Below are 114,627 nucleotides of genomic sequence, written 5' to 3'. Positions count from 1 at the left end.
CAGGCGCGGCGCGAAGGTGCCCGAGGCCCTCGGATCCCACCTGCAGGATATCGCGCGCATAGACCGGCAGCATCGCCGTCGCGCCGCCGAGCAACACCGCGAACAGGTCGAGCGAGATGGCGCCGAGCACCAGCCGGTTGCGGCGGACATAATGGAGCCCGTCAACCATCTGCGACCAGGGGCTGCCGGTGAACTTGCGGTTGGCGACCGGCACCGGGCCGATCAGGAACAGCATCAGCAGCGAGACGAGGAACAGCCCGCTCGAGACGGCATAGGCGAGCCACGAGGCTGCCGCATAGAGATAGCCGCCCATCGCCGGGCCGATCACGGTGCCGCTCTGCCAGGCGAGCGAGCTGAGCGCGATCGCGGTCGGCAGCACGGCCTTGGGCACGAGGTTGGGTGCCAGCGCACCCAGCGCCGGGCTGGCAAAGGCGCGGGCAACGCCGAGCAGCGCCGCGATGCTGAACAGGGCGGGCAGGGTGATCGTCTGCTGCCAGGTCAGCCAGGCGAGGGCAAGCGCGCAGCTCGCCTCCAGCGCCACGGCGGCCCGAGCGATCCAGCGCCGGTCGATCCGGTCCGCCACCCAGCCCGCGAACAGCGACAGGAACAGCAGCGGCAGGAACTGCGCCACGCCGATCATGCCCAGCTGGAACGCCGCTTCCTTGATGCTCATCGTGCGGCGGGCGATGTCATAGACCTGCCAGCCGATCACGATCACCATCGCCATCTGCCCGAGGGTGGAGGCCAGGCGGGCGACGAAATAGGCGCGGAAATTGCCGATGGCGAAAGGATGCGGTGACATAGCCTCGCTCTTGGCGCGGGGCCGGGGCCCGCGCAATGCTTGCGTGGATTGGGGTCGGTAAAGCTTTACCCTATCTGCGCTGGCTGAGCGTCGTCCGCCTCGGTCTTCGCCGGGTTGCGGACGGAGGGCCGAAGGCGCGCGAGGCTGCAGATGCCCGCAACCAGCGCGAGACCCGCGGCGACGAGGGCGGGCGTGCTGCCTGCACCTACGCCCATGGCCAACAGCGCGGCGACCAGCGTCGCGCCGGTGGTTTGGCCCACCATCCGAGTCGTCGAGATCAGGCCGCCCGCCGCCGCGGCGCGCTCGACCGGCGCCGAACCGATGATCAGCCGCGCGTTGGGCGACAGGAACATGCCGAAGCCCGCGCCGGTCAGCGACATCCGCCAGGCGATGTCGAAATAGCTGGGATCGCGCGGCAGGAAGCCGAGGGCGATCAGGCCCGAAATGGCAATCGCCATGCCGATCCCGCCCAGCGCACCGGCCGGATAGCGATCGGACAGCGTGCCGGCGAGCGGGGCGACGAACATCGTGGTCAGCGGCCAGGGCGCGATCACCGCGCCGACCTCGGACGGGGCAAAGCCATAGCCGTGCTGCAGGCGGAAGGGCAGCGAGAGCAGCAGCGTCATCGTCGCGATGAAGGCAGTGAAGGCGCCGACCGTGGAAAGGGCCAGCACCGGCCGTGCGAGCAGGTCCACCGGCAGGATCGGCTCGGCCTCGCCGCGTTCACGCCGGACGAAGATCACGCCCACGGCGATCCCCGCGATCACCACAGCCGCGGAGACGATCGGGCTGTCGCCATGCACGCCGCTTTCGAGCCCGCCAATCACCAGTCCGAACATCGCCGCGCAGAGCACCGCGCCGAGCACGTCGAACGGCGCCTCGGACCGCGGAACGTCGGGCAGCGATCGGCCGAGCAGCAGGCTCGCGATGGCGAAAGGGACGGCGGAGGCGAACACCCAGGGCCAGGGTCCTACCGCCAGCACCAGTCCGCCGAGCGTGGGCGCAACCGCGGCGGAGACCGATACCACCACCGAGTTCACGCCCAGCCCCCGCCCCAGCTGGCGCTTCGGATAGATCTGGCGAACCAGCGCCGAGGAGACGCTGAGCGCCGCCGCGGCACCCGCCGCCTGCGCCGCGCGCACGATCAGCAGAAAGGGAAGGCTCTTGGCGAAGAAGCACAGGATCGTCGCGACCGTGAAGACGATCTGCCCCCATTGGTACAGCCGCTTGAGGCCGATGCGGTTGCCTAGGCCCGAGAAGGGCAGGAGCAGCATCACCAGCACCAGCTGGTACACCGTCACCACTGCGACGGCGGCGGACGAATCCACGTGCAGGTCGTGCGCGATGGTGGGGAGGGCCACAGTGGCGATGGCGCCGTCGATCACGACCAGCGCCGTGCCGAAAGACACGGCGGCGATGGCGGTGAGGCGGCGGGGCATGGGGAGACCGTCGATTTGCATCGCGGCCTTAGTGCACCAGCACGCGCTCGGTTCCCAGAGGGGAACTTGGCAGCCAAACCATGGTTTAGTCGAAAGCGAAACGACGCTTTCAGGAGATCGAAATGGGTAAGGGCATCCTATTGTGGCTGTTGGGGATTCCGCTTCCCATCATCATCCTGCTGCTGATCTTCTGGCATTGAGGATAGCAGGTCCGGCGGCATCCCGCCGGACCTGACCGGCCGCCTTCAGCGGCGGCTCGGCACCAACGCCAGCCGCGCGGCTGGCCCCGGCAGGTGCAAATGCAGTCGGTCCTTCACCGCAAGCTTGTGCTTCTTGAGCTGCGCCAAGCGGAAGGCGTCCGGCAGGCGGCGGCGCAATTCGCTGCGGATCTCGCGCTCGAGCATCCGGTGGGTGGCGATCAGGCGTTCAACAATCGTCATGGTAACGGCTCCAAATCGATGATTGCATCGATCGAGCGGCCCGATGGGAGGGTGGTGCGAGGGAGTGGGAGAACACCGCCGATCCTGCACCGAGCACGCTCGATGCGGTCCGACATCACGGGGCTTCAGGTGAAGCCGCCGCCAGAGGGGCCCGGTCCCGCAGGTTCAACATAGGTCTGGCTCGTCGGAGGACAAGGGGCTTCGCGACGAATCGTGCAAAGCCCCGAATACGCGCCTCAGCGGCAGCGCACGTCCTGGTTGTTCATCTGGTTGTTGCGGTCGACCGAGTTGCCGATCGCGCCGCCCGCAATCGCGCCCAGCAGCGTGCCGACGGTGCTCGAATGGCGGCCGGAAATGACGTTGCCAAACAGGCCGCCAGCCGCTGCGCCGACGATCAGGCCGGTGGTGCCGTCGGGTCGCTTGCAATAATAGCGACCGTCATCGCCGCGATAGACGCGGTCATTGGCGCTCAGCACGCGCTCGTCGCTGCCGGGGCGATAATAGCGCGACGGCTCCCAATTGCCTTCGTCGCGGGCGTCGATGCGCGGCGGCGGGGGCGGGGCATGGGCGAGCCAGTCGCTGTAATTGGCGTAGCGCTCGGACGCCTGCTGGAACAGGCGATATTCACGGTCGAACCGATCCCGCGCCGCCTCGAAGCGGGCGCGCTCCTGATCGGGCGAGGAATATTGCTGCGCCGAGGCCGGCGCTGCGACCGAAAGGCCGGCGGTAGCGAGCGCAACCAGGGCCAGGACATGCTTCATGCGAGTCTCCTTCATTCACCCGGCCGGCGCACTGGCCGGGAACGGGGCTTCCATCCGCCCTTGCGCGTGAAGCGCGGCTGAACGAAGTTATAGCCGAAACAACGCTGGGAGAGGCGTGTCCCATGGTATATGCGCTTTGCGCTTGCTGCTATGCAGCATTGGTATCATATTTGTCTCATGAACGTTAGCGCTGCCGTGACCGAAGCTCCCGTCAACAACACCCCCTTCGTGCTGGAAGGCATCGTGCGCCTGCGCTGCCTGCAGGTGACCTACAACCGCACGCGGATGATCGTCGCGCCGTACATCCTCTACACGCGCAACGAGTCGCTCTACGCCGATGCGCAGATCGTCTCGCGCGAGGGCATGCTGCCGCGCGAGCCCAAGATCGCCACCTTCAAGGTCGATGGCCTGAAGGAAGTCTCGGTGCTCGACCGGGCGTTCGAGATCGGCGAGATGTTCGACCCCGAGCTCGACAAATATGTCGGCACGACCCTGATGAAGGTCGAGCCCGAGGCCTGACAGGCGCTCAGTCGGGCACGCTGACGAAGCTGTCCATCACCCGCTTGCGCCCTGCCTGCTCAAAATCGATCTCGAGCTTGTTGCCCTCGATCTCCGCGATCACGCCGTAGCCGAACTTCTGGTGGAACACCCGCATGCCGAGCGACAGGTCGCCGCGCGGCTTGGCGCCAAAGCTCACAGCAGAGGCGCGGCTTTCCAGCACGCGCGGCTGGTCGCGGGTGAAGGTGCGCGCGGTGAAGCCGCCGCCCGGGTTCTTGGTGTCCACACCCGCCGCACGCTGCCAGCCGGGCCCGCGCCCGGCGCCGCGCGCGACATCGGCGAAGGGGTCGCTCCGCTCGCTCCAGTTCGCCCGCCACAGGCTCTCGCCGCCGGTCATGGTCGTTTCCGACTCGACATGCTCGGGCGGCAGCTCGCCGACGAAACGGCTGGGCAGGCTGGACGTCCACTGGCCGTAGATGCGGCGATTGGCCGCGTGGAGGATAATCGACCGCTGCCGCGCCCGGGTGATCGCGACATAGGCGAGCCGGCGCTCTTCCTCCAGGCTGGCGAGCCCGCCTTCGTCGAGCGCGCGCTGCGAGGGGAAGATCCCTTCCTCCCAGCCGGCGAGGAAAACGGTGTCGAACTCCAGGCCCTTGGCGGCATGGATCGTCATGATGGTGACCTTGGCCTCCTCCGCCGAGGCCTCGTTGTCCATTACCAGGCTGACATGCTCGAGGAAGGCCGAGAGGCTCTCATATTCCTCCATCGCGCGGACGAGTTCGTTGAGGTTCTCCAGCCGCCCTGCCGCCTCGGCGGTGCGATCGGCCTGCCACATCGCGGTATAGCCGCTCTCGTCGAGGATGATGCGGGCGAGATCGGGATGCTGGAGGTCGTCGCCCATGCTCCGCCAGCGCGCCATGTCGCCGATCAGATTGCCGAGCGAACGTCGCGCCTGCGGGGTCAGCTCGTCGGTGTCGAGGATGCGCGCCGCCGCGGTGGTCAGCGGCAGGCCCTGCGACCGTGCGAACTGATGGACCTTGGCCAGTGCCTTGTCGCCCAGCCCGCGCTTGGGCACGTTGACGATACGCTCGAAGGCGAGGTCGTCCGCCGGTTGTGCTACGACCCGCAGATAGGCGAGCGCGTCCCGGATTTCCTGGCGCTCGTAGAAGCGGAAGCCGCCGATGATGCGGTAGGGCAGGCCGATCGCGATGAACCGGTCTTCGAACTCGCGGGTCTGGTGCTGTGCGCGGACGAGGATCGCGGTCGCGTCGAGGCTGAGCCCGCCGCGCTGCAGCCCCTCGATCTCCTCGCCGACGCGGCGGGCTTCCTCAGGCCCGTCCCATACGCCGAGCACCTTCACCTTCTCGCCGACATCCACCTCGGTCCACAGCGTCTTGCCGAGGCGCCCGCCATTGTTGGCGATCACCCCCGACGCGGCGCCCAGAATGTGCGGCGTGGAGCGGTAATTCTGCTCCAACTTGATCACAACGGCGCCGGGGAAGTCCTTCTCGAACTTCAGGATATTTTCCACTTGCGCGCCGCGCCAGCTGTAGATCGACTGGTCGTCGTCGCCGACGCAGCAGATGTTTTTGCGCTCCTGCGCCAGCAGCCGCAGCCAGAGATACTGGACTGAGTTGGTATCCTGATACTCATCCACCATGATGTAGCGGAAGCGCTTCTGATATTGCTCCAGAACCTCACGATTCGTCTTAAGAATGGTGAGCATGTGGAGGAGAAGATCGCCGAAATCGCACGCGTTCAGTAGCCGAAGCCGCTCCTGATACTGGGCGTAGAGCGATTGGCCGCGGCCGTTGGCGTAGCTTTCGGACTCACCGGCATCGAGATCGGCGGGGATCATGCCGCGGTTCTTCCACCCGTCGATCAGCCCGGCGAGCTGGCGCGCGGGCCAGCGCTTCTCGTCGAGATCGTTGGCGATGATCAGCTGCTTGAGCAAGCGCAGCTGGTCGTCGGTGTCGAGGATGGTGAAGTTGCTCTGCAATCCCACCAGTTCCGCATGCCGGCGGAGCATCTTTGCGCCGATCGCGTGGAAGGTGCCGAGCCACGGCATGCCCTCCACCGCATCGCCGACCAGCCGGCCTACACGCTCGCGCATCTCGCGCGCCGCCTTGTTGGTGAAGGTGACGGACAGGATTTCGGATGGATAGGCCTTTCGCGTCCACAGCAGGTGCGCCAGCCGCGCGGTAAGCGCCGCGGTCTTGCCGGTGCCCGCGCCGGCCAGCACCAGTACCGGGCCTTCGGTGGTGAGCACGGCCTCGCGCTGGGGTTCGTTCAGGCCCTGGAGATAGGGGGCGTCCTGGGGAGAGGGGGCAAGCGACATGCGTGAACAACTAGGGAACGTCGCCGCGCGGGGCAAGCACCCGAAAGGCCGCGTGCATCCGTAACGCTACGGAAGCTGCAGCCTTCATATCTTCGCTACAATGAAGCAGGCCCTTTGGGCCACGGAGAGAGCATGCGCCGCCCGCCGAAGAAGACTCGCCACCACGTCATCCGGCCGATCGAGGCCGCGGTGATGCTGGGTATCGCCGCGCTGGTCGCGATGGTCTGTGACCACATCAACATGTTCGAACGGCTGCTCGCCTTCATGGAAGCGCACGAAGCGTGGCAGCTGGACGAATATTTCTTTACCTTCGCGCTTTCGGGTATCGGTTTCATCGTGCTGGCGGTGCGTCGCGCCGGCGACCTCGTTCGCGAGATAGACCAGCGCGAAGCCGCCGAGGCGCGCGCCAATCAGCTAGCCCGCCACGATCCGTTGACCGGGCTCGCCAACCGGCGTGTGCTGCAGGATGAACTGCCTCAGCTAATCGAGCGCGCCGCCGACGAAAGCACGCAGTGCAGCCTTTTCTGTATCGATCTCGATCACTTCAAGCCGGTCAACGACGTCCATGGCCATGAGACCGGCGACGCCGTGCTCGTCCAGGTCTCCGAGCGGCTGGTCAAGCTGGCGCGCGGCGGCTTGCTCGCGCGCATCGGCGGCGACGAGTTCGTGCTGGCGCTGGCCCATGGCGACGGCAGCGATACCGCCAAAAGACTGGCGACGCGGATCATCCGCAGCCTCAGCACGCCCTATCAGGTCGGCGATCGCCGGATCGAGATCGGCGCGACGATCGGCATCGCGCGAAGCCCCAACCACGCGCTCGACGCCGACGACCTGCTCCGCGCCGCCGATGTCGCGATGTACGAGGCGAAGCGGGCGGGGCGGGGCACCTGCCGTTTCTTCCAGACCGAGATGGACGCGCGGCTGCGCGCCCGGGCCGCGCTGGAGGCCGATCTGCGCGGCGCGATCGAGCGAGGGGAGGTGCTGCCCTATTACCAGCCGGTGATGGCACTCGCCGATGGCAGGGTAGTCGGCTACGAGGCGCTGGCCCGCTGGCAGCACCCGACCCGGGGCATGATCGCGCCCGACGAATTCATCCCGATCGCCGAGGATCTCGGACTGATCGATCTCCTCTCGGTGCGGCTCCTCCACCAGGCCTGCATCGCCGCGCGCGGCTGGGCGCCCGACACGACGCTGTCGATCAACATTTCGCCGATCCAGCTCAAGGATCCCTGGCTGTCGGCGCGGCTGCTCGCGGTGCTCAGCGAAACCGGCTTCGCGCCGGGGCGGCTGATCGTCGAGGTGACCGAAAATGCGATCATCGAGGATATCGACGCGGTGAGCGAGCTGTTCCGCTCTCTCCAGCGCACCGGGATCCGTATTGCGCTCGACGATTTCGGCAAGGGCTATTCGAGCCTGTCGCATCTGCGCCAGCTGCGCTTCAACCATCTCAAGATCGACAGCTCCTTCGTCCGCACGATGGACTCGGCGGAGAGCCGCAAGATCGTGCGCGCGGTGGCGGGCCTGGGACGGGCACTTGGCATGCCGGTTACCGCCGAAGGGGTGGAGACGCTGGGCGCCGCCGACGCGCTGCGGGAGATGGGCTGCGAACAGGCGCAGGGCTTCTACTACGGTCGTCCCAAGGCCGTCGCCGATCCCGCGCCGCACGCCGCCGAGGATCGCGGCGACGAACCGGCCGAGGTGGATCGCGCATGATGCGCCGGTGGGCGTGGGCGATCGCCGCGCTGGCCGTGCCGCTTGCCGCACATGCGCAGAACGGCCCCGAGCAAATCGAGCAGCTCGAACCCGAAGCCGGCGAATGGCAGCTGCAATATTCGGGTGCCTATGGCGGCGCCGACAGCCATGAGCTCGAGACTGGCCGCGGCGTGGGCCGCCACTGGGCGTTGGGCGTCGGCGCCGAGGTCGAAGCGGTGGACGGCCATCTCCAGCTGGATGGCTTGTCCGCGGTCGCCCTGGTCCGCCTCGTCGAGCCGGAGGACCGGCCATTCGGGCTCGGACTGATGGGGCAGGTCTCGGTGGACCGGGCCGGCCGCTATGCCGGCGCCGAGCTGCGCGCGATCGCCGAGTCCCGCAGCGCGCGCTGGTGGCTCCAGGCCAATATGATGCTCCGCCACCGCCGCGAGGATGGCGAGGCGGGGACCAACCTCGCCTATGTCGCCTCGATCCAGCATGGGCCCGCCCCGTTCTGGTACGGGATCGAGGTGTCGGGACGCGCCGCACGGTTGGGCGGTGACGCGGATGCGGCACCCGCCGCGCAGCAGTATGTCGGGCCCAGCGTAACCTATCGCAGCGCGCGTTCCGGGCTGGAGCTCGGCTTTGCCTGGATGGTGCGCGTGGCCGGCGACGGCGCGCCTTCGGGTCCGCGGGTGTTCGCCCAGCTCGACTTTTGAACGGCGCGCGGCAGATGCGTCGTCATTAACCTACATTCCATCGCAGCGCGCCGCACGGTGGATTGCTCTGGCGCAATGCGGCGCTTATGGGCGGCGCCAGATAGACCCATGGCAAACTGGTTTTCCTCTCGCCGGACGAAGGTCCGGCTAGCAGCGGTGCTGACGCTCGCTATCGTTGCAGCAGTGGTCGCGTGGCGCGCCCCGCAGAAGCGCGACCCCGGCTGCGTGCCCGGCCGTCAGGAGGAGCGGGATCAAAGCGGCAAGGTGGTGCGTATCCGGCACACCGAATGCCTGCGCTGAGCAGGCCCGTGTGTCCCACGCTTTGTCATCACCCCGTCACATGCCATCCCCAAAGGCGCTAATATCATGGCGACGCTAGCAATGGACCAGGCTTCGTCGGCAGAATTGCCGCGAAGTCCCCGATTCACCGATAAAACCCATCCTCTAGCCAAGCTCCTGTTCGTCGCCATTCTGGTGGGCGGTCTGGCCTTTGCCGGATGGAGCATCGTCGTCGACACCCGCGAGGCGGGCGAGCAGCTCGCACTGGGCGTATTCGCGTTTCTGGGGCTCGCGCTGCTGATCGCGCTGGGATTCGAGTTCGTCAACGGCTTCCACGATACCGCCAATGCGGTAGCGACGGTGATCTACACCAACTCGATGCCGGCGCAGCTGGCGGTGGTATGGTCGGGTTTCTTCAACTTCCTGGGCGTGATGACGTCGAGCGGCGCGGTCGCCTATGCGATCGTCACGCTGCTGCCGGTGGACCTGATCCTCAACGTCGGCTCGGTTGGTGGTTTCGCGATGATCTTCGCGCTGCTGCTCGCCGCCGTCCTCTGGAACCTGGCGACCTGGTATGTCGGCCTGCCCAATTCCTCCAGCCATGCGCTGATCGGATCGGTGCTGGGCGTCGGCTTCGCCAACCAGCTGATCCTTAGCGGCTCGCGCGGCGGCACCGCCGGCGTCGACTGGAGCCAGGCGGCCAAGGTGTTTTCGGCGCTCTTCTGGAGCCCGCTGATGGGCTTCGCCTGCGCGCTGCTGCTCATCGTGGTGATGCGCGTCGCGCTGTCCAAGCGGAAGACGCTGTTCCGGGCACCCGAAGGCGATGCGCCGCCGCCGCACGGCATCCGTGCGCTGCTGATCGGGACCTGCACCGCCGTCTCTTTCTTCCATGGCTCGAATGACGGCCAGAAGGGCATGGGGCTGATCATGCTGATCCTGATCGGCTGCGCCCCAACCGCCTATGCGCTCAACCGCACGCTGCCGACGAGCGCCACCGCTGCCTTCGTCCAGACCTCACAGGCCGCCAATGCCGTGTTCGTCCCTCGCAGCGGCGGCGTGGTGCTGACCCCGGCCGAGGCGCGTGTCACGCTGACCGACGCGCTCCAGCACCGCAAGGCGGAGGGGGCGAAGGTCTATGCCGCACTCGAGGCGCTGTCCCAGTCCTTGACCGAGCAGGTCGCCGGCTATGGCTCGCTGAGCAAGGTGCCGGCGCGCGCCAGCTCAAACGTGCGCAACGACATGTATCTCGTGCTCGACACGACCAAGCTCGCCACCAAGAAGCCGGAAGGGTTCAAGCCCGAGGAGCTGAAGGCGGTAAAGGCCTATCAGGACGGGCTGGAGAGCGGCACGCGCTATATTCCGCTCTGGGTGAAGATCGTCGTAGCGCTGGCGCTGGGCCTGGGCACGATGATCGGCTGGAAGCGCATCGTCGTCACCGTCGGTGAGAAGATCGGCAAGCAGCACATGACCTATGGCATGGGCGCCGCCGCCGAGATCGTCGCGGCGGCAACGATCATGGGGGCCGATCATCTCGGCGTGCCGGTTTCGACCACCCATATCCTGTCGTCCGGCGTGGCCGGTGCGTCGGTGGGGAGTGGCGCCGGGCTGCAGGCGCGGACGATCGGCAACATGGCGCTGGCTTGGCTGATGACGCTGCCGGCCGCGATGCTGCTCTCGGGCGGGCTCTACTGGCTGATGCTCACCGGCATCCGCCTCTTCGGCATCCACTGATCGGAAGGGCGGGACGAGGGTCCCGCCCTTCTCGCATCAGCCGCGCAGCAGATCGTGCGCGGCGAGGTGCAGGCTGGCCCGCACGCCGGTGGTATCGGCGCGGAGATCCGCCTTCACATGATCGACGGGGTTGTAGGCGGCGACCAGCACGCCCGCGAGCAGGCTGAAGACGGCCGCATAGACCAGACGCTTGATGGGCGATTCGCGCATATCCGACTCCCTATTTCCGGTGCAGCGAGTGCGGGGTTTCGATATCGTGCCGAAACTGTCGCTCCGCTGAACGCGACTTGACCCGCGCGATGACTGGCCCGAGGGAGGCGGCCGGAGGATCGCACATGGCCCATGCCGCCACGCCCGCCTCCCACCGCCGCATCCTGTTCGCGAGCCTGGTGGGGACGTCGGTCGAGTTCTACGATTTCTATATCTACGCGACGGCGACGGCGCTGGTGTTCGGCCCGCTGTTCTTCCCCGCGCAGGAGCCGTGGCTGCAGCAGGTCGCGGCCTATGCCAGTTTCAGCGTCGCCTTCTTCGCGCGACCGCTGGGCGGGCTGGTGTTCGGCCATTTCGGCGACCGGCTCGGGCGCAAGTCGACCCTGGTCGCCTCGCTGATGCTGATGGGCGCCTCCACCGTGCTGATCGGCTGCCTGCCGGGTCACGCGATGATCGGCTGGGTGGCACCGCTGCTGCTGTGCCTGCTTCGCTTCGGCCAGGGGCTGGGGCTGGGCGGCGAATGGGGCGGGGCGAGCCTGCTCGCGGTGGAATATGCCCCCAAGGGCTGGGCGTACCGCTATGGCAGCTTCCCGCCGCTCGGAGCGCCGGTGGGCTTCATCGCCGCCAACGGGCTGTTCCTGCTGCTCGGCGCCTTCCTCACCGACGACGCCTTCCGCGACTGGGGCTGGCGCCTGCCGTTCCTCGCAAGCGCGGCGCTGGTAGGCCTCGGCCTCTGGGTCCGCCTGCGCATTGCCGAGACTCCGGCCTTTGTCGAGGCCGCCGAGCATGCCCCGCCGCCGCAGGTGCCGCTGGGCGTGCTGCTGCGCAACCATCTCGGCGGGACGCTGGCGGGAACGCTCGGCACCGTTGCCTGTTTCGCGCTGTTCTACGTGGCAACGCTGTTCGCGATCGGCTTCGGCACCAAGACGCTCGGCTACCCACGCGCGGCGTTCCTCGGCGCCGAACTGGCCGCGATCCTGTTCATGGCGCTGGGCATCGGCGTTGCCGGCTGGCTGGCCGACAAGCGCGGTGCGACGTTGGTACTGGCGCTCGGCTGCATCGCGATGGTGCCGCTGGGGCTGGCGATGCCGGTGCTGTTGGTGCGGGGCTCGCTGCTCGCAGTGTTCGTCTGGCTCGCCGCCGGGCTGTTCGTGATGGGCTTCGTCTACGGACCGCTGGGCGGCTGGCTGCCGAGCCTGTTCCCCGCGCAGGTCCGCTACACCGGCGTGTCTGTGACCTTCAATCTGGGCGGTATCCTCGGCGGTGGGCTTACGCCGTTGATCGCGCAGACCCTGGTCGAGCGCGGCGGCATCGGCATGGTCGGCTGGTATCTGGCGGGTGCCGCCGGGCTCAGCCTGATCGGCCTGCTGCTGACGCGTCGCCGCTAAGCCGCGAACTCGGCGGTCGCGTAGGGCGAGAGCACCCGCCAGCCGAGACGCTGGTAGAGGTATCGCCCCTCGTCGGTTGCGACGAGCAGTTCGGGGATGTCGGGGCGGGTGCGGGTCGCGCGGAGCGCTGCCATCACGCCTGCGCCCAGTCCTCTCCGCCGATGGGCCGGGGCGGTGACGATCCGATCGAAGACGAACGCCGTGCCGGTCTCCGCCGCGTAGCCCGAGGCAGCCATGTCGCCGTCGTCGCAGAAGACAGCGACATGGGCGACCGAGCCCACTACCGACGTCTCGCACCGATAGCCGGCCGGTAGCGCGCGCGCCGCTGGCCAGGTCCCCGACTGCATGAAGAAGGCGGGGGCGTGGAGATGCCAGCCATCCGGCAGCAGTCGACGCAGCATCTCGTCTTTGCCGCACAATTTGATCAGCCATCCGGGCTGGTTGATCTCGCGAGCCAGCGCGGAGAGGTTCGAACTTGGCGCGGCGAAGACCCAGCGACAATGTTCGCTGTCGGAGCCGGTATCGACCCGGTAGCCACCCCGATCCGCCTCCGGTGCCGGCACGCCGCGGGCGAGCGACCTGCCGGTCAACCAGGCATGAAGCAGGGCAGGCGACACAGCGTCCGTGCCCTGCGCGGTCATTCGGGGCGGAGCAGGGTCAGTTTCGCCTTGCCGTAGACTCGGTCGGCATCGACGACGAAGCCGGCAAGCTCGACATCCTCGGTCTTGCCCGTCTCGATGCTGATCCAGGTGCCTGGGCCGGTCCAGCCGAGCCGTGCCAGCTTGTCGAGCGCAACGATGCCGGCGCCGGTGCCATAAGGCGGGTCCATCAGGATCAGGTCGAGCGGCGCGCGGGCAGGGCCCAGCGCCATCACCGAACCCGGGCGGACATCGGTGCCCTTGGCGCCGAGCTTGGCGATATTGGCCTTGAGCGCGTCCAGCGCCGCACGATCCTGCTCGACGAACAGGCACGAGGCGGCGCCGCGCGACAGGGCCTCCAGCCCCAGCGCGCCCGAGCCGGCGAAAAAGTCACCGACGGCGAGTTCCTCGAAGCTGCCGAGCCGCGACGCGAGCATCGAGAACAGCGCCTCGCGGGTGCGATCGGCGGTGGGGCGGGTGGTGTCGCCTTTGGGCGCGGCGAGCGGTCGGCCGCGCCAGTCTCCAGCGATGATCCGCATCAGCTGCGCCCCCGCGGCGGACGGCCGGGGCCACCGGGCCGCTGCGGACGATTGCCGCCGTTACCGCCATTGCCGCCCGGGCGCGGCCCGCGCGGACGATCGCCGTCAACGCCACCACCGGAGCGTGCGGGGCCATCGCTGCGGAAGTTGCGAGGCCGTTCGCCGTCCCCGCCACCGAACCTGGACGGACCCCGGCTGCGCTCCGCCGAGTCGCCACCGAAACGCGACGGCCCACGACCCCGCTCCGCCGAGTCGCCGCCGAAGCGTGAAGGACCTCGGCCTCGCTCCGCCGAATCTCCACCGGCGCGCGAAGGACCTCGGCCGCGCTCAGCGGAGTCGCCACCGAAGCGCGAAGGACCACGGCCGCGCTCAGCCGAGTCCCCACCGAAGCGCGAAGGTCCACGGCCGCGCTCGGCCGAGTCCCCACCGAAGCGCGAAGCTCCACGGCTGCGCTCGGCCGAATCGCCGCCGAAGCGCGACGGTCCACGGCTGCGGTCGCCCGATCCACCTGCCGGCTGTGCAGTGCGGGGGCCACGCGGCCGTTCGCCTTCAGCACCGCCAAAACGGGATTGGCCCGTGCGGGGTCGATCGCCTTGGGCGACGCCAGGACGTCCCGGGCGCGCGGTGCGCCCGCGCTCGCCGCCGTCCTGATCCCGCGACCAGGGGCGCTCGGCACCCTGCTCACCGCGCGCGTCGCGGCGACCGCGGGGCCGATCGACCATATCGCCGGCACGCGGCTCGCGAGTGTCGCGGAAGGACTTGGCACGCGCAGCGCGGGCGGGCTTGCCGACGCCGCCCTCGCTGCCTTCGCGCACGCCGAGCCGACCGCCGGTGCGCGGGCGTTCCTCGCCGTCCTTCGGCTTGGCCTGGGGGGTGGCGCGGGCGGTGAACACCGGACCCTTGGCCACCGGCACGGGCTTGGCTATGCGGCGGCGGCCTTCGGGTTCGATCTTGGCCGGCTTCTCGGCCGGCTCGATCACCCGCTGGCGAACGGCGAACTGGAGGTTCGACGCCGCCTTGCCGCCGCCGGGCTTGCCCAGCACGGTGCGGAAGGTGATCAGGTCGGTCTGGCGGATCTCGTCGACATCGCCGGCGGGCAGGTCCCCCAGATAGAAGGGGCCGTAGCGCGTGCGGATCAGCCGGCTGACCTGGAGACCCAGGAATTCCAGCACGCGGCGGACTTCGCGGTTCTTGCCCTCGGTCAGCGTCATCTCGATCCACAGATTGGCGCCGGTGCGACGTTCGATATTGGCGTTGATCGGACCATACTGGATGCCCTCGATCTCGATGCCGAGCATCAGATCCTCGAGCTGTTCCTGGCTCACCTGGCCATAGGCGCGGGCGCGATAGCTGCGCTCGACGCCGGTCGACGGCAGCTCCAGCTCGCGCTTCAGTTCGCCGTCGGTGGTGAGCAGCAGCAGGCCTTCGGTATTCAGATCGAGCCGTCCGACCGGAATCACCCGCGGCAGGCCCTCGGGCAGATTGTCGTAGATCGTGGGACGGCCGGTGAAGTCGCGTTCGGCGGTGAGCAGGCCGGCGGCCTTGTGGTAGCGGAACAGCCGCGCCGGGGTAGCTTCCGCGACGGGATTGCCGTCGACGGTGACGCCGTGGAGCGAGGTGAGAATGGTCGCTGGGGTATCGAGCGTGGTGCCGTTGAGGGCGATCCGGCCCTCTTCGATCATGCGTTCGATCTCGCGCCGCGAGGCGATGCCGGCACGGGCGAGGAGCTTGGCGATACGCTGCGGCGTACCGGCGGTTTTGATAGGCTTGGAGTCAGACACCGCAGCGCTATAGCGATTTCGGCGGGGCTGGCAAAAATTTATACGGTGCCACTTTGTGACTCGCGCGTTACGGGCTGTGCCAAGCGGTTGATTCGGGGGCCCTAACAGGATGTTGTTTGGTAGGAAGAAGCGGCGGATCGAACATCTGCTCCTCGTCGAGGACGAGCCGCTGGTGGCGTTCGATACCGAGCATTTCCTCCGCGAGTCGGGCTTCACCATCGTCGCGACCGTCGACTCGGTGGCGGATGCGACCCGGATCGTCGACTCGCACGACGTGCTCGACCTGGTGCTGGCAGACATCAACCTGGCGGACGGCAGCGGGATCGAAGTGGCGCGCACGGCTTTCGCGCGCGGCGTGCCGGTGCTGTTCGTGACCGGGGCATGTCCGTCAGACGCGCGTGCGCTGGCGGCGGGATGCCTTGCCAAGCCCTATGCGCAGCGCGACCTGATACTGGCGATCGATGCGATCGAGGCGGTGCTGGAAGGCGGCAAGGTGCCGCGCCGCCTGCCCAGCAGTTTCAACCTGTTCCTGGGCGGCTGACGCCGATCAGTGGACGAACAGGGTCACGACCACCCCGGCCCAGGCGAACACCGAGGCGAGGACCGCCAGTTTCGCGACCATTTCCTGCGGCGAGGCCTGCTTGGTGGCGGTGGCGGCGCGGGTGCGGGTACGAGACATGGCGAACTCCTTTGTACGACGCCGGCGTTATAGCACCCTTTCCTGAACAGAAGCCTGACCGGAGGGGCGAGTCGCACTGTTGACGGCCATGTTGTCGCACGAAACCCACGCATCGACCGCATCGTGGAAAACGCGGACCCCTTTTTCCAGTGCGCCGAGCGTTACCTGCTCGATCGCGCCCGCTTCTAACCCCTGCTGAGCGAGCGCGCAGGCGCGGAAATCCTCCGAGGCGAACACACCTCCGTCCAGCAGCTCCCAGCTGCGCTCCCAATGGTCGCGCGCCTTGTCGGTGGCGGGGACCTCAGGAATCAGCATGAAGTCCTCGACCCAGACCTCGTCGACCGCGCGCGGCATCAGCACCATCAGGTTGATGTAATCGGGGCTGACGGCGAGCACCGCGCCGGGGAACATCTGGTAGGTATAGGTGATCGCACCGCGCAGCGTCGGCCAGTCCTCCGACTCGAGCTCGGCGATACTCGCCGCCCGGCCGACGGCGGAGCGCTGGTGCGGGCCGATCCGGTCGGCCGCGGAGATGCCGTCCTGGAAGAAGGGCGCGATGCTGTCGGCGTGGAGACGCTGGATGTGGTAGCTCTCCAGGAAGGCGTCCATCACCAGCTTCCAGTTGGCGGGTACGCGGTGGGTGCGGCGGCGAAAGCAATGTTGCCCGGCGAGATCGAAGGCGGCAAAGTCCTGCGCCAGGGTGTCGGCATGGCTGAAGTCCGCCGCTTCGTCGAAGGCGAACCAGATCAGCCCGCCTGCTTCGTGGGTGGGGAGGCGGCGGAGCGCGAAGTCGGCCTTGTCGAGGCCGGGGAAGGCCTCGGCGCGGGGGATGCCCGTCAGGCGGCCGTCCAGCGTGTAGCTCCAGGCATGGTAGGGGCAGACGAGGCGGGGCGCGGTCACGGCCTCGCAGCCTTCCAACAGCCGGGTGCCCCGATGGCGGCAGACGTTGAGGAAGACGTGTGCCGCACCCTGCTTGTCACGGGTGATCAGCAGCGGCTTGCCGAAGCCGTCATGCGGCACGGCCATGCCGGGCTCGGGCAGCAACGCGGAAGGGGCGAGGACGAGCGGCGCGCGGTCGAAGATGCGCGCGCGCTCGGCGGCGAAGCGTTCGGGGCTGGTGTAAACGCTTGCGTCGACGTGGGTTATCGGGCCCGCCCCGGCGTCGCCGCCCTGCGCCAGCATCGCCGCCAGCGCGCGCTGGCCCTGGGTCGGTGCGTTCATGGCTATCCTCTCCCGAATTTTCGGCTAGTTTCGCGCCTCCATGCCGAACCAACAAGCCCCCATCGCGGCGAACGACCGCGCCAGCACCTTCTATGTCCTTGCCCAAGCGGCGCTTGTTGCCGGGTTGGCCCTGCTCGCGGTGCCCTGGGCCCGTGTCGGCGGCGCGGTGCTGCCGGGCTATGGCTTCGCCGCGGGCTGGAGCGAGGGCGCCGCCAAGCTCGCGCCGTCGATGACCTTCCTGCTCGGCCTGCTCGCGATGGGCGCGACGCTGGTGCTGAGCATCGCCTGGCGCCGACGGGGCGGGGCGAGCCTGCTCGTCGCCGGAAGCATCGTCGGGGCGGCGCTGCTGGCGCTCGCGGTGTTGTTCACGCTCTTCTCGCCGCCCAAGTCGCTGGCGGGCGCGGTGCTGTCGCTCGACTGGGGCGGGGGTGCGGCGCTTGCTGCCTTTGTCGCGGCATTCCTGCTTGCGCGGACGGCAGCGCCGGCGGACTGGCGCGCGGACCTGCCCGAAGGCGTGCGGCCCTATTTCGCGAAGGGGCCGCTGGCCTCGTTTGCGCTCGGCGTCTCCTCCGGCTTTCCCTTCGCGATGATCGGCGCGACGCTTACCACCCGGCTAGCCCAGACCGGCATCGACAAGTCGACCGTCACTGCCTTCACCCTCGCCATCCTCGTCTACAACTTCAAGTTCCTCTGGGCCTGGATCGTCGACAGCGTGCCGATCCCGATTCTCGGGCGACTGGGGCAGCGCGTGTCCTGGCTGATCGTCGCGGGCGTGCTGGTCGTGGCGGCGACGATCAACCTGGCGCTGGTCGTGCCGGACCCTGCGAACATCTGGCCCACCGTCACCGCCGCGGTGCTGATGGGTGCGGCGGGCGCGACCTATGACATCGTCATCGACGGCTACCGGATCGAGGTCCTCCAGCCGCACGAGCTCGGCTATGGCTCGGGCATGTCGCAATATGGCTGGCGGATCGGCTCGGTCGCGGCGGGTGCGATCGCACTGGTGGTTGCCGGACAGGCGGGGTGGACCGCCGGCTATGCCGCCTGCGCCGTCTTCGCGCTGCCGGCGATCCTCACCGGCCTGCTCGTCGGCGAGCCCGAGCGGCACCGCGCGCCAGCCGAGCGCCGCAGCATCGCGACGGTGGCGGCAGGCATCTGGCGGCCCTTCCTCCAGTTCTTCGCTCGCGAAGGCGCGCTGATCGTGCTGCTGTTCATCCTGGTCCACAAGATCGGCGATACGCTGGCCAACCTGACCTTCCGGCTGCTGTTCAACGATCTCGGCTTCTCCAACGACGAGATCGCCTTCTACGACGTGTCGCTCGGCTTTTTCGCCTATATGCTCGGTATCTTCCTCGGTGGCGTGCTCTATGCGCGCATGGGGATGAAGCGATCGGTGATGCTCAGCCTGATCCTGATGGCGGTCTCCAACCTCAGCTTCGCGGCGCTCGCCGCGGCGGGGCATTCTAACATCGGCATGGCGGGCGCGATCGGCTTCGAGAACATCGCCAGCGGCATCGGCGGGGTGACGGTGATCGCCTATTTCTCGGCGCTGACCGACCTGCGCTTCACCGCCGCGCAATATGCGCTGATCTCGGCGGGGGCGAGCATCGTCGGCCGGTTCATCACCGGCACGACCGCGGGCAGCCTGATCGAGGCGATGGGCTATGTGAACTTCTACCTGTTCACCACGGTGATCGCGCTGCCGGGTGTGGCGCTCTACTGGTGGATGATGCGCAGCGGGCTCGTCGACCGCTCGATCGGCAGCGCGGGCCAGGAGCGCTAGGCGCTCAGGGCTCCAGCGGCAGCGCGAGGTCGGCGAAGCTTTGTGCCAACGCGTGTGCGGTCGGCAGCAGGCCGGTCGCGTCGCGGACGCCGATCAGGTCGGCGAGCAGCAGCGCCGCGCCCTGCGGGTTGGTGCGGACCTTGCCGAGCGCGCTGACCAGCGCCGCCTCGGACGCGGTCATGCGCGGGCAGCACCAGGGTGCGATCTGCACCGGGCCGGTGGCCATCGCCGACATCTCGTGCATCAGCGTGCGCAGCAGCATCAGCGGGCGGCGAAAGCCCTTGCCGAACGCGACCAGGAAGGCGTGCGCGGTGCTGGCATCGTGCAGGCCGTTGCCGCCGGTCTGGCGGACGCCGAACAGCAGCAGCCGCACGCCCGGATCTTCGGGCTGGAGCTGGGGCAGGGCGGTGACGAGGGTCTGGACGGACGGCTGCATGTGATTCTCCGATGGGCGTCGGAGCAATCATCGCATTCTGTTATTAATAGTCAATCGCAATAAGGTGAGGCGCGGCGTCAGTCGGGCAATTCGCCGTTCGCCTCCAGCACCACGCCCGCCAGATAGAGCGAGCCGAGGATGAGGACAGCGCTCGGGGGGCCGCCTTCGATGCGTTCGGCGGTGGCGCGGAGCGCGTCCGCCACGTTCTCAGCAGTACCGCTCAAGGGCACGCCAAGCCGCTCGACCAGCGCAGCAAGCTCGGCGGGCGCGTGATGGGCATGGCCGGGGATCGGCACGGTGGTCACGCTGGCAAGCCGGGCGGCGAGGGGGGCGATCAGCCCCTCCGGGTCCTTGTTCGCGAGCATGCCCAGCACGAGGTGGCATGGCCGGTCGGCGGCAACCTCTGCGACGGTGCCGGCAATCGCAGTGCCGGCGGCAGCGTTGTGGCCGCCATCGAGCCATACCGGGGTTCCGGCCGGGAGCAGCGCGGTCAGCGGGCCGTCGCCGAGCCGCTGCATGCGCGCCGGCCAGCGGGCGCTGGTCGCCGCAGCGGCGAGCGCGGTCTCAGGAGCGGCAAGCGTGTCCTGGTGGCGCAGCATTGCAATCGCCAGCGCGAGATTGCCGGGCTGGTGCGGGCCGGACAGCGTCGGCAGCGGGGTTTCCACCATACCCTTCGCGTCGCGGTAGATCAGACGATCGCCTTCCACCGCACATTCCCAGTCCGCGCCTTCCGCGAGGACCGGCACCCCGGCTGCCGCAACCACCGCGGCGATCTCGGGAGCATAGCGCATCGTCACCAGCGGCACGCCGGCCTTGGCGATGCCGGCCTTTTCGCGGGCGATCTGCGGCAGCGTGTCGCCGAGGAATGCCTGATGGTCGATGCCGAGCTGGGCGATGCCGGTGGCGATTGGGGCGGGGACGACATTGGTGGCGTCCAGACGCCCGCCGAGGCCGACTTCAATCACGCAGGCGTCGGCAGGCGTGCGGGCGAAGGCGAGGAAGGCGGCGGCGGTGGTCACCTCGAAGAAGCTCGCGCCGATGTCGCCGCCGGCGTCGAGCACTTCGGCCAGCAGCGGGGCAAGGGTGGCGTCGTCGATCAGCGTGCCGGCGAGGCGGATGCGCTCGTTAAAGCGGACGAGATGCGGGCTGGAATAGACATGGACGCGCAAGCCCGCGGCTTCCAGCGCAGCACGGAGGAAGGCGCAGGTGGAGCCCTTGCCGTTGGTGCCGGCGACGTGGAGCACCGGTGGCAGGCGGAGATGCGGCTTACCGACGCGCTCCAGCAGGCGGGTGATGCGGCCCAGACCGAGGACGTCGGCGCCGGGGGAGAGGAGGGTCAGCCGGTCGAGCTGGGCTTGCACGGCGGGATCGGTGGAGCGAGCGAAGTCAGCCACCGTTCCCCTCCCGCTTGCGGGAGGGGCTAGGGGAGGGATCGATGTGGAAGAAGCGGAGCGACGCTGCGGTCAGCCCCACCCCCGACCCCTCCCGTAAGCGGGAGGGGAGCGCAAACTGGTCGCACATCCCCTGAAGCATTACGCTGCCGCGCGTGCCTCGCAGAGCAGGCCGATTAGCTGGCCCAGCGTGTCGCGCAGGTCGCGGCGGTGCGTCACCATATCGACCAGGCCGTGGTCGCGATAATATTCGCTGGTCTGGAAATCGTCGGGCAGCTTCTCGCGGATGGTGTTCTCGATCACGCGGCGGCCGGTGAAGGCGAGCGTCGCGCCCGGTTCGGCGATCTGGACGTCGCCCAGCATCGCATAGGCCGCCATCACGCCGCCCGAGGTCGGATCGGTCAGCACGACGATATAGGGCAGGCCCGCATCGTGGAGCATCTCGATCGCCACGGTGGTGCGCGGCATCTGCATCAGGCTGAGAATGCCCTCTTGCATGCGCGCGCCGCCCGAGGCGGTGAAGACGATGTACGGCGCCCGCGCCGCGATCGCGGTCTCGACGCCGGCGATGAACGCCTCGCCCACCGCCTGGCCCATCGATCCGCCCATGAAGGCGAAGTCCTGCACGCCGATCACCGCCTTGTGGCCGTGGATCGTGCCGCTCGCGTTCTGGAACGCGTCGCGGTCGCCGGTGGTGGCACGGGCTGCCTTGATCCGCGCCGTGTAGGGTTTGGAGTCGCGAAACTTCAGCGGGTCCTCGGCCACCTTCGGGCTCGGCAGCAGCTTGAAGCTGCCGGCATCGAACAGATGCTCGAAGCGCTTGGCGGCGCCGATCCGGTCATGGAAGTCGCAGTGCGGGCAGACGTTCTGGTTCTCCTCGAACTCCTTCATGAACACCATCTGCCCGCATCCCTTGCACTTGTGCCAGAGATTGTCGGGGCTCTCCTCGCCACGGGTGGTGACGTTGGCGAGCGCGTTGCGGACGCGCGTAATCCAGCTCATGCGACTTCCTTGCGTGCGGCGACCAGCGCCGTCTTCAGCGTAGCGATATAGGCACGGACGGGCTCCGCCGCATCCGCGCCGTGACGGCCGACCAGCTCGACGATCGCGCTGCCCACCACGACACCGTCGGCAACGCGACCGATGGCAGCCGCCTGTTCGGGGGTGCGGACGCCGAAGCCCACCGCGATCGGCAGGTCCGTCGCGGCCTTGAGGCGGGCGACCGCGGCTTCGATCGAGGCGGTGGCCGCCTGCTGCAGCCCGGTGATTCCGGCGACCGAGACATAATAGAGAAAGCCCGAGGCCCCCTCCAGCACCGCCGGCAGGCGCGCGGCATCGGTGGTGGGGGTAGCGAGGCGGATATTACCCAGCCCGGCGGCGCGGAGCGACTCGCCGAGGCTGTCGTCTTCCTCGGCAGGGATATCGACGCAGATCGCGCCGTCGACGCCCGCGTCGCTAGCAGCGGCGGCGAACCATTCTGGCCCGCGGCGGGTCATCGGATTGGCATAGCCCATCAGCACCAGCGGCACGTCCGGATGGCGCGCGCGGAACGCCGTGGCGATCGCGAGCACATCGGCGGTGGTGGTGCCTGCGGCGAGGCTGCGCAGGTTTGCCGCCTGAATCGCCGGGCCGTCGGCCATCGGATCGGTGAACGGCATGCCGAGCTCGATCACGTCCGCCCCGCCCGCGACGAGCGCGTCGAGGATCGCGGCGGTGGCACCTGGCGTGGGATCGCCGGCGGTGACGAAGGTCACCAGCGCGGCGCGGCCCTCAGCGGCGGCGCGGGCAAAGGCGTTGGCGAGCCGGGTCACATCTTCACTCCCAGCGCGTCGGCGACGGTGAAGATGTCCTTGTCGCCACGACCGCAGAGGTTGGCGAGGATCACCTTTTCGCGCGGCATGGTGCGGGCAACCTTGGCCACCGCGGCGATCGCATGGCTCGGCTCGAGCGCCGGGATGATGCCTTCGGTGCGGCAGAGCAACTGGAAGGCATCGAGCGCCTCGGTATCGGTTACCGCCGTGTATTCGACGCGGCCGATGTCGCGCAGCCAGGCGTGTTCCGGCCCGATGCCCGGATAGTCGAGACCCGCCGAGATCGAATGCGCCTCGGTGATCTGGCCGTCCTCGTCCTGCAGCAGATAGGTGCGGTTGCCGTGGAGGATCCCCGGCGACCCGCCCGCGAGGCTAGCAGCGTGGCGCTTCTCTAGGCCTTCGCCGGCTGCCTCGACGCCGAGCATCTTCACATCGGCATCGTCAAGGAATGGGTGGAACAGCCCGATCGCGTTCGACCCGCCACCGATCGCGGCAACGAGCAGATCGGGCAGCTTGCCGGTGCGCTTGAGCATCTGCTCGCGCGCCTCGCGGCCGATCACCGACTGGAAGTCGCGGACGAGCTCCGGATAGGGGTGCGGGCCGGCGGCGGTGCCGATGATGTAGAAGGTGTCTTCCACATTGGCGACCCAATCGCGCAGGCCCTCATTCATCGCGTCCTTGAGCGTCGCGGCGCCGCTCGTGACCGGCACCACTTCGGCGCCGAGCAGCTTCATGCGGAACACGTTGGGTTGCTGCCGCGCGACGTCGGTCGCGCCCATGTAGATGACGCAGGGTAGGCCGAAGCGCGCGCAGACGGTGGCGGTCGCCACGCCGTGCTGGCCGGCGCCGGTCTCGGCGATGATCCGCGTCTTGCCCATGCGGCGGGCGAGCAGGATCTGGCCGATGCAATTATTGATCTTGTGCGCGCCGGTATGGTTCAGCTCGTCGCGCTTGAACCAGATCTCGGCACCCATGCCCTCGGGCGCGTTCTCGCGCAGGGCGTCGGTCAGTCGCTCGGCATAGTAGAGCGGGCTCGGGCGCCCGACATAATGTTCGAGCAGGTCGTCGAACTCGGCCTGGAAGGCGGGGTCGGCCTTGGCGGCGGTGTATTCGCGCTCCAGGTCGAGGACCAGCGGCATCAGCGTCTCGGCGACGAAGCGTCCGCCGAACTGGCCGAAATGCCCGCGGTCGTCGGGCTGGGCGCGGAAGGAGTTTGGTGCGGTCATGATCGGGCCACGGCTTTAAGGAAAGCGGCGATCTTGTCCACATCCTTGATGCCCGGCGCGGTCTCTATGCCCGAAGAGACATCCACCAGCCCGGGACCCGTGACGCGGATCGCCTCGCCGACATTGCCGGCATCGAGGCCGCCGGAGAGAATCCAGGGCAGGGGATGGGCGAAGCCGTCGAGCAAGGTCCAGTCGAAGCGCAGACCGGTGCCGCCCGGCACCTTGGCGCCCTCGGGGGCCTTGGCGTCGTAGAGCAGCCGGTCGGCGGCGCCCCGGAAGCCGGCGGCGGGGACGAGGTCGGCGCGAGTCTTCACCGCGAGCGCGGCCCAGGTCTCCAGGCCGGTGCGCGCCTTCACCGCGGCGGCGCGCTCGGGCGTGACCTTGTGGAGCTGGATCACGTCGAGCTGGCCCCCGGCGATCGCGGCATCAAGCATGCCGTCCTCCGGATCGACGAACACGCCGACGCGGGCAACATGCCCCGGCACGCGCGCGGCGAGACCCTGTGCCTTGTCGAAGCTCAAGTGGCGCGGGCTGGGCGGGAAGAAGACGAAGCCGATATGGCTCGCGCCGCCGGTGGTGGCGGCATCGAGGGTCTCGGGCGTGGACAGGCCACAGATCTTGGCGGTTGCGGGCATGCGCGCCCTCTAGGCGCTAGACCAGCTTCTTGGCCAGCACCGTCATGAACAGCGGCGGGTCGAGCGGGATCGGGAAGTCGCAGCGCTGCCCCGTCTCGGCATAGCCGCGACGAAGATAGTACTCGATCAGCTTGCGGCGTTCTTCGATCACCGTCATTTCCATGCGCGTGCAGCCGAAGACGTCGCGAGCATGCGTCTCGGCGGCAGCGATCAGCTGGCGACCGAGCCCGCCCGCCTGGCGGAGCGGATCGATGCAGAGCAAGCCCAGATAGGCAGTCCCGCCGCCGCGGTTCACGACGTTGACGCAGCCGATCGCGGCGCCATCTTCCCATACGCTCAGCAGCACTTGGGCCGGGTCTTCCACGATTGCGGTCAGCGTTGCGAGATTGGTGCGCGGCCCCTCGATCAGGTCCGCCTCATGCGTCCATCCCTGACGCGCGGTTTCGCCGCGATAGGCGCGCTCGATCACGGGATGGATTGCCGGCAGGTCGGCGATCGCGGCAGGGCGGAAAGTGAGGGGCATGGGCGTTCCGGAAGTTCCTCTCCTTTGTAGGAGAGGAAACCCGTTAATTCTCAAAGCGTCGCGGCAATTGCGCGAGCAGCCGCGTCCGGATCTTCGGCCTGGGTGATGGGCCGGCCGATCACCAGGATCGAGGCCCCCGCATCGACCGCGCTGCGCGGCGTGACGACGCGCTTCTGATCGCCGACATGCGCATCGGCCGGTCGGACGCCGGGAACGACGAAGAAGCCATCCTTCCACGCCGCATGGGCCGCCTTCACCTCTTCGCCCGAGCAGACGATGCCGTCGACACCTGCCGAGCGTGCGAGCTCCGCCAGCCGCATCACCTGCTCGTGCGGATCGGGCTTGAGGCCGATCGCGGTCATGTCGTTACCGTCGAGGCTGGTGAGCATCGTCACCGCGACGACCTTGGTGCCCTCGGGCGCGGCCGCCTTGGCGTCCTCCAGCATCGCCCGGCCGCCGGCGGCGTGAACGGTGAGGATCGCGGGGTTCAGCGGCCGCAGCGCCTGGATCGCCTTGGCGACGGTGTTGGGGATGTCGTGGAATTTAAGGTCGAGGAAGATCGGCACGCCGATCTCCGCCATCTCGTGCACGCCGTGGCGGCCGTTCGCCATGAAGAATTCGAGGCCCAGCTTGATGCCGCCGACATGGTGGCGGACCTTCTGGGCGAGCGCCTTGGCCTTTTCCAGCTCGGGCGTGTCGAGTGCGACATAGATGCGGCCGCTCATGCGCGCGGCTCCTCGATGGCGACGGCGTCGGTGACGGGCTCGAAACGCGGTGCGGGCGTGGCCGGGATCGCGCGGAGATCGGCAAGCGCCCGCTCCAGCCCGGCGAAGCGCTGGCGCATCCGCCAGCGCAGCGTCTGATAGGCGACCAGCATCGGCAGGAAGCCGGCGAGGAACACGATGATCAGCAAGAGCGGCAGGCTGATATCTGCGACGAGACCGCCCCAGAGCTGGATGCTCACGCGCTGCTCGCCATTGTAGATCACGAACCCGGCGATCACGCCACCGAGCAGGAGCCACAACAGCACCTTCAGAAACCGCATTCCGCTCCCTTCCTGGCAAATCCTGCGTGCCTTCTAGGCCCGAGCGTGCCCGCTTGCCAAGGCTCAGCCGATTTCGGTGCGCAACTCGGCGATCAGTCCCGGGATCGCGGTGAGCGCGGGGGCCTCCTCGTCGAGGATCGCCTGGAAGGCGCGGCGCTTGAACGCGGCGATGTGCTCGGCATCGGGCCGCGCGTCGGACTCGAGCGTGGAGAGCACGATGTCGATCAGGCGGTCGGCGCCGTTGAGGCGACCCCAGAGATAGTCGTTCTCGCGGTATGCGCGGCTGAAGAACGCGCCGAAATTGTTGAACTGGTTGCCTTTCAGCATCGCCGCCACGCCGCCGGTGCGGATCGCCTTGGCGTCCTCGGGCGAGATCCGGTCGACGCGGATCGGGTCGAACTCGTCCATGCCTTCGCCCTGGAGCAGCGGGTAGGTGGCGATGTCGAAGAAGGGGAAGCCGAGATAGGCGAGCAGCATCGGCCGCCGCAGTTCCTTCGACAGCGCGCTGAAGCCGGCGGAGAGCACCTCGTCGGTCTGTCTGTCGAGCGCGCGGAGCTGCATCCGTTCGGCCAGCGTATCGAGCACCGTGGCGGGATCGCCCGCCAGCCGGTCCTGGAGATCGGCGAAGGTGTCCGAGCGCTTGAGCTCCAGATAGGCCGCGAGCGCGCCGTAGATCGCATCGCGCATCGGCCGCATCGCCCCGCGCTGGGCGGATTGCTCCAGCTCGGCCAGTCGCCGGGCGAGCAGCCGCAGCCGCCGGATACGGAAGCCGAGATCATGGCCGCGCAGGAAGTCGAGCGCTTCGGGCGAGGCGCCGCCGGGCAGGTTGGCGCCGAAGCGGTCCGCCCCGCGCGTCCGCACCGTTTCGCGAAGGCGCCGCCCGAGCGAGCGGAGTCGTTGTCCGTCCTGCTGTCCGGCAAGCGCCTGAAGCAGCCGCGCGGTGCGATCGATCGCGCCGTCGACCTTGAGCAGGGCATAGGCGGTATGGCCGTACCCGGCCTTGGTGGCGGCGGCGACCTGGGCGCGCTTGCGCCACGCAGCGAGGCGCTTGGGCGTCGGGTAATCGAGCCACAGCGTGTAGCCGAACAGCGACTCGACCTGTGCTTCCACCTCTGCCCGGATTTCGGAGACGATGGCGAGCATCCGCTCGATCCGGTCCGAGCGCGCGGCGATGACATCGAGATTGTCGCGGATCGGCTGCTTGCGCGGCAGTTCGGACAGCGCGCCGATCAGCGTGGAGAAGAAGCCCGGGCGCTCACGGCGCGGCCCATAGAAGTCGAACCGCATGTCCGGCGTGGGATCGAGGAATACCAAGCGGCGATCGACCTGGCGGCGGGCAGGGCGCTCGCGCAGCGCCTCCATCGCCGGGCCGAACGGCGCATTGGCGAGCACCGACCCGTCGATCAGCACCGCCTTTTCGGCGCGGCTCTCCGCCCATTGTTCGGGCAGCGCGCGCTGGAGGAAGGCGTCGCGGCCGGCCCAGGTCTCGCCGCGATCGGCGAGGACCTTGTCGAGTTCCTCCACCATCAGCGGCGGAAAGGCGCCGGGGAAGCTGGAGGTCGCGCGCGCGGCGAAGCCCAGCGCGGCAGGATCGGCGATGCCGGTGCCGCGGCCGTGATCGGTGAAGCTGAAGACGAGGCGATGCTCGGTCTCCACCACTTCCGGCGGCGTATTGAGCCGCAGCGTTTCGGCATGGCCGCGGAAATCGGTGGCGGTGACGAACAGGTCGAGCGGCTGGCCTTCGGGCAGCAGCCGGCGCTCGGCAGGGCCCTGGGCCATTTTGTCGAACGCATTGAGCAGCGTCTTGAGCAGCTGTTCGCCCCCGAAGGGCGGCTCGAACCAGCGCGAGCGGACGAAGCGCTCCAGCTTCTCGCGCACTTCCACGCGCGATCCCGCCTCGACGGTTTCTTCCACGCCATGTTCGCGATTGGAGAGCATCCAGGCGATCGGCTTGGCCCAGATCTTGGCGAAGCGGTGCGACGGCCCCTGGCTGGGGGCGAGCAGCGCATCGACATCGGCATGGTCCAGCCACATCGCGGTCAGGGGATCGAGCGACTGCCCGGTGGCAATCGCCTGGGCGAGGAACACCGCATTGATCCCGCCTGCGCTGGCGCCGGACAGAATGTCGACCAGCACGCGGAGGTTTAGCCCGCTGCGGTCGCGAATATCCTCGATCAGCTCGCGATAGACGCTCTGGAGCGGCGTCCCCTCGCGCTCGGCGCAACTGGCGCGGGCGAGGTGCCACACCTCCTTGGTGATGCCGTGCATGTAGACCGCGAGGCTGATCCCGCCATAGCAGACCAGCGCCAGCCGCAGCTCCTTTTCCTGAGCCTCGTGCATCAGCGGTGCCGGACCTCCGCCCAGATGGGGAGGTGATCCGATGCGGTGCGCGCCGCCAGGCTGTGGTGCACGCCTGCTTCGCCGAACGCGAGATCGGGCGACGCCATGATCCGGTCGAGTCGCGCCATCGGGCGGCGGGCATGGAAGCTCTTGCCGGTGGCGGCGAAGGCGAAATGCTGGGCGAAATCGCGCAGGCAGCCGCGATCCGCGCTCCATTCGTTGAGGTCGCCCATCATCACCGTCGGCATCGGCGGAAGGTCCGCCAGCTGGGTGAGGATGGCGTGCGCCTGCCGCCGACGCCATAGGCCGGACAGATCCAGGTGCATGCCCAGCACCCGAAGCGGCTGCCCGTTGATGCGGAGATCCGCCATCACGGCACCGCGCGGCTCCAGCGTCGGCAAATGGAGTGCAGCGCAGCCGAGGATCTCGGCCTCCTTGCGGACCAGCAGCGCGTTGCCGTGCCAGCCCATCGATCGCGCGCGCATGCCGAAATGCACCGGCTTCCACGGGCTGTGCTCGGCGAGCAGGCTTTGGGTGAGTACGGCCTCGCGCGCGCCGAAGCGCCGATCGGCCTCCTGCAAGGCGATCACGTCGGCGTCGACCTCGAGCAGTACCTCGAGCGTCCTCTCCGGTCGGCGTCTTCGGTCGGTGCCGATCGACTTCCGCATGTTATAGCTGGCGACCTTGATCATCCGCGCCCCTTATCGGCGCGGGCACTATGGCAGCACAAGTCTCAATAACCCGTTTCGCCCCGCGCGCGCTGGCCGGCCGCCGCTTCGGCCGCGGCGAGCAGGCTGCGGCCGGTAGCTTCGGCCGCCTCGGGGGTCATCGCGACGGCGACCCCGTTGGGCCCGTCGAGCAGCACCAGCCCGAGTTCGGCAGTGGCGATCCCGCCTTCTTCCTCCGGCGTGAGCGCCGAGTCCTTGGCCATGTGCGTGACTTCCCCGTGTTCGGTATGAACGGGGATGAACGCGGGATGACGGCCAAATATCCGCCGATTCTCAGCCGCGAAGCCAGTCGGCGAGCGTTTTTGCGTAGAGCTTGTGTTCCTCCGCGAGCACGCGCGCGGCGAGGCTGTCGGCGGTGTCGTCGGGCAGGATCGCCACGCGCGCCTGGCCGAGCACCTCGCCGCCATCCAGTTCCTCGGTGACGACATGGACCGAGGCGCCCGCCTCGGCATCGCCCGCTTCGATCGCGCGGGCATGGGTGTCGAGGCCCTTGTATTTGGGCAGCAGCGAGGGGTGGATGTTGACGATCCGCCCGCGCCAGCGCGCGACGAAATCGTCGGAGAGCAACCGCATATAGCCGGCAAGCGCGATCGCCTCGACGCCCGCGTCGCGCAGCGCCGAGTCGATCTTCGCTTCATACTCGGCCTTGGGCATGCCCTTGGGGCTCTGCGCGAAGGTCGGCACGCCGCGCTCCGCAGCCCAGGCAAGCCCGGCCGCCTCCGGCTTGTCGCTGGCGACGAGCGCTACGGTATAGGGACAGTCCGGCGCCGCGGCGCCCTCGACCAGCGAGGCCATGTTCGATCCGCGGCCCGAGATCAGGATGCCGAGTCGCTTCTTCGAACTGGAGGCGCCAGCGGACGCCTCAGCCATGGTGCGTGGCGCTCCACGGCGCGCGGGCGCTCCAGGTCTCGTCGCCGCCGACCACCGTGCAGCCGCGCTCGCCTGCTTCGATTGTGCCGATGATGAACACCGTCTCACCCGCCGCGGTCAGCGCGGCCGACACGGCTTCGGCCTGATCGGCGGCGACCACCGCGACCATGCCGATGCCGCAGTTGAAGGTGCGCGCCATCTCTTCCGGCTCGATATTGCCCTGTGCCTGCAGGAACGCCATCAGCCGCGGCTGCGGCCAGGCATCGGCGTCGATACGCGCATGGGTGCCCTCGGGCAGCACGCGGGGGACATTTTCCAGCAGACCGCCGCCGGTGATGTGGGCGAGGCCGTGGATATTGCCCTTGCGCAGCTCGGGCAGCAGGCTCGCGACATAGATGCGAGTCGGCGCCATCAGCGCGTCGATCAGCAGCCGCTCCTGGTCGAACAGCGCCGGACGATCGAGCTTCCAGCCTTTGTCCGCCGCGAGTCGCCGCACCAGCGAGAAGCCGTTCGAGTGCACGCCGTTCGAGGCGAGACCCAGCAGCACGTCACCGGCTGCGATCTTCTTGCCGTCGAGCAGCCGGTCGCGCTCGACCGCGCCGACGCAGAAGCCGGCCAGGTCATAATCGCCATCGGCATACATGCCGGGCATCTCGGCGGTCTCGCCGCCGATCAGCGCGCAGCCGGCTTGGCGGCAGCCCTCAGCGATGGAGGCGATCACCCGCTCGGCAACCGCGTTGTCGAGCTTGCCGCTCGCATAATAGTCGAGGAAAAACAGCGGCTCGGCGCCCTGCACGATCAGATCGTTGGCGCACATCGCGACGAGATCGATGCCGACGCCGTCATGATGGTTGTGCTCGATCGCCAGCTTCAGCTTGGTGCCGACGCCGTCGTTCGCCGCGACCAGCAGCGGATCGGTGAAGCCCGCGGCCTTCAGGTCGAAGATGCCGCCGAAGCCGCCGAGGTCGGCGTCGGCGCCCGGGCGCCGGGTGGAACGGGCAAGCGGGCCGATCGCGCGCACCAGCGCATTGCCCGCCGCAATCGAAACGCCCGCCTGGGCATAGGTGTAAGGGCCATCGCCCGCCTTGGTCTCGCTCATGGCAGAGCGCCCTAGCCACAACGCGCTTGGATTTCCACGCCCGGTTCGCCAAAAGGGCGCCCGCATGCAGTTTCGCCGTCCCAAAACCGTCCTTGGCGCCCTTTCGGTGCTCGCGCTCGCCGGTGCGGGTATCATGGCGGCACGCGGGCAGGGCGGGGCGCCCGCCGCACCCGTGGGTGCCGCCGGCAGCTTCGAAGTGAGCGGCGTGAAGGTCGATGTCTCCGGCAAGAGCGCCGACATCGCGCGCCAGGGCGGCTGGCGGATCGCACAGCGCAAGGGCTGGTCGATGCTGTCGCAGCAGCTCACCGGCAAGCCGGGGTCGCTCTCCGATTCGGCCCTGGACGCGATCGTCACCGGCATTGTCGTCGAGCGCGAGCAGATCGGCCCCAACCGCTATATCGCCAGCCTGGGCGTGCAGTTCGATCGCGCCAAGGCCGGCTCGATTCTCGGGGTGTCGATCGCGGTGACCCATTCGCCGCCGATGTTGCTGGTGCCGCTGCAATATTCGGGCGGCGTTGGCCAGGTCTTCGAGCGCGACACCGCCTGGGCGCGCGCTTGGAACCGCCTCCGCGCCGCGGGCAGCACGATCGACTATGTTCGCCTGCGCGGCACCGGCGCGGATCGGCTGCTGGTGAATACCGGGCAGACGCTCCGCCACGGCCGCAACTGGTGGCGGACGATCCTCGACCAGTACGGCGCGGTCGACACGCTGGTTGCCGAGGTGCAGCTTCGCCGCGACTATCCGGGCGGGCCGATCGTCGGCATCTTCTCGGCGACGCACGGGCCGGACAAGGATCCGATCACCAGTTTCGCGCTGCGGATCGACAACGGCGACGCGATCGACGCGCTGTTCGACACCGCCGTGGCCCGCATCGACAAGGCCTATCAGGCGGCGCTGACCGACGGCCGGCTCCATACCGATGCGGTGCTCGCCGCGCGGCCACCGGTCGCCCAGCCTGCCGCACCGGCGCCGGAGGCAACCCCGCTGCCGACGCCGCTGCCGAGCGTGGAGACCACGCCGGGGGCGACGAGCACGACAACGTCGCTGTCGGTCCAGGTCGAAACGCCCAACGCCGCTGCGGTCAACGCCTCCGAAAGCGCAGTGCGCGGCGTGCCAGGCGTCCGCAGCGCCACTACCACCAGCCTTGCGCTGGGCGGCATCTCGGTGATGCGCGTGTCGTTCGACGGATCCCAGGCCGCGCTGCGCGCCGCGCTCGAGTCGCGCGGCTGGAGCGTCCAGGAAGGGCCGGGCGTGCTCCGCATCCGTCGCGGGGCCGCGCCGCAAGCATCGCCGACCCCCAAGGCGCAATGAGCCAGCTCCGCCTGCCGCTGGGTCTGCCCGAGGCGAGCGAGACGGACTTCCTGGTCAGCGACTCGAACGCCCGCGCCGTCCAACAGCTCGAACATTGGGCGACCTGGCCGGTGATGGCCGCGCTGCTGGTGGGGCCGCGCAAGTCCGGGCGCAGCCTGCTCGCGCGGATCTTTGCCGCCAAGAACGGCGCGACGATCATCGACGATGCCGAGCGCGCCGACGAGGCCGACATCTTCCACGCCTGGAACGACGCCCAGAGCGCGCGGCGTCCGTTGCTGATCGTCGCCGATGCCGCGCCGCCGCTCTGGGACGTGACGCTGCCCGATCTGCGCTCGCGCCTCGCCGCCTCGCCGCTGCTCGAGATCGGCCCGCCCGACGACGCGCTGATCCCGCTGCTGCTGGAGCGCGCCTTCACCCGTCACCTGCTCCACGCGACGCCCGCCGTGATCGCCTGGATCGCCAAGCGCATCGAGCGCAGCCATGTCGCCATCCTGCGCGTTGCCGACGTGCTGGAGATGGAGACCGACGGCCGTTTGTCGATCCCGGTGGTGAAGTCTACACTCCAGGCTGCAAGCCTTTTGACGCATTCCGACGATAGCGAGAGCGAATGACCGAATCCGCCGCACCTGCGACCATCGCCCCCGCCGATCCCACCGAAGCGCGCTATTTCAACCGCGAGCTCTCCTGGCTGGCCTTCAACCGCCGCGTGATGGAAGAGGCGTGCAACCCCGCGCACCCGCTGCTGGAGCGGCTGCGCTTCCTCTCCATCTCGGGGAGCAATTTCGACGAGTTCTTCATGGTCCGCGTGGCGGGCCTGATGGGTCAGCAGCTCCAGAATATCGACACGCGCTCGGCCGACGGCCTCACCCCCGCGCAGCAGCTAGAAGCGATCTCCGCCGAAGCCGCCACGCTCGCCGACGAGCAGCAGGCGGTGTGGGTGGATATCCGCGCGCAACTCGCGCTCGCCAACATCTTCGTGCTCGAAGCCGATGCGATCGAGGGCGAGACCGAACAATGGCTCGCCAACCATTTCCGCGAGCAGATTTTCCCGATCCTGACGCCGCAGGCGCTCGACCCGGCGCACCCGTTCCCGTTCATCCCCAACCAGGGATCGAGCGTGATTTTCAACCTGCTGCGCAAGTCCGATCGCGAGCCGATCCAGGAACTGGTGATGCTGCCGACGACGCTCAAGCGCTTCGTCCGCCTGCCGGGCAGCCCTGCGCGCTATGTCGCGATCGAGACGCTGATCAAGCATTTCTGGGAACTGCTCTTCCACGGCTACGAGATGCTGGGCGCGGCCACCTTCCGGGTGCTGCGCGACAGCGACATCGAGATCGAGGAAGAGGCTGAGGATCTCGTCCTCACCTTCCGCTCGGCGATCAAGCGCCGGCGCCGCGGCCGGGTGATCCGTCTGGAGATGGAGGAGGGCATCGCCCCCGATCTCGAAGCGGTGCTCAAGGAGGAGCTGGGCGGCAGCGATGCGCTGCTCACCGAAACCGGCGGTTTCCTGGGCGTCGGCGATCTGTCGATGCTGGTCGACGAGGACCGGCCCGACCTGAAGTTCACGCCCTTCTCGGCGCGCTTTCCCGAGCGGATCCGCGAATATGGCGGCGATTGCTTCGCGGCGATCCGCGCCAAGGACATCATCGTCCACCACCCGTACGAGACGTTCGACGTGGTGCTCAGCTTCCTCCAGCAGGCTGCGGCCGACCCGGACGTGGTGGCGATCAAGCAGACGCTCTATCGCGCCGGCAAGCAGCCCGCGGTCATCAACGCGCTGATCGCCGCCGCCGAGGCCGGCAAGTCGGTGACCGCGGTGGTCGAGCTCAAGGCGCGGTTCGACGAGGAGCAGAACCTCTATTGGGCGACCGCGCTGGAGCGCGCGGGCGTGCAGGTCGTCTACGGCTTCATCGACTGGAAGACCCACGCCAAGGTCTCGATGGTCGTCCGCCGCGAGGGCGATCGCTATCGCACCTACTGCCATTTCGGCACGGGCAACTACCACCCAATCACCGCGCGCATCTATACCGACCTGAGCTTCTTCACCGCCGATCCGCGGATGGGGCGCGATGCGGCGCAGATCTTCAATTACGTCACCGGCTATGTCGAGCCGCAGCATCTGGAGCTGCTCGGCATCTCCCCGCGCGACCTCCGCAAGCGCCTTACCGCGCTGATCGAGGAGGAGATCGAGCATGTCCGGGCCGGGCGCCCCGGCACGATCTGGGCGAAGATGAACTCGCTGGTGGATCCCGCGATCATCGAGAAGCTCTACCAGGCCAGCGCCGCCGGCGTTCAGATCGAGTTGATCGTGCGCGGCATCTGCTGCCTGCGCCCGGGCGTCGCGGGCATGAGCGAGAATATCCGGGTCAAGTCGATCGTCGGCCGCTTCCTCGAGCATAGCCGCATCTGGGCGTTCGGCAACGGCAAGGCGCTGCCCAATGACGACGCCAAGCTCTATATCTCCTCGGCCGACTGGATGCAGCGCAACTTCGATCGCCGCGTCGAGTTCATGTTGCCGCTGCTCAACAAGACCGTCCACGATCAGGTGCTCGACCAGGTAATGGTCGCCAACCTGCTGGACAACGAACAGAGCTGGCTGCTCGCGCCCGACGGCCATTACGACCGGATCGTTCCGGGCGAAGACGGGGAATTCAACCTGCACCGTTATTTCATGACCAACCCCTCGCTTTCGGGCCGCGGCGCCGCCGTGGAGGCGCGCAAGCCCGTGCCCAAGCTGTCGCCGCGCAAGCGTCGCCTCGCCGCGAAGGGCGGCTGAGCGGGTGGCCACCGCCCTGTTCCGCAAGCCGCCGCGTGCCCAGTCCGAAGGCGCTCGGCCGCGTACGGCGATCATCGATATCGGCTCCAATTCGATCCGCCTCGTCGTCTATGAAGGCCCGGCGCGGCTGCCGGCGATCCTGTTCAACGAGAAGGTGATGGCCGGGCTCGGCAAGGGCCTGGCCGAGACCGGTGCGATCCACGCCGGCGGCCTTGCCAGCGCGCGGGCGGCACTGGGCCGCTTCGCGCTGCTCGCCCGCGAAATGCAGGTGAGCGAGTTGCGCACCGTCGCCACCGCCGCGGTGCGCGATGCTTCCAATGGGGGCGAGCTGATGGCAATGGCCCGAGCGCTGGACCTCGAGGTCGAGCTGCTCTCCGGGGTGGAAGAGGCGACGGCGGCCGGTCTGGGCGTGCTGTCGGGCATTCCCGAAGCGGACGGCGTGGTCGGCGATCTCGGCGGCGGCAGCCTGGAGCTAGTCCGCGTCGTCGCCGGCACGGTGACCGATCGCGTGTCGTTCCCGCTCGGCGTGCTTCGCCTCGGCGCGATCCGTGCGCGGGGCAAGGGCGTGCTGGAGCGCGAGGTCGCCCGCATGGTCGAGGCGGCCGGCTGGAAGGGGCGGGGGAAGGGGCTGCCCTTCTACATGGTCGGCGGCTCGTGGCGCTCGCTCGCCAAGCTCGACATGCACCTGAGCAACTATCCGCTGCCGATCGTCCACCATTATCCGCTGGCGATCGAGCGGGTGGAGGAGCTCGGCCGCCGCGTCGAGGGTGCGACCAAGGCCGATCTCAAGACTGTGCCCGACCTGTCGAGCGCGCGCATCCCCTCGCTCGCCGATGCGGCGGCGCTGCTGGTTGCGGTGACCAGGCAGCTCGGCAGCAGCGGTACGGTCGTCTCGGCCTATGGGCTGCGCGAGGGGCTGCTGTTCCAGCGCCTCTCGGCCGAGGAGCGGCTTCAGGACCCGCTGATCGTCGCCGCCCGCGAAGAGGGCCAGCGCTCCGGACGCTTTCCCGAGCATGGCGACCTGCTCGATGCCTGGCTCGCCCCGCTGTTCCGCGATGGGCCGGAATCGGCACGTCTCCGCCACACTGCCTGCCTGCTCGCGGACGTGGGCTGGCGCGCGAACCCGGAGTTTCGCGCCGAACGCGGTATGGAGATTGGGCTGCACGGCAATTGGGTGGGCATCGATGCGGCGGGCCGCGCGATCGTGGCGCAGGCGCTATATACCTCGCTGGGCGGGGCGCTGGACAGCCCGGCGCCGCTCGAACGGCTCGCTACGGTCGAAGCGCTGGCGGAGGCCATGCGCTGGGGGTTGGCGATGCGATTGGGGCAGCGGCTGAGCGGCGGCGTCGCGCGGCCGCTCAAGCGCTCCAGGCTTCGGCTGGAGGGGCCGTCGCTGGTGCTCAGTCTCGCTGATGGCGACGAGCCGCTCTATGGCGAGGCGGTGGAGAAGCGCCACCGCGCGCTGGCGATGGCGATGGCGAAGGAGCCGGTGCTGGAGACGTAAACCTACGCTCTATGCCGTCATCCCGGCGAAAGCTGGGATCCATTGGCCTGGCGCTCCCGGCTCCATCTGGAACGTTGAGGCTTCTGGATCCCGACTTTCGTCGGGATGACGGCTGAGAAGGTGTACCCCCTTTAGGCCGCCAGCCAGTCCTTCAGCGCCGCTCTTGCTCGATCGGTATACATCCGCTTGCGATCGGCCTTCTTGGTGCGGCCCTCGATCGGCGGGAACAGTCCGAAATTGACGTTCATCGGCTGGTAGGTCTCGATCTCCGCCTCGCCGGTGATGTGCGAGAGGAGGGCGCCCAGCGCGGTCTCGCGCGGCGGTGCCGGCAGTTCGGTGCCCGCGATCTCCGCCGCGGCGAAGCGCCCGGCGAGCATCCCGATCGCTGCGCTCTCGACATAGCCCTCGCAGCCGGTGATCTGCCCGGCGAAGCGGATATTGGGCGCGCTCTTCAGCCGCAGCGTGCCGTCGAGCAGCTCGGGCGAGCGCAGGAAGGTGTTGCGGTGCAGACCGCCCAGCCGCGCGAACTCGGCATTCTCCAGCCCCGGGATGGTGCGGAACAGCCGCACCTGCTCGGCATATTTGAGCTTGGTCTGGAAGCCGACCATGTTCCACAAGGTGCCGCTGGCATTGTCCTGCCGCAGCTGCACCACCGCATACGGCCAGCGTCCGGTGCGCGGATCGTCGAGGCCCACGCCCTTCATCGGTCCATAGCGCGGCGTATCCACCCCGCGTTCCGCCATCACTTCGATCGGCATGCAGCCTTCGAAATAGGGGACGTTTTCCCACTCGCGGAATTCGGTCTTCTCGCCGGCCATCAGCGCGGCGTGGAATTCTAGATACTGCTCCTTGGACATCGGGCAGTTGATGTAATCCTTGCCCGACCCCTTGTTCCACCGGCTCTGGAACCAAGCGATCTCCATGTCGATCGACTCGCGGTGGACGATCGGCGCGATCGCGTCGAAAAAGGCGAGGCTGTCCTTGCCGGTTGCGCGGCCGATGCTCTCCGCCAGCATCGGCGCGGTCAGCGGGCCCGTCGCGACGATGGTGCGGCCCTCGGCGGGCAGCGTGTCGACCCGCTCGCGGACGATGGTGATGTTGGAATGCTGCTCCAGCGCCGCGGTCACGCCCTCGGCAAAGCCGTCGCGGTCCACCGCCAGCGCCGAGCCGGCCGGCACCTTGTGGATGTCGCCCTGCGTCAGGATCAGCGAGCCGAGCGCGCGCATTTCCTGGTGGAGCAGGCCGACCGCGTTGCTGTCGGCATCGTCCGAGCGGAAGCTGTTCGAGCAGACGAGTTCCGCCAGCCGGTCGCTCTGGTGCGCGGGCGTCATTTCGCCCGAGCCGCGCATTTCGGAGAGGCGGACCTTATATCCCGCCTGGGCGAGCTGCCACGCGGCTTCCGAGCCGGCCAGGCCGCCGCCGATGATGTGGATGTCATGAGTCACGTCGGCGCCCATAGCGGCATGACGGCGCGATGACAAAGGAGCGAGGATGCGAATCTACACGATCGGCTACGAAGCCACCACCATGGCCGAGTTTCTCGCCGCGCTCACCCGAGCCGGGGTGCAGCGGGTGATCGACGTGCGCGCGCTGCCGCTGTCGCGCCGTCCGGGCTTCTCCAAGTCGAGCCTTGCCGCGAGCCTGCGCGACGCGGGCATCGACTATTTCCATCTCAAGCAACTCGGCACCCCCAAGCGCGGGCGCGACGCGGCGAAGAAGGGCGACGTGGCGACCTTGCGTGAAGTCTATGACGTCCAGCTCGGGCTGCCCGAGGCCCAGGCGCAGGTCGCGCAGATGCATGCGCTGGCGGCGGAGAAGCCGAGCGCCTTGCTCTGCTACGAGCGTGATCCGTGCCATTGCCACCGGACGCTGCTGCTGGAAGCGGAGGGCGATGGGGCGGAGGTGGTAGACCTCTACGCCTGAACCCCGGAAAAGGCCGGGGCAGCCCCGTGAGGCTGCCCCGTTTAGTTCGGGGAGAGTCGACGCGAGGGGGAACGAAACGCGCCGACAAGGGAGCATTTGCCCGGCCCGTGTTGCAGCCGCGTGTCGCTTGTTTGCGATGCAACCCGAAAATTGTCGCGGCCGCGGACAAAGTCTTCGTTAACCATGAACTCTTAAGATAATTTCCGCGGCGTTTACCGCCTCGCAACGCCTGCGCATGCAAAGCGGAGCCCAACGCACGCCAGTGGAGCGCTTATGGGTATCGCGGCACGACTGTATCAGGACGGACGCTGGGCCGAGCGGCACAGCGTCGAACTCGAAGCGACGCTGCGCGATTCGGACTGGGCGCCGGTTGACGTGACGATCGAGGACCTGTCGAACGGCGGCTTCCGCGTCGTCGCGGGCGCCGAGCTCAAGGTGGGCGACGCGATCGCGCTCGGCATCGCTGGGATCGGCACGCGCGAGGCATCGGTCGTGTGGGGCACCGCGGGCATCTATGGCTGCGAGTTCGTCACCCCGCTCAGCGATGCGGACTTGCGCACCGCCGTCTCCGGCCCCGCCGCGACGCCGATCGCCTTCCCCAAGACGCCGCTGCCGACGCCCCAGCCCACCCCGCCGGTGGTCGAGGGGTGGAACGCGTCGGGGAAGGAAGAGAAATTCTCGGTTCGTACCCGGCTGGCGATCATCGTCGGCAGCGCGGTGTTCGCCTGGATGCTGGTCTTCGCGCTCGGCTATGGCCTGTGGGCACTGGCGGGCGCGCTGCTCCGCTGAGCAACGCGCCCTCCGGGCATCAGGCCGCGGCCTTGCGGCGCTCTGCCATTTCGTCGTTGAGCATTTCGGCGAGCAGGAACGCCAGTTCCAGGCTCTGACCCGCGTTGAGGCGCGGGTCGCAATGCGTGTGGTAGCGATCGGCCAGCCCCTGCTCGGTGATCGCGATCGCACCGCCGGTGCATTCGGTCACGTTCTGCCCGGTCATCTCGGCATGGATGCCGCCTGCGAAGGTGCCTTCGGCGCGGTGGACGGCGAAGAAGCCGCGCACCTCGGCGAGGATCCGGTCGAACGGCCGCGTCTTGTAGCCATTGGCCGCCTTGACGACGTTGCCGTGCATCGGATCGCAGCTCCACACCACCGGATGGCCTTCGCGCTTCACCGCGCGGACCAGCTTGGGCAGGCCTGCCTCGATCTTGTCATGGCCATAGCGGGTGATCAGCGTCATCCGCCCCGGCACCCGGCCCGGGTTGAGCGTGTCGAGCAGGCGCAGCAGTGCGTCGGGCTCGAGGCTCGGCCCGCACTTCATCCCGATCGGGTTGCCGATGCCGCGCAGGAACTCGACATGCGCCGAGCCCTCGAAGCGGGTGCGGTCGCCGATCCACAGGAAGTGCGCCGAGGTATCGTACCAGTCACCGGTCAGGCTGTCCTGCCGGGTCAGCGCCTGCTCATAGGGGAGCAGCAGCGCCTCGTGGCTGGTGTAGAAGTCGGTGCCCTTTAGCTGCGGCACGGTATCGGGGTTGATCCCGCACGCTTCCATGAAGTCGAGCGCCTCGCCGATCCGGTCCGCGACATCGGCGAACTTGGCCGACCAGGGGCTCTTGCCCATGAAGTCGAGCGTCCACTTATGCACCTGGTGCAAATTGGCATAGCCGCCATTTGCAAAGGCGCGCAGCAGGTTGAGCGTCGCCGCCGACTGGCTGTAGCCCTGCACCATCCGCTGCGGATCGGGGATGCGCGACTCCGGCGTGAAGGCGATGTCGTTGACATTGTCGCCGCGGTAGCTGGGCAGCTCGACACCATCGATCACCTCGGTATCGGCCGAACGCGGCTTGGCGAACTGGCCCGCCATGCGACCGAGCTTCACCGTCGGCAGCTTGGAGGCGAAGGTGAGCACAACCGCCATCTGCAGGATCACGCGGAAGGTGTCGCGGATGTTGTTGGGGTGGAACTCGGCGAAGCTCTCGGCACAGTCGCCGCCCTGGAGCAGGAAGGCCTCGCCGCGCGCGACCTTGCCCAACTCCGCGGTAAGCTCGCGCGCCTCGCCGGCGAAGACCAGCGGGGGATAGCTGCTCAGCTGCCGGGTGGCGGCGTCGAGCGCGCCCTTGTCCGGATATTGCGGCATCTGGCGCGCTTCGGCGCGCGTCCAGCTATCGGGGGTCCAGCTTGCCATTGCACTCTCCACGTCGCGGACGGCGACGTGCCAGTCCGCATGCTCGGCGATTCCCATCGCCGCTATCTGGTTCATCACCTTGGTATTGGCGCGCTTGCCGTCGGTCTCCCAGCCCTGCACGGTCGAGCCTGGCGTATCGAACCAGGCACCGAAAGCGGCGCGGGTGAGGGTGCGTTCCTCGCGAAACTGGCGGATTTTGGAACCGGCTAACGTCGTCATTCGGGACCCTTACCCGGCTGGGGTAAATGGATGCAAGTGATTTCTTACCCTGGCGGGGTAAAGGTGGGCGGATCGATTGCACGCGGGCGCGGCCGGGTGTAGCCGCGCCGCGATGCACGCATTCGAAGCACACGCGCGCGACCTTGCCGACCTGACGGCCCGTGGCCGCGGGCGCAGGCTGATCCCCCGCGAAGGCGCGGACTTCGCGTCCAACGATTATCTCGGCCTGTCCGACTCGCCCGAACTGCGCGACGCCGTGGCGTCGGCGCTCGCGCGCGGCGTGCCGATCGGCTCGGGCGGTTCGAGGCTGCTCCGCGGCAACCATCCCGAGCACGAAGCGCTGGAGACCGAGGCCGCGGCGTTCTTCGGGCGCGAGTCGGCGCTGTATTTCTCCAGTGGCTATGCGGCCAATGCGGCACTGCTCGCCACTTTGCCCCAGCGCGGTGACCTCGTGTTGTTTGACGCACTCGTCCATGCCAGCGCGCACGAAGGCATGCGCCTCGGCCGGGCGGAAGCACGACAGGCGGCGCACAACGACGTTGCCGCCTTCGCCGAGGCGATCGCTACCTGGCGTCGCGAGGGCGGGGCAGGGCGCGTGTGGATCGCGGTCGAGAGCCTCTACAGCATGGACGGCGATGTCGCGCCGCTCGCCGCGCTGTCGGCGCTCGCCGAGGCCGAGAACGCGATCCTGCTCGTCGACGAGGCGCATGCCACCGGCGTCTGCGGCCCGCAGGGGCAGGGGCTCGCCCATGGCCTGCCGACCGCCAATCTGATCACGCTGCATACCTGCGGCAAGGCGCTGGGCTGCGAGGGGGCGCTGGTCACCGGCCCCGCTATCGTCCGCGACTTCCTCGTCAATCGCGGCCGCGCCTTCATCTTCTCGACCGCGCCGTCGCCGCTGATGGCGGCTGCCGTGCGCGCGGCGCTGCGCATCGTGGCGGAGGGGGACGCTCTCCGGTCCGCGCTGGCCGAGCGGATCGCCGTCGCCCGTGCCGCGCTCGCGCCGCTTGGCGTACCGGCGGGCGACACCCAGATCCTGCCGCTGATCCTCGGCGACGACGTGCGGACCATGGCCGTAGCCGTCGCGCTGCAGGAAAGCGGCTTCGACGTGCGCGGCATCCGCCCGCCTACCGTCCCCGCGGGTACCTCGCGCCTGCGCATCTCGATCACCAACAATGTGTCGCCTGCCCAAATCGCCGCACTCGCGGAACGGCTGGCGACGCTTCTCGCCGCAACCGAGCCCATCGCAGCATGACCCAGACCTTCATCGTCACCGGTACCGATACCGGCATCGGCAAGACCGTGTTCGCCGCCGCCCTCGCGGGTGCCCTCGGCGCCCGCTACTGGAAACCCGTCCAGGCAGGGCTCGACGACGGCAGCGACAGCGAGCGCACCGCGGCACTGTCGGGCCTGCCGATCGGGCACGTCCTCCCCGAGGCCTATCGCCTGGTCACGCCCTGCTCGCCGCATCTTGCCGCCGAGATCGACGGTGTGACGATCGACCCCGATCGCCTGGCGCTGCCGGCGGTCGACGGGCCGCTGGTCGTCGAAGGCGCGGGCGGCGCGCTTGTGCCGGTGACGCGCGAGATCCTCTACGCCGATGTCTTCGCCCGTTGGGCCAAGCCGGTGGTGCTGGTCGCGCGCACCGCGCTCGGGACGATCAACCACAGCCTGCTCTCGATCGAGGCACTCCGCGCGCGGGGCGTGCCGATCCACGGTATCGCGTTCGTCGGCGATCCGGTCGAGGACAGCGAGGTGACCATTGCCGCGATCGGCAAGGTCCAGCGCCTCGGTCGCCTGCCAATGCTGCCCGAGCTGACGCCCGATGCGCTCGCACGCGCCTTCGCCGACGCCTTCGATCTGGCGGACTTCGCCTGATGTCATCGGTTTGGCACCCCTTCACCCAGCACGGGCTGGGCGAGCCGATCCCGATGGTCAGTCACGCGAAGGACGCGCTGATCCACACCGCCGATGGCCGCAGCTTCATCGACGCGGTCTCGTCCTGGTGGGTGACAACGCACGGTCATTGCAACCCGCGCATCATGGCCGCAATCGCCGAACAGGCCGGCAAGCTCGACCAGATCATCTTCGCCGGCTGGACCCACGAACCCGCCGAGACGCTCGCCGCCGGGCTGCGGGAGATCCTGCCCGAGGCGCTGGAACACGTCTTCTTCAGCGACAGCGGTTCCACTGCAGTGGAAGTCGCGCTCAAGATGGCGCTCGGCTATTGGCACAACCGCGGCGAGGACCGCAGCCGCATCCTCGTCCTCGAACACAGCTATCATGGCGATACGATCGGCGGCATGTCGGTCGGTGCGCGGGGCGTGTTCAACCGGCCCTATCAGCCGCTGCTGTTCGACGTCGGCACCATCCCCTTTCCCAGCACGGGCGCCGAACAGGCCACGCTCGACGCGCTGGAAGCGGAGTGCCGCGCCGGTGCTGCGGCGTTCATCGTCGAGCCGCTGGTGCTGGGGGCAGGGGGCATGCTCTTCTATACCCCCGCGCTGCTCGCCGAGATGCGGGCGATTTGCACGCGCCACAACGTGCTCTTCATCGCAGACGAGGTGATGACCGGCTGGGGCCGCACCGGCACGCTGACGGCGTGCGAACAGGCGGGCGTGGTGCCCGACATCCTGTGCCTCTCGAAGGGCATCACCGGCGGCGCGATCCCGCTGGCGGTGACGCTGGCGACCGCGCCGATTTTCCAGGCGCATTTGTCCGAGGATCGCGCGCGGATGTTCTTCCACTCCTCCAGCTACACCGCGAACCCGATCGCCTGTGCGGCCGCCGTGGCCAACCTCGCCATCTGGCGGGACGAGCCGGTGCTGGAGCGGATCGCGCGGCTAGGCGAATGGCAGCAGGCAGCGCTCGACCGGCTGGCCGATGTACCCGGCCTGATCGGCCACCGCCGCATGGGCACGATTGCCGCGCTCGAGATCGAGCAGCCGGAGAATGGCTATCTTTCAGCGATCGCGCCGCGGCTGATGGCGTTCGCACGCGAGCGCGGCGTGCTGCTTCGGCCGCTGGGCAATACCGTGTACGTGATGCCGCCCTACAGCATCACGCGCGAACAGCTTGACCGGGTCTGGGGGCTGGTGCCCGATTTCCTCGCCGCCTGATCAGCGGCGCGGATAGCGGTGGGCGAACTCGGTATCGCTCATCAGCAGATAGCGGATCGCATCGACGAACGCCCAGACGCCGGTGACCAGCGCGCCGACGATGGTGCAGGTGAGCAGCAGCATCACCACGCCCGATCCGGTGCGGCCGAGATAGAAGCGGTGGATGCCAAGCGTGCCCAGGAACAGCGCGAGCACCGCGGCGACGATCTTGCTGCGAGGCTCGCCCGCGGGCACCGGCAGGTCGGCGCCTTCCAGCAGGCGGAAGATGCGGCGGGCGCGCTTGCCGTCGACGTCGAAATCGACCTTGGCGCCGACCGCGGGGTGGCGGCTGTCGCTCCAGTCTTCCTGGGTGAAAACATAGCGGCCGCCATCCTCGCCCGAAATCTGGCCTTCGCCGCTTGACCGATCCACCCCCAACACTTGCCCGCGCATTGCTTCCCCCGAAAAAACGTCGCGTTTTGTGGGGGAGGTTGGCGCGGGATGGCAAGAGGCGATTTGCGTCTGAAGCAAATCCTCCCCCGCCAGGGGGAGGTGGGCCGCGCAGCGGCTCGGAGGGGGAGGACGGACGACGGTTCGAGAGGTTCTGGCATCCTCCCCCTCCGTCGCCTTCGGCGCCACCTCCCCCTGGCGGGGGAGGATACGGCAGTAGTTACAGCGCCGGCTTCCAGTCCCAGCCGAGCGGATCGCCGTCCATCACCTCGATCCCGGCCGCCACGAGATCGTCGCGGATTCGGTCGGAGCGCTGGAAGTCCTTTACCACCCGGGCTTCCTTGCGCTCGACCAGCAGGTCGCCGATTTGCTCGGGCGTAATCGTCGCGCCCTTGGGCTGCACGCGCAGTTCCTCGCGGGTCAGTTCGGCGAGCCGCAGGCCCAGCACCTTGTCGAACTCGGCCAGCGCTGCCAGCCGGTCGGCGGGCGAAGTACGCTTGTCGGCGAGCATCTCGTCGAGCACCGGCAGCGCCTTGGGGGTGTTGAGATCGTCCGACACCGCGGCGTCGAGCTTTTCCAGCCATGCCGCCGGTGCGGTGCCTTCGCCTTCGGCGCGGGCCCGGAGCGCGGTCACCGTGATCACCAGCCGCTTCAGCCGGGTGAGCGCCGCCGCTAGGTTCTCGGCCGAGAATTCCAGCTCGCTACGATACTGCGCCTGCAGGCACAGCAGACGATAGGCGAGGGGATGCACGCCCGCGTCGATCAGCGACTGGAGCGTGGTGAACCCGCCCTTGGACTTGGACATCTTGCCCTGGCGATCGACCAGGAAGTTGTTGTGCATCCAGAAATGCGCGCCGGTGTCGCCGCAGCCGCAAAACGCCTGGTTCTGCGCGATTTCGTTGGGGTGATGGATCTCGCGATGGTCGATGCCGCCGGTATGAATATCGAACGGCGCGCCGAGATACTGGATGCTCATCACCGAGCATTCGAGGTGCCAGCCCGGGGCGCCCTTGCCCCAGGGCGAATCCCATTCCATTTGCCGCTGCTCGCCCGGCGGCGACTTGCGCCAGATCGCGAAGTCCTGCGGGTGGCGCTTGCCGGTCACCGCTTCGATCCGGCCCTCTGCTGCGTCATCGGCAGCACCGGCCAGTCGGCCATAATCGGGAACCGTCGAGACGTCGAAATAGAGGCCCGAGTCGAGCTCGTAGCAATGCTCGGGCGCGATCTTCTCGGCGAAGGCGATCATCTGCTGGATGTGATCGGTCGCGACCGACCATTTGCTCGGTTCGGTGATGTTGAGATCGGCGATATTCTGCTTGAACGCGGCGGTATAGTGCGCGGCGATGTCCCAGATGCTCATCGCCTGGGCGCGCGCGGCCGCTTCCATCTTGTCGTCGCCGGCATCGGCGTCCGAGGTCAGGTGGCCGACATCGGTGATGTTGATGATGTGGGTGAGCGGATAGCCCTTCCAGCGCAGCACCCGGCTCAGCGTATCGGTGAACACATAGGCGCGCAAATTGCCGAGATGGGCGTAGTTGTAGACCGTCGGCCCGCACGAATAGACGCGCACGCCCTTGGCAGGGTCGAGCGGCTGGAACGGCTCGAGCGAACGGGAAAGCGAATTGTAGAGCGTCAGCGGAGCGTCATGCATGGCGTGCGCATAGCGAACAAAAGCCCGACGACAAACCCGCGTTAGTCCGCCAGCGCGGATGCCTCGGCGATCGCGGCGTTGACCATCGCGCTCCAAATGCGGGCGGGATCGTCGCCGGCGGCGCGGCCGGCCTCGATCATCGTCGCGGTCGGCTCGCGGAGCGTGCGGAGCACCGCCATCGCCCGATCGGTCTCGCGCGGCCAGATCGTGTCAACGATTTCGCTCACCGGCCGGCCGAGCTCGCCAGCACCCTCGGCATTGGGGCTCAGCATCTCGGCGGCGATGACCCGGGCGATTCGCTCGATCGGCGAGGTGTTCGAAACGCTGGTCATGGCTCAGGCCGCGAGCGGCGGATGGGCGGGGCGGACATGGAGCGCGCTGCCGCCGACGGTGCCGTGGTGGAGCGGGAGCGCAGTGCCACAGAACGCACACTCGGCCGTCATCCGCCCGACCATCCAGTGCGACTGGCCGCAGCCGGGGCAGGGATTGGTCTCGTGCGGGCGGTAGGCCATGCGATAGCCGGTCAGCGCGCGGCGGATGCCGAAATCGTACATGCGGAAGGTTCCCTCCAAGAGACCGAAAGAACGTTTCCTAGGTGTCATGGTTCCAAGCGCGGGTTGCGCGCCGGCGTCCCGTTCCGGGCCAATGGATTAGCTGAACATTACCTAACGAGCGCATTCAGGCTGCGAACAGCGGCGTTGTGCGAATCAGGCTTCAGACGGCGGCACAGGCTGCCGCCGCGAGGAGATACGAGATGAAGAAGTTTCTGATCGGCGCCACCATGGCTGCCACGCTGATGACCGGTACGATCGCCGCGACGCCGGCGGCCGCTCAGGACTGGGGCTATCGCGACGGCTACAACCATTATGACCGCGACTATCGTGACGGCTACCGGGACGCCCGTGACTATCGGGATTACCGCGACTATCGCGACGACCGTCCGCGCTACGCCTATCGCGGCCGCAACTATCGCCAGCGCTGCAGCGACGGCACCGCGGGCACCATCCTCGGCGCGATCGCCGGTGGCCTGCTGGGCGGCGAGATCGGCCGCGGCAGCTCCTATCGCCGCAGCGGCACCGGCATGATCATCGGTGCGGGTGCAGGTGCGCTGGCCGGCCGCGCGGTAGACGGTGGCGACTGCCGCAACGGCCGCTGATCCCGGCCTACAAGAACGAAAAGGCGTCCGCTGCACGGGGCAGCGGGCGCCCTGTTCGTATCTGCGAAGTGGAGAAGGGCGCATCTGGCGCCGGTGGAGGCCCGAGCCGGAATCGAACCGGCATATACGGATTTGCAGTCCGCTGCGTCACCATTCCGCCATCGGGCCATCCGGAGGTGAGGCGCGGCAAATGCCCTCGGGGTGGGGGTGATGTCAACAGAGTTTCAAAATAACGTCGCACTCGCTTGGCGAGCCCCGCACTCCGCGATAGAAGCCCTGAGACAGCAACAAGTGTATTGCACAACTAATACGGTTGTGCGACAAGCGGAGTGATGATGGCCCTTATGGTCGACCCTGCGCCCCTCGAAGCGCCCCGTTTCGAAGCGATGCGCCACGCCATGGTGGCGAGCCAGCTGCGTACCAACGCAGTGAACGATCCTCGCGTGGTGACGGCGATGTCGCAAGTCCCCCGCGAAGTATTCCTGCCGCCGGAGCAGCGCGCGCTTGCGTACCGCGACACGCTGCTGCCGCTCGGCAATGGCCGCCGCCATGATTCGCCGCTGGCGACGGGCCGGCTGCTGACCGAGGCGGAACTGCAGCCGAGCGACCATGTCCTGCTGATCGGCGCGGCCGGCGGCTATGCCGCGGCGCTGCTCTCGCCGCTGGTGGCATCGGTCGTCGCGCTCGAGGAAGAGCCGGCGCTGGTCGCGATCGCGCGCGGCGGGCTGGCCGGTGCCGCCAATGTCGAGCTGGTCCAGGGCCCGCTCAACGCCGGCTGGGCCGCGCGTGGACCATACGACCTGATCGTGATCGACGGTGCCGTCGAGGAACTGCCGCAGGCGATCGTCGACCAGGTCAAGGTCGGCGGCCGTATTGTCACTGGCGTGATCGACCGCGGCGTGACGCGGTTGGCGCTCGGCCGCCGTACCGAGGGGGGCTTCGGTCTGGCGGATTTCCTGGACATCGAAGTGGCGACGCTTCCCGGCTTTGAAAAACCGAGAAAATTTACCTTTTAACCTTAAAAGCGGGGCTCATGCGACTGAACATTTTGCTCATTGGTGTGAGCCTCGTTTCCCTCGGGGCGCCTGCGTACGCACAGACCGCGCCCAGCGGCCGCCAGGACGTGCCGTCCCCCGGCGCCAAGACCGCTGCGCCGACGACGACGCTGCAGGACGCGCTGGCCCAGGCCTATGCGACCAATCCGGACATCCAGACTCAGCGCGCCAACCAGCGCGCGAACGACGAGAATGTGCCGATCGCCCGCTCGCAGGGGCTGCCCGGTCTCAGCGCGAGCGGCTCCGCGAACGACAGCCTGTACAATACCAATGCCAGCGCACTGACGCCATCGCGTCAGGCGCAGCTTGGCGTCAATCTGTCGCAGCCCATCTATAGCGGCGGCAGCATCCGCAATTCGGTACGCGCCGCCGAGGTGCGGGTGAATGCCGGCCGCGCAAACTTGCGTGGCAGCGAGGCGGACATCTTCACCCAGACGGTAACCGCTTATCTTAACGTCATTCGCGACGAATCGATCGTCCGACTCAACCAGGAAAACGTCCACGTCCTCGAGGTGAACCTCCAGGCGACCCGCGACCGATTCCAAGTGGGCGACCTGACCCGCACGGACGTTGCCCAGTCCGAGGCGCGCCTGGCGCTTGCTCAGTCGCAGCTGCGCAGCGCCGAGGCGCAGCTGATCGGCAGCCGCGAGACCTATATCCAGGTCGTCGGCACGCCGCCGGGCATACTCGCGCCGCCGCCGGCGCTGCCCAATCTGCCGCAGGACGTGCAGACCGCCGAGCAGGTGGCGCTTGCCAACAACCCGTTCCTCGAAGCCGCGCAACTCGCCCGCGATGCGTCGCGCTACGATACCCGCGTCGCAAAGGCGGGTCGCCTGCCGCAGGTGAGCGTCGGCGCCGGCGGCACCTACCAGAATTATCTCGGTTCCGTGGGCGACATCGGGCGCCGTGCCGGCCTCACTCCTACGGCAACTACCGCCACGGTAGGCGTGCAGGTCTCCCTGCCGCTGTTCCAGGGCGGCCGCCCGGCCGCCCAGGTCCGTCAGGCGCAGGCGCGCGAGGGCGCGGCGATCGAGACGGTGACACTCACCGAACGCGGCGTGATCGCCCAGGCGCGCTCGTCCTACGCCAGCTACCAGGCCGCGCTGCGGGTGATCGAATCGTCGCGTACCGCAGTGCAGGCCAACCAGCTCAGCCTCGAAGGCGTGCGCGCGGAGAACAGCGTCGGCACTCGCACGATCCTGGACATCCTCAACGCCGAGCAGGAACTGCTCAACTCGCAGGTGCAATATGTCACCGCCGAGCGCGACGCCTATGTCGCAGGGTTCAGCCTGCTTGCCGCCATGGGCCGGGCCCAGGCCAAGGATCTCAACTTCGACAGCCGCCTGCTCTACGATCCGGCGGTCAATTACGCCCGCGTGCGCAACCGCATCAACGACTGGCGCGACGACAAGGCGCCCCAGCCGGTGGCGACCAGCACCCGCAGCACGCCGGCGCAGAGTGCGGTGGTGATCGGCGCGCCGCTCGATCCGACGCTGCAGCGTCCGGTTGACAGCGACCGCCCCAATCCCTGATTGAGGGCGTTCGCACTCAAACGCCAGGATGGACGCGATGGGGACTGCCAGCAGCGAGCCGTCGATGGAGGAAATCCTCGCATCGATCAAACGGATCATCGCCGACGACGAACCCGGCGCGTTCGCCCGCGGCCGTCCGCTGCGGGCGGTGCCCGAAGCCGAGGTCGAGCACGAAGCAGAGGAACCGTTGGTCGAGCCTCCGCATGAGGATGTGCTGGAATTGCACGAGCCGATCGCGGAGGAGCCCGCACCGGTCGCAGCGCCAGCGGACCCTATCCTCTCCGATCGCGTCGCCGAGGCCAGCCGCGAGAAACTCGAGGCGCTGTCGCGGCTGATCGTCAAGCCGCAGGTGCCGGGATCGGACACGCTGGAGGGCTTGGTCCGCGAGATGCTCAAGCCGATGTTGCGCGACTGGCTGGACCAGAACCTGCCGCAGTTGGTTGAGCAGATCGTCGCGCGCGAGATCGCCCGGATCACCGGCACCCGCTGAACCGCACATCCGACGATTGTATCGGGCGATACCTTCCGGCTATCGTCGGGGGCATGAAGCAGTTCCTCGTCGCGAGCGTCGCGCTCGCCGCCATCGCCGCGCCCGCCTCGGCGCGAGACCTCACCATCCAGGACGTTGTCGGCCTCTCCCGCGTGGGGGCGCCCGCCGTGTCGCCCGACGGCCATTGGCTCGTCTGGCAGCAGCGCGAGACCGATCTTGCCGCCAACAAGGGCCGCTATGATCTGTGGCGGCTCGACCTCACCGCCAAGCGTGCCAAGCCGGAGAAGCTGGTCGCCGAGCCGCTGGTCAACGAGACCGCGCCGCAGATTTCCGCCGACGGCAAGACCGTGTGGTTCCAGTCCGACAAGGGCGGCGAGGATGCGGTGTGGTCGGTGGCGATCACCGGCGGCACGCCCACCCAACTGACCCATATCCAGGGCGGCTTCAGCGGCTTCAAGGTATCGCCGGACGGCGCCAAGCTGCTCGTCTGGGCCGATCGCAAGCCGGGCGCACCGACGGTGACGCCGGCGATGGAGAAGAAGGATCCGAACGCCGGCTCGGGCCGCGTCTACCAGCAGCTCTTCGTGCGCCATTGGGATACGTGGGCGGATGGCACCCGCTCGCAGCTCTTCGTCCTGCCGTTCGGGCCGCAGGGGGCGACCGGCGACGGCGTCGCAATCGAAGGCGGGCTGGTCGGCGACACGCCCTCCAAGCCCTCGGGCGGCGGCGAGGAAGTCGCCTGGAGCGCCGACGGCAAGACCATCTACTTCGCGCTGCGCGAGGCGGACCGGATCGAGTCGCTGTCGACCAATCTCGACATCTTCGCCGCCCCTGCGGACGGCTCCGCGGCGCCGGTGAACCTCACCAAGGGCAATGGCGGCATGGACAATCTGCCGACGCCGTCGCCCGACGGGAAGTGGCTCGCCTGGTTCGCGATGGCGCGGCCGGGCTATGAAGCCGATCGCCAGGTGCTGATGCTCCGCAACCTAGCCACCGGCGACGTGCGCGCGCTGACCGCGGGCTGGGACCGCTCGGTCGCCTCGATCGCCTGGGGAGCGGACTCCAAGACGATCTACGTCACCGCGCAGGACGTGCAGGAAGAGCCGGTCTTCGCCGTGTCGCTGGCGGGCAAGGTCGAGCGGCTGACCGAGAAGGGCAGCGTCTCGGCGGTGGTGCCGACCAAAGGCGGGCTCGTCTATGCGATGAACAGCCTCACCGCGCCGGATGATTTCTATTGGCTCAAGGGCAAGAAGAGCACCCGGCTCACCGCGGTGAACGCCGAGAAGCTGGCCGGCATTTCGATGCCTGAGGTGACCCGCTACAGCTTCAACGGCGCCAATGGCGACACCGTCTGGGGCTATGTCGCCAAGCCCGCGGGGCTGGTGGCGGGGGCGAAGGCGCCGATCGCGTTCATCGTCCATGGCGGGCCGCAGGGCAGCATGGGCAATAGCTGGTCCTATCGCTGGAACCCGGCGGTGTTCGCGGGTGCCGGCTATGCGGTGGTCGCGGTCGATTTCCACGGCTCGACCGGCTATGGCCAGGCCTTCACCGATGCGATCCGCAACAATTGGGGCGGGGGGCCGCTGGAGGACCTGAAGAAGGGCCTGCGCGCTGCGACCGATCGCTTCGCCTTCCTCGATGGCGACAAGGCCTGCGCGCTCGGCGCCTCCTATGGCGGCTATATGATGAACTGGATCGAGGGCCAGTGGCCCGATCGCTTCAAGTGCATCGTCCAGCATGACGGCGTGTTCGACGCGCGCGCCATGGCGTACGAAACCGAGGAGCTGTGGTTCGACGAGTGGGAACATGGCGGCAAGGCCTATTTCGAGGACCCCGCCGCATTCGAGCGCTGGAACCCGGTCAACTATGTCAGCGCCTGGAAGACCCCGCAGCTGGTGATCACCAGCGAGAAGGACTTCCGCATCCCCTATACCCAGGGCCTGGCGGCCTTCACCGCGCTCCAGCGCCGCGAGATCCCGTCCAAGCTGCTCGTCTTCCCGGACGAGAACCACTGGGTGCTCAAGCCGAAGAACTCGCTGCAATGGTATGGCGAGGTGCTGGGCTGGATGAACCAGTGGACGGGCAAGGCGGGGAAGTAAGCGGAGGGGAGGGGCTCCGGCCCCTCCTCCTCAGGCGATGATGCGGACGGGATCGCCGACGCGGATCAGTCCCGGCCGTGCCGGTGCCGAATAGAGCCCGTAGCAGGCGGCGAAGCGCTGGGCGACAGTGCGCAGGACCGTCGGGTCCTTGGCGCCGGTGTCCGGATCGATGGTGATCAGCACGCAGCGCTGGATCGGATCGGCGCATTGCACGATCGCGCCGTCCTCGCTCGGGTCGCCGAAGGCGAGGCGCAGGCCCTGCCATTGCTCGGGCAGCAGTTCGCTCTCGATCGTGACGTTGATGCGGAAGCGGCGCGGATCGACCCGGCCGCCATGCGCGGTCTCCAAGGCGCGATGGCCGGCGCTGGTCTGGAGCGAGATCGGCATGGAGTCATAGACGCCGCGCGCTACCTGGATCAGCGCCACCGGCTCGCGCGCGGCCTCTGCCAGGTGGGCGTGCAGGCCGGGGTCGTGCAGCGCGCGGACACCTCCATCCGGCACTTCCACCGCGATGGCGCTGATCTTGGGTGCAGCCGGATCGGTGAAGCGGGCGCGGTGGAGCACCATGCCCGGCACTTCGCGCGCCGTAAGCCACGGAAAACGCGTGCCATTCTGCGCGCGGACAAAGGCGTACTGGCGGTCGCCCTCGATGCCCTGCCAGTCGACCTCGGCGACTGACAAAGCCTCGCCAGCCATGGACTTCACGGGGAAGCGGGCAAGCGCGGAGACATGGCCGACGATCAAGGTCACGCCACCGCAGCTAGCGCGCGTGCCGCATGTGCGCAACCTTCATCAAGTTCCCCTCTTGTTCTCACGGAACAAATGCGATACAAGCGCTGCAACACGGTTGAACGCAGTGCGTAAACCCTCTAGCGACGGGGCTTCCCAATGGCAGCATCTCTCAAGGTGATCGACGGCAATATGGCCAATCCCACGGACAAGCAGAAGGCGCTCGACGCCGCCCTCGCGCAGATCGACCGCGCCTTCGGCAAGGGCTCGGCCATGCGGCTGGGCTCGAAGGAGACGATGCAGGTCGAGGCGATTTCCACCGGCTCGCTGGGGCTCGACATCGCGCTGGGCGTCGGCGGTTTGCCGCGCGGCCGCGTGATCGAAGTCTATGGTCCGGAAAGCTCGGGCAAGACGACGCTGGCGCTGCACGTGATCGCCGAGGCGCAGAAGAATGGCGGCGTGGCCGCGTTCGTCGACGCCGAGCATGCGCTCGACCCGGTCTATGCCAAGAAGCTGGGCGTCAATATCGACGAGCTGATCGTCTCGCAGCCCGATACCGGCGAGCAGGCGCTCGAGATCGTCGACACGCTGGTCCGCTCGAACGCGATCGACGTGCTGGTGGTCGACTCGGTCGCAGCCCTGGTGCCGCGCGCCGAAATCGAGGGCGAAATGGGCGACAGCCATGTCGGCCTCCAGGCGCGCCTGATGTCGCAGAGCCTGCGCAAGCTCACCGGCTCGATCAGCCGTTCGCGCTGCATGGTGATCTTCATCAACCAGCTGCGCATGAAGATCGGCGTGATGTACGGCAATCCGGAGACGACGACCGGCGGCAACGCGCTGAAGTTCTACGCCTCGGTCCGTCTCGACATCCGCCGCACCGGGCAGATCAAGGACCGCGATGAAATCATCGGCAACGCGACCCGCGTCAAGGTGGTGAAGAACAAGGTCGCGCCGCCGTTCAAGCAGGTCGAATTCGACATCATGTACGGCGAGGGCATTTCGAAGATCGGCGAGATCCTCGATCTCGGCGTCAAGGCGGGGCTGGTCGAGAAGTCGGGCGCCTGGTTCAGCTATGACAGCATCCGCATCGGCCAGGGTCGCGAGAATTCGAAGAATTTCCTGCGCGAGAACCCGGAGGTCTGCAACCGGCTCGAAGCCGCGATCCGCGGCCGCACCGAGCAGGTCGCCGAAGGTCTGATGGCCGGTCCGGAGCCCGACGACGATATCTGATCGGATTACCTCCGCGGTAACGGGGACTGCCGGGGCGTGTGAGGCCACGTCTTCGGCGGACCTCGCTGTCCGCCTCGCTGCTGCCCGGGCCTTGCTGCAATCGGCATGGCCAGGGGCGGTGGAGCGGGAGATGGCGCCTGGGGGAGGGCGGACGTTTCTCTACAAGCCGTCGGACAGAAGCGCGGCGGTGCTGCGACTGGTCGTCGATCCGCCCAACCTGCTGCTCCACTTTGCCGAAGGGGCCCGGTTGCCCGATGCGGCGGGATTGCTGCGGGGCGAGGGGCGGCGTGGCCGCTATGTCTGCCTGGGTGCAGTCGCTTCCGGCGACGAACCGGCGCTGCGGGCGCTGATCGTCCTTGCGGCGGCAGGCGCTCCGCCGCGACCGAAATCGACATAGATCACAAACCTGGCGCAACTGCCTGATCCACGGCTCGTTGGACCTTCGCACGCTTTGCGAGGACTCCCATGACCGATCAGAACAGCCGTAACGCCCCAGCCGGTGGCGAAACCCACCAGGTGACCGATGCCGAGCACCCGGTGCTCACCACCAATCACGGCACGCCGATCAGCGACAACCAGAACCAGCTGAAGGCCGGTGCACGCGGCCCGGTGCTGATCGAGGACGAAGTCTTCCGCGAGAAGATGAACCACTTCGATCACGAGCGCATTCCGGAGCGTATCGTCCACGCCCGCGGCTCGGCCGCGCACGGCTATTTCGAGGTGACCGACAGCCTCGCCGACGTCACCATCGCCGATCTGTTCCAGAAGAAGGGCCAGCGCACCGAGGTGTTCGTCCGCTTCTCCACCGTCGCCGGCGGTGCCGGTTCGGTCGACACCCCGCGCGATGTGCGCGGCTTCGCGGTCAAGTTCTACACCCGCGAGGGCAATTGGGACCTGGTCGGCAACAACATTCCCGTCTTCTTCATCCAGGACGCGATCAAGTTCCCCGACCTGATCCACGCCGCCAAGATGGAGGCGGATCGCGGCTATCCGCAGGCGGCGACCGCGCATGATACCTTCTGGGACTTCATCAGCCTGATGCCCGAATCGACCCATATGGTGATGTGGGCAATGTCGGACCGCACGCTGCCGCGCAGCTTCGCGACGATGGAAGGCTTCGGCATCCATACGTTCCGGCTGATCAATGCCGCGGGGAAGAGCACCTTCGTCAAGTTCCATTGGAAACCGAAGGCGGGCCTGGCCTCGACGATCTGGGACGAGACCGTGAAGATCGCCGGCGCCGATCCCGATTTCCAGCGCCGCGACCTGTTCGAGCGCATCCAGCGCGGCGACTATCCGGAATGGGAACTCGGCGTGCAGCTGTTCGACGAGGACTTTGCCAACGCCCAGCCCTATGACGTGCTCGATGCGACCAAGCTGATCCCCGAGGAGGTGCTGCCGGTGCGCATCGTCGGGCGGATGGTGCTCGATCGCTATCCCGACAATTTCTTCGCGGAGACCGAGCAGGCCGCCTTCGTCCCGAGCCACGTCGTCCCCGGCATCGGCTTCAGCAACGATCCGCTGCTCCAGGGCCGGCTGTTCAGCTATACCGACACCCAGTTGTCGCGGCTTGGTTCGGTCAATTTCCACCAGCTGCCGATCAACGCCGCCAAGGGCCGCGCCGCCGCGGCGGGCTGCCCGTTCATGAACCAGCAGCGCGACGGCCATATGCAGATGGCGGTGCCCAAGGGCCGCGCCAATTACGAGCCCAACAGCCTCGCCAAGGCCGGCGAGGAAGGCGGCGCGCGCGAGGATCCGGAGAAGGGCTACAAGACCTTCCCGTCGGAAGAGCAGGGCCAGAAGCTCCGCATCCGGCCGGAAAGCTTCGCCGACCACTATAGCCAGGCGCGACTGTTCTTCCGCTCGATGGACCCGGCCGAGCAGGCGCATATCGCCTCGGCGCTGGTGTTCGAGCTGTCCAAGGTCAGCCTCGAGCATATCCGCGTGCAGATGATGGCGAACCTCCGCAACGTCGACGAGACGCTGGCCCAGCGCGTCGCCGAGGGCTTGGCGATGGATTTGCCCGAAGCGTCGAAGACCGCCGCCCCGGTGCTCGACATGGAACCGTCGCCCGCGCTCCGCATCATCCGGGGCCCGCGCGAACTCCACACGCTGGAGGGCAAGACCGTCGGCATCCTCATCGCCGACGGGACCGATGCGAACGACCTCGCGACGCTCAAGGACGCGATCAAGGCAGCGGGCGGCAACGCGATGACGATCGCCCCCAAGGTCGGCGCCGTGCCGCTCTCGGACGGATCGAAGATCGCCGCCGATGCCCAGCTGTTCGGCCAGCCCTCGGTGACGGTCGACGCCTGCGCGGTCATCCTGTCCGAGGAAGCGGCTGCCAAGCTCGTCAAGGAAGGCGCCGCGGTCCAGTGGGTGATGGACGCGTTCGGCCATCTAAAGGCGATCGGCGCCAACGCCGCCGCCCAGCCGCTGCTCGACAAGGCCGGCGTGGAAGCCGACGAGGGCGTCACCGATCTCGGCGGCTTCGTCGAGGCGGCGAAGCAGCGCTATTGGGACCGCGAGCCCAAGGTACGCACGCTCGCCTGACCGGCGCTACTGCAGCTTGCGCGGCGCTCCGGCGTCGCGCAAGCTGCAGGCCTGTGCAGCAAGCGGCGACAAACGCCGCGCCGACCGGAGGGGCCGACTTGACGATCATCGTCCACCATCTCGAAAATTCCCGTTCGCAGCGGGTGCTGTGGCTCCTGGAGGAGCTTGGCCTTCCCTACGAAGTGAAGCGCTACGAGCGCAACAAGGCGACCATGCTCGCCCCGCCCGAGCTGAAGAAGGTTCATCCGTTGGGCAAGTCCCCGGTGATCGAGGATGGCGGCACGGTGGTCGCCGAAACCGGCGCGATCCTGCAATATCTGGTCGACAAGGCGGAGGGCAAGCTGGGCGCACCCGCAACCCGCGAGGACGCGCTGCGCTATCGCCATTTCCTCCATTATGCCGAGGGCTCGCTGATGCCGCCGCTTCTGGTGATGCTGGTGCTCGCCCGTGTGCCGTTCTTCGGCAAGATGGGGCTCAAGAAGTTCCGGCCGATGGCCGAGGTGCATTTCGACTATGTCGAAGGCGAGCTGGCGCAGCGCCCCTGGTTCGCCGGCGAGACCTTTACCGCGGCCGACGTGATGATGAGCTTCCCCATGGAGGCGGCGGTCAAGCGCGCCGGCATCCTCGACGGCCGGCCCCACATCGCCGCCTTCCTGGAGAAGATCCATGCCCGCCCAGCCTATCAGCGCGCGCTGAAGGCGGGCGGGCCCTATGCCTATGCGTGATGTGGGGGGAGCGCTCAGCTCCCGGCATAATCCTCGAACCGCTCTGCATCGTGCGGGCCCCCGGCGGGGATCGGCCGTACCGCCGGCTCCGCCTCGTCGGGAGCGTCGAGCGTGCCTTCCCAGCGCGCCACTACGGCCGCCGCCACGGCATTGCCGATCACGTTGGTCGCGCTGCGCCCCATATCGAGGAAATGGTCGACCGCGAGGATCAGCAGCACGCCTGCCTCGGGGATGTTGAAGTGCGAGAGCGTGCCGGTAATCACCACCAGGCTGGCGCGCGGCACGCCGGCGATGCCCTTGCTGGTCACCATCAGGATCAGCAGCATCTGGATCATCGTCGCCCAGTCGAGGTGGATGCCATAGGCCTGGGCGATGAAGATCGACGCGAAGGTCATGTACATCATCGAGCCGTCGAGATTGAACGAATAGCCGAGCGGCAGCACGAAGCTGGCGATGCGCGGCGGCACGCCGAACCGATCCAGCGCATCGAGCGCGCGAGGATAGGCGGCTTCCGACGTCGCGGTGGAGAAGGCGAGCAGGATCGGGTCGCGCAAATAGCGGAACAAGAGGCCGGTGCGCGATCCGATCACCAGGAAGCATGCCGCAAACAACACTGCCCAAAGCGCGGCAAGCCCGATGTAGAAGCTGCCCATGAAGAAGGCGAGGTCGCCCACCACGCTCGGCCCTTTGGTCGCCAACGTACGGGTCACGGAGCAGAACACCGCGACCGGCGCGAACAGCATCACATAGCCGGTGACGGTGAGCATCACCGAAACCAGGGCTTCCAGCCCGCGCACCAGCGGCTTGGCCTTGTCGCCTACCGCCGCCATGCCGACGCCGAAGAACAGCGAGAAGATCACCAGCTGGAGGATGTCGTTCGTGGCCATCGCCTCGATCACGCTGGTCGGCACGATGTGGGTGAAGAACTTGGCCGCATCAAAGGCGGTCCGGTCCACCCCGCTGGAAGCGTTCGCCGGCGGCAGCGGAAGATGCAGCCCGGTGCCCGGATGCAGCAGGTTCACCAGGATCAGGCCGAGGGTCAGCGACACCAGGCTCGCGCAGACGAACCAGAAGAACGCCTTCAGCCCGACGCGCCCGATCGCGCCGCCGCCGCCCATATGGGCGATGCCGACGACCAGCGTGGAGACGACCAGCGGCGCGATGATCATCTTGATGAGATGCAGGAACATCTGGGTGGGAATGTCGAGGCCGTAGGCGATCGATTCGAGCGTCGCCTTGCCCGCCGGCGTGCCCCCATAGCCGAGGTTCAGCCCCCAGCCGATCAGCCCGCCCAGCAGCAGCGCCGCCAGGATGAACCAGGTTAGTCGTTTGCCCACACATGCTCCCTGTAGAATCGTCGCGGGAGGGAAGGGGATTGTTGCGCCCGGGTCAAGCCTGCGAGCGCGGCACCGGTCTCACCGCGGCACCGCGCGGCGAGGCGCGGCAGGCGCATCGGACGAGGATCGAGGTGTAGATTGCGGGTCGCACCATGCGGGGCCGGGGCTTGCCGACGGGCGCGGCGCTGTCGGCGGGAGCATGGGCCCCGGCAGCAACAGAATCGGCACGATGGCAACGATCCGTCTGATATCCTTTCCCTCGATTCCGGCGCGAAATCCTTGCCGTCCGGTCCCGCTTCGTCCTACGCGATCGACGATACAAGAGCGAGGGCGTGACATGACGGCTTGGGCGATGACGCGGCGGAACCTGATCGGGGGCATGGCGGCGCTGCCGTTGCTGGGGCTGCCGGCAATCGTCCGCGCGGCCGAGCCTGATCTCGCCCAGCTGCAGGACATGACCGGCAATGCCCGCCCGATCGGCCCCGAGGAGCGGCGCGCCAGGCTCGCCAAGGCGCAGGCGCTGATGAAGGCGAACGGCATCGGCGCGGTGCTGATCGAGCCCGGTGCGAGCCTGGTCTATTTCACCGGCATTCGCTGGGGCCGCAGCGAGCGCCTCACCGCCACGATCCTGCCGGCAGAGGGCGAGCCCTGCATCGTCACCCCCTTCTTCGAGGAACCGCGCACCCGCGAGACGCTGGCGATCCCGGCCGAGGTGCGCGTGTGGCAGGAGGACGAGGATCCGCTCAAAGTGGTCGCCGGCTTCCTCAAGGATCGCAAGCTAGCCGGGCTGCCGGTCGGCATCGAGGAGACGGTGCGCTACTTCGCGGTCGATGGGCTGCAGAAGAACGGCCTGCGCGTCACTTCGGCCAATCCGGTCGTGCGCGGCTGCCGGATGATCAAGAGCCCCGCCGAGCTGGCGCTGATGCAGCTCGCAACCGATATCACCATTGCCGCCTATCGCTTTGTTTATGCACGCGTCGACAAGGGGATGCGCCAGCGCGATGTCTCCGCGCTGATGGACGCGGCGACGCGCAAGCTGGGCGGCGACCCCGAGTTCAGCATGGTGCTGGTCGGCGAGGGCGCCGCCTATCCGCATGGCACCAAGACTCCCTCGCCGGTGAGCAACGGCGCGATCGTGCTGATGGACTGCGGCTGCAACGTGATGGGCTACCAGTCCGACGTCTCGCGCACTTTCGTCCATGGCACTGCGAGCGCCGCGCAGCGCAAGGTGTGGGACGCGGTGGCGAAGGGCCAGCAGGTGGCGTTTGCTGCCGCCAAGCTCGGCGCGCCCGCGGGCAGCGTCGACGATGCGGTGCGCGGCTATTATGCCTCGCTCGGCTATGGGCCGGACTACAAGCTTCCCGGCCTGTCGCACCGCACCGGCCATGGCATCGGGCTCGACGGGCACGAGCCGGTCAACCTGGTGCGCGGCGAGAAGACGCCACTGGCGCCGGGCATGTGCTTCTCGAACGAGCCCGGCATCTACATCCCCGGCAGCTTCGGCGTGCGGCTGGAGGATTGCTTCCACATGACCGAAGCGGGCCCGAAATGGTTCTCCACCCCGCCGGTCTCGATCGACCAGCCGATGGGTTGAGCGCCCGGTCTGAGCGGCAGTCGCGGAACGATCACGTTGATCGACGTGTTTCGCTTGAGCGAACGCGCGCGCGCCCCTAAGTCGACCTCATGACGTCGACCAATGATATCCGCCGCTCGTTTCTCGACTATTTCGAGGGCCAGGGCCATGCCCGCGTCCCCAGCGCGCCGCTGGTGCCGCACAACGATCCCACGCTGATGTTCGTGAATGCGGGCATGGTGCCGTTCAAGAACGTGTTCACCGGCCTGGAATCGCGCCCGTACAGCACCGCGACCAGCAGCCAGAAGTGCGTGCGCGCCGGCGGCAAGCATAACGATCTCGACAATGTCGGCTATACCGCCCGGCACCATACCTTCTTCGAAATGCTCGGCAATTTCTCGTTCGGCGACTATTTCAAGGAGCAGGCGATCACCCATGCCTGGACGCTCCTCACGAAGGAATGGGGCATCCCGGCCGAGAAGCTGACCGTCACGGTGTACCACACCGACGACCAGGCGTTCGACCTGTGGAAGAAGATCGCCGGCCTGCCCGATCACAAGATCATCCGCATCCCGACCAAGGACAATTTCTGGGCGATGGGCTCGGATGGTCCGTGCGGGCCCTGCTCGGAAATCTTCTACGATCACGGCGAGCACATCTATGGCGGCCCTCCCGGCTCGCCCGAGGAGGATGGCGATCGCTTCGTCGAGATCTGGAACCTCGTCTTCATGCAGTTCGTGCAGGAAAATGACGAGATCATCGGCGACCTGCCGCGGCCGAGCATCGACACCGGCATGGGGCTGGAGCGCATCGCCGCCGTGCTCCAGGGCGTCCACAACAATTACGATATCGACACATTCAAGGCGCTGATCGACCAGTCCGCCGCGCTGACCGGCACCTCGGCCAGCGGCGAGCAGGTCGCCAGCCACCGCGTGATCGCCGACCACCTGCGCTCGTCGGGCTTCCTCGTCGCAGACGGCGTGCTGCCGGCGAACGAGGGCCGTGGCTATGTGCTCCGCCGCATCATGCGCCGCGCGATGCGCCACGCGCACCTGCTCGGCGCCAAGGATCCGCTGATGCACCGGCTGGTGCCGTCGCTGGTCGCCGAGATGGGTGCTGCGTACCCCGAACTGGTGCGCGCCCAGCCGCTGATCGAGGCGACGCTGCTCCAGGAGGAAACCCGCTTCCGCCAGACGCTGGCCAATGGCCTGCGCCTGCTCGACGAGGCGACGGTGGGGCTGAAGGCCGGCGACACACTGCCGGGCGCGACGGCGTTCAAGCTCTACGACACCTTCGGCTTCCCCTATGACCTGACCGAGGACGCGCTGCGCGCCAACGAGATCGCCGTCGATCGCGCCGGCTTCGATGCGGCGATGGCCGAGCAGAAGCGCGCCGCGCGCGCCGCCTGGAAGGGTTCGGGCGACAAGGCCTCGGAAGAGCTGTGGTACGACCTCGCCGACGAACTCGGCGGCACCGAATTCATCGGCTATGCCGGCACCCAGGGCGAAGGCCAGGTGGTCGCGCTGGTCAAGGACGGTGTGCGGGTCGAGAAGGCGGTTGCCGGCGAGACGGTGACCATCCTCACCAACCAGACGCCGTTCTACGGCGAAAGCGGCGGCCAGATGGGCGACATGGGCGTCATTAGCAATGACAAGCTGCGCGCCCTCATCGACGACACGTCGAAGCCGCTCGGCCGCCTGCATGCGCATCATGTCAAGATCGAAAGCGGCGAAGTCGCGGTCGGCGACGCGGTCCACCTGTCGGTCAATGTCGAGCATCGCGACCAGGTCCGTGCCAACCACTCGGCGACGCACCTGCTGCACGCGGCGCTGCGCAAGCGGCTCGGCACCCATGTCAGCCAGAAGGGCAGCCTGGTGGCGCCGGAGCGGCTGCGCTTCGACTTCTCACACCCCTCGGCGCTGACGCCGGAGCAGATCGCGCTGGTCGAGGCCGATGTGAACGCGCAGATCCGCCACAACGGCACGGTCGAGACGCGACTGATGACCCCGGACGACGCAATCGCCGCTGGCGCGATGGCGTTGTTCGGAGAAAAATATGGCGACGAGGTCCGCGTGCTCTCGATGGGGCTGGGCGAGGATGCGTCCTATTCGGTCGAGCTGTGCGGCGGCACGCACGTCAATGCGACGGGTGACATCGCGATCTTCAAGATCGTCTCCGAAAGCGCCGTCTCCTCGGGCGTGCGCCGTATCGAGGCGCTCACCGGCGAAGGCGCCCGGCTGTGGCTCAATGCCCGCGACGAGCGGCTGCGCGAGGCGGCGGCTGCGCTCAAGACCGCACCCGACGACGTGCCCGCGCGCGTCGCGGCACTGGTCGAGGAACGCCGCAAGCTCGAACGTGAACTGGCGGAGGCCAAGAAGGCGCTGGCGCTCGGCGGCGGTGCCGGCGCGGCGCCGGCGGGACCAGAGCAGGTGAACGGCATCAACTTCGTCGGCCAGGTGCTCGACGGACTCGAGGCCAAGGCGCTGCGCGGCGCGGTCGACGAGGCCAAGGCCCGGATCGGCAGCGGCGTGGTCGCGCTGGTGGCGGTGAATGAAGGCCGCGCATCGGTCGCGGTCGGCGTCAGCGACGGGATCGGGGTGAGCGCGGTGGACCTGGTGAAGGTTGCCGTCGCGTTGCTCGGTGGCCAGGGCGGCGGCGGCCGTCCGGACATGGCGCAGGGCGGCGGTCCGGACGGAGCCAAAGGCGCCGAGGCGCTCGCGGCGGTGAAGGCGGCGCTGGCAGAGGCTGCCGTCGCCGCCTGATCCCAGGGGTCAACGCCCGGGGGCGTAACCGTCCTCGGGCAGCACCCAGATTGCCGTCTGGCTCATCTCCGGGCGCAGCAGGCCGTCGATCGTGACGTTGACGGTCAGCTCGCCCGCGCCGGCGTCGCGGTAGCAGCGCTCATGGCCGGCGAGCGGCTGGAGCGCCTCCATCAGCTTCATGCGCGTGTTGGTCTCCAGCGCCGGGCTCAGCGCCGTGCCGTTGCTGGTGAGCTTGCCGCTGTTGAAGTCGGCGGGGCGGACGCGGCTGCATACCATGCCGTCGCGCACTTGGCCGAAGGTGCTGTATTCGAGCACGATCAGCGGATCGCGATTGACCACGCCGGTCACCAGCGCATCGAAATTGCCGTCGCCGCGCAGCGTGTAGCGGACGATCGTGCCGCAGGTCCGCGCGCTGCGATCGGGATCGACGCAGCGGATGCGCGAGGCCTTGGCCGGAGCGAGCGGATCGGGAACGGCTTCGGCCTGGAGCGGGGCAAGCAGGGCGAGGGCGAGGGGAAGCAGCATCGTGATTAGACCTTGTCGGGTTCGGCGGTGGCGTTCAGCCGCGAGCGCGTCAGCCGCGGGTCGCGTTGCAGACCGGCGGCTTCCTTGATCGAGCGGCGCATCTCGTCGCGCTTTTCGTGGATCGATGCAATCACCGGCCCCACGCCGAGGCCGAGATCGACCAGCAGCGCTTCGGACAGTTGCAGCGAACTTTCCATTGCCTCCGGCACCGCGTCGGTGGCGCCGGCGCGGTAGAGCTCGGCGGCATGGCCGGCATCGCGGGCGCGGGCGATGATCGGCAACGTCGGCACCCAGCCGCGCACCCGCTTGGTCAGCCGCACGGTTAGGACTGGGTCGTCCATCGTCAGCACCAGTGCCTTGGCGCGCCCGAGCTGGAGCTGATCAACCAGCTCGTTGCGGGTGACGTCGCCGAACAGCACGTGGAAGCCGGCGCGTCGGCCGCGGACGACGCTGTCGATATCGGCGTCGACGGCGACATAGGGCTTGTCGTGCCGACGCAGCATCTCCGCCACGGTGCGTCCGACGCGGCCGAAGCCGATCACGACGGTGCCGCCCTCGACCGGGGCCAAGTCTTCCTCGGCGATCTGCGCGCCGTTCTTGCCTTCGATCTTGCGCGCGGCACCGCGTCCGGCCTTGGCGAGCAGCGGCGTGGCGGTGAGGCCGATCGCGGTGACTGCGCTCCAGAACGCCGCGGTACCCGGCGCGATGAGGCCGGCCGCACCGGCGACGCCGAGCACGATCAGCGTGGTCTCGGACGGGCTCGCCATCAGCACGCCGGTTTCCGCCGCGGTGCCCATGCGCGCGCCCGACCAGCGCAGCAGCAGCGTCGTCACCGCGACCTTGACGATCATCACCAGCAGGCTCGCCAGCAGCAGCGCCCCCCAGTTGGCGGCGACGAAGCCGAGGTCGAGCTGCATGCCCACGGTGAGCAGGAACACGCCGAGCGCGAGGCCCTTGAACGGCGCGGTGATCGCTTCGACTTCGCCGTGATATTCGGTCTCCGCGATCAGCAGGCCCGCGATCAGCGCGCCGACGATCGGCGAGAGCCCCGCCGCGGTGGTGGCGAGGCTGGCGACGATCACGACCAGCAGGCTGGCGGCCAGAAAGAGCTCGGGGCTCTTGGTCCGCGCGGCCTGGGCGAACATCCGCGGTAGGACGATGCGTCCGCCGATGAACAGCGCCGCGACGGTCGCCGCGCCGATGCCCAGTGTCATCAGCAATTTGGTGACGCCGGCGCCGTCCGGATTGGGTGCCATCGCGCCGAGGCCGAAGATGATCGGCACCAGTGCCAGATCCTCGAACAGCAGCATCGCAAAGGCGGCGCGGCCGACCGGGCTGGTCGTCCCCGCGATCGGGATCACCAGCGCGGTGGAGGACAGCGCGAGCGCGAGGCCCAGGCCGATCGCGCCGCCGGTGCTGAGCCCGGTGAGATAGAGCAACGCCGCGAGGATCAGCCCTGACCCGAACAGCTCCGCCGCACCGGTTCCGAACACCAGCGATCGCATCGCCCAGAGACGCTTGAACGAAAGCTCGAGCCCGATCGAGAACAGCAGCAGGATGATGCCGAACTCGGCGAACGGCTCGATCGAATGCGCGTCCGAGATGGTCAGGTAATAGAGCCAAGGCGCCTGACCGACCAGGCTGCCGAGCCCGAACGGCCCGACCAGCAGCCCGGCAAGGATGAACCCGATCACCGGGCTGATGCGGAAGCGCGCGAAGGCGGGAATGACGAGGCCCGCGGCGCCGAGGATCACCAGCGTATCGCTGAAGCCGTGGTTGGACAGGCTCAGCATGCGATGTCCCGAAGGCGAAGTACGGGGCGGGGCAGGGAGGAACAGAAAGGCCGATGGCCGGTGGCGGGTTTTGCTCGCTCGGTCATCCGCCCTAGAGACGATGCGAGGCCCGGCATTGCAAGTAGAAAAGCCCGCCAGAGGCGGGCTTTTCCGTAGCTTTACGTAGGGAGAAGCGGCTTACTGCCAGCTGCCCATCGCGGTTTCGAGGTTGACGCGGATCGCCTCGAAGAACTGCTCCGTGGTCATCCAGGCCTGGTCCGGGCCGATCAGCAGCGCGAGATCCTTGGTCATCTTGCCGCTCTCGACAGTCTCGATGCAGACGCGCTCCAGCGTCTCGGCGAAGCGGGTCACCTCGGGGGTGCCGTCGAACTTGCCGCGATACTTGAGGCCGCCGGTCCACGCGAAGATCGACGCGATCGGGTTGGTCGAGGTCGCCTTGCCCTGCTGGTGCTGGCGATAGTGGCGGGTGACGGTGCCGTGCGCCGCTTCCGCCTCGATCGTCTTGCCGTCCGGGGTCATCAGCACCGACGTCATCAGGCCCAGCGAGCCGAAGCCCTGCGCGACCTGGTCCGACTGGACGTCGCCGTCATAGTTCTTGCAGGCCCAGACGAACTCGCCGTGCCACTTGAGCGCCGAGGCGACCATGTCGTCGATCAGGCGGTGCTCGTAGACGATGCCGGCGCTCTGGAACTGGTCCTTGAACTCGGTCTCGAACACCTCGGCGAAGATGTCCTTGAAGCGGCCGTCATAGGCCTTGAGGATCGTGTTCTTGGTCGACAGGTACAGCGGCCAGTTGCGGCCGAGCGCATAGTTCATCGAGGCGCGCGCGAAATCGCGGATCGAATCGTCGAGATTGTACATGCCCATGGCGACGCCGGCCTGCGGGAAGTCGAACACCTCGTGCTCGATCGTCTCGCCATTCTCGCCTTCCCACTTCATGGTCAGCTTGCCCTTGCCGGGCACCTTGAAATCGGTCGCCTTGTACTGGTCGCCGAAGGCGTGACGGCCGACGACGATCGGCTTGGTCCAGCCCGGGATCAGGCGCGGCACGTTCGAGATCACGATCGGCTCGCGGAAGATCACGCCGCCCAGGATGTTGCGGATCGTGCCGTTCGGCGACTTCCACATCTTCTTGAGGCTGAATTCCTCGACGCGCTGCTCGTCCGGGGTGATCGTCGCGCACTTCACGCCGACGCCGTACTGCTTGATCGCATTGGCCGAATCGATGGTGATCTGGTCGTTGGTCTCGTCGCGCTTCTGCACCGACAGGTCGTAATATTTCAGATCGATGTCGAGGTACGGAAGGATCAGGCGCTCGCGGATCCATTCCCAGATGATCCGCGTCATTTCGTCGCCGTCGATCTCCACGACGGGCGTTGCTACCTTGATCTTCGCCATAAGCTCGCTTTCCTGAGACAGGTTGGTTCCCGGCAGCGTCTAGGGGCAAGGGCAGGGGGGATCAAGCGGCTGTGGCGGGAAAGCGCCGCGGTGCGCAACCTTGCTGCGTCGGTGGGTACTTCCTCATCGAGAGCGAATCGACGGCGCTTCCGCTGTGCACTCTCCCTTGCGGCACGTATTAGGAGCATGATGGCTCCGATGTCCGTTCCCGAAGGCCCTCGTGCGGATCTGCTCGCGGTGTTGCAAGGCATGCGCCCTGCGCTCACCGCCTATTTCGTGCGGCGGCTTCGCGATCCCTCGCAGGCGGAGGATCTGGTGCAGGATCTGTTCGTCCGGATGGCCACGGCGCCGGTGATGGCGGAGGGTAATCCGGAGGGATATATCTTCCAGGCCGCGGCGAACTTGCTGCGGGATCACTATCGGCGTGAGACGACGCGGCACCGCTATCTCGAGGCCAAAAGCCAGGACGACCAACACTCGGTGGATCCGATCGATGCCGAGCGGCTGCTTGCCGGGCGACAAAGCATCGGTTGCGTGGCACAGGTGCTGAAGCGTTTGCCGGAGCGCACCCGCCGGATCTTCATTCTCTATCGACTGGAAGGCATGCAGCGCAAAGCGATCGCGGAGGCGTTCGGCATCTCCGTCAGTGCCGTTGAAAAGCATATCGCCACCGCGATGCGCACCCTGCTGGCAGACATGGGAGGGCGCCAATGACCGGTCCCACCGCGCAGGACGAAGCGATCGCCTGGTGCCTCCGCATCCACGAAGGCCCGTCTGCCGTGGAGCAGGCGGAGCTCGACGCCTGGCTCGTCGATCGGCCCGATCGCCAGCAGGCGCTGGATGAGGCGCTCGGCCTGTGGAACCTGCTGGGCGATGACGCCGATGCGCCCGAGATCGTCGCGCTGCGCCAGGATGCGCTGGGCAGCATGCAGCGCGCCGGCCGACAGCGCTGGACAGCAGCGGTGCCGCTGCGTCGGGGCGCATGGGCAGCCCTGGCTGCGGCGGTGCTGCTGGCGGTGGCGTTGGGATCGATGCTCGCATGGCGCGGCGACGGCAGCCAGCGCTATGACACCGCCGTCGGCGAACGGCGGCTGATCGCGCTTGCCGACGGCTCGCGCCTGTCGCTGGACGCGGACAGCGCGGTGACCGTGGCCTATAGCAACGAGCGCCGCAGTCTCACGCTGGAACGCGGCCGCGCGCGCTTCAAGGTGGCGAAGGACCCGTTGCGTCCGTTCGCCGTGCGCAGCGGGCCGGACCTGGTCGTGGCGACGGGCACCGAGTTTTCGGTCGAGAAGCTCCGTGGGGAAACGCGGGTCGCTCTGTTCGAAGGCCATGTCGCGGTGATGCGCGAAACCGGCAGGGGCAGGGAGAATGCCATGGTCGTAGCGGCCGGCGGGGAGGTGCCCGCAGACCGCGCGCTGGTGCCGGGTTCGGAATTGCGGCTGCCGATGGCGGCGGGGGGCGGCTCCGTCCGCCAGATCCCGGCAGAGCAGGGCTGGGAGTCCGGGCAGCTGAGCTTCGAGCGCGAAGCCCTGGGCGTCGCCGCCGAACGGATGAACCGCTATGCCACCGCCCGGCGCATCGAAGTGGCGCCCGATCTCGCCGACCTCCAGGTCAGCGGCGTGTTCAACGCCGGCGACCTTGGCGCCTTTGCGCAGGCGATGGCGGCGGCGTTCCCGGTCCGGGTCGTCGTCGACGGCGAAGTCGTGCGGCTTTCCCGCCGCGCCGCTGCCAAAGGAGCGCCGACGAAGCAGCCGTCATAAAAATGTCGTCGTCCCTTTGCGTGTTTTCGCCGGGCCTGCGTAATAGGTTGCAAGCGCGACGAAAACGGAGGGAGGATTGCAGCGTGTGATGCCCTGCCTCGCAGCAGGGGCGAGCGCGGTAGCGCTAGCGGCGCTGAGCCATTGTCCGCCCGCCCGCGCGCAGCAGGCGCCGGTCCGCATCGACATTCGTCCGCAGCCGCTCGGATCGGCACTGCGCCAGCTGGGGCGGCAGGCGAAGGTTCAGTTGGTATTCGACGAAGCGATGCTGGGAACGCGGCGAGCACCGCGCGTGGCAGGCATCCTATCCGTAGAAACGGCGCTCTCGCGGCTGCTGCAGGGCAGCGGTTTCGGGGTCTCCCGAACCAGCCAGGGCGTCTATGTCGTCGTCCGGTTGACGCCCCGGCCGCGGGCCGCGCCGCCGGCTGCGCCGCCGCCCGTGCCGCAGGTCGTGCCGGCGGAGCCGATCGTAGTTACGGGCACCCGGCTGATCCGCCCGGATCTGAAGGCGGCGAGCCCCGTCACGACGACGGCCGCGGAGGAGATCCGGCTGCAGGGGGCGGTGAACCTCGAAGAGGTGCTCAACCGGTTTCCCCAGGTGACGCCGGATTCGCAGCAACTCTATCAGAACAGCAACGGCCGCCAGCGGGTGAAGCTGCGCGGCCTGGATTTCAACCGGACGCTGGTGCTGATCGACGGGCAGCGCATCACCGATACCGAAGCGGTCGACATCAACCTGGTGCCGGTATCGCTGGTGCAGCGGATCGACGTGCTGACCGGCGGCGCGTCCTCCGTCTATGGGTCCGACGCAGTGGCCGGCGTGGTCAACTTCGTGTTGCGGAAGAACTTCGAGGGTATCGAAGTTTCGGGTAGCACCAGCTTCTACCAGCACGACAATCGCGACAATGCCGCGACGCCGCTTGCCCAGGCCTATGGCATCCCCATCCCCCGCGGATCGACGGTCGGCGGCGAACGTGTCGACCTGAATGCCACCATCGGGCACAATTTCCTGGACGGTCGCCTGAACCTCACCGGTTTCGTCGGCCATCGCCACGGCGATCCGATCTTCTTCCGCGACCGCGACATTTCGGGCTGCCAGATCCAGAAGGCCGGGAGCGGCTATAACTGCCTAGTGACCGCGGCATCGCCCAACGGCACGATTACGCCGCTCAGCGGCCCCTTCGCCAACCAGAACTTCTCGAACCCCAGCGGCAGCCGCGGTACCTTCGTCGATGCGGCGAGCGTGCCCGGCTATAGCAACAGCAAGGACCGCGAGGCGCTGCGGGGCTTCGATCGCTGGAACCTGGGCGGCTTCGTCCGCTTCGACATCGCGCCGGCCGCCGAGCTCTACGCCAATGTACTCTACGCGCGCGATCTTTCCCGCAACAGCTTCTACGGGCCCTTTGTTCAGAGCTTTAACGCCTATGGATCGACTCCCTATCAGGTGAATTGCGACAATCCGCTGATGTCCGCGCAGCAGGCACGGATCGTCTGCGGGGCGGCGGCGGGGAGCGGGGCGCTGGCGCCGCTCAACGTGCAGATCGGCTTTCCCGGAATGGGCGGAAACCGCTCCAGCGATACGTTCGACAATCGCAATCTGCGGCTGGCAGGCGGGATTCGCGGCGAGCTCGCGCCGGGTCTGCGCTATGACATGAGCGGCGTCTTTGCCCGCAACCGGGCGCTCTGGCTCACCGATGGCAAGCCGGTGTTCGCCAAGGTCAACCGGGCGCTCGACGTGGTGTCGGTCAACGGCGTGCCGACCTGCCGCGCGGTGGTCGACGGGTCCGATCCCGGCTGCGTCCCGCTCGACATCTTCGCGTCCGGTAGCGGCTCTCCGGCACTGCGCGACTATCTGTTCGACGAGGCCCGCGGCATCAGCGACAACCGCACCAGTTTCGTCGATCTGACCGGGAACCTGACGGCGGACCTGACGCGGTTCGGCATCGTGTCGCCCTGGGCGACGCAGGGGCTGGCGCTCGTGTTCGGGGGCGAGTTCCGCAGGACCAGCCAGAATAACAGCGTCAACGATCGCTATGTCGACGTCTATGGCGGCAAGAGCTTTATCGGCAGCCAGGCGGTGCACGAGGCGAATGTCGAGGCCCAGCTGCCGCTCGTCGCCAAGCGGCGCTTCTTCGAGCTGCTGCAGCTCAACGGCGGCTATCGCCGATCGAAATACGACCTCAATCGCCGGACCTTTGCGACCTGGAAGATCGAAGGCGTCTGGTCGCCGGTGCCGGACATCACCCTTCGCGCCGGCCTCAACCGCGCACAGCGGGCGCCGAGCATCTATGAAGGCAACCAGACGATCGCGTTCAGCACCTATAACGTGAACGATTTCTGCGCGCCGACGCTGAACGCCGATGGCTCGCGCGGGGCGCCGCGCGGTAGCATCCAGGCCTGCCGCGCCAGTGGCTTGCCGGATGCGCTCTATGGCAGCTCCAGCCTGCTGTGCCCGGACCAGATGTGCCGGCAGCGTACCGGCGGGTTCGAACTGGCGCCGGAGGATGCCCGCACGCTGACCGCCGGGCTGGTGCTCACGCCGTCCTTCGTGCCCCGGCTATCGCTGACGGCAGATTATTACCGCATCCGCGTCGATCGGGTGATCGGTTTCAATTATGCCAATTTCGCGGTCGACGGCTGCGTCGCCACAGCCGACCCCTATTATTGCACGCGGATCGTGCGGAACCCCGATGGCACGCTGTTCGGCTCGGACGCCAGTGTCGCCACCGGTTATATCCAGGCGGGCACCACCAACCAGCATCGGCTGAACGCCGAGGGGTTGGATGTCTCCGGGGAATATCGGCTGCTGCTGGGCGGCCGGGCGGGCAGGATCGACCTGCTTTTCACCGGATCGCGCACGATCGATTCGGGCGGGCAGGATTCGGTGGTGACGCCGGCGCGGAACTGCACCGGCTATTTCGGGCCGCGCTGCGGGCAGCCGGTGCCCGCCTGGACCCATGTCGCCCGCGGCACCTATACCAGCGCGGGCGGGGTGTTCAGCGCCTCGCTCGCGTGGCGCTTCATCGGCGGCACGCGGACGACCCTGAACAGCACCGATCCCGCCTTCGGCTTCACGGCCGCGGACCGGGTCACCCAATATGCTCGCATCCCCGACTATAGCTATCTCGACCTTGCGTTCACCCTGGCGCTGCGAAAGCGCATGGTGCTGACGATGTCCGTCAACAACCTGTTCGATCGGATGCCGCCGGTCCTCGCCAACAGCTATGCCACTGCGCTGTCCCGCGGCAATTCGGTGCCGCAGCGCTACGACATTCTGGGCCGCCAGCTGTCGATCGGCGTCACGAGCCGCTTTTGAACGCCGGCGCGGCGGTGCGCAGGAGCCCGGGCGCATCCGCGATAAAGCGGTCGAGCACGCCATCGGCGATCCGGATCGGCCCGTCGAACCGGGTCGCGCCCTTGATCGTCTGCAGGGCTGCGGCCTGGGCGGCAAGCGCTTGCGCTTCCGCAAAGTCGCCGGTCGCGGCCGGCGCCTGCCGGTTCGCCGCCTCCAGGCCCGCCGCGGTCAGCTGCAGCGCGCGGCCCCAGAGCTGCATCGCGTCCAGCCAAGGACGCGACTGGGCGACGAAGCCGGGATCGACCACGCCGGCGCGGATCAGATCGGGTGCGCGCGCGAAATCATCCGCCGCGATACGCAGCGCGGAAAGCGCATCCTCCCGCGCGGCGGCGTCGCCGGCGGCCAGCGCGTCGCGCACTCGGTCCAGCACCGCCTTCAACACCGGCGCCTGTTCCTGCCAGGGCTGGCTGCCGAAGGTGGGGGCCAGATGCTGCGTGTCGAAGAACTGCAGCAGCGCCTGGGTCGTGCGATCGTCGCCGCCGGCCAGTTCGCGCGCCGCGTAGCGCCAGGTGCGCGCGGCATCATAGTCCCGATCGTTCCACCCGAACGCCGCGACCCCAGTCACCGCCACGCGGCTCGGCACCTCCTGGTTCATCGGGTTGGAGAGGATGCCGGCCAGCTCACCCGACAGCCCGGCTTCGCGCCGCACATAGGGCGCCAGCAACAGCCGGCCCTTGGTGGTCGCATAGTCGTTGACCGGGAAATTGTCCCACAGCAGCGTCTTGCGCCCGAACGCCTTCTCCGCCGCGCGCGCATCGCCGATCGAGATCGAGGGCGGGACGACGTCGGTTCCGGTCCATTGCACCACGATCTGCGGGTCGAGATACTTGCGGAGCGCCGCCTTGTAGGGGCTTTCCTTCGCATCATAATATTCGGTCGGCACCATGATCAGCGCCGGCGCCTTGGGGTCGACGGCGCGCAGATGCGCCTGCACGGCGTTGAGCAGCTTGGCCTGCGCCGTCCCGGCGGCTTCCGCGCCCGAGGGGCCGAAGGCGGCCTGATCGCGATCGCAATTCCATTTCTTGTACTCGATGTCGTCGAACGCGACGTAGAAGGCGTGCACGCCCACCGATCGCAGCGCCTGGAACTTGCGCTCGAGCGTCTGCTGATCCGCCGGATCGGAGAAGCAGACCGTCGGACCGGGCGAAATCGCGTAGACGAAGTTGATATGGTCCTGCCGCGCACGCGTCGCCAGCGTGCCGATATCGGCGAGGCGTGCGGCGGGGTAGGGATCGCGCCAGTGATCGCGCGCGAAGGGATCGTCCTTCGGGCTGTAGACCATCGTGTTCGCCTTCACGCTCGCCAGAAAGTCGAGATGCTTGAGGCGATCGGTCATCGTCCACGGCGCCCCATAGAAACCCTCGATCGTTCCGCGGATCGCCATGGCAGGATGATCCTGCACGACCACGGAAGCGATCGAACCGCCCCGCACGAGCTGCCGCAACGTCTGCACCGCGTGGTAGATGCCGTCCGCGTCGGCGCCGGCAAGGGTGACCAGTCCCTGGCCGAGGTGCTCGCTGATCAGGGTATAGCCTTCCGGCCGGGCATCGACGGTCGTGCCGCTGCGCGCAAGTGCCGCGCGGACCACCGGCAATGCCGTGGTGCCAAGCAAGATATGGGGCTCGTCGAGCCGCTTGGGCAGGCTGGTGCGGCGGGTGATCCGCGCGACACCGGCGCCGGTCAGGATCTCGCGGACCAGCGCGATCGTCTCCGGCGCAACGTCGGCCGGGGTCACCAGCACGACGGTTTTGTCAAGCGCGATCGGATCACCCCGCAGCTGCAGCAAAACCGGCGCCGGGAAGACCGCCGGCAACGCCCCCACCTGCGCCGCAGCGGGCGGCGACATCAGGGCGATGGCAGCGGTTGCGGTCAGGCAAAGGGTGCGGGCAGAAATACGGGTGAAAAGCGACATCGGGGATCAGGTCTCGTCTTGAAGAGGGGAAGCGTCGCGCGCGGGGGTGCGATCAAAGCAACGCGGAAAGGGTGAGGGTCAGCACCAGCGCGACGACGGAGATCAGCGTCTCGCACACCGTCCAGCTGCGGATCGTATCGGCAACGCTCAGGCCGAAATATTCCTTCACCAGCCAGAAGCCGCCATCATTGACGTGGCTGAGCACGACCGACCCTGCGCCGGTGGCCAGCACCAGCAGTTCGGGGCGGACGGCGGGGTTGGCCGCGGCGAGGGGGGCGACGATCCCGGCCGCGGTCGCCATCGCCACCGTTGCCGATCCGGTGGCGACGCGCATCAGCGCTGCGATCAGCCAGGCGAGCAGGAGGATCGGTACGTGCCACTGCCCCGCGAGCGCCACCAGCGCGCCGGAGACGCCGCTGTCGGTGAGGATCCGGCCGAAGCCTGCGCCGACGCCGACGATCAGGGTGATCAGCGCGGTCGGCGCGAGGCATTCGTTGGTGTAGCGCTCGATCGTCGCCATGCTCAGCCCGCGCGCCAGGCCCAGCGTCCAATAGCTTACGAGCACCGCAGCGAGCAGCGCCACCACCGGGCTGCCGAGAAAGTGCAGCCCCTGATCCAGCGCCGATCCGGGGGCGGCAAGCGACGGCGCCAGGCTGCCGATCAGCATGAGCAACACCGGCAGCAGCAGGGTGCCGACGGTGATGGCGAAGCCGGGCAACGCCCGCTCCGCCACGGTCTCGCGAAACACGGCGGGCGGGTTGGCAGGCCCGAGCCGCGGGACGATCAGCCGGGCATAGAGCGGCCCGGCCACCGCCGCGGTGGGGATGCCGACGATCATCGCGAACAGGATGGTCAGGCCGAGATCGGCATGAAATGCCTGGGTCGCGAGCATCGCCGCCGGATGCGGCGGCACCATGGCATGGACGACGGACAGCCCCGCCGCCATCGGCAGCCCTAGCCGCAGCGGATGCAGGCGCAGGCGGCTGGTGACGACGAGGATGATCGGCACCAGCAGCACGAAGCCGACTTCGAAGAACACCGGCAGCCCGACGATCAGCGCAACCGCCATCGCCGCCCAATCGGCGCGGGGGGCGCCGAACCGGTCGATCACGGTATTCGCGATGCGATCGGCACCGCCGGATTCGATCATCATCTTGCCGAGGATCGTGCCGAGCCCGACCACCAGCGCGATATGGCCGAGCGCGCTCCCCACGCCGGCTTCGAACGCCTTGACGATGCCGGCCGCGGGGAGGCCCGCGACGAGGGCAAGGCCGAGCGAAACCAGGATCAGCGCGATCAGCGGGCTCAGCCGCGCGCGCACGATCAGCAGGATCAGGATCGCGACGGCCGCAGCCGCCTCGACCAGCAGGAGCGCGCCGGCCGGCACTTAGGGCTTCTTCCAGGCGATGCAGTCGACTTCGACCTTGCAGTCGACGACCATCTGCGAAACCACACAGGCGCGCGCCGGCGGGTTGGCGCCGAAATATTCCTTGAAGATGCGGTTGAACGACATGAAGTCGCGGGCATCGTCGAGCCACACGCCGCAGCGCACGACATGCTCGGGGCCGTAGCCGGCTTCCTCGAGGATCTTGAGCACGTTGCGGATTGCCTGGTGCGTCTGGGGCACGATGCCGCCGTCGATCACCTCGCCGTCCACCATCGGGACCTGCCCGGACACGTAGAGCCAGCCATCGGCCTGGACCGCGCGGGCGAAGGGCAGGTGCTGCCCACCGGTGCCGCTGCCGCCTTCGACGCCGTAGCGCTTGATGCCGTCTTCCATGGGTCGTTCCTTTTCGCGTTCAGTGTTGAAGAGTATCGTTGCGCCGCAGCAGCCGCCCGCCGCGCGCACCGGTGGCGCCGTTCGCATCCAGCGTCGCCACACCGTTGACCCAGACGCCGACGATGCCGGCGGCGGGCTGGACGGGATCGTCATAGCTGGCCCGATCCGCGATCCGCTCGGGATCGAACAGCACGAGATCGGCGGCGCGCCCGGCGCGGACGTAACCGCGATCGGTCAGGCCGAACCGATCGGCGGGCAGGCCGGTCATCTTGCGGATGGCCTCGGGCAGCGAGAGGAGGCCGCGCTCGCGAACATAGTGCGCGATCACCCGCGGGAAGCTGCCCCATAGCCGCGGGTGCGGGCGGGGGTCGCAGGGCAGCCCGTCCGAGCCGACCATGGTGAGGGCATGCGCCAGGATGCGGTCGACATCTGCCTCCGCCATGCAGTGATAGACCGCACCGGCAGGTTGCAGCCGCGCCGCCGCGGCACGCCGCGGCACGCCCCAGTCGGCGGCGATGTCGGCGAGCATGCGGCCTGCCTGCGCCGGTTCGGCATCGGACCAGGTGATCAGGATCGGCGTCTCGGGCACCACCTGGCGCAGGTCGAGCGTCGACGAACTGGCGGTATAGGGATAGCAATCGCAGCCGACCGCTTGGGTGCGCGCGGCCTGTTCGAGCCGGCCCAGTATCTCGCCGCTGCGGCCATATTGATCGGCGCCGGCGCATTTGAGGTGCGAAACCACCAGCGGCGCGGCTGCATGGCGGGCGATCGCCGCCGCTTCGTCGATGGCGGGCAGGATCGCGGCGCCCTCGCTGCGGAGATGGGTGCAGTAGAGCGCGCCGGTGCCGCGCAGCGCCTCGGCAATGTCCATCACCTCTTCGGTCGAGGCGCTCGCGGCAGTGGCATAGGCGAGCCCGGTCGAGAAACCGAAGGCACCGTCGGCGAGGGCCTCGGCCAGGTCTGCCCGCATCGCCGCACGCTCGCCGGCGCTGGCGTCGCGGTCCAGCCGATCGAGATGCCGCGCCCGCAGCGCGGTATGGCCGACCAGCGCGACGATATTGGTCGCCGGCTGCGCGGCTTCTACGGCCGCGGCATAGTCGGCAAAGCGTTCATATGCGAAGTCGCCGGGCGCGCCGAGCAGGATCATCGGATCGGGCAGTGCATCGGCCGCGGCACGGCCGGCGCCCGCGCTGATCCCGCAATTGCCGACCACGACCGTCGTCACCCCCTGAGTGATCTTGGGCAGCATCGTCGGAGCGGTGATCGCGACCAGATCGTCATGGGTGTGCGCGTCGATGAAGCCCGGCGCGAGCGCCAGTCCGCGTACATCGATCGCGCTCGCTGGCAACCGGTCCGCCGCCGGACGCACGCTGGCGATCACGCCGCCTCGGATCGTCACGTCTGCTAGGAAAGGCGTATCCCCGCTGCCGTCGTAGAGCATAGCGCCAGCAAAAAGCGTCTCGATCATCTTGTTGGCTCCGCTGACCTGATCATCGTTGTACCTGCCTCAGAAATTTGCGTAAGCAAATTGCGCAATTTGGAGAACGCAGATGAGTCCGCGGGAAATCGAGCTGAACAAGGGCGTTGGTGTCGCGGGGCAGCGCTGGAACCTGCTCGCGGGCGACGTGCCGTTTCCCGCCGCCGTGCTGAGCGAATCGCGGATGGCGCACAATCTCGACTGGATGCGTGGGTTCATCGATGCTTATGGGCTGGCGCTCGCACCCCATGGCAAGACTACCATGGCCCCAGCGCTGTTCCGTCGGCAGCTGGAGGCGGGTGCCTGGGGCATCACCGTGGCTACGAGCCAGCAGGCGCAGGTCGCTGCGGCGCACGGCGTGGCGCGCATCCTGATCGCGAACCAGGTGGTGGGCCGCGCGAACCTTGCGATGCTGGCCGATCTGGCCGCGGATCCGGCGCTGGACCTGCTGTGCCTGGTCGACAGCCCCGCCGGCGTCGCAGCACTCGGCGAGGCGTGCCGCACGCGGGGCACGACCCTGGACGTGCTGATCGAACTGGCGCCCGAGCCCGACCAGCCGGGCCTGCGCACCGGCGTCCGCACGGCCGAGCAGCTCGCAGCGGTGCTGGAAGCGCTGGACGCATGGCACGGGGTGCTGCGGATTGCCGGCATCGAATTCTACGAGGGCGTGCTGCCCGACGAGGCGGAGGTGCGCCGCTTCGTCCGCCGCGCGGTGGACGTTGTCGGACGGCTGGTGACCGAGGGGCGCGTCGAGCGGGTGCCCGCCATTCTCACGGGCGCGGGCTCGGCTTGGTACGATGTCGTGGCCGAGGAAAGTGCGGCGGTGGCGCAGGGCGGGGCCGTGCAGGTGCTGCTGCGCCCCGGCTGCTATCTCAGCCATGACGACGGCCTGTACCGCGTCGCGCAGGAGGGTGTGCTGCGCCGCAATCCGGTCGCGCCGGGCCTGGGCGTGCCACTGCAGCCGGCGCTGCGGATCTGGGCCGTGGTGCAGTCGATCCCGGACCCGGCGCGGGCGGTGGTCGCCATGGGCAAGCGCGACGTCGCGTTCGATGCCGGCCTGCCGCGTCCCGCCACCTGCTTCCGCCCCGGCCGAGACGCGCTGCCGCAATCGGTGCCCGCGCACTGGGAAGTGACCGGGTTGATGGACCAGCACGCCTATCTCGCCCTTGAGCCGGGGGACGATCTGGCGGTGGGCGACGTGCTCGCTTTTGATATCTCCCATCCGTGCCTGACCTTTGACAAATGGCGCCGCGTGCTCGTGGCGGACGATGCGTTCGAGGTGGTGGACGTCGTCGAGACCTTCTTCTGAGGCTCTAGCGCGTCAGGATCCCGATCTCCGCAATCGCCAGCCGGGCTTCGCCCTTGGCGGTGCGGGGGAAGGCGATTTCGACATAGCGGCCGCGGTGCGGGTGGCGGAAGGCTAGGCGCTGCGGCGCCTGGTTCGCGGCGATGTTGGCGAACTCGCCCATCTCCTGCACGGGACCGGCCAGCGCCGGATCGTCGCCGATCCGCACCGTCCAGGCGGCGGGGTCGCCGGCACCCTGCGGGGCATGCCAGCCGGGCTTTAGCACGAAGCCGCGCACGTCGAGGCTCCGCCCGAGATCGATGGTGACCGAGCAGGGCTTACCGTCCGGGCCGACCAGCGGCGCGATCCAATCGGTGCGGTTCAGTTCGTCGATCAGCCGCTCGGCGCCCGGCGCAGAGGCGCGCAGGATCTTCCAGTCGCTCTTGCGAATGTCGAAGCTGCGGCGGCCGACGGTGCTGGTCGCATTGCTGGCGAGATGGATGCCGATCGCCTGCACCGTGCCGCCGTCCGGCAGCAGGAAAGGTGCCGTGTAGCGGGGCGAGGCCGCCGTGGGCGTGCTCCCGTCTATCGTGTAGGCGATCGCCTGGCCGGGGGCATCGCTGGTCAGCGTGACCATCCCTGCCCGGTCGCGGACGATGTGCGGCGGTTCGAGCAGCAGCGGCGCCAGATACAGGCCGAACTCGGTGATCGCCGGGGCGGCTGCCGCTGCGGTGATCCGCAGCCGCACGTGGCGCGCGGTCACCGGTGTGTCGAGCCGCAGCACGCGCTGCGAACCGATGCCCCGCTTGCTGAGAATTTCCCGCCAGCCGCCCGCGGCCTGCACGTCGACCGCGAACCGATCGACCCGCAAGCCGAGCGGCAGATATTCGGCCAGTCGCACCACGTCGAAGGTGCGCGGCGCCCCCAGATCCAGGATCAGCGAGGGTTGCGCGGCATGGTCGTCGCTGGCCCAGAAGCTGTGCGGATCGCGATCCAGCACGTTCGCCGCCGGGTGGCCCGGGCGCGCGCTGCTCGCCGCGGCGCTCGCTCCTTTGGCGAGATCGGTGGCGTACATCGCACGCAGTGCTGTGCCGAAGGCGGTGAGGTTGCCGACATCCTCGTCGGTGATCCGGCCGCGCGTGTCCGGCGCGAGGTTGAGCAACAGGCCCGCGCTGCGCCCGACCGTATCGAAATAGATCTTCATCAGATTGGCCGGGCTGCGGCTCTCGCCATCCTCATAGGCGTGCCAGAACCAGCCATAGCGGCTGGAAACATCCGCCTCGGCCGGCCACCAGACCGATCCGCCGCGCACGCCGCTATTGCCCTTTTCGGGCGTGAAGCCCTTGTCGTCCATCGTCGCCCAGCAGGGATCGCCGGCCTCGCCTTCCTCGTTGCCGACCCAGCGGAGATCGGCGCCGACGGGATCGAAGGTGCACGCCATCGGCTGGAGCTGGTGGACGAAGTCGATGATCGAGGGCCAGTTGTAATAGGGGACCGCATCGATCTTCCGCATCTCCCGCGCGCCGCCATAATAGCCGTCGCCGCCGTTCGCGCCGTCGAAGAAGACTTCGTAGATCGGCCCATACTGCGTCAGCAGCTCGCGCAACTGGTTGCGGAAGAAAGTGATATAGGCCGGCCGGCCATAGTCCGGGTGGTTGCGGTCCCAGGGCGAGAGATAGATGCCGAACTGCAGCCCCTGGCGGCGGCAGGCGGCGGCGATCTCGCCGACGATGTCGCCCTTGCCGTTCTTGTACGGGCTGTTCTTGACGCTGTGCTCGGTGAAGGCGCTGGGCCACAGGCAGAAGCCGTCATGATGCTTGGCGGTGAGAATCAACCCGCGCAGATCGGCCGCCTTGGCCGCGCCGACGATCTGGTCGGCATCGAACGCCTTGGGGTTGAAGATCGCCGGATCCTCGTCGCCATAGCCCCATTCGCGATCGGTGAAGGTGTTGATCGTGAAATGGACAAAGGCGTTCTGCTCCATCCGGTGCCAGGCGAGCTGGCGCTTCGACGGCGTCGCCCCATAGGGCAGGAGCGGCGTGCCTGCGCGGGCGGCGAGGGCGCCGCCGGGCAGCGCGAGCGTCGCGGCGGCAAGGGTGATCGCCTCGCGGCGGGTCGGGCGCAGGAGGTTCGTCACCGAGGATCCTTCATGGTCAGCTGCACCGTGTCGATGCCGTAGAGGGGGCCGCCCACCGGCGGCGCGATCGTCAGATACAGGTCCGCCGTCGCGGCATTCCCCGCGAGCGGCGCGCTGAGCGTGAGGCGGCTTGGCGCACCGGCCGGGTCGGGAAGCGGCATCGACGCCACCACCGGCCCGTCCGCCTTCCCCGCGCGCACCAGCAGCGTGCCGTAGTGGCTGGGGGTATAGCGCCACACCACGGAGTCGCGCTGTGGCTGGCGGAGCGCGAAGTTGCGCGGCAGCCGCCCGATGGTGACGGTGACGCCGCCTACCTCGCCGAGCGGCGCGGCGGGGTAGATCCAGCACATGTCAAAGATGTTCATGCTGTAGGCCGGCCCGGCGGTCGCGTCCGGGCTCAGCGGCAATCGCAGCTGGATGCCGGGGCCGGGGCAGGGCGTCAGCGCCGCGCTCGACCGCGTCAGCAGCGCGGCGGGCCTTGTGTCGAAGCTGCGCGGGGCGGCGAGCGCACGCCCGTCCGGGGCGATGCTCGTCGCGCGGACGATCGTCCCCGGCGACACCGCCAGCTGCGTTGCATAGGTCGGCGAGGCGGCGGTCGGGGCCGAGCCGTCGACGGTGTAGTGGATCGCGCCATAGTCAGCCTGGCGCGACAGCGCGACGGCCAGCGTGTTGGCATGGAGCGCGGCGGCAACGCCGCCCGTCACCGCGAAGTCGACCGCAAAGGCGCTGTCGGCGGCGGCGATGCCCTGGCGCCGGTAGCGCTCCAGCTGCGGGTCTAGCCGGGCAAGGAAGGCAGGCCAGTCGCGCGCCGCCTTGGGCGACCAGCTCATCTCGGCCAGCGCCGCCATGCGCGGGAACAGCGCATGCTCGCGCTGCGCGGGCGTCACCATATATTCGGCCCAAAGATTGGCCTGTGCGCCGAGGACATGGTGGGCCTTTGCCGGCGCGATGGCGGCGGGCATCGGATCATAGGCATAGACGTCTGCGAGCGTCTGCACCTTCAGGCGGCCAGGTGGCTCGTCGCCGCGGCCGCTCTGCAGATTGTCGAAATAGAGCACGGGGCCGGGCGACAGCACCACATCGTGCCCCAGATTGGCCGCCTCGACCGCGCCCGCCTCGCCGCGCCACGACATCACCGAAGCCGAGGCGGGCAGCCCGCCTTCGAGGATTTCGTCCCAGCCGATCAGGCGGCGGCCATGGCTGGCCAGATACCGGCCGAGCTGCTCCATGAACCAGCTCTGTAGTTGCGCTTCGTCGGTCACGCCGAGCAGCCGCATCTTCGCCTGCACCGGCGGGGATGCCTGCCATTGTTCCTTCAGCGCCTCGTCGCCGCCGATATGGAGGATGGGAGAGGGGAAGATCGCCATCACTTCGTCGAGCACGTTCTTCACGAACGTGAGGCTGCGATCATCGACGTTGAACAGATAGGGATTGATCCCCCAGTCGCCGGAGACGGGCGGCCGATCGCCCAGCACGCCGATCTCCGGATAGGCGGCGATCGCCGCCTGGGCGTGGCCGGGCAGGTCGATCTCGGGCACGATCGTCACTGCGCGGGCGGCGGCATAGGCGACCAGCGCGCGCAGCTCCGGCTGGGTGTAGAAGCCGCCATAGCGGCCAGCCGGCGCACCGGGATTCGGCGTCTCGGACGCGCGCCACGCGCCGATCCGGGTCAGCGCGGGATAGCGCTTGATCTCGATCCGCCAGCCCTGATCGTCGGTAAGGTGGAGTTGCAGCCGGTTGAGCTTGTGCTGCGCCATCTGATCGATGATCCGCTCGATCGAGGCGATCGGCTGGATGTGCCGGGCCACGTCGAGCATCACCCCGCGCCAGGCGAAGCGGGGGGCATCGTCGATGGTCATGGCGGGCACCGGGACGCTTTCGCCGAAGCGGGCGTCTGGCGACAGCAGCTGGGCAAGCGTCATCGCGCCGTAGAAGAGGCCCGCGTCGGTCGCGGCGGTGATGCGGATCCCGCCCGGGGTCACCACCAGCTGGTAGCGCTCGTCACCCGGCTTCGCCTTGCCCGAGCGCACGAAGCGGATGGCGCCCGCCTTGCCCTCGGCCAGATCGAGCGTGATCCCCCGTGTTTGCGCGACGATCTCCGCCGCGCGCCGGGCGGCGTTGCGCGCGCCGGGATCGCCTTTCGGCATGGCGATAGTCATGCCGGTGCCGACGCGGAACGTGCCCGTCGCCGGCTGCACCTTTGCCGGCATGGGCACTAGCGAGAGCTGGGGCGGCGCAGCGACGGCGGCCGTCGAAAGCAGCATCGCCGCCATACAGGCCGCGACCATCGACGCGGCGGCTCTCGGGTTCCTCATCGCAGGGCCTTTTCCAGATCTTGGCAGACGGTGGCCGCCCGAGCGGGTGCGCGGGCGGCCATCGACATCAGAACCGCGTCGTGGCGGAGACGGAGATCTGCCGTCCCAGCGTGTCGTAGCGCTGCGGGATCGTGTTGCCGCGCGACAGCGCATAGTCATAGGTGTTGGTCATGATCGGCTGCTGGCGATCGAACAGGTTGTTGATCGCGGTCGTCAGCGTCAGCCGCTTGGCGATATGCACCCCCAGCGACAGGTCGAAATAATTGTACGCGGGGATACGGGCGAAGTCGGTGACCGCGGTCGCCGGCGTCGAGAGCGGGCCGCCATTCTGGCCGGCCGTGGTGCCGTCGATATACCGCCAGGCAATCGATGCGTAGAAGGCTTCGTTCGGCGTCGAATAGGTCGCGCGCACATTGTGGACCCAGCGCGGGGTAGGCTGCGAGCAGGACCCGCCGAAATAGCCGACGCAGTTGGTGCGCGGCTGGTTGACCGCCGCCTGACCGCCCTGGTCGGTGGTCAGGGTGCCGTTCATCAGCATGTCCAGCTTGCCCAGCTTCTCGCCCAGCCGCAGCGAATATTGCGCCTGGAAGTCGTAGCCGCTCGCATAGAGGCGGTAGGCGTTGAGGTTGCCGCCCTGGATATAGCCGGCCGAGGTGCCGGAGTTGGTCAGCTGGTAGGTCACCGGATCGCGGACGAGGCGGCTGCAGTAATAGGGATCGCTGGTGATCACGCAGCCGTCCACCGCGAAGCTCGCGCCGAGATAGCTGATCACGCTGTTGACCTGGATGATGTAGCGATCGACCGAGAAGCTGAAGCGCGGCAGGAAACGCGGCGTCAGCACGAAGCCGAAGGTGGTGGTGCGGGCGTCTTCGGGCGCGATCGGCACGCCGTTGTTCCGCTGGCGGCAGACATCGTCGACGCACCGGATGCTGCCCGGAATGCCGGCGGCGAGGCCGTTGCCGTAGAGATTGTCGGGCAGGCCGGTCAGGCGGCATGCCTCGCGGCTGGCGCGCGGGGCAACCCCGTCGATGCTAGCGCACGGATCCACGATCGTCGCGTTCTGGAAGCCCACGGTCTGGTTGGCTTCCCGAAGCCCGGGCGCGCGCGCCGCGCGATTGCGGCCGAAGCGGAAGGTGATGTCCTCGCTCGGCGAATAGACCGCCTCGACCTTCCAAGTGCTGAAGGTCTGGGAGTTGGTGCTGTACTTCGACAGGCGATAGCCGCCGTTCACCTGCAGCAGCTTGATGAGCGACACGTTCTGCACCAGCGGCAGCTGCGCCTCGACATTGCCTTCCACGACGTCCTGGCTGGCGAAGCGATCGGGGACGCCGCCATAGACTTCGATGAAGCGGGCGTTCTGCAGCCCGCGTTCCTCTTGCTTGCGATATTCTCCGCCGAAGGCCAGCGCGAGACCCTGTTCCGCCAGAGGCGAACGGATGCCGTAGCGAGTCAGGTCAGAGGTGAGATTGGCGGTGAGGTCGTAGAATTTCGCACGAAGATCGCTGACACCCAGGCCTTCGTTGAACAGATAGTTGCTGAGCGCGGCGCTACCCGGGTTGTTCGCGACGAACACGTTGAGCGGCACGCAATTCGGATCGCTGCCATTGACCACCGAGCGGCAGGTCGGCGTGCCGCCGACATTGACCACGTCGAGCGCGTTGTTGACGTGCAGCGCCACCGGGTTGCCGCCGGGCTTCCACAGCTGGCGGCTCTCGTCATAGACACCGCCGACATCGTAGCGCCAGCCCTCCGCGATCTCGCCGCGGACCGAGGCGTTGATCCGCGTCTGCGTGTTGCGGAACGTCTCCTTGTCGCGGTCGCCGGCCAGGCCGGGGAAGCCATATTGCACGCCGAGCGGGGCATAGCCGGCGCTCCCCGCCCGCGCGCCGCAGATCGCCTGCGCCTGCGACGGCGACATCAGCGGATTGTCGCAGTTCACCTGGTAGCTGCCCTGGACATAGGGGCCGTAGAGCAGGTTCTCGGACGTATCGCGCAGGTACATCACGCCGAGCGAGATCTCGGCAGCGGGCGAGGCCTTGTAGTTGACGAAGCCGCCGGCATTGTAGCGCTCATAACCTCGCGCAGCGAGGCGATCCGCCTGGTTGGCATAGCCGGGGATGGTGGAGGCGGGGGCGAAGGTGCCCGGGCTGCCGGTGACGTTCGAATAATTGGCGCCGTTGGCCGTCAGCGTGCCGTTGGGCGAGGCGGCGGTGACGCCGCAGATCAGGTTGTTGACGCGCAGCGGATTGCCGGTGTCGCGACGGAGCTGGCAGCCCGAGGCATCGCGGTCGCGGAAGCGGATGCCGTCGGCCGTGCGGTAGGTGCCGTAGACCGAGATGTTCAGCCGGTCGTCGAGGAAGTTGTGGCCGTAGGTGACGCTCAGATCGGCGCGGCCGCCGTCATTGGTCATGCCCCTCGGCGTGGGGATCCCGTAGCGCTGCGCCACCGGCGTGGAGGCGTTGTCGCGGTTGTCATGGTTGTAGAAGCTGTAGTTTCCGGAAAGCTGCAGGCCGGTGAAGTCGCGCTTGATGATGTAGTTCACCACGCCCGCGATTGCGTCCGATCCGTAGACCGAGGATGCGCCACCGGTCAGCAGGTCGATCCGCTCGACCAGCGAGGTCGGCAGCAGGTTGATGTCGACGCTTTCGGTGCCGGCAATGCGCTGGCCGTTGATCAGCGACAGGGTGCGGTTGAAGTCGAGCCCGCGCAGCTTGACGCCGCGCTGCTGGCCGTTGCTCTGCTGGTAGTTCTGCTGCGCGTCCGGCTGCACCTGGCCGAGCCGGTTGGTCACCTCCTCGAGGTTGACCGCGCCCTGCGCCTTGATCTCCGACGCGGTGATGCTCGTGATGGGGCTGGCGGATTTGAGATTGGGACGCACGATGCGGGTGCCGGTGACGATGATCTCGGGTCCGCTGCTCGGCGGCGCGGATTGGTCGGTCGGAACGACGGTCTGCGCTGCCGCATCGCCAGCGACGACGGCACCGGTGTCCGCCGGGCTGGCGTTGCCCTGCTGCGCGAGCGCCGGCGTGACCGCAAGCGCCGTCGACACCATCCCGATCGCAAGCGCCAGCATGCTCGTGCGGCCCGCAATGGGACCAAATCCAATCCTGTCCAGCATGTCGTCCCCGTTTTTTTGATTACAAAGGTATGACGGGCGACCGATCGATATGCTCAGCAATTACACAAAGAATTTTAGGAATGTTGTTATTCGTCGCTTCCGGCTCGAATTGGTCGGTGGCGAAAGCTCTCTACGCCGATCGGCAATGTGAGGATCTCGTGTATGGGCGGGCGGATTGAACATTACGCCGCAATGGCCCTGATGGAACGTTCCTTGAAGATGACAGCGAATTGCGCCGCGGATCGAGCGCAGGGAACGTGAGCGGATCGTCGATCCGGCGACCTCGCATCATTCTCACCCACACCAACCAGGAGTGCGACGAGGTGCAGTGGGGCGTTGGGTGCTGATATTGCTGGCGAAACCACGGCTGGAGAACGCTTGTTCCGGGCCGGCGACGGGATCATGTTCCTGCGCGGAGCCGAACGACTACTCGGACCGCTTTATCGCCGACTCGTTTTTTCACCCGGAGGCGAGCCTCATTTTTGTCCGACACGCTACCGTCCGACCCGCTGCGCTAGCATCGTTTTGCCCTTAGCAAGGCGATGCCGAACAGTGTCGAGCGATGAAATCCGCGTGCTGCGGCATCAGGCCGACATTCGCCGCGATCACCTTTTCGACATGGCCGACCAGCCCCAACATGTCCGCGTCGCGCACCCAGTCGACCGCGGGGTGATAGCCCTGCGGCTCGATCCCTTGCCCCAGCATCACCTGCACCCAACTGGTCAGCCCGAACATCTCGGTGCCGTTGCGGAAGAACTGCCCGTTGGCGCGGAACAGCGCGATATTGGCCGCTAGCGCCTCCGGGATCGCCATGGTGCGGACATGGTTCCAGAACTCGGTGTCGTCGCGCGTGGTGGCACAATAGTGGAGGATGATGAAGTCGCGGATCCGCTCATATTCGAACTGGCTCTGCGCGTTGTAGGTATCGCGCAGCGCCGGGTGGCAGTGCCGATCCGGGAACAGCGCCATCAGCCGGTTGATCCCCGCCTGGATCAGGTAGATTGCGGTCGATTCCAGCGGCTCGATAAAGCCGCCGGCAAGCCCGATCGCGATGACGTTCTTGTCCCACAGCTTGTGCCGCTTGCCGGTGGTGAAGCGCACCAGCCGCGGGTCGCCGAGTGCCTCGCCGTCGAGGTTGGCGAGCAGGAACGCCGCGGCCTCATCGTCGCTGATCGCGTTGCTGGCATAGACATAGCCATTGCCGGTGCGGTGCTGGAGCGGGATGCGCCACTGCCAGCCCGCCGGCCGCGCGGTGGAGCGGGTATAGGGTGTCGGCGGCCCCACCTTGGCGCAGGGCACCGCCAGCGCGCGATCGCACGGCAGCCAGTGCGTCCAGTCCTCGAAGCCAACCCCCAGCGTGTCGCCGATCAGCAGCGCGCGAAAGCCGGTGCAATCGACGAACAGGTCGGCGGCGACCGCCTCGCCGCGCTCCAGCGTGACGCTTTCGACGAAGCCGGTTTCGCCGTTGCGGTTGACCGCGATCACCTTGCCCTCGATGCGCGTAACGCCCTGCGCCTCGGCGCGGCGGCGCAGAAAGGCGGCATAGCGGACCGCGTCGAAATGATAGGCATAGGCGATTTCGGCGAGCGGCGTGTTGCCGGGCGCGTCACTGGGCGGCACCATGAACTTGCCGAGCGGCGCGGCCAGCGTGTTGAGCGAATAGGCACTGATGTCCTTCGCCTTGCCCGCCGCGCGCGCCTTCAGCCAATATTGGTGGAAGGGCAGCAGCCCCAGGTCGCGGCCGATCGTGCCGAAGCCATGGACATAGCTGTCGCCGATCTTGCCCCAGTCGTTGAACTGGATGCCCAGCTTGAAGCTGCCCTGGGTCTGGCGGATGAACTCCGCCTCGTTGATTTCGAGCAGGCGGTTGAAGGCGGAGAGGTGCGGCACGGTCGCCTCGCCGACGCCGATAAGCCCGATCTCCTCGGATTCGACCAGCGTGACGCGGATCGAGCGCCCGAACGACTTGGAGATCGCCGCTGCCGTCATCCAGCCGGCCGATCCCCCGCCGATCACCGCAATGCTGCGGATCGGCGCCTGTGGTAGCTGCTGTTGCATCCTATCCTCGAACTAGGCGGCGCGCGATTCCGGCCCGCGACGCACCCGGCCTCTACCGGCTCCTGGTGTTTCACAAAAAGAAGAGCGGGCGCTCCGCAGGGATCGGAGCGCCCGCCTCGTCCGGGGTGGATCAGAACCGCAACCCGGCCGAGAACTTCACCATGAACGGTGTCCCCACGATCGCCCCCCTGGTGTCGAACGCAGCCGAGGTCGGCAGCCCGTTGGTGCTGGACGTTACGATCGCGGCCGGATCGTAGTTCTTCCAGTTGAACAGGTTGAGGATATCGATGCGGCCATAGGCGGTGGCGCCATAGGCCAGCTTGAAGTTCTTGGTGAACTGCACGTCGATGTCCTTGTAGCCGAGGAAATCGTTCGGCTTCAGGATCGCGATGCCGGCGGTGCCGCCGCCGATCGCGTTGTACGGGTTGCAGCCCGCGATGCCGGTGTTGCAGCCATAGATCTGGCTGACCGACTGCGACGTCGCCAGCGACACCTTGCCACCGAACTGGATGCCCCAGGGCAGATCGTAGGTGCCCGTCATCACGAGCCGGTGCCGTGGCACCGCCGTCGAGCGGAGCGTCGGATAGCCGGCGATCGTCGGGTAATCGAACAGGTACATATTGCCTGCCGAGCCATAGGCATAGGAGTTGTTCTGTGCCGCCGCCGAATAGGTGTAGGACACGGTGGCGCTCCAGCCCGATGCCTTGGTGTAGGGCTTCTGCGCGGCCAGCGAGACCTGGAAGTTGCGGTCCTTGAAGCCGTTGTCCCACAGGATCAGCGAGCCGATGCCCGGCACGCCCTGGGCGCCCCACTGGCTGCCGTTCTGGTAGAAGGAGCCGTCGGCATAACGTCCGCCCCAATGGCCGTAGATGCCGTCGTAGCTCGCGATATAGGCAAGCGTCGCCTGGGTGTTCCAATCGCCGATGCGGTTGCGGATGCCCAGGCTGAACTGGTCCGCATAGGGCGTCTTGATGTTGTTGTTGATCAGGTCGACCTCGTGCGAGGTCGGGCTGGTCTGCAGCGTCGCCAGGCCCGAGGGCGTCAGATAGGCCGGGTTCCACGCATAGCAGTGGTTGACCGGGTTGACGTCTTGCTGCGTCTTGCACTGCCCGCCGCCGAAGGTATCGAGGGTCTGGGCAGACGGGAAGAAGACCTGGGGATTGTTGTTGAGCGCAATCTTGGTCGTTTCCAGCGCCAGCGTGCTGAACAGGTTGCGGTTGTACGTGCGGGCATAGCCGCCGAACAGCACGAACGAGCCATCACCGTGGAAGTCGTAGGTGAAGCCGATGCGCGGCGAGAAATTATGCGGCGCCTTCCGGTTGCTGCCGGTGCCGACATAGTCATTGATATTGATGCCGGGTGCGCCGGGCACGCTGGTCGCCAGCACCTGAGCATAGGTGTTGTTCGTCGCGCAGGTCGTCGCGCCCGCCCCGCAGAACGGCCCGTTGAGCGCCGCCACCACCGGTGCGGGGGTGACATAGTTCAGATAGGCCGGCACCTCCTCATGATCCCAGCGGATGCCGAGATCGAAGGTGAGCTTGTCGTTCACCTCCCAATTGTCCTGCAGGTAGATGCTGTACTGCTTGTCCGTCGTCGTCACGTTCGGCGAATAGCCGGGCACGACGTTGGCGAACTGGACCTGCCACGGCGTCGCGCCAACCCCGTCGGAGCTGACGGCGTAATAATAGCTGGCGTTGGTCAGGTCGGTGCTGGCGTTCTGCGTCTTGAGCTTGATCGCGCCGTAGGTGGCACCAACCTTGAACGTGTGGTTGCCGGCGAAATTGATGTTCGAGAAGGTCAGATTGTCCGCGAACGTCCAGCCCCGCTGCCGGTTGACGATGCCGACGCCCGAACCCGGCCCGCCGACATTGATGATCGAGGCGCTGTTCTGCTCGCTGTTGAACGCCGTGGGTGCGTTGGGGAACCAGGAATATTGGAACTGCGGCGCGGCCTTGGTGGGCAATGCGGCGGAGTTCGAATCCTGGTAGGATGCCCGGAACTCGTTGACCCAGTGATCGGTGCTGTGCTGCCAGCGCACGTCGCCGCGTTTGACGTCGTTCTTGTAGGGCACCGCCGTCGACGCGGCATTCTGTCCGCTGGCGCCGGTGATGTTGGTCTCCAGTCGCAGGTTGCCGGTGAACTCGATCCGGTCGTTTGCGGTCGGCTCGATGTCAATCTTGCCGAAGTAGAGATTCTCCTTGAACGGGTTGGTTACCGCGCCGAACTGGTTGGCCACGTCCTGCGGCAGCAGCGCGATCGCCTGCGCCGGCACGGCCCCGTTCGGGAAGACCGTGTTCGAGATGGCGAGGCTCTTGTGCTCCCAGGTGAAGAAGAAGTGGGCGACGTCCTTGATGATCGGGCCGCCCAGCGCCGCGCCATATTCCTTGCTGGACTGGCGTGCCTTGTCGGTCTCGCTCGGCAACGAGGCGCGCAGGTTCTGGTCGGTATAGTTGCCGAAGATCTCGCCGTGGAACTTGTTGGTGCCGGACTTGGTCTGGGCAATGATGATCGCGCTCGACGCGTCGCCATATTCGGCGCTGTAATTCGAGGTGACGACCTTGTACTCGCCGATCGCGAGCTGCGGGAACGGGTTTCCTGGGTCGCCTTCGCCGCTGGCACCGCCGCTGCCGGCGAAACCGCTACCGCTGCCGCTAGTGCCGCCACCGCTGCCGACAAAATCCTTCCAGCTGACGCCGTCGATGTAAATGTTCGCGGCCGAGTCGAGCTGCGCACCGCCACGGATGGAAGTGTTGCCCTTCTGGTCGCGGGTGAATTGCATGCCGGGAACGGTGTCGGCGAATTCGAGAAAATTGCGCGTCGACTGCGGCAGCGAGGCGATATCGTGGAGCGTCACGATCTGGTTGACCTGTGACGAACGCACTTCCACCGTTTGGTGTTTGGCCGTGACGAGGATCGTATCCTTGTCATTTGCGCCCGTCGCAGGTTCGAGATCCACCACGGAAACCGAGGCGACCGATAGCGCGACGTCGGCACTCAACCCGTCGCCCGCCGTGATGTGGTAGCTACCTGCCGGCAGACCCACGATGACATAGGTACCGTCAGCGTTGACAGTCGTGCGACGCACCGCGCCCGTGTTGACCTCGGTGGCAATCACCGTAGCCCCCGCCGGGGCGTTGCCGCGAACCGTCGAATTCGACGTCTGCGCAGCGACCGGCGCTGACATGAACAGGGCAGCGCATGCAACCAATGCAGATGTGCAGGTCAAACGCGTGCGCGCGGTCTTCTTCGTCATCCTCACCTCACTTTTTTCGTTACGCTGCAGCCTTGGAGGCAGCCGACCGGCTGACCAGCAACAGTTTGTAACCGGTTACATAACGATGAAACCGGTTACAACGGGTGGGGCGGGTGAGGTTGAAATTTTTGCTCAAGTGTGGCCAATGAGTCGCACCTTTGTGTCTACACGAGGCGGATGCGTTGTGACTTCTTGTTTGCGGCACCGGCTCGCGCGCCGAGGGCAGGGCGCCCACTCCTCAAACCAGCTGAAGGTGGAATCTGCGATCAGCGAATCTTCTGGTTGCGAAGAAAGTAGCCGCCGTGATAACCGTGGCGGCGACAGCAGGCACTATTGCGGTCAGATCAAGGTTGGTGACCGCCGCCAGGATCACTGCCCCGCCAGCGGCGAACGCGAGCGCTGTCGGGATCAACGGCCGGAGCGGCGAAGAAACCGAGAAGCTGGACTGGATCATTCTTCGCCGGATCCATGCCTTGGCGCTGTACCCCAGCAACAGCCCCGAGGCGATGCCGACCATTCCGAACCGCGCGAGGGCGAAGGACGCCACCATGCCGATGGCCGTGCCTGCAGCCGTGATCGCAAGCCCGCGGCCCGGCGCACGATACGCAAACAGCAGATCGGCAATGCCGAAGCTGGCCTGCAGAATCTCGGCGAGGCACAGGATCAGCATCGGGGCATAGGCGGCAGGATAATTTCCGCCCAGGAGGTGCAGGATTGCCGCGCCCATGCCGGCGATCAACAGGAAGGTCGGCAACTGCAGATCCAAGATCTTCCTGCTCACATCGGCAATGGTACGGCGCGCCCGATCGAGACCGAAAACTCTCAATTCCCGCGCGACGATGGGCGTCAACAGGGCATCGAAGGACTGGCGCACCTGCCGAAGGGGGGTGCACACCTGCCGTGCCACCCCATAGATGCCTGCGGGCGCATCCCCCAGCATCAGACCGACGATGTACAGGTCGACCCGCTCTGCAAGCGCGGTGACGCAATCCGTCGCCGTCACCCAGCTGTTGCGGCGCATCGTGGCGAACAGCTGTTGAAAACCGGACGGCCTTATGGTCACGCCGCGCATGTCGAAGCTCCGCAGCACCCCCGACAGCGCAAAGACGATGGCCGCAAGCGTGCCGGCGGCATAGCCCAGCACGAGCCCGAATTGCGGTGCGCTGAGCCAGAAAGCAGCGACGGACACCAGAACCGCCACATAGGGCTCGATGATGCTTCTGCAGAGCACCTCGTAGCGGACAAGCCCCCGCCAGCGCGTTGCCGCAAGCAGCAGATCCAGCAGCGCTTGCCCGGTGATGAGCGGCGCCATCCCTATCAGGGTCCAGCCGACCAGTCCCAGGCCCGGCAAGAGCAATATGGACGCAACAATCAGCACCGTGACCAGCAGGCTGACACTGACGACGATCAGGCCCATTTCGAGCAGACGGTCACCCGGCGAAGTCGAATGCTCCGCATTTTCCAGGATCTGGAAAAGCATGGTCTTCATGCCCGCACCGCCGATGGTGATGGAAACTTCAACGACGGCGAGCGCGACGCTGTACGCGCCATACAGCGTCGCGCCATATAGGACCGCCGCCACCAGCAGGAACGAAATGCGGGCCCCGAACTTGATCGCGAATCCGCCGCCCACCGCCAGCGCTCCGCGCTGGAGCCGTGCATTTCCATCGGAACTCTGTGCGTCGGGTGTCTCAGGCGACGACCCGTCAGCGGTCATTTGGCGCCATTCGGAGGCGGCGGCGCTGCAGGCGTGTCCGGCTGCACCTCCGGCTTACGCTGGCGCTGGCGGTGGCCGTGGACATGCAACGCGTCGATTTCCGCCTGCCTGGACTGGAGGTAGGATGCGCGAGAAGCCGCATATGGATCCGGCGAGTCGCGGAACTTCTGCAGCTTGTCGGCGAATTCAACCCGGTCGTCCAACGTTCCGATGATGGTGGCCGGCAAGGTGTACCAGACGCGGTTGAAGGGCTTTCCGACCGTCGAGGGCAGTAGCAGCTTGTCTACGGACAAGCCGACGAGATCGCGCACCGTCGTCGGTCCCACAAGCGGAAGGAAAAGAAAGGGCCCCGGCTTGATGCCATAGAAGCCCATCGTGTTGGCGAAGCTGTTGCGCCTTTTGGGAAGCTTGAACGGCTTCTTTTTAGCCACGTCGACCACACCGGCAATGCCGAGCGTCGAATTGACTCCAAAGCGCCCGACCGTCTCGAATGCTTTCCCGATCTTGTGCTGCAGGAGATAGTTTACAAAAACGACCGGCTCGTTCAAATTATTGAAGAAATGCCGCAATCCCGCGCGAATAAAAGACGGTACTATTTTGGAATAAGTCTTGGCAGCGGGTGCGACGACCAGCTTGTCGGCTGTTTGCACCACGGCATAGGTCTTCAGGTTCACCTCCTGAAGAGGATCCTCGCGCGGTGGACGCGGCCTGGCGCTGACGACGATCTCGTCATCTGCTGGAGTCGTTTGCGGGGCTTGCTCGGGTGCGGCACTGGCAGCCTGCGGCGCGGTCTGAGCCGGCGCACTCGTGGCTTGCCCCGGCTCGGGTACGGCGCTGACAGCCGGCGGCGGACTCTGCGCAACCGTGGCCTGCCCCGGCGCGGTGGACTGGGCATCCACAGCGGGCAGGACGACGGAAAGGACCGGCACCGCGATCAGTTCGTCGGGCGAGCCTTCCCCGTCCGCCGCCGCAGGGCCGCTGGCTAGGAGCATCGCCGCTATCAGAGGAGAAACACCCATTATTGGACATTCATGGCAGTGTGTCTCGCTGCATTCGGCACGGATATGGGTCTACTGTCACCGACATTCCGATCGTCCGGAGAGGTCGAAAGGATGGGTTTGGGGCGGGCGCAAATCGTTCCTTATCAGCAAACTCCAACGAAAGTCACCGCCAATTCGTCGACCGGCGGACGCCGGATTCAGGCCATTGCCACGACTGCGCTCGGGGCCTGACTGAACCTGCGGTGACGGGCCGTTGCAAATCGCTTGCTGAACGGACACCTTAACCCGTAGATTACGCTTCAATGACGCTTGCAATCACCGACCTGTCACGAGACCGTCGGATAGAAGATCCGACAAACCTGTGGATTATCCATCCAGCAGCGCGCCGCCTGCTGCCTTGGTTCCTTGCGCGTGGGATATCCGCCAACGCCGTTTCCGTGGGCGGGCTGGCCTTGGGCACGGTGGCGGCACTCGCCTACGCGCAGTGGAAAATTTGGCCGTTCGCCCTTGCCGGCTTGCTGCTGTCCGTCGGCTGGCTCATCGCCGATGGCCTGGACGGGATGATCGCGCGGGCCACGGGCACCGCCAGCCCGCTGGGGCGCGTGCTGGACGGCTTGTGTGACCACGGCGTATTCATCCTGATCTATGTTTCGCTGGCCTTGTCGATCGGCACGGTGGAAGGCTGGGCACTGGCGGTCGCCGCGGGCGTCGCCCATATGGTGCAGTCCAACCTCTACGAGAGCGAACGGGCCCGCTTTCACCGTCGTTGCAAGGCGGTGGCGATGATCACTCTTCCTGTGCCCAGCCGCAATCCGTTCATTCGCCTGTATGATTTTGGCTGGGGAATGTTGGATCGAATCGCCGCGCGATTCGACGATGTGATGCAGCACCACCCCGCTCCCGCAGACCTTGCGGCGACCTATGGAGCCCTGGCCGCCAAGCCCATGCGGCTGATGAGCCTGTTGTCCGCCAATGTTCGGGTCTATGCGATTTTCCTTGCCTGCCTCATCGGCAATCCACGCCTGTTTTGGTGGTTCGAACTCGTTCCACTGAACATCATCCTTATCCTTGGACTATTCCAGCATCGCATAGTCGAAAATCGCCTCGGAACAGTGTCGATGGATCACTATTCACAAATCGAAGGAAGTAAAAAGTAATGCCGGCCATTAACATCGCCATCGTTGGTGTGGGAAACTGTGCCAGCTCTCTCGTGCAGGGGCTTTCCTACTATCGCGAAGGCGCAAATGAGACCGTCGGGCTCATGCATTGGGACCTGGGCGGCTATAAGCCGAATGATATCCGTGTCGTCGCGGCCTGGGACGTTGATCAGCGCAAGGTCGGCAAGGACGTATCGGAGGCGATTTTCGCCAAGCCCAATTGCACCGCCATCTTCTGCGAAACCGTGCCTCCCACCGGCACCAAGGTGCAGATGGGGCACGTTCTCGACGGCGTCGCCGAACATATGGCGGACTATGACGACAATCGGACCTTCCTGCTCTCGAACGAGCGCGAAGCAACCAAGGCGGAAGTGGTCGCTGCCCTGCGCGAGACCAACACCGATGTGCTGATGAACTATCTGCCGGTGGGCTCGCAGGCCGCCAGCGAGTTCTACGCCGAATGCGCGCTCGAGGCAGGCGTGGCCTTCGTCAACAACATCCCCGTGTTCATCGCCAGCGACCCCGTTTGGGCGGAGCGCTTCACCAAGGCCGGCGTGCCGATCATCGGCGACGACATCAAGGCGCAGCTCGGTGCCACCATCGTGCATCGCGTGCTGACCGATCTGTTCGCCAAGCGGGGCGTCAAGCTGGAGCGGACCTACCAGCTCAACACCGGCGGCAACACCGACTTCCTGAACATGTCCAACCACCGCCGTCTCGCCTCCAAGAAAATCTCGAAGACCGAGGCGGTGCAGTCGGTCGCGGCCGAGCGTCTGGAAGACGAGAATGTTCATATCGGCCCGTCGGACTATGTGCCGTGGCAGAATGACAACAAGGTGTGCTTCCTGCGGATGGAAGGCACCATGTTCGGCGGCGTGCCGATGAACCTCGAGCTGCGCCTTTCCGTCGAGGACAGCCCCAACAGTGCCGGCGTCGCCATCGACATGATTCGCTGCGCCAAGCTGGCCAAGGATCGCGGTCTGGCCGGACCGATCGATGCGGCATCGGCCTATTTCTGCAAGCATCCGCGTTTCCAGATGACCGACGATCTGGCGGCGCGCGCGGTCGACGACTTCATTGCCATTGCGGCGGAATGATCGACACCGGCATTGTTCTCGCGGCAGGCGAAGGCTCGCGCCTTCGCGCTGTCGCCCCGCTCAAGCCGCTCTGCCTCGTTAACGGGCGGACCCTGCTTGCCCATGCCGTGTTCGGCATGGCGCAGGCAGGGCTTGCGCGCACTGTCGTGGTCGTCGGCTATGAAGCCGAGACGATCGAATCCTATGTCGCGGCGAACGACTGGCCGATCCCTGTCGAGACCGTGCGGGTAGCAGATCATCGCCATCCCAACGGCTCGTCCTTGCTCGCAGCGGAGCCGCTGCTGGATGGTGCGGAGGCGATCCTGGCGATGTGCGACCATCTGGTCGAATCACAATTCTATGGCCGCATGGCTGACACCGCAACGGGCGGCGGCGCGTCGCTCGGGATCGACCGGCGGATCGACAACGATTGGGTCGATCTCGACGATGTGACCTGCGTCCAGACCGAGGGCGACCGCGTGGTCGGCATCGGCAAGGGCCTGGCGCTCTACGACTGTTTCGACACGGGCGTCTTCGCGGTCGGCAGGGGTCTGTTCGATGCGCTCCGTGGATTGGAAACCCCCTCGCTCACCGAGGGCATGCGGCGCCTGGCATCCGACCGGGCCGCAGCCATCCGCGATTGCAGCGATCTTGAATGGATCGATGTGGACGATGAACGGGCCTGGCGCATCGCGGAGACATGGCTGGCGTCGAGCAGCCGTAGCGCAGGTGACGCGCAATATCGGCACGCATAGCGGCCGAGGTGATGTCGGGGCTGTTGCCGGAGCCGAGAAGACCAACATCGGGCTGGAAGCGGTCGGGCAGGTTCACGCAAGGCAAGCAGCATTGCTGCCGCGCCAAGTTAGTCCAAGCCAGTTTTGTCCGGTGCCCAATAGGCTTTGGTGACGACACGCACGGCCGATATGGATTGCAACCGCAGGTTCTGGCGGAGCGTTTGGATCGTCGTGGCATTTCCGGTCAGAACGGTGGATCCGCAAGCGGCGGCTGCGTCGCATACCGCCGCTTGCATCGCGGCCATATGCGCATCGCTGTCGCGCTTCGCCAAAAGCGCGACATCATGCAGGCCAAGGTGTCCGGCGACGCCCCGGGCAGCCTCCACATCTGCGACTTCGAGGCAGGCCGATACCTGGCGTGTCGGGTCCTGGTGGGTTGCCGCATAAACAAGACCCATCGAGGTCTCGTCGCCGGTAATGAAAAGCGGGTCGTGCAGACGAGATAGGTCCAGTGATGCGCGCGGGCCAAAAATGTCGCATTGGTCACCAGGCGCAACGCTGTGGACCCAGGTGCTTCCCGGACCGTCGCCATGGGCATAGCCCAATATGCACATGCGTCCGGCGGACGCGTTCCATTCGATCGGTGTGTAGGTCCGCGTCGCGAAGGCGGAGCCCATGGCGATTTGCACTTTCTGTCCCGGCAGCCATGCGGAAGCGGAGAGTGCCGGCCCCTCCAGCGTGATCAGATGAAAGCGACCGGCCAGGTTGTCGTTTGCGACGATGGTTGCGGGCGTCATCCACAGGCGCATCAGCGTCTTGCTCAGCCGTCCCGGCTTTTTGGTAGGACGCTCCGGTGATCCAGCGGCGGGCATCACGACACCTTCACGGAAAATTCATCGCCGCGGCCCGCATCGGACAAGGCGAAGGAGACATACCCGTTGGCAGGGTCGCGGACATAGGCCTGATAACCAGGCTCGAAGGCGTTCTGGCCGAGGATCACCGCGTACTGCTTCAGCCGCGGCTCGACCAGCTTGAGTACCGGCAGGTATAGCGAGAAGGCGCCGTCCACCAGTAACAGGTCGATCTCGCCACCCACGTCTTTCAGCGTCTCGAGAGCATCGCCGGCGCGAATTTCGACGAGATCAGCTAGCCCCGCCGTGTTGAGAGTGGCGCGCGCCCGCGCAACTTTGGTCCACTCCATCTCGCTGGCGATAAGATGCCCGCCGCCATTGTCGCGCAGCGCGGCTGCTAGATAAATCGTCGAAATTCACATCGATGTGCTGAACTCAACGACCCTGGTCGCCCTGCGCGCGCGATCGCATAGAGAAAGCTCCCATAGTCCGCAGAGACTGCGAGGAAATTGTCAGCACGGTCGCGATAGGCCGCGCGATAGTCGGCGCGCTCATCCGCGAGCAATCCCGCCACCAAGCCCTCAATCGACGAGCCGGGCGCGGCGATTTTCGCCTGCATCTCCTCGAAATGTCCGCGGTCGCTCGTTCAGCTTCGCGGTGCAGCGCCGTCGGAAGATCCGCGACGCGGGGGCTGGTGAGGGTATTCATGATGGGTCCTCGCGATGCCCGGAGCCGGATCGGCCGGACGGGAATGGCAATCGGATAGCCCCGCGCCCTGTTGGCGTCATTCCGAAGTACCGACAAAATGTTATCCGATTTCGCCAGCCGTACTTGTTTGGCGTAAAGCGTGGGGAATGCCGATCCTCAGCACCTTGCAGAACTTCGAGTGGATCGAACCGGACGACGTCCCTCGCCCGATCGTAGCGTTCGGTGCACAAATATCCGACACAGACGGCTTCGAGCTCGAACCCCATCGACACAGAAAGGGGCAGATGCTGCTCGTCGAGCGCGGCGCGCTTAGCTGTGCGGTCGAAGGCGGGTTGTGGATCGTGCCGCCGCGCAGCGCGATCTGGATTCCCGGTGGCGCGTTGCATGCGATCAGGGCGACTGGTGCTCTCGAAGGCTATAACGCGTTCGTCGATCCCGCCATGGACGGGCAGTTGCCGCAGGCTTGCTGCGCGGTTTCGGTGACGCCGCTGCTGCGCGAGCTTCTGGCCCGCGCTGCGCATCTGCCATATTTCTATGAAGAGGGTGGCGCCAACGCGCGACTGGTGGCGGTACTGCTCGACGAGCTCGCGGCGGCTCAGGTGGAGGATCTCCATCTGCCGATGCCCAGCGATCCGCGCCTGCGCAAGGTCGTCAACGAGATGATGGCGTCACCCGCCGACCGGGGCACCCTGAAGATTTGGGCGCAGCGCGCCGCCATGAGCGAACGGTCGCTGGAGCGGCTAACCAATCGACAGACCGGGATGAGCTTCGGTCGCTGGCGTCAGCAGCTCGGCATCGTGCTGGCAGTCAAGTGGCTTGCTGGGGGCGCCTCGATCCAGCAAGTGGCCGGCGACCTCGGCTATGAAAGCGTCCCCAGCTTCGTAACGATGTTCCGCAAGGCGCTTGGCACATCGCCGGGACGGTACATGGCAGAGCGTCATTCCCGCTGACAATTCCGGCACCGAACGGCGGCGCTATTGTCGTCCTGCAGGGAATGCCGGCTTTTTGTGAAGACCCGATAGTGAATGGCCCGGCTGCAGGACTACCGGATAGAATGACTATGCCAGCTTTCGGTGGTAGCTGCCATTCTAACGCACCTTGGGGACCGCCGCATTGTGATCGGGAACTGCCGGGAGCGACTCGATCCTTGATGGAACTCGGCGGCTACGCCAAATCCACGGTCGAAGTCCGTGGCGCAACCACGAGCGAACGCCCAAGAAAAGCCGCTCGCACCGGCTAACAGACGTCTAGGTGGTTATTTTACACCAGGAGGGCAACAATGGCTAAGCCATTGAAGCGCTGGTGACCCCTACGGAGGTCGACGAATGTATCTATATATCTGTAGAAAAAGTATAATATTCTTATGGGGGTGCTTGATACCATCAAAAGTACCATCATCTTTCAAACCATGTTTTTCCATCCGATGGGCAGGGAGGGAGCCCAAAGGTTGAGCGGGACACAGGCCTGGACGCCTGACCTACTTGCCCCGGCTGCCCAGGTCGGCCCCTATCGCAGGCTACTCCGAGGGCTGAAGGTCTACCATCTTGGGCGCAGTGCGCATCCTGCGATGGCCAGCAGCAGGATGCCGACGAGATGCCAAGCGGAGGTTCGGTGTGAATCGGTGGCGGATAGTGTGCGCATCGAATTTGCGGTCGTCAGCTCATAACCGGAGATCCGGTTTCCGGCGGCAAGGCGCCCCATGGCAGTCATGCCTCGGCCCGGTCCCTTGCCTGGCGAGCCGTTCCGCAGGCTCCGCGCGTTTGAGGTTTGGGAACCCTTTGATCCCCGTTGCAGCACCGCTGGACGGTCCAGGCGTTCCAGTTCCTCGCGGGTCGCGGCGTCCGCGTGCCAGTCGCCGCGATCGATTGCGTCCAGCATCGTCCGGATCAGGGCGATTCGCGCCGCCGGATTGTTGCGCGCGAAGAACCGGTCCATGCCCAGCTTGAAGCGATCCCGCAGATAGACATCGCGTACCGCCTCCCAGTCCCGGTCGGTGACGAGTTCCGGCCGCGTCTGTTCCCACAGCGACAGCGATTCCCCCAGATCGGCCATGTAGCGCGCGCCGTTATAACCGCTGGCCTGCATCTCCCGGATCCATTCCGGGTTGAGGTAGCGGCTGTCGCGTTCACGCGCATAGAAGCGATCGAGCGTCTCAATGCGGGGATGGCCGGGGTCCTGCTCATTGGCGATATAGGCATCGACGGAGCGTCCGCTTTCCGCGCGGACCGCCATCGACAGGCCGCCAAGATAGGCGGCCGGCATCGTCGTATCGAGCAGGCCATAGGCGCTCGACGAGCGGCTGAACACGGTGGCGTCCACCTGTTTGAGGTTGGCGACGAACGCGTCGCCGTCGGGCGCGCCGTCGCCATCGTCGCCATAGGCATGGCCGAGGCGGCCACGATATAGCTGGTTCAGCCGCGCCTTGCTCCAGCCCTCGCGATTGGCGAATTGGGTGGAGGGGGAATAGGCGCCGGGCGCCGTCGAGAAGATCCGGCGCAGTGCTCGCTTTTCGGCTTCCGCCGCGCCCAAGCCCTGAGCCTTCAGTGCAGCGGCCCGCGCCATGGTTTCGGCGCGGACGGGATTGTCGGGCTCGTCAGCCTGGGACGCCAGCGCCACGGCTTTGGCGATCAGCGCCAGCTTCTCGCCGAAATGGTCGCGATAGGTGCCCGATGTGGTGACGAGAACGTCTACGCGAGGGCGGCCAAGTGTCGCCCGGTCGATCAGCGCCACGTCCACCACAGCCCCGCGTGCGTCGCGGATCGGTGCCGTCCCCAACAGATGCAGGATCTGCGCTTCGTTGGTTCCACCATTCTGGGCGGTCTCGTTCGACCACAGGACGAACGCCACCTTGCGCGGCGGCTGCCCGTGCTTTGCGCGATAGTCGGCCAGCATGGCGTCGGCCAGGCTCTGGCCATTCGTCCAGGCCTGGGGCGTCGGCACGCCGCGAATGTCGAGCGTATAGGGGTTGCGGCCGGCGGGCAGGGCATCGGGATTGCGGATCGCGTCGCGCATCGGGCCGGGCGGGACGTAGCGGCCGGCCAGCGCGCCCGTGATCGCGTCGATCTCGCGCGGTGCGGCGGCGATGCGGACGCCGAAATCGACCACCCGTGCGCGGATCGCCGCTTCCAGCGGCGCCTGCTCGCCGCGCAGGGTGCGTTCGATCACGTCTGTATCGAGTAGCGGGCCATCGATCGCGATCATCGCCCGCACGATCTTTGCCTGCACGTCGCTAGGCGGAGCCTGACCCAGGATGTGCCCGCCCAGCGGAATGGGGGCAGCCTCGGTCTCCGGCAGATAGGAGGCAAGCGCCGACCGCAGCGCGGCGAACGGCGCGTGCATGGGATCGAGGCCTAGCGAGCCGGCGAGGCCTGCCCGCGTCGCCGCCGTTCGGATCGCGGCTTCGTCCGGAGCCGGGGCATGCAGCAGCGTGCGCAGCGCTGCAAGATCGGGGGAAAGTGCGGCGCGGACGAATTCGGGCATGAAGCCGATTGTCACTGCCTCGGTGCGCCGCTTGTTGCCGATGCCACCATTGGCCTGGAGCGGCTGGGGCTGGATATGCGGCACGTCGCCGATCAGCAGCCCGACCGCGTCGTCCGCCGCCGGCCCTTCCTGCTTGCCCGGCATCAGCGACAATTGCGTGAACATCGGCATGAAGGCGTCGGCGCGCTCGATCGCCTGCATCCAGAAATAGAAAGCGAGATACTGGTGGTGCGGGGGCAGAGCGCCGATCTGCACCAGCGCCTTGGCGCCGGTCTGCGGTCCCCACAGCGGATGCGCCGCCAGCACGATCTTGCCGAAGCGCAGCGCCGGGATCACCAGCTTTCCGTCGACCGCCATGACCGCACCCGGCGGCGGCCCCCAGACGCGCTCGACATCGGCGCGGAGCGGCGCAGGCAGGGACGCATACCAGGAGAGATAGGCGGGCAGCGGCACGGTGATGGCCCCGTCCGCGACGCGCTGACGCAAGGTGGCGGGATCGCCCGGCGCGACATTGGTTGCCGTCTGGGAAAGGCGGCGGGCGAGCGTCGCGCGGTCGGGCAGCGGGGCGGTGCCGGTGTCATAGCCTTCCGCCCGCAGCCGTTCGAGCAACGCGACCATGCTGCCCTGCGCGTCCAGATAGGAATCGGGATCGCTGCCGACATCCGCCGCGCCCGGCGCTTCATTATGATAGCTGACGACGATCCGCTTGTCCGCATTGGGCAGGCGGTGGAGGCGCGCCCAGCGGAGCGCGCGGGCGACCCGCCAGCGGATCTGGCCGGGGATCGGGCGATAGCTTGCGGTGCCGTCGGCCGCCGTAGCGCGTGCTGCCACCACCATCGGCTCGACGAAGCCGTCGCGCTCGCTCATCGCGAGTTCGCCGGTGGATTCGGGCGCGAAGCCCCCCAGGCTTTTGGCCCAGGCATCGGCATCTCGGCGATAATCGGTCGCGCACATCAGCGGCGGCACGCCCAGGCGCTGCGCCTCGGCAACGCTCGCTTCGGCGGAGGCATAGTCGAACCGGGTCGCGCACAGGATCAGCGCGTCGAGGGAGACATCACCGAGCAGCGAAGACGCCCGGTCGTCGCCGCCCTCGCGCCACACCGGCACCGGCATCCCGCCCTGTCGCTCCACTTCATGGACGAGCGCCGCGACCAGCGATGCGTTTTCGGCCAGCACCAGGCTGCGGTAGAACAGGATGCCGATCCGGGGGCGGATCGCCGCGTCCGGCAAGCGCGCCGTTTCCCATGCCAGATAGGCGGAGGGGGTGGCGAAGGGCGCCTTCGCATCTGGGTGCCAAAGCGCCAGGGGCGGAAATTCCACCGGGGGCGGCACCGCGACCGGACGTGCGAGCACGCGGTTCGCTGCATAGGCCAGAAGCCCGGCATAATTGCCCTCCGTCGCATTGCTCCAATAGCGGGCAATGTCGGGATGGGCCTTGGGATCGATATTGCCGGCGATCGGGGTGCCGGGGCCGACCACCAGCACTTTCGTCCGCGCCTTGGCGGCCTCGATCTGGGCGGTGAAGTTGAGCAGGCGCGGCCCGGCGGCGTCGAGCAGGATCAGGTCATAGCTGCCGAGATCGACCCCCTGGATTGACGGCAGTAGCCCGCCGCCCAGGCCGAAGAAATCCACCTGCACCTCATCCCGCATCCGCGCGGCGGCAGCCTTGGCGATGGTGGGCATTTCCGCGATGTGGATGGAAACGAAGGCGATGCGCGGCTTGGGCGCCTGTGCCCATGCCGTGCCGTTGAAGGCGGCGATGGCCAGGGTGAGAACCAGCAGCAGCCGTACCGGCCAGGACCACGGGCTCACTTCCTGGCCCCGCGGCCGCCATCCCCTTCCGGTACGTAGACGATCTTGCCGCCGGGCAACCGATAGGCGACACCGAGCCGGTCGCCATTGCCGCTCAGTCGACGATCGCTGACCTTTTGCACCTGGATCTGCTTGCCCTGCTTCTGCACGATTTCCATGTGCCCTTGCGCGTCGGTGCGGGTCATCGTCCAGTTCGCCGCTGGATCGAGGAACGACGTACCGCCGGCGAGCGAAAACAGCGCCACCACCATCGCGACGATGAAGGCAAGGCTGATGTCGAACAGGTTGGCGACACCCGAGAGGGGATCCTCCTGCCAGCTTGCCGCCTCCTGCCGGCGTGCGAAGCGCAAGGGACGACGGGACGGCTTCATGCTTCCTCCGCGCGGAGGACGCGTTCGGCGTGGAAGCGGGCGGCGTCGAGATCGGCGCGTGCCCAGCCTTCCCGCACCATCGCCAGAAGATAGGCGACGACGCCCACCGCCAAGCCGACGACGGTGCTGGAAAAGGCGATGACCATGTTGGCGGCGAGCAGCTGGAGGTCGCCGCGGGCAAGGCCGGACAAGGCCGTCGCCATCGGGATCAACGTGCCCATCAGGCCCAGCGACGGGCCGATGCGGATGACGAAGCGGATGCCGTTCAGGGCACGGGCCGAGTCCCCCTCGGCCCGTGCGACGATTTCTTCGATCGTCAGTTCATCCGCATCCGGGTCGCCGGTCAGCGCCTGGTCGATCGCCGCCCGATAGCGGTCGCGCGCCGGGCGGCGTCCGCGCAGGCGATCGACCAGGCTGCGCAGGAACAGGCCGGTTGCGATTGCGGTCCATCCGGCGATGCCGATCAGGCCGAACACCACCGGCTGAAACAGCAGCTCGGCGATCGCGCCCAGCGCTTCCTTCGCCCACATCGTCAAAGCGTCCGGACGTAGCGGAAATACACCGTGCGCCCCAGCATCCAATAGTCCGCTTTCTCGTAATATTTGACGTCGAAGACATTGGCCACTTCCAGAGGGAAGCCGTTCTTCGGCGTCGCCTGCCAGCGCGTGCTGAAGTCCGCCGTGGTGAAATGGGGCAGGGTGAACCGGCCGCCCAGCCCGTTGGTGAAGATCCGCCCCTGGCTGTTGTCGCTATCCACCCGGTCACCATTGAAGCGCACCGTTGCGGTAGCGGACAGCGCGCGTCCGTCGGACAGAGTGAGCGAGCCGGTTGCCTTCCACTCGGCGACGTTCGCGATCGCGGTGCTTACTCCGGCGTTGATGTCCTCGGCGTGCAGCATGTGCGTCATGCTGCTGTCCAGCATCACGCGGTGCGGCGCGAGGCCCAGCACGGTGCCTGCATCCAGGCCGATCTGGCCTTCGATCCCTTCCATCCGCGATCGATCGGCGTTGAAGTAGCTGGTTTCGCGCAACGTCGCCGTCTCCGACACGACCTTCGTCGTGATCCGGTTGCGTGTGCGAGCATGGAAATAGGTGATGTCGGCGAAGACCGGCCCGCGCGCATAGCGGATGCCGGCGTCCCAGGTGGTGTTGCGTTCGGGCTGAAGGCCGCTCGCGCCGCGAGTCACGCGCCGCTGCTTGCCGGCAAACTCCTCGCTCTCGCCGGCCAGCTGAATGGCCTGGGGCGGAGCGAACGCCGTGCCGATCGTACCGTGCAGCCGCAGTGCCGGCGTGAGGACGAAGACCGCGCCGCCGCGCGGGTTGAACACGTCGAATGTCGCGGTGCCCGGCGTGAAGTTGGTCTTGAACGGCGTCGTGTAGGTCTTTGCCGTGATCCGGTCATATCGCCCGCCTCCCGTCAGTAGCATCCGGCCGTCCAGCAGCGTCAGCCCGGCTTCGGCAAAGGCAGCCTTGGTATCCCGGCTCTCGTTCGGCGAAGAGGGCGCCTTGCCGGTTCCGTTCGCCGCGAAGGACGTGCGGGTGGCTTCGATGCGCTGCCATTCACCGCCATAGGTGAGGCGGACCGCCGGGACGACCTGCCAGCTATCCTGCACTTGGCCACCACGATAGGTGGTAAGAGTGGTACTCGACACATAGCGGGCGGCTGCAAGCGGAACGGTGTAATAGTCGTAGCTCTCCCGCGAGGCATAGCCGGTGAGCAGGATGTCGTGGTCTGCGGGGGTCAGCTCCAGCCGAAGATCGCCGGTCACGCGATCGGTCTGGTTCGCCGACGGCGTCTTGGGATTGTACGACTGCGGGCCGGGCGAGTCATTGTCGAGGCTGGCGAAATCGACGCTCGCATCGATCCGGACGATCGAAGACAGGGTGCTGCCGACGCGGAAGCGCCCGGAGCCGCGGCGGGCCGTGCTGTTGGCCTGTTCGGCGCCGCCGCCGATGCGGAAGTTGCTGCCCTGGTTCACATAGCCGAGGTCGAGGTCGAAATCGACGCCGTGGGCCAGGTCGCCGCCGAGGGTCACGCCGGATCGGATGGTAGAAAAGGAGCCGCCGCCCACGGTGAACTGTCCGTGCAGCGGCCCGGACGAACGCTGGGTGATGATGTTCACGACGCCGCCGACCGCCGATGCGCCGTACAGCGCCGAGGCTGGGCCTTTCAGCACTTCCACGCGGGCGATGCTTTCGGGCGAAATGGTGGTGAAGCTGGTCGACCCCGACGGGCGGCCATCGACCAGCACCAGCACCTGCGGATTGATCGTGAACTCGAAGTTGGGCCGCAGCCCGCGCAGGCCGATTCCGCCAAGGCCGTTGGGATATTGGATCACGTCGACGCTGGCGGTCTTCTTGATCTGATCGAGGAAGCTGAGGCCGACCGTGTTGGCCAGCCTGTCGGCAGTGACCACCTCCACCGAGGAAGCCACATCCGCGCGGCGTTCGGCGGTGCGGCTGGCCGTAACCACCAGGTCGGCCCCCGCACCAACAGCGCGTCGACCGCGCAGGTCGCGCTAGCCAATTGGCAAAGCGAATTGCTCGGCCATCTCAAGCGATTCCTGCGCTATCCGCGGCCCTCACAGAGCGCCCGCGAGGAAGGGATCGCGAAGGTGACGATCACGGTCGATCGGCAGGGCCAGGTGCTCGGCGCCCGACTCGCGCGCGGCAGCGGCTATCCGATGCTCGATGGCGAGGCCGTGGCGATGATGCGGCGCGGATCGCCGGTGCCGCCGCCCGGCGCCGACATCCCCGGCGATCCGGTGATCGTCACGATCCCCATCCTGTTCTCGCTCCGGCGCTGACATCCCCGAAAAGAAGGAGCCTCGCATGACCACCGACGAACCCGCAACTATCGAGCAGAGCCGCGCCAAGCGGCTGAAGGCGACGACAAATGCGGTCCATGAAACGCTGGACCAGCGGATCATGGCGGCCGAGCCGTTTCGGGATCGCGATCGCTACGGACGCTTCCTGGGGGTGCAGTATCGCTTCCACCGCGACATCGATGCGCTCTACCGGCATCCGGTGCTGGAGGCCGTGCTGCCGGATCTCGCGGGCCGCCGCCGGCTCGATGCCATCGCCCGCGACCTTGGTGACCTGGCGCTGCCGATCCCCGAGGACGGCGATGCCCCGGCCTTTGGCGCCGGACCGATCGACCTGCCGACCGCGTTCGGCTGGCTTTACGTCGCCGAAGGGTCAAACCTCGGCGCGGCCTTCCTCTACAAGGCGGCTGCGGCACTGGGGCTGGACGCCAGCCACGGCGCCCGCCACCTCGCCGGCCATCCGGACGGCCGCGCGGGGCACTGGCGGGAATTCACCGCCGCCCTCGACATGCTCGACCTGTCGGAAGACGAAGACGCGCGGGTGATCGCGGGCGCCCGCGCCGCCTTCCCCCGCGTCCACGACCTTGTCGGCGCTACCCTTGGCTGAGCCGCGTCATCGCCGCGCTGTCGCCCATCTTTCGCGGGGGGCCTGGGCAGCGCTCGGCATCGTGTTCGTGGCGCTCGGCTTCATCGGCGCGCTGCTTCCGCTGATGCCCACCACCATCTTCCTGATCCTGGCGGCCGGCTGCTTCGCGCGCTCGTCGCCGAGACTGGAGGCGTGGCTGCTCGACCATCCGCGCTTCGGGCCGACGCTGCGCGCGTGGCGCGAGGACGGCGCGATCGGTCCGCGGGCCAAGGGCATGGCCTGCGCAGGCATGGTGCTGGGCTATGCGCTGTTCTGGTGGGGCGCGCGGCCGACGCTCCTGCTCGACCTTGTCGTCGGTCTTGTGCTGGCGGGGTGCGCCGCTTTCATCCTCACGCGGCCGGCACCACCTGGGCGCTAGGATCGATCCATCGTCGAGGCAGTGAAGCGGGGACTGGAAGCGCAGCGCCAGGGGCCCCCGCCGCCATGCAGCAGGGGAAGGGGTCGCGGCTCGCCGCGGCCCCGCAATCCAAGGCGGCGGGCCCGTTCGGCTCAGGAAATGGGCGCGATCGAAAAAGCGATCCCGGCCGCGATGCAGGCTGCACCCAAAGTGAGTGCCGCCCGCGAACCTTTTGATAAGGCCAGCACGAGCAGAACGCCCATGACGCTCGTGATACCCAGCATCGCGACCGTCCCCATCGCGAAACCGTAGCGCGTGGAAGCGCGCGTCCAGACAAGCACCAGCAGCAGGATAGCCGCCCTGCGCCACCGCACGCGCCACGAACGGGCGCACCATGGTTCATCCAGGGCGTGTTTCCGGGTGGAGAAGGCAAGCGCAGCAAGGCCGCCATACGCTATCGCGACGAGGTCAAGCGGCATGAACGAGTGGCTCCCGCGCGCGGGTGCGTCGCGTGCGCGTTGCGGGCGCAGCAGGCTCCGGCGTTCCCGCCTTGTGCGCGGCAAAGAAAAGAAGCGCGGCAAGCGCGAGATATGCGAAGTCGAACGACGCGAACAAGCGGTCTCCGGCCGCCAGCGATGCGGGCAGGCCGCGGTCCGTCGTCAGGGCGTTCACCACCGGCAGCCCAACGCAGGCTGCGCCGGCGATGGCGAAGGTTTCGCGCCATGAGCGCCGGATCGGCCGCAGGCACGCGAGCAGCGCGAGCCCAAACCAGGTGTAGAACATCGCGGACACTTCGAGCTCTGCGCGACCCGGCAGCTCGGCAGGAATCAGGCGGTTGGCGAGGAGATAGGCGGCCATGCCCGCCGGCAGGCACGCGATCACCGCCACGTTGAGCCGCTCGACTAGACGCTGCCCCCAAGCGCCGCTGTGCGCCTGAACGCGCTTTTTGCTCCATAAAACCAGCCCCGTGCCGACCATTGCCGCGCCGCTCGCGCCCAGCAGGAAATAGATCCAGCGCAGCCCGGTATCGGCGAACCAGCCGAGATGTAGCCCCAGCAGCACCGCTGCCGTTCGCGCTGCCGGGCCGGGGGGCGGGGAGGACGCGATCCATCGGCCGTCGACGCCGGAGAAGGTGATCGCACCGCCGCGCGCACGCAGCCGATCGGTGGCGGTGCGGAACAGGGTGATGCGGGCGTTCGCGTCGTTCGGATTGGTCACGATGATCTGCGCCGGTGGCGCGCCGCCCCAGGCCCGGGTCGCGCTTGCCACCAGCGGTGCGATCGGGGTTAGGGGCGCGAGGGTGCCGCTGCGGGGCGCCTCGGGCGGCGCGCCGACCGCCTCGCTCGCGAACAGGGCCGGCTTTGCGTAGTTGGCGACGATCGGCCAGGGCATGTACATCACCATCAGCGTGACGAGCCCGGTATAGGTGACCATGGCGTGAAACGGCAGCGCGACGACCGCCGACACGTTGTGCGCATCCAGCCAGCTGCGCTGCCCCTTGCCCCAGCGCAGCGTGAAGAAATCGACGAAGATGCGCTTGTGGGTGATCACGCCGGACAGGATCGCGCTGAGCATGCACATCGCGCAGGCGCCCGCGAGCCAGCGCCCCCAGGGATGCGGCAGCTGCAACTGGAAATGGAAGCGGTAGAAATGTTCGCCGCCGCGGGTGGCGCGCGCATGGAGCGGCGCACCGTCTACCGGATCCAGCCGCACTTCGCCGCGCGGGGGACGCTTGGCGCGGGCCGTGCCTTTGGCGACATCGCCGTCCCGGACGAAAACGCGGGTGGCGATCGTCCGCTGGTCCGGCAGGTACAAGGTCCATTGCGCGGCATGCGGGGCGGTGCGCTGGAGATAGGCGAACGCGCTGCCTGCCGCGACCGACGGTGTCGCCGGCGTGGCGCGCACCTCCGGCTGCATCCAGCGCGTGATTTCCGGCCGGAAATAGCTGGCAGTGCCGGTGAGGAACATGGCGAACAGGATCCAGCCGGCGAGCAGGCCCATCCAGCCATGGATCCGGGCCATGGACTGGCGCAGCGAGGGCTGCCTCACGACCGCACGCCCAGCAGGAAGAGCGCACCGCTGCACGCCACGGCACCGCCCCAGACCACCGCCGTTACGCGTACCAGGCTGCGGGCGTGAAACGCCCATAGCGCCAGCGCCGCATAGACCGGGAATGCCGCCAGCATCGCCCACAAGGTAGCTTCGACGCGGGGCAGGGGAAGGATCCGCGCGGCGAGGGCGCAGCCTGCCGCCGCCATCGCATAGCCGCCGATCGTTGCCGCCACGCCCCGAGCGGCGACCGCCATGCCGGCCCGTGCAGGGCGTGTACTGCCGTTATCGTCGCGCATCCATGCTTGCTCCCCGCTTCCCTTGCCATCGCGGCGGAACGGGATTAACCGCAAATGCGAATCGGTATCAATAATAAATCGGGGAACATCATGCACATTTCAGCTCGCCGCCTGCGCGGCCGTCTCTCTCTGCTCGCGCTCACGGCTGCCGCGCTCGCCGCCCCGGCCGGTGCGCTGGCGCGCACGGCAGAGGATGAAACCAAGGAGGATCCGCAGCAGCGTGCGGGCGAGGCGATCGTGGTCACCGGGGTGGCGGCGAAGGGCACGGCCTCCGGCACCAAGACCGATACGCCGCTGATCGAGACGCCGCAGACGATCACGGTGATCACCGAAGAGGAACTGACCCTGCGCAACGCGCTGTCGATCAACCAGGCGCTCGGCTATGTCGCGGGCGTCGCCGCCAACCAGCGCGGCGGCACCGTCAGCCGGTACGACCAGCTGCTGCTGCGCGGCTTCACACCGGGTGTCTTCCTGGACGGCATGCGCCTGCTTGCCGGCCCTTATTCGATGCCGCAGACCGACTTCAACCGCATCGACCGGATCGACATCGTCAAGGGCCCGGCATCGGTGCTGTACGGCAATGCCACGCCGGGCGGGCTGGTCAACCTGACGAGCAAGACGCCGGAGGCGACCGCGTTCGGGCGCGTCGATCTGCAGGCCGGCAACTATGCCTCGCTGCGCGCCGTGGCCGATGTGAACCAGCCGCTCACCAAAGACGGCAAGCTGCTGTTCCGCGTGGTCGGCGGCTGGCAGAAAGCCGACGGCTTCACCCGCAATACCGAGAGCGAGCGGTACCATATCAGCCCGTCGCTGACCTTCGCGCCCGATGACGCGACGAGCCTGACGCTAGTCGCCGCCTATCAGCATGCCCCCAGCGGCGGCGGCTATTCGGGGGTGCCGCCGCAGGGCGCGGCGCTGCCGAGCCCGGCGGGCGCATTGCCGCTCCACGTCAACACCGGCGATCCGGGCTATGAGCGCTACAATCATAAGCAGAAGGCCATCACCGCGCTGTTCCGGCACGATTTCGACGAACATCTGACGTTCCGTTCGAACCTGCGCTATCAGAACAACACGCTCAGCTATCGCCAGCTCTATGTGGCGGGCTTCGCCACCACCGGGACGGGCGCCAGCCGCAACACCGATTTCACCACCCTGATCCGTGGCGGCGGCGGCGCCGACGAGGATTTCGACACGCTGACGATGGACAACCAGCTGAACGCGAAGTTCGCGACCGGTCCGCTGCGACACAATGTGCTGGCCGGCATCGACTATCAGTTCATTTCCGGCGAGAATTTCCAGCAGTTCAACACTGGCCAGACCAGCAACCCACTGACCAGCATTCCCAATCTCAACCCGTATCGGCCGGTCTATGGCGGCACGCTGCCGACCCTGGACCTTACCCAGCTCTCGCCCGGCTACGTCAATACCTACAGCAAGCGCGACCAGGTGGGCGTCTATCTGCAGGATCAGATGGCGATCGGCCGTCTGCAGCTGATCGCCAGCGGCCGTTGGGACTGGTACGAGCAGGCGACGATCAACAAGAAGCTGGCTGCCAACAACCTGACGCGTCTTTCGCAGACGGCGTTCACGATGCGGCTGGGCGCGCTGTACGAGGTGATCGACGGTCTCTCCCCTTATGTCAGCTATTCGGAATCGTTCGAGCCGCAGACCGGGACGACCTATCTCGGCGTGCCGTTCGATCCGGTGACCGGCAAGATGATCGAAGGCGGCGTGAAGTGGCAGCCGCGTGGCACCAGCGCGCTGCTGACGCTGTCGGTCTACGACCTGCGACGCCAGAAGGTGCCGGTTACCGATCCGCGTGCGGGCTCCGCCGGCATTCCCGCCAGTGCGCAGATCCAGATCGGCGAGGTGCGGGTGCGCGGCGTGGAAGTGGAGGGCCGCGGCGAACTGTCGCGCGGACTCGATCTGATCCTCGCCGCCAGCTACACGGATGCGATCATCACCCAGGGCGCGCCGGCCGTCGCGGCCACCGCCACCAATAGCGGTACGCCCACCACCACCGGCACGCGTCAGCTCGGCACGCCAGAATGGCAGGCGTCGAGCTTCCTTTCCTATGATTTCGGCAAGGGCGGACGATCGGGGCCGCTGGGCGGGCTCACGATCGGCGGCGGGGTGCGCTATGTCGGCGGCTCGGACGGCACCACTACCTATCTGGTGCGCAACGGCGTCACCACCTTCCAGCGGTTCACGACCGAGGATTTCACGCTGGTCGATGCGCTGCTCGGCTATGACCTGGGCTTCGCCGCATCGCGCCTGCGGGGGTGGAGCCTGGCGGTCAACGCCGCCAACCTGCTGGACAAGCGCTATATCAGCGCCTGTCCCTTTTCGAACTCCTGCTATTTCGGGGCTTCGCGCACGGTCACCGGATCGGTCCGGCTGCGCTGGTGAGCGCAGGGGGGGGCGGCCGACGCAGGCAGCCGCGGGGCGGGCTGGATCGGGGTTGGGCGTCGTCGCTCTCAACGCCGTGGGTATGCGATCGTGTGACGTAGAACGCGAGCTCGGCGCGTCAGCCCGAACGGTAAGGCGCGCATGATGCTGAAGGCGACTTCAGTCGCGCCGCCCGAGCACCGCAGGAAATCCACAAAGACGTCAATCTAGGTTGCCATGGATGGTCTTATACGCCGCGGGGTCGTCGAGCCATTCGGCGACGGCAGATTCCCGCCAGCCAATGCAGCGGGTGCTGATCCGGGTTTTCTTGGGGAAGGTGCCGGCATCCATTTTCCGGTAGAGGGTGTAGCGGGTCAGGCCGGTGCGTGCGAGCACGGTCTTGATCCGGAGAATGCGATCGGGTGGGTCGGGCTGGATCTGCATTGCTATCACCTTGCATTGTGTGACGGTTGGTGGAGCGTTCCGAGGCAATTGTCGTCCTGTTGGCGGGCCAGGAAAATGACCTGTATGGGGCCAGAAGGGACCTGTTCGGTACGGTTCGGCACGGGGTAGTGCGCGCGTAGACCGCTACCTTCCCGGGGGTCTGTGTCAGGGCGTCTCAAGCCAGTGGCGTGATTGTGCTCGCACGCCGCTGACGCGGCGCCGAGTCGGCGTGGTCGTCTCGGCCCTTCGGGTTTTGATCGCGGACGCTGGCCGACCCTGCGTATCGGCGGCCGGCAGGTGCCGGCAGCGGAACGCGGGTGCGGTGCGCGCGCTGGCGCACGCCTGCGGCGACACCAGGGCGCGCGAGGTGTTGGTGCCCGCGTGGCACACTTGCCCGGGCGGGAGGCACGGGCGGCGGCTGGCGCACGTGCTGGCGCGCGCACGCCGCCCGCGCGGCCCGCCCGGTTGCAAGGGTGCGGTTCTTGGTCCGGGCGCCGGGTGGCGCCCGGCAGCGCGGTTGCGCTGACAGGATGGTCGCCGCGCGGATGCGCGGCGGCGTTGGTGCGCCGGCACGCGGACGGGCAGGGGGAGCGTCGCTCGCCTCTAGTCCTGCCGCGGCATGCCGCAAGCCGGGCGGGGCCCGGCTCCTCCTCTTCGTTGCGGCCCTGCGGGTGCAGCCTGCCTCTGACGGCAGGACTGCCGGTTCGCTCCTGCCGCTCCCCCCGCCCTTCCGGCGCCGGTTGCGGTGTTTTGGAAGGAGCAAGGATCATGGGTGTTGGACACGAGAACCGGGTGAGCCTCTATGCCGAGGTGACGGGACGGGTGATTGCCGAGCTGGAGCAGGGACGGCTGCCCTGGGTTCAGCTTTGGGATGCGGCGGCGTGTGGCTGTGCGATGCCGGCCAATGCCGTGACTGGGCGGCGCTATTCGGGGATCAATGTGCTGATCCTCTGGGCTGCGGTGATCGAGGGGCGCTATGCCGCGCAGCGCTGGCTGACCTTTCGGCAGGCGCAGGCGGCGGGCGGGAGCGTACGGCGCGGCGAGCGGGGCACGACGATCTGTTATGCCGATCGCTTTACACCGAAGGACGAGGCCGAGCGGGCGCGGGATGAGGACCGGGAGGCGCGGCAGCTGGCGTTTCTGAAGCGCTTCACCGTGTTCAATGTCGACCAGTG

97 protein-coding genes, 1 tRNA gene and 1 pseudogene (1 of these 99 only partly in view) are annotated in these 114,627 nt (G+C 67.5%); 41 read left to right on the top strand and 58 right to left on the bottom strand.

The window, feature by feature from the left end; translation table 11 throughout:
• From ACTJKY_RS15080 to ACTJKY_RS15065, 4 genes are all read right to left on the bottom strand, one after another.
• Positions 1–802, bottom strand: the 5' portion of a protein-coding gene (locus tag ACTJKY_RS15080) for an MFS transporter (protein WP_440846945.1). Its footprint begins 521 nt before the window's first position; 802 of the gene's 1,323 nt are visible here — the first part of the coding sequence; its start codon is at positions 800–802; its stop codon lies off the left edge, out of view.
• Positions 803–867: 65 nt separating this feature from the next.
• The gene (locus ACTJKY_RS15075; RefSeq protein ID WP_440846944.1) at positions 868–2,262 is read right to left on the bottom strand and encodes an MFS transporter; all 1,395 of its coding nucleotides are present in this window, start codon (positions 2,260–2,262) and stop codon (positions 868–870) included.
• 224 nt (positions 2,263–2,486) lie between these two features.
• Complete coding sequence (locus tag ACTJKY_RS15070; protein ID WP_093295138.1) at positions 2,487–2,681, bottom strand: YdcH family protein; 195 nt, start codon at positions 2,679–2,681, stop codon at positions 2,487–2,489.
• A 236-nt stretch (positions 2,682–2,917) separates the two neighbouring features.
• Positions 2,918–3,442: a glycine zipper 2TM domain-containing protein gene (locus ACTJKY_RS15065; RefSeq protein ID WP_440846943.1), complete on the bottom strand. Its 525-nt coding sequence runs from the start codon at positions 3,440–3,442 to the stop codon at positions 2,918–2,920.
• A gap of 195 nt (positions 3,443–3,637) precedes the next feature.
• Here ACTJKY_RS15065 and ACTJKY_RS15060 point away from each other — a divergent pair, with 195 nt between their 5' ends.
• Positions 3,638–3,961, top strand: a complete 324-nt coding sequence (locus ACTJKY_RS15060) for a hypothetical protein (RefSeq protein ID WP_440846942.1) — start codon at positions 3,638–3,640, stop codon at positions 3,959–3,961.
• 7 nt (positions 3,962–3,968) lie between these two features.
• On the opposite strand, the gene ACTJKY_RS15055 is transcribed toward ACTJKY_RS15060, so the two are convergent.
• A complete protein-coding gene (locus tag ACTJKY_RS15055; RefSeq protein WP_440846941.1) occupies positions 3,969–6,278 on the bottom strand; it encodes an ATP-dependent helicase in 2,310 nt (769 codons plus the stop codon).
• Positions 6,279–6,410: 132 nt separating this feature from the next.
• Between ACTJKY_RS15055 and ACTJKY_RS15050 the strand changes: the two genes are divergently transcribed.
• From ACTJKY_RS15050 to ACTJKY_RS15035, 4 genes are all read left to right on the top strand, one after another.
• Positions 6,411–7,991, top strand: a complete 1,581-nt coding sequence (locus tag ACTJKY_RS15050) for a putative bifunctional diguanylate cyclase/phosphodiesterase (RefSeq protein WP_440846940.1) — start codon at positions 6,411–6,413, stop codon at positions 7,989–7,991.
• Positions 7,988–8,686, top strand: coding sequence for a hypothetical protein (locus tag ACTJKY_RS15045; RefSeq protein WP_440846939.1), 699 nt, complete (start codon positions 7,988–7,990; stop codon positions 8,684–8,686). Before ACTJKY_RS15050 ends, ACTJKY_RS15045 begins: the two co-directional genes overlap by 4 nt.
• Before the next feature lie 156 nt (positions 8,687–8,842).
• Positions 8,843–8,986 (top strand): hypothetical protein, encoded by a 144-nt coding sequence (locus ACTJKY_RS15040; protein WP_440846938.1) that lies wholly within the window; start codon positions 8,843–8,845, stop codon positions 8,984–8,986.
• Positions 8,987–9,052: 66 nt separating this feature from the next.
• A complete protein-coding gene (locus ACTJKY_RS15035; protein WP_440846937.1) occupies positions 9,053–10,696 on the top strand; it encodes an inorganic phosphate transporter in 1,644 nt (547 codons plus the stop codon).
• Between the two features lie 36 nt (positions 10,697–10,732).
• Here ACTJKY_RS15035 and ACTJKY_RS15030 read toward each other — a convergent pair whose 3' ends face one another.
• A complete protein-coding gene (locus tag ACTJKY_RS15030; RefSeq protein ID WP_440846936.1) occupies positions 10,733–10,906 on the bottom strand; it encodes a hypothetical protein in 174 nt (57 codons plus the stop codon).
• Between the two features lie 125 nt (positions 10,907–11,031).
• Here ACTJKY_RS15030 and ACTJKY_RS15025 point away from each other — a divergent pair, with 125 nt between their 5' ends.
• Complete coding sequence (locus ACTJKY_RS15025) at positions 11,032–12,294, top strand: MFS transporter (protein ID WP_440846935.1); 1,263 nt, start codon at positions 11,032–11,034, stop codon at positions 12,292–12,294.
• On the opposite strand, the gene ACTJKY_RS15020 is transcribed toward ACTJKY_RS15025, so the two are convergent.
• The 3 genes and pseudogenes from ACTJKY_RS15020 to ACTJKY_RS15010 all read right to left on the bottom strand — a co-directional run.
• Positions 12,291–12,884 (bottom strand): GNAT family N-acetyltransferase, encoded by a 594-nt coding sequence (locus ACTJKY_RS15020; RefSeq protein ID WP_440846934.1) that lies wholly within the window; start codon positions 12,882–12,884, stop codon positions 12,291–12,293. The genes ACTJKY_RS15025 and ACTJKY_RS15020 overlap by 4 nt on opposite strands.
• Before the next feature lie 47 nt (positions 12,885–12,931).
• Positions 12,932–13,471 (bottom strand): 16S rRNA (guanine(966)-N(2))-methyltransferase RsmD, encoded by a 540-nt coding sequence (gene rsmD, locus ACTJKY_RS15015; RefSeq protein WP_121077279.1) that lies wholly within the window; start codon positions 13,469–13,471, stop codon positions 12,932–12,934.
• A 1,037-nt stretch (positions 13,472–14,508) separates the two neighbouring features.
• A pseudogene (locus tag ACTJKY_RS15010) lies at positions 14,509–15,261 on the bottom strand (pseudouridine synthase); the annotation flags it as partial.
• Positions 15,262–15,361: 100 nt separating this feature from the next.
• Between ACTJKY_RS15010 and ACTJKY_RS15005 the strand changes: the two are divergent.
• The gene (locus ACTJKY_RS15005) at positions 15,362–15,793 is read left to right on the top strand and encodes a response regulator (protein WP_440846933.1); all 432 of its coding nucleotides are present in this window, start codon (positions 15,362–15,364) and stop codon (positions 15,791–15,793) included.
• A 6-nt stretch (positions 15,794–15,799) separates the two neighbouring features.
• Here ACTJKY_RS15005 and ACTJKY_RS15000 read toward each other — a convergent pair whose 3' ends face one another.
• Positions 15,800–15,931 carry a hypothetical protein gene (locus tag ACTJKY_RS15000; protein WP_440846932.1) on the bottom strand — a complete coding sequence of 44 codons (132 nt, stop codon included), beginning with the start codon at positions 15,929–15,931 and terminating at the stop codon, positions 15,800–15,802.
• Between the two features lie 27 nt (positions 15,932–15,958).
• Complete coding sequence (locus ACTJKY_RS14995) at positions 15,959–17,152, bottom strand: aromatic ring-hydroxylating oxygenase subunit alpha (protein ID WP_440846931.1); 1,194 nt, start codon at positions 17,150–17,152, stop codon at positions 15,959–15,961.
• Between the two features lie 460 nt (positions 17,153–17,612).
• Between ACTJKY_RS14995 and ACTJKY_RS14990 the strand changes: the two genes are divergently transcribed.
• Entirely contained in the window at positions 17,613–18,935 is a 1,323-nt protein-coding gene (locus tag ACTJKY_RS14990) for an MFS transporter (protein WP_440847111.1), read from the top strand.
• A gap of 4 nt (positions 18,936–18,939) precedes the next feature.
• Here ACTJKY_RS14990 and ACTJKY_RS14985 read toward each other — a convergent pair whose 3' ends face one another.
• The 14 genes from ACTJKY_RS14985 to purM form a co-directional block, all read right to left on the bottom strand.
• A complete protein-coding gene (locus tag ACTJKY_RS14985; protein ID WP_121077271.1) occupies positions 18,940–19,371 on the bottom strand; it encodes a DUF6628 family protein in 432 nt (143 codons plus the stop codon).
• Positions 19,372–19,448: 77 nt separating this feature from the next.
• Positions 19,449–20,765, bottom strand: a complete 1,317-nt coding sequence (locus tag ACTJKY_RS14980) for a bifunctional folylpolyglutamate synthase/dihydrofolate synthase (protein WP_440846930.1) — start codon at positions 20,763–20,765, stop codon at positions 19,449–19,451.
• A 138-nt stretch (positions 20,766–20,903) separates the two neighbouring features.
• On the bottom strand, positions 20,904–21,764 hold the full coding sequence (gene accD, locus ACTJKY_RS14975) for an acetyl-CoA carboxylase, carboxyltransferase subunit beta (protein WP_440846929.1): 861 nt from the start codon (positions 21,762–21,764) through the stop codon (positions 20,904–20,906).
• Positions 21,761–22,573: a tryptophan synthase subunit alpha gene (trpA, locus tag ACTJKY_RS14970; RefSeq protein WP_440846928.1), complete on the bottom strand. Its 813-nt coding sequence runs from the start codon at positions 22,571–22,573 to the stop codon at positions 21,761–21,763. The genes accD and trpA overlap by 4 nt, the downstream gene beginning before the upstream one ends.
• The gene (gene trpB / locus ACTJKY_RS14965; RefSeq protein WP_440846927.1) at positions 22,570–23,799 is read right to left on the bottom strand and encodes a tryptophan synthase subunit beta; all 1,230 of its coding nucleotides are present in this window, start codon (positions 23,797–23,799) and stop codon (positions 22,570–22,572) included. The genes trpA and trpB overlap by 4 nt, the downstream gene beginning before the upstream one ends.
• A complete protein-coding gene (locus ACTJKY_RS14960; protein ID WP_440846926.1) occupies positions 23,796–24,434 on the bottom strand; it encodes a phosphoribosylanthranilate isomerase in 639 nt (212 codons plus the stop codon). The genes trpB and ACTJKY_RS14960 overlap by 4 nt, the downstream gene beginning before the upstream one ends.
• Before the next feature lie 16 nt (positions 24,435–24,450).
• A complete protein-coding gene (locus ACTJKY_RS14955; protein WP_440846925.1) occupies positions 24,451–24,957 on the bottom strand; it encodes a GNAT family N-acetyltransferase in 507 nt (168 codons plus the stop codon).
• A gap of 50 nt (positions 24,958–25,007) precedes the next feature.
• The gene (gene pyrF / locus ACTJKY_RS14950) at positions 25,008–25,682 is read right to left on the bottom strand and encodes an orotidine-5'-phosphate decarboxylase (RefSeq protein WP_141985363.1); all 675 of its coding nucleotides are present in this window, start codon (positions 25,680–25,682) and stop codon (positions 25,008–25,010) included.
• Positions 25,679–25,987, bottom strand: a complete 309-nt coding sequence (locus ACTJKY_RS14945) for a LapA family protein (RefSeq protein WP_440846924.1) — start codon at positions 25,985–25,987, stop codon at positions 25,679–25,681. Before ACTJKY_RS14945 ends, pyrF begins: the two co-directional genes overlap by 4 nt.
• Before the next feature lie 78 nt (positions 25,988–26,065).
• The gene (locus tag ACTJKY_RS14940; RefSeq protein ID WP_440846923.1) at positions 26,066–28,342 is read right to left on the bottom strand and encodes a patatin-like protein; all 2,277 of its coding nucleotides are present in this window, start codon (positions 28,340–28,342) and stop codon (positions 26,066–26,068) included.
• Positions 28,342–29,034 carry an endonuclease/exonuclease/phosphatase family protein gene (locus ACTJKY_RS14935; protein WP_440846922.1) on the bottom strand — a complete coding sequence of 231 codons (693 nt, stop codon included), beginning with the start codon at positions 29,032–29,034 and terminating at the stop codon, positions 28,342–28,344. Before ACTJKY_RS14935 ends, ACTJKY_RS14940 begins: the two co-directional genes overlap by 1 nt.
• 41 nt (positions 29,035–29,075) lie before the next feature.
• Positions 29,076–29,273 (bottom strand): hypothetical protein, encoded by a 198-nt coding sequence (locus ACTJKY_RS14930; protein WP_084583162.1) that lies wholly within the window; start codon positions 29,271–29,273, stop codon positions 29,076–29,078.
• Between the two features lie 70 nt (positions 29,274–29,343).
• Positions 29,344–29,940: a phosphoribosylglycinamide formyltransferase gene (purN, locus tag ACTJKY_RS14925; RefSeq protein WP_440846921.1), complete on the bottom strand. Its 597-nt coding sequence runs from the start codon at positions 29,938–29,940 to the stop codon at positions 29,344–29,346.
• Entirely contained in the window at positions 29,933–31,039 is a 1,107-nt protein-coding gene (gene purM / locus ACTJKY_RS14920) for a phosphoribosylformylglycinamidine cyclo-ligase (protein WP_440846920.1), read from the bottom strand. The genes purN and purM overlap by 8 nt, the downstream gene beginning before the upstream one ends.
• Positions 31,040–31,103: 64 nt before the next feature.
• Here purM and ACTJKY_RS14915 point away from each other — a divergent pair, with 64 nt between their 5' ends.
• The 4 genes from ACTJKY_RS14915 to ACTJKY_RS14900 are packed head-to-tail and all read left to right on the top strand — an operon-like array spanning position 31,104 to position 36,631.
• Positions 31,104–32,351: a heavy-metal-associated domain-containing protein gene (locus tag ACTJKY_RS14915; RefSeq protein WP_440846919.1), complete on the top strand. Its 1,248-nt coding sequence runs from the start codon at positions 31,104–31,106 to the stop codon at positions 32,349–32,351.
• The gene (locus tag ACTJKY_RS14910; protein ID WP_440846918.1) at positions 32,348–32,962 is read left to right on the top strand and encodes a chromosomal replication initiator DnaA; all 615 of its coding nucleotides are present in this window, start codon (positions 32,348–32,350) and stop codon (positions 32,960–32,962) included. Before ACTJKY_RS14915 ends, ACTJKY_RS14910 begins: the two co-directional genes overlap by 4 nt.
• A complete protein-coding gene (locus ACTJKY_RS14905) occupies positions 32,959–35,127 on the top strand; it encodes an RNA degradosome polyphosphate kinase (protein WP_121077247.1) in 2,169 nt (722 codons plus the stop codon). The genes ACTJKY_RS14910 and ACTJKY_RS14905 overlap by 4 nt, the downstream gene beginning before the upstream one ends.
• A 4-nt stretch (positions 35,128–35,131) precedes the next feature.
• Positions 35,132–36,631, top strand: a complete 1,500-nt coding sequence (locus ACTJKY_RS14900) for a Ppx/GppA phosphatase family protein (RefSeq protein ID WP_440846917.1) — start codon at positions 35,132–35,134, stop codon at positions 36,629–36,631.
• Positions 36,632–36,762: 131 nt separating this feature from the next.
• Here ACTJKY_RS14900 and trmFO read toward each other — a convergent pair whose 3' ends face one another.
• A complete protein-coding gene (gene trmFO / locus ACTJKY_RS14895; protein ID WP_440846916.1) occupies positions 36,763–38,076 on the bottom strand; it encodes a methylenetetrahydrofolate--tRNA-(uracil(54)-C(5))-methyltransferase (FADH(2)-oxidizing) TrmFO in 1,314 nt (437 codons plus the stop codon).
• A 46-nt stretch (positions 38,077–38,122) separates the two neighbouring features.
• On the opposite strand from trmFO, the gene ACTJKY_RS14890 reads away from it, so the two are divergent.
• Both ACTJKY_RS14890 and ACTJKY_RS14885 read left to right on the top strand, forming a co-directional pair.
• Entirely contained in the window at positions 38,123–38,554 is a 432-nt protein-coding gene (locus ACTJKY_RS14890; protein WP_440846915.1) for a DUF488 domain-containing protein, read from the top strand.
• Positions 38,555–38,827: 273 nt separating this feature from the next.
• Positions 38,828–39,343: a PilZ domain-containing protein gene (locus ACTJKY_RS14885; protein WP_440846914.1), complete on the top strand. Its 516-nt coding sequence runs from the start codon at positions 38,828–38,830 to the stop codon at positions 39,341–39,343.
• A gap of 19 nt (positions 39,344–39,362) precedes the next feature.
• Here ACTJKY_RS14885 and ACTJKY_RS14880 read toward each other — a convergent pair whose 3' ends face one another.
• Positions 39,363–40,733 carry a class II 3-deoxy-7-phosphoheptulonate synthase gene (locus ACTJKY_RS14880; RefSeq protein WP_183049493.1) on the bottom strand — a complete coding sequence of 457 codons (1,371 nt, stop codon included), beginning with the start codon at positions 40,731–40,733 and terminating at the stop codon, positions 39,363–39,365.
• Between the two features lie 331 nt (positions 40,734–41,064).
• Between ACTJKY_RS14880 and ACTJKY_RS14875 the strand changes: the two genes are divergently transcribed.
• Genes ACTJKY_RS14875 through ACTJKY_RS14865 form a run of 3 tightly spaced genes read left to right on the top strand, consistent with a single transcriptional unit; the run spans position 41,065 to position 44,071 of the window.
• Positions 41,065–42,207 (top strand): 8-amino-7-oxononanoate synthase, encoded by a 1,143-nt coding sequence (locus ACTJKY_RS14875; RefSeq protein WP_440846913.1) that lies wholly within the window; start codon positions 41,065–41,067, stop codon positions 42,205–42,207.
• A complete protein-coding gene (gene bioD, locus ACTJKY_RS14870) occupies positions 42,204–42,830 on the top strand; it encodes a dethiobiotin synthase (protein WP_440846912.1) in 627 nt (208 codons plus the stop codon). The genes ACTJKY_RS14875 and bioD overlap by 4 nt, the downstream gene beginning before the upstream one ends.
• A complete protein-coding gene (locus ACTJKY_RS14865) occupies positions 42,830–44,071 on the top strand; it encodes an adenosylmethionine--8-amino-7-oxononanoate transaminase (protein ID WP_440846911.1) in 1,242 nt (413 codons plus the stop codon). The genes bioD and ACTJKY_RS14865 overlap by 1 nt, the downstream gene beginning before the upstream one ends.
• Here ACTJKY_RS14865 and ACTJKY_RS14860 read toward each other — a convergent pair whose 3' ends face one another.
• From ACTJKY_RS14860 to ACTJKY_RS14845, 4 genes are all read right to left on the bottom strand, one after another.
• Positions 44,072–44,482 carry a TM2 domain-containing protein gene (locus ACTJKY_RS14860; RefSeq protein ID WP_440846910.1) on the bottom strand — a complete coding sequence of 137 codons (411 nt, stop codon included), beginning with the start codon at positions 44,480–44,482 and terminating at the stop codon, positions 44,072–44,074.
• A gap of 238 nt (positions 44,483–44,720) precedes the next feature.
• A complete protein-coding gene (cysS, locus tag ACTJKY_RS14855) occupies positions 44,721–46,151 on the bottom strand; it encodes a cysteine--tRNA ligase (RefSeq protein ID WP_440846909.1) in 1,431 nt (476 codons plus the stop codon).
• 41 nt (positions 46,152–46,192) lie between these two features.
• The gene (locus ACTJKY_RS14850; protein ID WP_093295076.1) at positions 46,193–46,483 is read right to left on the bottom strand and encodes a hypothetical protein; all 291 of its coding nucleotides are present in this window, start codon (positions 46,481–46,483) and stop codon (positions 46,193–46,195) included.
• A 3-nt stretch (positions 46,484–46,486) separates the two neighbouring features.
• A complete protein-coding gene (locus ACTJKY_RS14845) occupies positions 46,487–46,705 on the bottom strand; it encodes a hypothetical protein (RefSeq protein ID WP_440846908.1) in 219 nt (72 codons plus the stop codon).
• 200 nt (positions 46,706–46,905) lie between these two features.
• On the opposite strand from ACTJKY_RS14845, the gene ACTJKY_RS14840 reads away from it, so the two are divergent.
• The gene (locus ACTJKY_RS14840) at positions 46,906–47,307 is read left to right on the top strand and encodes a glycine zipper 2TM domain-containing protein (RefSeq protein WP_440846907.1); all 402 of its coding nucleotides are present in this window, start codon (positions 46,906–46,908) and stop codon (positions 47,305–47,307) included.
• 94 nt (positions 47,308–47,401) lie between these two features.
• Here the strand turns inward: ACTJKY_RS14840 and ACTJKY_RS14835 are convergent.
• Positions 47,402–47,475, bottom strand: a tRNA-Cys gene (locus tag ACTJKY_RS14835).
• Between the two features lie 164 nt (positions 47,476–47,639).
• Between ACTJKY_RS14835 and ACTJKY_RS14830 the strand changes: the two genes are divergently transcribed.
• The 4 genes from ACTJKY_RS14830 to ACTJKY_RS14815 are packed head-to-tail and all read left to right on the top strand — an operon-like array spanning position 47,640 to position 52,483.
• Positions 47,640–48,323 (top strand): protein-L-isoaspartate O-methyltransferase family protein, encoded by a 684-nt coding sequence (locus ACTJKY_RS14830; protein WP_440846906.1) that lies wholly within the window; start codon positions 47,640–47,642, stop codon positions 48,321–48,323.
• A gap of 17 nt (positions 48,324–48,340) precedes the next feature.
• Positions 48,341–49,894, top strand: a complete 1,554-nt coding sequence (locus ACTJKY_RS14825; protein WP_440846905.1) for a TolC family outer membrane protein — start codon at positions 48,341–48,343, stop codon at positions 49,892–49,894.
• Between the two features lie 37 nt (positions 49,895–49,931).
• Positions 49,932–50,384, top strand: coding sequence for a DUF2497 domain-containing protein (locus ACTJKY_RS14820; protein ID WP_440846904.1), 453 nt, complete (start codon positions 49,932–49,934; stop codon positions 50,382–50,384).
• Positions 50,385–50,437: 53 nt separating this feature from the next.
• A complete protein-coding gene (locus ACTJKY_RS14815; protein WP_440846903.1) occupies positions 50,438–52,483 on the top strand; it encodes a prolyl oligopeptidase family serine peptidase in 2,046 nt (681 codons plus the stop codon).
• 30 nt (positions 52,484–52,513) lie between these two features.
• Here ACTJKY_RS14815 and ACTJKY_RS14810 read toward each other — a convergent pair whose 3' ends face one another.
• Positions 52,514–53,233 (bottom strand): MOSC domain-containing protein, encoded by a 720-nt coding sequence (locus tag ACTJKY_RS14810; RefSeq protein WP_440846902.1) that lies wholly within the window; start codon positions 53,231–53,233, stop codon positions 52,514–52,516.
• Positions 53,234–53,371: 138 nt separating this feature from the next.
• Here ACTJKY_RS14810 and recA point away from each other — a divergent pair, with 138 nt between their 5' ends.
• The 4 genes from recA (at position 53,372) to ACTJKY_RS14790 (ending at position 57,720) form a co-directional block, all read left to right on the top strand.
• The gene (gene recA / locus ACTJKY_RS14805; RefSeq protein ID WP_093295065.1) at positions 53,372–54,442 is read left to right on the top strand and encodes a recombinase RecA; all 1,071 of its coding nucleotides are present in this window, start codon (positions 53,372–53,374) and stop codon (positions 54,440–54,442) included.
• A gap of 130 nt (positions 54,443–54,572) precedes the next feature.
• A complete protein-coding gene (locus ACTJKY_RS14800) occupies positions 54,573–54,839 on the top strand; it encodes a hypothetical protein (protein ID WP_440846901.1) in 267 nt (88 codons plus the stop codon).
• Positions 54,840–54,907: 68 nt separating this feature from the next.
• Positions 54,908–56,995 carry a catalase gene (locus ACTJKY_RS14795; RefSeq protein WP_440846900.1) on the top strand — a complete coding sequence of 696 codons (2,088 nt, stop codon included), beginning with the start codon at positions 54,908–54,910 and terminating at the stop codon, positions 56,993–56,995.
• Positions 56,996–57,093: 98 nt separating this feature from the next.
• Positions 57,094–57,720 (top strand): glutathione S-transferase family protein, encoded by a 627-nt coding sequence (locus ACTJKY_RS14790; RefSeq protein WP_440846899.1) that lies wholly within the window; start codon positions 57,094–57,096, stop codon positions 57,718–57,720.
• Between the two features lie 14 nt (positions 57,721–57,734).
• Here ACTJKY_RS14790 and ACTJKY_RS14785 read toward each other — a convergent pair whose 3' ends face one another.
• Positions 57,735–59,057: a dicarboxylate/amino acid:cation symporter gene (locus ACTJKY_RS14785; RefSeq protein WP_440846898.1), complete on the bottom strand. Its 1,323-nt coding sequence runs from the start codon at positions 59,055–59,057 to the stop codon at positions 57,735–57,737.
• A 337-nt stretch (positions 59,058–59,394) separates the two neighbouring features.
• Between ACTJKY_RS14785 and ACTJKY_RS14780 the strand changes: the two genes are divergently transcribed.
• Both ACTJKY_RS14780 and alaS read left to right on the top strand, forming a co-directional pair.
• Positions 59,395–60,651 (top strand): M24 family metallopeptidase, encoded by a 1,257-nt coding sequence (locus tag ACTJKY_RS14780; RefSeq protein WP_440846897.1) that lies wholly within the window; start codon positions 59,395–59,397, stop codon positions 60,649–60,651.
• A gap of 89 nt (positions 60,652–60,740) precedes the next feature.
• The gene (gene alaS, locus ACTJKY_RS14775; RefSeq protein WP_440846896.1) at positions 60,741–63,392 is read left to right on the top strand and encodes an alanine--tRNA ligase; all 2,652 of its coding nucleotides are present in this window, start codon (positions 60,741–60,743) and stop codon (positions 63,390–63,392) included.
• Between the two features lie 9 nt (positions 63,393–63,401).
• Here alaS and ACTJKY_RS14770 read toward each other — a convergent pair whose 3' ends face one another.
• The 3 genes from ACTJKY_RS14770 to ACTJKY_RS14760 all read right to left on the bottom strand — a co-directional run bounded on the left by ACTJKY_RS14770 (position 63,402) and on the right by ACTJKY_RS14760 (position 67,108).
• Positions 63,402–63,917 (bottom strand): hypothetical protein, encoded by a 516-nt coding sequence (locus tag ACTJKY_RS14770; protein WP_440846895.1) that lies wholly within the window; start codon positions 63,915–63,917, stop codon positions 63,402–63,404.
• Between the two features lie 5 nt (positions 63,918–63,922).
• On the bottom strand, positions 63,923–65,710 hold the full coding sequence (locus ACTJKY_RS14765) for a cation:proton antiporter domain-containing protein (protein ID WP_440846894.1): 1,788 nt from the start codon (positions 65,708–65,710) through the stop codon (positions 63,923–63,925).
• A gap of 177 nt (positions 65,711–65,887) precedes the next feature.
• A complete protein-coding gene (locus tag ACTJKY_RS14760) occupies positions 65,888–67,108 on the bottom strand; it encodes an NADP-dependent isocitrate dehydrogenase (RefSeq protein ID WP_440846893.1) in 1,221 nt (406 codons plus the stop codon).
• A gap of 198 nt (positions 67,109–67,306) precedes the next feature.
• Between ACTJKY_RS14760 and ACTJKY_RS14755 the strand changes: the two genes are divergently transcribed.
• The 3 genes from ACTJKY_RS14755 (at position 67,307) to ACTJKY_RS14745 (ending at position 72,184) form a co-directional block, all read left to right on the top strand.
• Positions 67,307–67,822, top strand: a complete 516-nt coding sequence (locus tag ACTJKY_RS14755; protein ID WP_440846892.1) for an RNA polymerase sigma factor — start codon at positions 67,307–67,309, stop codon at positions 67,820–67,822.
• Positions 67,819–68,871 carry a FecR family protein gene (locus ACTJKY_RS14750; RefSeq protein ID WP_440846891.1) on the top strand — a complete coding sequence of 351 codons (1,053 nt, stop codon included), beginning with the start codon at positions 67,819–67,821 and terminating at the stop codon, positions 68,869–68,871. Before ACTJKY_RS14755 ends, ACTJKY_RS14750 begins: the two co-directional genes overlap by 4 nt.
• An 88-nt stretch (positions 68,872–68,959) precedes the next feature.
• Positions 68,960–72,184 carry a TonB-dependent receptor domain-containing protein gene (locus tag ACTJKY_RS14745; RefSeq protein WP_440846890.1) on the top strand — a complete coding sequence of 1,075 codons (3,225 nt, stop codon included), beginning with the start codon at positions 68,960–68,962 and terminating at the stop codon, positions 72,182–72,184.
• On the opposite strand, the gene ACTJKY_RS14740 is transcribed toward ACTJKY_RS14745, so the two are convergent.
• From ACTJKY_RS14740 to ACTJKY_RS14725, 4 genes are all read right to left on the bottom strand, one after another.
• Entirely contained in the window at positions 72,168–74,069 is a 1,902-nt protein-coding gene (locus ACTJKY_RS14740; RefSeq protein ID WP_440846889.1) for a beta-N-acetylhexosaminidase family protein, read from the bottom strand. The two genes, ACTJKY_RS14745 and ACTJKY_RS14740, sit on opposite strands and share 17 nt — an antisense overlap.
• A 118-nt stretch (positions 74,070–74,187) precedes the next feature.
• A complete protein-coding gene (locus tag ACTJKY_RS14735) occupies positions 74,188–75,522 on the bottom strand; it encodes a GntT/GntP/DsdX family permease (protein ID WP_440846888.1) in 1,335 nt (444 codons plus the stop codon).
• Positions 75,523–75,915 (bottom strand): RidA family protein, encoded by a 393-nt coding sequence (locus ACTJKY_RS14730; protein ID WP_440846887.1) that lies wholly within the window; start codon positions 75,913–75,915, stop codon positions 75,523–75,525.
• A gap of 19 nt (positions 75,916–75,934) precedes the next feature.
• A complete protein-coding gene (locus ACTJKY_RS14725; protein WP_440846886.1) occupies positions 75,935–77,383 on the bottom strand; it encodes an N-acyl-D-amino-acid deacylase family protein in 1,449 nt (482 codons plus the stop codon).
• An 82-nt stretch (positions 77,384–77,465) separates the two neighbouring features.
• Between ACTJKY_RS14725 and ACTJKY_RS14720 the strand changes: the two genes are divergently transcribed.
• Positions 77,466–78,701, top strand: coding sequence for an amino acid deaminase (locus ACTJKY_RS14720; protein ID WP_440846885.1), 1,236 nt, complete (start codon positions 77,466–77,468; stop codon positions 78,699–78,701).
• 4 nt (positions 78,702–78,705) lie between these two features.
• On the opposite strand, the gene ACTJKY_RS14715 is transcribed toward ACTJKY_RS14720, so the two are convergent.
• From ACTJKY_RS14715 to ACTJKY_RS14685, 7 genes are all read right to left on the bottom strand, one after another.
• Positions 78,706–80,814: an alpha-L-fucosidase gene (locus ACTJKY_RS14715; protein ID WP_440846884.1), complete on the bottom strand. Its 2,109-nt coding sequence runs from the start codon at positions 80,812–80,814 to the stop codon at positions 78,706–78,708.
• Positions 80,811–83,129: a family 20 glycosylhydrolase gene (locus ACTJKY_RS14710; protein WP_440846883.1), complete on the bottom strand. Its 2,319-nt coding sequence runs from the start codon at positions 83,127–83,129 to the stop codon at positions 80,811–80,813. Before ACTJKY_RS14710 ends, ACTJKY_RS14715 begins: the two co-directional genes overlap by 4 nt.
• Before the next feature lie 67 nt (positions 83,130–83,196).
• Positions 83,197–86,202 (bottom strand): TonB-dependent receptor domain-containing protein, encoded by a 3,006-nt coding sequence (locus ACTJKY_RS14705; RefSeq protein ID WP_440846882.1) that lies wholly within the window; start codon positions 86,200–86,202, stop codon positions 83,197–83,199.
• Between the two features lie 576 nt (positions 86,203–86,778).
• Positions 86,779–88,305 (bottom strand): tryptophan halogenase family protein, encoded by a 1,527-nt coding sequence (locus ACTJKY_RS14700; protein WP_440846881.1) that lies wholly within the window; start codon positions 88,303–88,305, stop codon positions 86,779–86,781.
• A gap of 130 nt (positions 88,306–88,435) precedes the next feature.
• The gene (locus ACTJKY_RS14695; RefSeq protein WP_440846880.1) at positions 88,436–91,489 is read right to left on the bottom strand and encodes a TonB-dependent receptor; all 3,054 of its coding nucleotides are present in this window, start codon (positions 91,487–91,489) and stop codon (positions 88,436–88,438) included.
• 307 nt (positions 91,490–91,796) lie between these two features.
• Positions 91,797–93,191, bottom strand: a complete 1,395-nt coding sequence (locus ACTJKY_RS14690; protein ID WP_440846879.1) for a lipopolysaccharide biosynthesis protein — start codon at positions 93,189–93,191, stop codon at positions 91,797–91,799.
• Between the two features lie 80 nt (positions 93,192–93,271).
• The gene (locus ACTJKY_RS14685; protein ID WP_440846878.1) at positions 93,272–94,294 is read right to left on the bottom strand and encodes an MlaA family lipoprotein; all 1,023 of its coding nucleotides are present in this window, start codon (positions 94,292–94,294) and stop codon (positions 93,272–93,274) included.
• A gap of 284 nt (positions 94,295–94,578) precedes the next feature.
• Between ACTJKY_RS14685 and ACTJKY_RS14680 the strand changes: the two genes are divergently transcribed.
• From ACTJKY_RS14680 to ACTJKY_RS14670, 3 genes are read left to right on the top strand one after another with little or no spacing between them, the layout of a single operon-like run.
• Positions 94,579–95,433 (top strand): CDP-alcohol phosphatidyltransferase family protein, encoded by an 855-nt coding sequence (locus tag ACTJKY_RS14680; protein WP_440846877.1) that lies wholly within the window; start codon positions 94,579–94,581, stop codon positions 95,431–95,433.
• Positions 95,433–96,530 carry an inositol-3-phosphate synthase gene (locus tag ACTJKY_RS14675; protein ID WP_440846876.1) on the top strand — a complete coding sequence of 366 codons (1,098 nt, stop codon included), beginning with the start codon at positions 95,433–95,435 and terminating at the stop codon, positions 96,528–96,530. Before ACTJKY_RS14680 ends, ACTJKY_RS14675 begins: the two co-directional genes overlap by 1 nt.
• A complete protein-coding gene (locus ACTJKY_RS14670) occupies positions 96,527–97,264 on the top strand; it encodes an NTP transferase domain-containing protein (RefSeq protein ID WP_440846875.1) in 738 nt (245 codons plus the stop codon). Before ACTJKY_RS14675 ends, ACTJKY_RS14670 begins: the two co-directional genes overlap by 4 nt.
• A 107-nt stretch (positions 97,265–97,371) precedes the next feature.
• On the opposite strand, the gene ACTJKY_RS14665 is transcribed toward ACTJKY_RS14670, so the two are convergent.
• Together ACTJKY_RS14665 and ACTJKY_RS14660 are read right to left on the bottom strand one after the other, a co-directional pair.
• Positions 97,372–98,052 (bottom strand): siderophore-interacting protein, encoded by a 681-nt coding sequence (locus ACTJKY_RS14665; protein ID WP_440846874.1) that lies wholly within the window; start codon positions 98,050–98,052, stop codon positions 97,372–97,374.
• Positions 98,053–98,114: 62 nt separating this feature from the next.
• On the bottom strand, positions 98,115–98,501 hold the full coding sequence (locus ACTJKY_RS14660; RefSeq protein ID WP_440847110.1) for an O-methyltransferase: 387 nt from the start codon (positions 98,499–98,501) through the stop codon (positions 98,115–98,117).
• Between the two features lie 447 nt (positions 98,502–98,948).
• Here ACTJKY_RS14660 and ACTJKY_RS14655 point away from each other — a divergent pair, with 447 nt between their 5' ends.
• Positions 98,949–99,752 (top strand): AraC family transcriptional regulator, encoded by an 804-nt coding sequence (locus ACTJKY_RS14655; RefSeq protein ID WP_440846873.1) that lies wholly within the window; start codon positions 98,949–98,951, stop codon positions 99,750–99,752.
• Between the two features lie 586 nt (positions 99,753–100,338).
• Here the strand turns inward: ACTJKY_RS14655 and ACTJKY_RS14650 are convergent.
• The 4 genes from ACTJKY_RS14650 to ACTJKY_RS14635 are packed head-to-tail and all read right to left on the bottom strand — an operon-like array spanning position 100,339 to position 106,938.
• The gene (locus ACTJKY_RS14650) at positions 100,339–104,094 is read right to left on the bottom strand and encodes a cobaltochelatase subunit CobN (protein ID WP_440846872.1); all 3,756 of its coding nucleotides are present in this window, start codon (positions 104,092–104,094) and stop codon (positions 100,339–100,341) included.
• Complete coding sequence (locus ACTJKY_RS14645) at positions 104,091–104,465, bottom strand: DUF2149 domain-containing protein (protein ID WP_440846871.1); 375 nt, start codon at positions 104,463–104,465, stop codon at positions 104,091–104,093. Before ACTJKY_RS14645 ends, ACTJKY_RS14650 begins: the two co-directional genes overlap by 4 nt.
• Positions 104,462–104,995, bottom strand: coding sequence for a MotA/TolQ/ExbB proton channel family protein (locus ACTJKY_RS14640; protein WP_440847109.1), 534 nt, complete (start codon positions 104,993–104,995; stop codon positions 104,462–104,464). The genes ACTJKY_RS14645 and ACTJKY_RS14640 overlap by 4 nt, the downstream gene beginning before the upstream one ends.
• A 2-nt stretch (positions 104,996–104,997) precedes the next feature.
• On the bottom strand, positions 104,998–106,938 hold the full coding sequence (locus ACTJKY_RS14635) for a TonB-dependent receptor (protein WP_440846870.1): 1,941 nt from the start codon (positions 106,936–106,938) through the stop codon (positions 104,998–105,000).
• Here ACTJKY_RS14635 and ACTJKY_RS14630 point away from each other — a divergent pair.
• From ACTJKY_RS14630 to ACTJKY_RS14620, 3 genes are read left to right on the top strand one after another with little or no spacing between them, the layout of a single operon-like run.
• Positions 106,828–107,271, top strand: a complete 444-nt coding sequence (locus tag ACTJKY_RS14630; protein WP_440847108.1) for an energy transducer TonB family protein — start codon at positions 106,828–106,830, stop codon at positions 107,269–107,271. The two genes, ACTJKY_RS14635 and ACTJKY_RS14630, sit on opposite strands and share 111 nt — an antisense overlap.
• Before the next feature lie 25 nt (positions 107,272–107,296).
• Positions 107,297–107,896: a biliverdin-producing heme oxygenase gene (locus ACTJKY_RS14625; RefSeq protein ID WP_440846869.1), complete on the top strand. Its 600-nt coding sequence runs from the start codon at positions 107,297–107,299 to the stop codon at positions 107,894–107,896.
• Entirely contained in the window at positions 107,889–108,293 is a 405-nt protein-coding gene (locus ACTJKY_RS14620; RefSeq protein ID WP_440846868.1) for a YbaN family protein, read from the top strand. The genes ACTJKY_RS14625 and ACTJKY_RS14620 overlap by 8 nt, the downstream gene beginning before the upstream one ends.
• 131 nt (positions 108,294–108,424) lie before the next feature.
• On the opposite strand, the gene ACTJKY_RS14615 is transcribed toward ACTJKY_RS14620, so the two are convergent.
• Genes ACTJKY_RS14615 through ACTJKY_RS14605 form a run of 3 tightly spaced genes read right to left on the bottom strand, consistent with a single transcriptional unit; the run spans position 108,425 to position 110,620 of the window.
• Entirely contained in the window at positions 108,425–108,751 is a 327-nt protein-coding gene (locus ACTJKY_RS14615; protein WP_440846867.1) for a DUF3325 family protein, read from the bottom strand.
• The gene (locus ACTJKY_RS14610) at positions 108,741–110,294 is read right to left on the bottom strand and encodes a PepSY-associated TM helix domain-containing protein (RefSeq protein ID WP_440846866.1); all 1,554 of its coding nucleotides are present in this window, start codon (positions 110,292–110,294) and stop codon (positions 108,741–108,743) included. Before ACTJKY_RS14610 ends, ACTJKY_RS14615 begins: the two co-directional genes overlap by 11 nt.
• 23 nt (positions 110,295–110,317) lie before the next feature.
• Positions 110,318–110,620, bottom strand: coding sequence for an iron transporter (locus ACTJKY_RS14605; protein ID WP_440846865.1), 303 nt, complete (start codon positions 110,618–110,620; stop codon positions 110,318–110,320).
• A 90-nt stretch (positions 110,621–110,710) separates the two neighbouring features.
• Between ACTJKY_RS14605 and ACTJKY_RS14600 the strand changes: the two genes are divergently transcribed.
• The gene (locus ACTJKY_RS14600; protein ID WP_440846864.1) at positions 110,711–113,029 is read left to right on the top strand and encodes a TonB-dependent siderophore receptor; all 2,319 of its coding nucleotides are present in this window, start codon (positions 110,711–110,713) and stop codon (positions 113,027–113,029) included.
• 201 nt (positions 113,030–113,230) lie between these two features.
• Here ACTJKY_RS14600 and ACTJKY_RS14595 read toward each other — a convergent pair whose 3' ends face one another.
• Positions 113,231–113,452 (bottom strand): helix-turn-helix transcriptional regulator, encoded by a 222-nt coding sequence (locus tag ACTJKY_RS14595; RefSeq protein ID WP_440846863.1) that lies wholly within the window; start codon positions 113,450–113,452, stop codon positions 113,231–113,233.
• A 768-nt stretch (positions 113,453–114,220) separates the two neighbouring features.
• Here ACTJKY_RS14595 and ACTJKY_RS14590 point away from each other — a divergent pair.
• The coding region (locus tag ACTJKY_RS14590) for an ArdC-like ssDNA-binding domain-containing protein (protein ID WP_440846862.1) at positions 114,221–114,627 on the top strand (407 nt) is incomplete at its 3' end.

Source organism: Sphingomonas sp. 22176, assembly GCF_052045505.1.
GTDB lineage: Bacteria > Pseudomonadota > Alphaproteobacteria > Sphingomonadales > Sphingomonadaceae > Sphingomonas.
This window is presented reverse-complemented; position numbering and strand designations above follow the sequence as displayed.

Bases quoted from the DNA above. Each gene is read 5' to 3' on its own strand.
- ACTJKY_RS15075 (WP_440846944.1), bottom strand. From the start codon at position 2,262: ATGCAAATCGACGGTCTCCCCATGCCCCGCCGCCTCACCGCCATCGCC.
- ACTJKY_RS15070 (WP_093295138.1), bottom strand. From the start codon at position 2,681: ATGACGATTGTTGAACGCCTGATCGCCACCCACCGGATGCTCGAGCGC.
- ACTJKY_RS15065 (WP_440846943.1), bottom strand. From the start codon at position 3,442: ATGAAGCATGTCCTGGCCCTGGTTGCGCTCGCTACCGCCGGCCTTTCG.
- ACTJKY_RS15055 (WP_440846941.1), bottom strand. From the start codon at position 6,278: ATGTCGCTTGCCCCCTCTCCCCAGGACGCCCCCTATCTCCAGGGCCTG.
- ACTJKY_RS15050 (WP_440846940.1), top strand. From the start codon at position 6,411: ATGCGCCGCCCGCCGAAGAAGACTCGCCACCACGTCATCCGGCCGATC.
- ACTJKY_RS15045 (WP_440846939.1), top strand. From the start codon at position 7,988: ATGATGCGCCGGTGGGCGTGGGCGATCGCCGCGCTGGCCGTGCCGCTT.
- ACTJKY_RS15035 (WP_440846937.1), top strand. From the start codon at position 9,053: ATGGCGACGCTAGCAATGGACCAGGCTTCGTCGGCAGAATTGCCGCGA.
- ACTJKY_RS15030 (WP_440846936.1), bottom strand. From the start codon at position 10,906: ATGCGCGAATCGCCCATCAAGCGTCTGGTCTATGCGGCCGTCTTCAGC.
- ACTJKY_RS15025 (WP_440846935.1), top strand. From the start codon at position 11,032: ATGGCCCATGCCGCCACGCCCGCCTCCCACCGCCGCATCCTGTTCGCG.
- rsmD (WP_121077279.1), bottom strand. From the start codon at position 13,471: ATGCGGATCATCGCTGGAGACTGGCGCGGCCGACCGCTCGCCGCGCCC.
- ACTJKY_RS15005 (WP_440846933.1), top strand. From the start codon at position 15,362: ATGTTGTTTGGTAGGAAGAAGCGGCGGATCGAACATCTGCTCCTCGTC.
- ACTJKY_RS15000 (WP_440846932.1), bottom strand. From the start codon at position 15,931: ATGTCTCGTACCCGCACCCGCGCCGCCACCGCCACCAAGCAGGCCTCG.
- ACTJKY_RS14995 (WP_440846931.1), bottom strand. From the start codon at position 17,152: ATGAACGCACCGACCCAGGGCCAGCGCGCGCTGGCGGCGATGCTGGCG.
- ACTJKY_RS14985 (WP_121077271.1), bottom strand. From the start codon at position 19,371: ATGCAGCCGTCCGTCCAGACCCTCGTCACCGCCCTGCCCCAGCTCCAG.
- accD (WP_440846929.1), bottom strand. From the start codon at position 21,764: ATGAGCTGGATTACGCGCGTCCGCAACGCGCTCGCCAACGTCACCACC.
- trpB (WP_440846927.1), bottom strand. From the start codon at position 23,799: ATGACCGCACCAAACTCCTTCCGCGCCCAGCCCGACGACCGCGGGCAT.
- ACTJKY_RS14960 (WP_440846926.1), bottom strand. From the start codon at position 24,434: ATGCCCGCAACCGCCAAGATCTGTGGCCTGTCCACGCCCGAGACCCTC.
- ACTJKY_RS14955 (WP_440846925.1), bottom strand. From the start codon at position 24,957: ATGCCCCTCACTTTCCGCCCTGCCGCGATCGCCGACCTGCCGGCAATC.
- pyrF (WP_141985363.1), bottom strand. From the start codon at position 25,682: ATGAGCGGCCGCATCTATGTCGCACTCGACACGCCCGAGCTGGAAAAG.
- ACTJKY_RS14940 (WP_440846923.1), bottom strand. From the start codon at position 28,342: ATGCACGAGGCTCAGGAAAAGGAGCTGCGGCTGGCGCTGGTCTGCTAT.
- ACTJKY_RS14935 (WP_440846922.1), bottom strand. From the start codon at position 29,034: ATGATCAAGGTCGCCAGCTATAACATGCGGAAGTCGATCGGCACCGAC.
- ACTJKY_RS14930 (WP_084583162.1), bottom strand. From the start codon at position 29,273: ATGGCCAAGGACTCGGCGCTCACGCCGGAGGAAGAAGGCGGGATCGCC.
- purN (WP_440846921.1), bottom strand. From the start codon at position 29,940: ATGGCTGAGGCGTCCGCTGGCGCCTCCAGTTCGAAGAAGCGACTCGGC.
- purM (WP_440846920.1), bottom strand. From the start codon at position 31,039: ATGAGCGAGACCAAGGCGGGCGATGGCCCTTACACCTATGCCCAGGCG.
- ACTJKY_RS14915 (WP_440846919.1), top strand. From the start codon at position 31,104: ATGCAGTTTCGCCGTCCCAAAACCGTCCTTGGCGCCCTTTCGGTGCTC.
- ACTJKY_RS14910 (WP_440846918.1), top strand. From the start codon at position 32,348: ATGAGCCAGCTCCGCCTGCCGCTGGGTCTGCCCGAGGCGAGCGAGACG.
- ACTJKY_RS14905 (WP_121077247.1), top strand. From the start codon at position 32,959: ATGACCGAATCCGCCGCACCTGCGACCATCGCCCCCGCCGATCCCACC.
- ACTJKY_RS14890 (WP_440846915.1), top strand. From the start codon at position 38,123: ATGCGAATCTACACGATCGGCTACGAAGCCACCACCATGGCCGAGTTT.
- ACTJKY_RS14885 (WP_440846914.1), top strand. From the start codon at position 38,828: ATGGGTATCGCGGCACGACTGTATCAGGACGGACGCTGGGCCGAGCGG.
- ACTJKY_RS14880 (WP_183049493.1), bottom strand. From the start codon at position 40,733: ATGGCAAGCTGGACCCCCGATAGCTGGACGCGCGCCGAAGCGCGCCAG.
- ACTJKY_RS14875 (WP_440846913.1), top strand. From the start codon at position 41,065: ATGCACGCATTCGAAGCACACGCGCGCGACCTTGCCGACCTGACGGCC.
- bioD (WP_440846912.1), top strand. From the start codon at position 42,204: ATGACCCAGACCTTCATCGTCACCGGTACCGATACCGGCATCGGCAAG.
- ACTJKY_RS14865 (WP_440846911.1), top strand. From the start codon at position 42,830: ATGTCATCGGTTTGGCACCCCTTCACCCAGCACGGGCTGGGCGAGCCG.
- cysS (WP_440846909.1), bottom strand. From the start codon at position 46,151: ATGCATGACGCTCCGCTGACGCTCTACAATTCGCTTTCCCGTTCGCTC.
- ACTJKY_RS14850 (WP_093295076.1), bottom strand. From the start codon at position 46,483: ATGACCAGCGTTTCGAACACCTCGCCGATCGAGCGAATCGCCCGGGTC.
- ACTJKY_RS14845 (WP_440846908.1), bottom strand. From the start codon at position 46,705: ATGTACGATTTCGGCATCCGCCGCGCGCTGACCGGCTATCGCATGGCC.
- ACTJKY_RS14840 (WP_440846907.1), top strand. From the start codon at position 46,906: ATGAAGAAGTTTCTGATCGGCGCCACCATGGCTGCCACGCTGATGACC.
- ACTJKY_RS14830 (WP_440846906.1), top strand. From the start codon at position 47,640: ATGATGGCCCTTATGGTCGACCCTGCGCCCCTCGAAGCGCCCCGTTTC.
- ACTJKY_RS14825 (WP_440846905.1), top strand. From the start codon at position 48,341: ATGCGACTGAACATTTTGCTCATTGGTGTGAGCCTCGTTTCCCTCGGG.
- ACTJKY_RS14820 (WP_440846904.1), top strand. From the start codon at position 49,932: ATGGGGACTGCCAGCAGCGAGCCGTCGATGGAGGAAATCCTCGCATCG.
- ACTJKY_RS14815 (WP_440846903.1), top strand. From the start codon at position 50,438: ATGAAGCAGTTCCTCGTCGCGAGCGTCGCGCTCGCCGCCATCGCCGCG.
- recA (WP_093295065.1), top strand. From the start codon at position 53,372: ATGGCAGCATCTCTCAAGGTGATCGACGGCAATATGGCCAATCCCACG.
- ACTJKY_RS14800 (WP_440846901.1), top strand. From the start codon at position 54,573: ATGGCGCCTGGGGGAGGGCGGACGTTTCTCTACAAGCCGTCGGACAGA.
- ACTJKY_RS14795 (WP_440846900.1), top strand. From the start codon at position 54,908: ATGACCGATCAGAACAGCCGTAACGCCCCAGCCGGTGGCGAAACCCAC.
- ACTJKY_RS14780 (WP_440846897.1), top strand. From the start codon at position 59,395: ATGACGGCTTGGGCGATGACGCGGCGGAACCTGATCGGGGGCATGGCG.
- alaS (WP_440846896.1), top strand. From the start codon at position 60,741: ATGACGTCGACCAATGATATCCGCCGCTCGTTTCTCGACTATTTCGAG.
- ACTJKY_RS14770 (WP_440846895.1), bottom strand. From the start codon at position 63,917: ATGCTGCTTCCCCTCGCCCTCGCCCTGCTTGCCCCGCTCCAGGCCGAA.
- ACTJKY_RS14765 (WP_440846894.1), bottom strand. From the start codon at position 65,710: ATGCTGAGCCTGTCCAACCACGGCTTCAGCGATACGCTGGTGATCCTC.
- ACTJKY_RS14760 (WP_440846893.1), bottom strand. From the start codon at position 67,108: ATGGCGAAGATCAAGGTAGCAACGCCCGTCGTGGAGATCGACGGCGAC.
- ACTJKY_RS14755 (WP_440846892.1), top strand. From the start codon at position 67,307: ATGTCCGTTCCCGAAGGCCCTCGTGCGGATCTGCTCGCGGTGTTGCAA.
- ACTJKY_RS14750 (WP_440846891.1), top strand. From the start codon at position 67,819: ATGACCGGTCCCACCGCGCAGGACGAAGCGATCGCCTGGTGCCTCCGC.
- ACTJKY_RS14745 (WP_440846890.1), top strand. From the start codon at position 68,960: ATGCCCTGCCTCGCAGCAGGGGCGAGCGCGGTAGCGCTAGCGGCGCTG.
- ACTJKY_RS14740 (WP_440846889.1), bottom strand. From the start codon at position 74,069: ATGTCGCCGCCCGCTGCGGCGCAGGTGGGGGCGTTGCCGGCGGTCTTC.
- ACTJKY_RS14730 (WP_440846887.1), bottom strand. From the start codon at position 75,915: ATGGAAGACGGCATCAAGCGCTACGGCGTCGAAGGCGGCAGCGGCACC.
- ACTJKY_RS14725 (WP_440846886.1), bottom strand. From the start codon at position 77,383: ATGATCGAGACGCTTTTTGCTGGCGCTATGCTCTACGACGGCAGCGGG.
- ACTJKY_RS14720 (WP_440846885.1), top strand. From the start codon at position 77,466: ATGAGTCCGCGGGAAATCGAGCTGAACAAGGGCGTTGGTGTCGCGGGG.
- ACTJKY_RS14710 (WP_440846883.1), bottom strand. From the start codon at position 83,129: ATGAGGAACCCGAGAGCCGCCGCGTCGATGGTCGCGGCCTGTATGGCG.
- ACTJKY_RS14705 (WP_440846882.1), bottom strand. From the start codon at position 86,202: ATGCTGGCGCTTGCGATCGGGATGGTGTCGACGGCGCTTGCGGTCACG.
- ACTJKY_RS14700 (WP_440846881.1), bottom strand. From the start codon at position 88,305: ATGCAACAGCAGCTACCACAGGCGCCGATCCGCAGCATTGCGGTGATC.
- ACTJKY_RS14695 (WP_440846880.1), bottom strand. From the start codon at position 91,489: ATGTCAGCGCCGGTCGCTGCGCAGACGTCGAATTCGACGGTTCGCGGC.
- ACTJKY_RS14685 (WP_440846878.1), bottom strand. From the start codon at position 94,294: ATGGGTGTTTCTCCTCTGATAGCGGCGATGCTCCTAGCCAGCGGCCCT.
- ACTJKY_RS14680 (WP_440846877.1), top strand. From the start codon at position 94,579: ATGACGCTTGCAATCACCGACCTGTCACGAGACCGTCGGATAGAAGAT.
- ACTJKY_RS14675 (WP_440846876.1), top strand. From the start codon at position 95,433: ATGCCGGCCATTAACATCGCCATCGTTGGTGTGGGAAACTGTGCCAGC.
- ACTJKY_RS14670 (WP_440846875.1), top strand. From the start codon at position 96,527: ATGATCGACACCGGCATTGTTCTCGCGGCAGGCGAAGGCTCGCGCCTT.
- ACTJKY_RS14665 (WP_440846874.1), bottom strand. From the start codon at position 98,052: ATGCGCCTGTGGATGACGCCCGCAACCATCGTCGCAAACGACAACCTG.
- ACTJKY_RS14655 (WP_440846873.1), top strand. From the start codon at position 98,949: ATGCCGATCCTCAGCACCTTGCAGAACTTCGAGTGGATCGAACCGGAC.
- ACTJKY_RS14645 (WP_440846871.1), bottom strand. From the start codon at position 104,465: ATGAAGCCGTCCCGTCGTCCCTTGCGCTTCGCACGCCGGCAGGAGGCG.
- ACTJKY_RS14640 (WP_440847109.1), bottom strand. From the start codon at position 104,995: ATGTGGGCGAAGGAAGCGCTGGGCGCGATCGCCGAGCTGCTGTTTCAG.
- ACTJKY_RS14625 (WP_440846869.1), top strand. From the start codon at position 107,297: ATGACCACCGACGAACCCGCAACTATCGAGCAGAGCCGCGCCAAGCGG.
- ACTJKY_RS14615 (WP_440846867.1), bottom strand. From the start codon at position 108,751: ATGCCGCTTGACCTCGTCGCGATAGCGTATGGCGGCCTTGCTGCGCTT.
- ACTJKY_RS14610 (WP_440846866.1), bottom strand. From the start codon at position 110,294: ATGGCCCGGATCCATGGCTGGATGGGCCTGCTCGCCGGCTGGATCCTG.
- ACTJKY_RS14605 (WP_440846865.1), bottom strand. From the start codon at position 110,620: ATGCGCGACGATAACGGCAGTACACGCCCTGCACGGGCCGGCATGGCG.
- ACTJKY_RS14600 (WP_440846864.1), top strand. From the start codon at position 110,711: ATGCACATTTCAGCTCGCCGCCTGCGCGGCCGTCTCTCTCTGCTCGCG.
- ACTJKY_RS14595 (WP_440846863.1), bottom strand. From the start codon at position 113,452: ATGCAGATCCAGCCCGACCCACCCGATCGCATTCTCCGGATCAAGACC.